Genomic DNA, 115,343 nt, shown 5'->3' with positions numbered 1-115,343 from the left:
TAAAAGCACGGGCACCGCTTTTAAACATGTCGTACATCTCAGAAAGGTCTTTTCCCTCCCGTTTGTGTGATATAGTTCCTAAAGGATAAACATCCACCAGGTTATTTTGCGATCGGTTGCGCAGGTACTCCACTTCTGCTTTAGAATGTACCGGCGGGTGGCTGTTAGGCATTAATGCGATGCCTGTGAAGCCTCCGGCAGCAGCTGCTGCTGTACCGGTTTGCAGGTCTTCCTTGGTCTCCAAACCTAATTCACCAACATTGCAGTTGAGGTCAAAAAAACCGGGCGACAGGTATTTACCGGTACCGTCAATAACCTCGGTGTTATCACTCTCATCAATGTCACCAATTTTTGTAATGGCACCGTTTACGATTAAAATATCGGTAACCTGGTTATGAAAAGGTGATTCGGGATGTACAACGGAGGCAGATTTGATAAGCAAGTTCATTAGCGCTGCTTGTGGTGGGTTTAATGTTATCCCGGCTGCTGTGCGTAGCTCCTATCAGTTTTATAGAACCGGATGAGTAACGTTTCGGCGGCCAAAAATATCAAAGCCAAAATTATACAAAGTTTCCATAATTGCAGTCCCGAATTTTCAGCACTGTTGATATTGTTCACATTAAGCTTTTCGCCCTGCAGTAAAGTTGCCTTACGGCCAAAAACCTTCCCCAGGTCACTCGCGGAAAAATAACTCAGGTCGCTTTCACTGCGATTATCATTAAAGGCCAGCACGGCTGCTGTACTATCCTGTTTTTTAAGCAGGTACAAGCCGGTGCTGTTTAGCTGATCGGGCAGGTAAAGCGTTGTGCTTCCCTCCTGCTGCCGTACCTCTGGTATTATGGTCTGGTTGCCTTTAACCAGTTTTACCTGTTGCTTCTCGGTTGATTGGAGCGGAACCGTTTCGATTGGCTGATTGTTACCGAGCGTGTAGAACAAAGGCTGATCATGCCCGCCGAGAATAGCTATACGGAACATCACAGGCACAAACAGAGCATGTACCGGCAGGTTACTGTATTCCTCGTTCAGTGGAACTGCAGCTACATACATCTTGCCTCTGCCATGAGCATAGCCCGACCAGAAAGCATCCCCGGTTTGCAGTTTCATCAGGCTCTCGGCGGTGCCGGTACCGCTGGCAAGCGAGTAGTATTTCTTTACAGCAGGCAAGTCGGGATTTTGCGGGACAGCTTCAAAAGTGTTTTTAAACACCGGGCTTTGCAGGTTTAGCGAGCCAACCTTAGCGTTGGTAGTTACCAGTTTTTCGGGATAAGCCGCGCCCAAAGGCTGCAATAACGAACGATAGCTATTTACATCAGCGTCTGCCGCGGGGAACACCATCAGCGTACCGCCTTTAGATACATAAACTTTCAACTGCTGGGCTAGACCTGCGGAGACACTTTTGATATCGCTTAGGACAATCAAAGGATATGTATTTAACGAAGCGTAGTCGACATTGCCATCCTGCTCACGCTTTACAGCAAAGAACGGGTCCGCACTGAATACGGCATTGAGGTATTTGTTTGGCATGCCGCCATCTACCAGTAACACCGGCTGCCTGCTGCTTACATTAAAACTGAAGTAAAAATTATTGTCAAACACTACGGGATTATCCTGCAGCTGTATTTCGCCGTTTTGCCAGCCCGGCTGCAGTCCCGAAAAGCTCAATGTATCTATTTGTGTTGACCTTGCGGCAATGGTAAAGCTGCCCAGCGCTTTTTGTATACCGTTTATGGTTAATTTAAGGGGTACTTTTTCTGCTGATTTGCCGGCATAATTGTGCAGCCGCACCAGCATCTTTTCGGTTTCGCCGGGGCGGTGTATGGCGTTCACCAGCCAAACCGAATCTACCGCCACATTGGGCAGTTCCTGCGCCTTCAGCTGCACCAGGCTCATGGGTACATCGGTTTTGTTAGCGTCGCCGGCAGATATGTTCTTTTGAAAATCGGACAGGATATATCCACGTTTTACTGTACCGGGCTGCATATCCAGCAGGCTTTGCATACGGGCGGTAACCTGCGGCAAGGTGCGGCTTTGCGGGCTTATCTTAATAGCATCCACCGCGTCATTAAACTCGTCGCGACTAAGCATGCGCTGGTGCTTTCCCTCAAAATCCTGCGTAAGCAGCTGGAAACGGTCGTTAATGGAGTATGCTGAAGCTATTTGCTTGGCTTTCTGTTTGGCTTCATCCAGCAAGCTGCCTTCCCGGCTAAGGGTTTGCATCGAATAAGAGTTATCTACAAAAATGCTAATTGCCTGCTGTTTGCCGGCGTTAACGGCATCGTCTCCCGGAATGTATGGGCGCGCAAAGGCAAATACCAAAAAAGCAAGTGCCAGCATACGGGCCGCAAGTATCAAACGCTCTTTAATGTTTCTACGCGAGGCCTGCTGCTCCTGCACCTCTTTTAGGAATTGTACATTGCTGAAATATACCTTTTTATAACGCCTGAAATTAAACAGGTGTACCAGCACCGGGATAGCAAGTGTAAGCAGCGCAAAAAGAAAAGCCGGGTACAAAAAGTGCATTAAACAAATTTGCAAATAATATTTGAGGTAAGCGCTTGTATGAAAAAGAGCAGCGCTTGTAAATTACTATTTACCTGTATTTAACGGTGTTTTTTGCGATGAGGTATTGTCATTCATGATGTCCAAATAAATGTTAACACATCATGCAGTGATATATTGTACAATGAGCCGTTAATGGTCTGAAACAACTACTTTGGTATTTGCAGCCTGTGCAGACCTTTTCTTAATGGTGATGATCACCAAAGGTATACAGCAGGCATTCAAAATGGCCAGCAACATAAAAGCGTCCATATAGCTTAGCAAGAATGTTTGCCGCACAACCGTATTTTCTAATGCGCCAAAAGCTTGCTTAACCGCATTGAGATAGGTGGCACCGTGCGCCATAAAGTTTTTAATGAACGACTGCATGCGCCCGGTAGTCTGCGGATCTGAGGCGGTTACATGGGCAATGAGCGCGACACGATTGGCAGCAGCACGGTGTGCGATGTAGGTGTTGATGAGCGCTATACCAAAGGACCCTCCCATTTGGCGCATCATGTTATTTAACGCGGCACCCTGTGGTATATCAGCCGGCTTAAGGTCTGACACAGCAAGGGCAGTTAACGGTACTATCAAAAGAGCCGCTCCCAGCCCCCTAAAAATAAGCGGGATAAAGAAGTAAGCGCCCCCCGTTTGCAGGTTTGAGCCCGACATCATGTACCCGAATATAGCCGAAAGGCCAAACCCTACTATAATAAGGTATTGTGGCCGTATACCGCTTTGCAGCATCTTACCCAAAAAAGGCGACACCATTGCAGCCATAAGTGTACCCGGCAACAACATGGTTCCTGTTTGAAATGCAGAGTAGCCAATAAGCCGTTGCGAATACAAGGGGAAAACAAATACTGCGCTGAATAGCCCAAACCCTAATACAAAGGTCATGATAGCGGAGATGGACAGTGTGGTGCTCTTCAACACTCGGAGATTAATAACAGGATGTTCAATCCGCAATTCCCACCAGATCAATATCGCTAAAGACAGCACGGAAATAATAGTTAGCAGAACGATATAGTTGGCCGAGAACCAGTCGTCCGTCTCCCCGCGTTCCAGCACCACCTGCAACGCGCCAACACCTACGGCTAATAAAAAGATGCCTAGCCAATCTATACTACGGTCGTTATCGGATTTTTTGGTCGGCCTTAGATATATGTAAGATAAAAGTGCCGCCATTAATCCAATAGGAATATTAACATAGAAGATCCACTGCCAGGAAAGATTATCTACTATGTAACCGCCCAATACAGGGCCTATGGACGGACCGATAATGACGCCGAGGCTGAAAATACCGCTGGCAGTGCCCCGTTCTTTTGGAGGGAAGGTTTCAAAAAGGATGGACTGCGAAGTGGATAGCAAAGCGCCGCCGCCAATACCCTGGAAAAAACGGAAAGCAACCAACTCCCATAAACCATGCGAAAACCCGCACAGGGCCGAAGCAAGGGTAAACAGAAGAATAGACCCAATGTAGTATTGCTTTCGCCCAATCTTCTCGGCTAAAAAGCTTGTCATAGGGATGATGATAACGTTAGCAATTGCATAGGACGTTATTACCCAGGCCGTATCCTCAAGCGACGCACCTAAATTGCCACTCATGGTGTTTATAGATACGTTCACAATAGTAGTATCTATCAATTCAATAATTGTGGAGGTGATGATCGTTACAACGATGATCCATTTTCTGAAGCCCGTTTCCATGTCGGCAAAAGTATAGCTGCACTGTTACTTTACACTTGTGATTTTCAAGCAGCATTTTATAATTTTCAAACAATAGGCTCTATTAACATCATCGCTCCGTCAAATTCAATTATAAAAATCAAACAGTTTATTACCTTTGTTTATGCAGAACATAGAAACCCTGGCAGAATTCTATCAAACACACCCGGTAGCTAATCAGAAAATATTTTCGGAGAACAATACCGGACAAGGGCATTTTAACGTGTTTTTACGTGAACCCTGTAAGATGAGGAGTCCGTTTAGCCGCCGTGATTTTTATAAGATAGTACTGATACTTGGCAAGGGGAAAATGCATTATACCGACAAGCAGGTAATAGTTGACCGCCCCGCCCTGGTGTTTTCCAGCCCGTCTGTTACCTCATCATGGGAGTCTGGCCCGGGCGAACAGAAAGGCTGGTTTTGCCTGTTTTCCCAGGCGTTTATCGAATCGCAGGGAAGAAACAGTATTTTACATGATTTCGCCATGTTCAAGCCGGGCGGCAGTCACATCGTTTTTCCTGATGAGGCGCAACTTACATTTTTGACCGGGCTGCTGCGAAGAATGATGGAAGAGATGGACGGCGAGTATATACATAAGTACGACCTGCTGCGTAACTACCTGCAAGTACTTATGCACGAAGCGCTGAAGATGTCTCCTGTAAATACGTTTGAGCCCAACGCAAGCGCTGCTGCAAGAATAACTACCCGGTTTCTGGAACTGTTAGAAAGGCAATTCCCGATAGACCCATCTGGCAAGGATCTAAACCTTAATTCTGCACAGGACTTTGCGCAAAGCCTGGCAGTACATACCAACCACCTAAACAGGTCAGTTAAGGAAATTACCGGTAAGACCACCACGCAGCACATATCAGAGCGAATTTTAAAAGAAGCCAACGCGCTTTTAAAACATACCGACTGGAGCATTGCACAGGTAGCCAACGCGCTTGGCTTTGAGGAACCTGCTTACTTCACCAGCTTTTTTAAGAAAAGCACTGGTGTGTCGCCTGTGATGTACAGAACGGCGAACACCAACATGGCGACCTTATAGAGGTGAATGGATTTAAGTAGTAGACATGAGCTTAACTGTTTCGCCCCCGGGTGTTTCGCTTTAAGATAGACAAACGCTGTAAAACATATAACTTATTGCCATACAATCGTTTATTAATAGTATTTAAAGCTTTTGTACTGTTTCGGTCTGTTTCGCTTTAATTTACAAAAATCTGATCTTTAATAAGTTAGCTAAAATCACTGTTGCGGGTGTTTCGCTTTTGCCAACCGAAACACTCCTGGAAGAGCATTATCCCTATCGCCTGACATCGTCAATCTGCCTTTGTTTTCTGAAACAATTTTCCAGGCCATTTTTTTACCTATTATGGATTGGCATATTGGCTGTTCGGGTTTTCATTATAAGCATTGGCGGGGTAAATTCTATCCGGAGAAGCTGGCGATGACCAAATGGTTCAACTTCTACGCTCAGCACTTCAGCACACTTGAGCTTAACGTTACCTTCTATCGTTTTCCGCAGCTTTCATTCCTGCAAAAGTGGTATTATACCAGTCCTGCAAACTTCAGGTTCGCGGTGAAAGCGCCGAAAGCTATTACGCATTACAAGAAGTTTAATGATACGACCCAGATGCTTACCAGCTTTTATGACACCATAAACAGTGGTTTGCAGGATAAACTTGGGCCGGTGCTTTTTCAGCTACCGCCAAGTTACAACTACACAGATGAAAAGCTTGGCAAGATACTGAATGCCCTGAACCCAGCCTTTAAAAACGTGCTGGAGCCCAGGCATGTTTCGTGGTGGCAACCCCAAATATTTGATACACTTGCAGCTCACAATATCAGCTTTTGCGGCATGAGCCACCCTTTACTGCCGCAGGAGGTTATTCAAAACACACCATCCGTTTATTATCGTTTCCATGGGGTGCCGGATGTGTATAGGTCTGCTTACAGTACACAAGCGCTGCGACAAGTGGTTGATACCATTAAAAACAACAAAACCACTGCCGAAGCGTGGTTTTACTTTAATAACGATATAGAAGCTTACGCGATAGATAACGCCAGAGAAATGTTAACAATTGTGGGTTAACTACCTCCTCCTGTGCCTGCGTTTTTTCGTCTCCGATTTCTTTCTTGATGATTTCTTAGCGCTGGTTTGCTTCCTTTCCGGTTCAGTTTTTTTAGCTTCTTGTTTGACAGGAGCAGCAACGCTGGTAGAATCTTTACTGAGCTGCTTAACTGTAAAATCATTACCATGAAGGCTGTACTCCAATAAACGCTTGGCCCCTGTTTGAGTAGCGGTACTATCGTTACTGCTGTAAATAGGAAACTCCCGGATAAGTTTACCTTCTTTGATATAGAAGTTATCGTTACCCCGGTAACCTTTCCGCTGCGAGCTGGTGAGCCGCGGGAAATCCAGCTTGTTAGCATCGTTGTTATTAAACTCGAAGGCATACACTTTGGCATAGTTCACGGTGTCCTTGCCTTTGGATTGGATCAGGATCTCGGGATTACCATCCAGGTCCATATCGGCGTTGTAAACATCAGTGATATTACCATCCAGATCGCCGGTGGTGGTAGTGTACTTTATATTGGCCGAATCTGAATGTAATATCGCGTATGCGCCAGCTGACTTTGATCCACGACCCCAGCTTACTACGTCGTAAGTTTGCCCGGGTGCCACTTCAATTGCTTTATGAAACCGGAATGGCTCCATAAGCGAAGGTTTTGCCGTAGCTACTACCGAGCTAATATTTGTCGGCTTCTTTTCGTCGGAACCGCAAGCTACCACTAAGGTGCAGCAAGCGGCTATGAAATAATTGTACTTTGCATTCATTTTATAATTAGGGGGGAATGTATCAATAGTAAAGCATGTCTGGCGATAGCTCACCTTTTGGTTTGCCCGGTATGGTCATGTAAACGCGTAGCGTGCTGGTGCTCAAACTCGAATCAACATACTTGATGGTAAGTTTATGAAAGCCTTTTAACAACGGCACCGCGCTTCCCTGCTCCCATTGCCCGTGGCGGCCATCGTTATCCACCACCGGGATATCATCAATATACAGCACAGATCCGTTGACGGAAGAAGTAGAGAACCCGTAAGTGCCGTCCTGATCTACCTTAACATATCCATTGTAAACAACGCCGTATTTACTAAAAGACTTTTTAAACGCGCTGTTAGCCGTCTGGAAGCTCTTAGCAATACCTGTATCAATAACCGCTGCCGAATTTACTTGGGTTGTGTTCACATAAGTTCCTGCAGATACCTGGTATTTAAGTCCCATATTGTTACCGTTATAAGCAACGGCAGGCAAAGGGGCTTTATTGTAAATGGTAGTTTTGGTAATTGGACTGCGCTTACCACCTGGTGTAACCACAATGGTTTGTATTTCGCGGTATTGGTCAATAGGTACCTGGTAGGTCATCGGTTTGGTGTACTCCATCTCCGTTTCTCGCGGCGTGTAACCGTCTACAGTGTAATAAATCTTAGCACCCTTAACCGGCGACTTCAGGTCTACAGTATATTGCGTTGCTATTATCGTAGTATCTTTACCGCCAATTGCTGGCGGCACACGGAAGTTGTAATCATTGGCATCTAACCAGGCAAGGTGACCAGGCAAGCGCGTTTCAGAGAAATCCTTTAAGTTCTTGTTAGCAATTGGCGACCAGGCTACTTCCGCTACGGCGAGCATTCTCGGTAGCAGCATGTATTCCACCTTATTCTCGGTAGTTATATATTCCGTCCACAGGTTAGATTGTACACCCACAATATGTTTTTGCTGGGCAGGTGTTAATACCGCAGGTGTAGGGTTATAAGCATAGGTTTTATAAATAGGTGCGTTGCCGCCAATACCCAAAGGCTCCTGGTTAAGCTTACCCTGTGTATGGTCAAGGTAAAGCCCCTGGCTTGATGGCGTCATAATTACATCGTGGTTTTGCTGGGCTGCTGCAATGCCGCCTTCTTCTCCGCGCCAGCTCATTACAGTGGCATTAGGCGCAAGACCCCCCTCCAATATCTCATCCCAACCTATTATACTGCGGCCTTTGCTGTTCACAAACTTTTCCATCCGCTGGATAAAGTAGCTTTGCAAGCCATGCTCGTCTTTTAAGTTAAGCCTTTTGATCAAATCCTGGCAGAACTTAGAATTCTTCCAAACGGTTTTTGGAGCTTCATCACCACCAATGTGTATGTATTTACTCGGGAACAGGTCTATTACTTCCGTCAATACATCCTGCAAAAAGCTGAACGTCTTTTCAGACGGACAATAAATATTATTAAATACTCCCCATGTTTCCGCTACCTTGTAATCCAGCTTAGGGTCGCAGCTTAACTCCGGAAACGCTGCCAGGGCCGCCTGCGCATGGCCCGGCATCTCTATTTCGGGCACCACAGTTATGTACCTATCAGCTGCATACTTCACTACATCTCGTATCTGGTCTTGTGTGTAGAAGCCGCTAACGGGTGTATTATCATATTGTTGCGGGTTGCGGTCGCGGTAGTTACCGATTACCGTTTGCGCGCGAACGCTGGCTACCTGTGTTAACCGTGGATATTTCTTTATTTCTATACGCCAGCCCTGGTCATCGGTTAAGTGCCAATGAAAATTATTGAGCTTATAAGCAGCCATCAGATCGATGTACTTTTTGATGAACTCCACCGAAAAGAAATGGCGGCACACATCAAGCATTTGGCCCCGATACCCAAAGCGTGGGTAGTCTTCTATAGTAGCAGCTGGTATTTTAGCAATTGCCGCGCGTTCTGCAGGTAGCAATTGTATTAGGCTTTGTATTCCGTAAAACAGCCCCACCCCTTTCCCTGCAACTGTAATTTGCTGCGGTGTTATGGTAAGGCGGTAACCTTCAACAGGCAGGCCTTCCGTCCCAGTAGAAGTTAAATAAATGCTGTTTGATGTTGCATTTGCGTTACGCAGACCTACTTGTTTGTTGTAGGCCATATGGTCGCGCAGGTAATTAGAGAAAAATACTACTGCTTTGTTGTTAGGCGTATCTGCCTGAATGCGGGTTTCCTGGCTCAAGACAAACATACCTGCCGCTTTTTTTACAGATACCGGCGCCGGGATAATACCCATATATGGGTCTGTGTCCTGGGCATTAACAATTGTTGTAGTTACGGCAAAAGCAAGCAGCAGGGCAGAAATTTTTTTATACATAGCAGAGATAGCCAGGTTTATTACAAGGCTGTGAATTTATATTTTTTTTAGAAAAGGACGGTACTTAGAAGTGTGATTATTGCAGATTTTTGCACGCTGATGCAAAAATCTGCAATGTTCCTTTATAGCAGAAACTGATAAGCTAATGAAGGTAGCTTAGTTTAAAGTAGGATTTTCAGGAAAATTGGCAATGTGTGCGTAACGCTGCCCGAGGCCAATAACTACCTCTTTCCACATATTATGTTCATGGTTGCTGAAGACGGCATCAGCTTCAAACTTGTTGGCCACTATCCAGGCATCATCCCTCAGTTCGTCGTCCAACTGCCCGGGCGTCCAGCCGGAGTAGCCCGTGAAGAACTTAACTTCATCTTCCTTTAGCTGGTAATTGGTTATCAGTTCTTTAATCTGTTCAAAGTCGCCGCCCCAGTAAATACCGTCCCATATCTCAATCCCACCTTCAATTTTCTCCGGGCAGCGGTGAATGTAGTGCAGCGTATTTGCAGCCACCGGGCCACCCATGTACACCGGTATCTCAGAGTAAGACAGGTCAGGCAGAATATCTCCCAGCATATATTCTGTTTGATGATTAAGTATAAAACCCATAGCACCAGCCTCCGAATATTCGGTAAGCAGTATAACCGACCTCTTAAAATTAGGGTCGGGCATAAACGGTTCAGATATCAATAATCGCCCTGCGGCTGCTGTAATTGGACTTAACATTTGGTAAACAATTTTAATATATAACGATCTTTGTAAAATTATGTTCAAGATCATTTAAAAGAACGGAGCTAAACATAAGTACGGTATAATTAATTTGTAAGTTTGCACAAATGGATCAAGAGCAAATAGAAAATTTAAGACAGGATTATAGCGCAGCATCACTTAACGAGACAGATGTAGACGCTAACCCGATGCGCCAATTCGATAAATGGTTTAATGAGGCCATTAACGCCAAAATACACGAACCAAACGCCATGACGCTGGCTACCAGCACACATGATGGCAGGCCCTCAGCTCGCATTGTGTTGCTGAAAGGCTTCAGCGATGATGGTTTTAAATTTTACACCAATTACCTCAGCCGAAAAGGAAGAGAATTAAGCAAGAACCCAATGGGTGCGCTTGTATTTTTCTGGGGCGACCTGGAGCGCCAAGTCCGCGTGGAGGGTACTATAGAGAAACTGGATAAAGATTACTCTGAAAAATACTTTCATTCAAGACCTAAAAAAAGCCAGTTGGGCGCTGTTGCTTCGCCGCAAAGCCAGGAAATTAATGGACGTGAAATGCTGGAAGAACGCATGGCACAACTGGAAGCAGAATACGCTGATAAAGATGTTCCAAAGCCATCGTACTGGGGCGGATATGTTTTAAGGCCGCGCCTTATAGAGTTTTGGCAAGGCCGCCGCAGCCGCCTGCATGACCGTATAGTTTATAAAAAAACCGATAATAAAAACTGGAAGATAGTACGGCTGGCACCATGAGTTTTGATGATATTAAAACTTTACTGATAGACAAATTTGGCCCGGAGTTAGTACTTGGCGAAGAACGCACAGGTTTGCAGCCTGCGCTGCTAATTGAACCCGGCCGAATAGCCGAAGTTTGCCTGGAACTGCGCGATAATCCAAAAACTTATTTTGACTTTTTAGATTGCCTGAGCGGCATTGACTACGGCTCGGATGCAAGGCTTTTCGGAGTTGTTTATCATCTGTCATCTATCCCCTACCATTTGCAGCTTACTTTAAAGGTAAGCAAAGAGAATAATCGGGATGAAAGCGATCTTCCTTCCTTTCCCAGCATAGCCTCCGTTTACCGCTCTGCCGACTGGCATGAACGGGAGGCGTTTGATCTCACTGGCATTTTCTTCGAGGGGCATCCTGATCTACGCAGGATTTTGCTGCCCGACGATTGGGAAGGATATCCTTTACGTAAGGACTACGTAGCCGCAGAGTATTACAAAGGGATAAGAATCGACTACCCCGTACAGCCCAATATCCCTTTAGAAAAAGTTGAATACAGATTGCCTGTTGATCAAAATTCTAAATACACGACCGCTTTTAGCGCTTATCAGCAAAAAATAGCTAACGCCAGTGTAGAGGACATGATCCTGAATATGGGCCCGCAGCACCCATCAACACACGGCGTTTTACGGCTGGAACTTATTACCGATGGCGAGATTGTAAGGGAGATGATCCCGCACATGGGATACCTGCACCGCTGCTTCGAAAAACACGCCGAGTCGCTCACCTATCAGCAAACCATTCCGTTTACCGACAGGATGGACTATCTGTCATCTATGACCAATGCACATACTTGGGTAATGGGTGTAGAAAAAATGCTAGGCATTGATCAAGACATACCAAAGCGTATAGAATACATCCGTGTTCTCGTTTCTGAGCTAAACCGTATCGGCTCGCACCTGATCGCTATAGGCACTTACGGGATAGACATAGGCGCATTTACACCATTCCTTTGGTGTTTTCGCGATCGCGAACATATTATGGGTATGCTGGAGTGGGCTTCGGGCTCGCGTATGCTATACAATTATATATGGGTAGGCGGATTGTTTTACGACTTGCCCGTTGGTTTTGAAGAACGCTGCCGCGAGTTTGTAGATTACTTTAAGCCAAAGATGGTTGAGCTTAACGGTTTGCTTACCAACAACCAGATATTTATAAGCAGGACAGCAAACGTTGGTGTACTGCCAATGGATGTTGCCATCAATTACGGCTGCTCGGGGCCAGTACTGCGTGCATCAGGCTTAAAGTATGATTTGCGCCGTATAGATGGTTATTCTGTTTACCCGGAGATTGACTTTGAGATACCTGTTGGCAAAGGAATTATGGGCACTGTTGGCGACTGCTGGGACAGGAACAAGGTAAGGGTCGACGAAATAGAGCAGTCGCTGCGCATAATTGAGCAATGCCTTGACAGATTACAAAAGGAGCTAAAACGTACACCAGATTTTGACCCAAGAGCTAAACTTCCGCGCAAACTCACACCTAAAAAGCAGGATTTCTACATGCGCGCAGAGGGCAGCAAAGGTGAACTGGGCTTTTACTTTATCCACGATAACGAAAAACGCGAGATACCTTTCAGAGCAAAGGCGCGGGGACCAAGCTTCTCCAACTTGTCGGTTGTTCCGGAGATTTCCAAAGGTGTAATGATAGCTGATCTTATTGCGATTATAGGCTCAATTGACTTTGTAATGGGCGAACTGGATAGATAAACACGCTTTATTTACCCTTTAACCATTTTAAGGCGGCCTGCACTTTTTTATCTGTTGAAAGGTCATCCAGGTTATCACCTGTAACTATCAATTCATCTGGCACTATGTTCTCGTAGTAGATTACCCCGTTACGGTCTGCTTCTACTGACGTGGCCATAAGCACCTGAACCCCCAGATAAGAAAAAGAATCATTTGCAGTGGTATAGCCGCCGGTAACTTCACCTATAATACGTACGTTCTTTTGTCCTTTAAAAGAAATAAGTAGCGCCTCTGCTGATGATGCTGTAAATGGGGACGTAAGCAGCACAATCTTAATCTTAGGATTAACTTTGCTGTACGATGGTATAGACATTGCCTGCTTACCTGACATAAAAAAAGCATTGCCAGCAATGTGCCATTCGTCTTCGGGTTTGTTGCCCGGGTAAATAAAAGCACCAAGCTTGCCTGCAGTAAACAAGTTGCCCACGCCTGTTATCATTGGGTACATATCGCCACCGGTATTTGTACGCAGATCAATTATAAGGCCATTGAGCTTAGCCGGCTTAAGATTGGTAAGGGATAGTTGTATTTGCCTTGCAATACTGTCAGATTCGCCAGGCTTTGTTGGATTGTTAGCAGGTATAACAAGATAACCATAACCATTCTCAACTATTTTTGAACTTATCTGTACAGAGCCGCTCCGTATTCTAGTCAAAATATCCGTATAAAGCTTGTAGTCTACGTGCGGCCTGTTGGCTACCCATTTATAATTTTTCCCTTTATAGTATGCACCGCCATGAAAATCACCAAGCATCTTAAACAACACCTGTAATGCTGGCATGGCTTCTTCTATATTCTTGGCGTTTTCACCCCGGCTCTTTACTGAATCGGTGATAGCGGCCCAGTTTACCTTGTTACCCGCTAAAGCATTTTGCCTGGCGTAATGCAAAGTACTGTCTATTACCATGCGTGCACTGTCAGCACCCGTGAGAGCAGTTTGGGCATGTAAAACCATCGATGATAAAATGCATAGGAATAGTAGAAAAGCGGGCTTAATCATGCGGTTAAGTTAAGTAATAAGCAACAAAAAAGGAGACGCAATTGCATCTCCTTTTCTATTGTTGATTGTTTTGGATGTTTATTGTTTGTACACCTTAACCATGAACACATAGTTGCGCAGCTTTTTTATTTGCTGGGGTCTGCTTAGTCCCGCTAACGTGTTTTTAGTATTTAGGGTAAGATCTTTACTGAGCGAGTCTGACGGGATGTCCTGAATAGCTTTTAAAAGATAGTTTGATTTTACAGCAAAAGCCGCTCCTGACGTTTGGGTTTGTTTACCGTTTATAACACCTATAATATTTCCCTTATCGTCAATAAGCGGACCACCGCTATTACCGGGATTTACCGGAATATAAACCTCATACTCAGTACTGTCGCCATGAAAGCCTGTGTTTGCTGACAAAGCACCCGGACCAAATTTAATATCCTCCCCAGGATAACCAAGTGTAAATACGTTCTCTCCCAAATCACTCTTAGACTTTTTAAAACCGTATGGCACCGGACCCAAATTCCTGAAAGCGGTATCTACTATCTGTAAAACTGCAACATCAGCTGTGGGATCCTTATAGATTACTTTCGATTTAAAAGATTCGCCTTCAGCATTTTGAACATAGATAGAATCTGCATCATTTACAACGTGCAAATTGGTTACTACATAACCGTTACCAGTAAGGGCAAAACCAGTTCCTTTAAAATTAGCCGCTGTAGTAGGGCCACGTTTAGGGCGGATGTCGTTCCCAAGCTTTTTAGTAGCTTTCTCAATCTGATCTACCTTACGTGCCAGTTGCACAAAACGTGGATCTTTATTGGTTAGATACCCGGTAAAAAGCAATGTAAGCAGCGTAGCGAAAATGGCAATAGATGCTGCGACAGATATTTTAGAATGATGCTGGCGCCACAAACGAACAACAACTGACGGATGTGCCATCAGGTCGTCTTTAAGCGTGTGCACATCTATCTCATCGTGTATGGCATTCAGCCTGGCTTCAAGATCCAGCTTGTCGCTGTATTGCTTCAGCAAGGATGTAAATTGCCGGTGCTCGTTAAACTTGTCCTCTATTGCTGCATCTTTTTTACGCAATGCATCAAATTCAGCGCGTTCTTCAAGCGTTAACTCACCATTAAGGTACCGCTCGATAGTTTCCAGTAACTGGTTCTCTCTCATAATAAACCCCTTCAATTTTGCTGAAAGAATAACTTCTTCAGCCGTTGCAGACATTTGTATTTCTGCGTTTTCGCGTTATCAGCGTTAGTATATCCAAACCGTTCGCATATTTCCTGCATAGAACGGTTATTCATATAAAAATCTTCCATAATGGTTTTGCAGGGTTCGCCAAGTAACTGTAACGCATCAGCCATTTTACTTAACTGCAAATCACGTTCCTGGTGCCGCTCTACTTCCTCCTCTACCGTAAAGCGATCTTCAAAATCCTTTATATCGCCGCCATATCTGTTCATTTGCTTAAGGCGCTTTAACCACAACCTGCGGCAAATAGAATATATGTAGGTTTTGAGTTTGGCACTTAGCTCAAAATCACCCCGCTTAACTTTATTATAAAGAACAATTATCGCTTCCTGGTAAATATCCTTCGCATCATCCTCATCGCCGTTGTTATTTAACACTAGTTGCAATATCATTGGAAAATAAGCCAAGTAAAGCTTTTTTAAAACACTGTCAGAGTTGTTAAGAATACCAAGTATCACTTCACTATCTGCCGGTATTTCCACGTTATATATATTATTCACTTCTTAATACTCTTTATATCAATTTGTAACCCATTACAATCAATTATTTTTCATTATGCTATTGGGCCTCGCCCGGAGTAGCTGTTAAGGTTGCAGATTACATAACCCGCAATATCGTTTAATAAATTGAGAGCCGGAAGCTACGGTTGGCATTATGTTTGAAATCTGCTGTGTATCAGCAGACATTAAAGAACGAAAATTAAATTATCTAAACATGAAACACGCATTCAAAACAGGCATTGTTGCCATTGCTATAGCAATATCGGCAGCATCATGCTCGGGCAACAGCTCTAAACCAGGCAAGGACACCACAGGAGGTGCAGCCACAATGAGTGACAGCAGCCAAACCGGACGCGAGCCCGGAGCAAACGGTTCTGGCGCAGGAATAGACAGCGGAATAGAAAAATCCGGATCAGGTGGCGTAGATACTACCAAGAAAGTTCAGTAAACGTTCAATCCTCTTTTTAGGTAATTGTAACCCGTAGAATTATTTTCTATGGGTTACCTTTTGGAGTTATTGATATTAAGGCTAAAACATTAACACTCCAAATCATGAAAAATTCATTCAAAATTGCCGCTCTTGCCTTAGTAATTTCAGTTTCTGCTGCTGCTTGCGGTAGTGACGCAAAAAAAGCTGATGTTGACAGCACATCTGTTGATTCAACTGTTACCAAAACCACTATTACTGATTCTACCAAGAAAGATTCAGTTGTTAAAACTGACAGCGTATCTGTTGATTCAACAAAAAAATAATAAAATAATCGGGTTACCTTTTTCAATTTGAGGCATTAACCCATACTTATTTAATAATAATAACAAAAACACAAACATGAAAAATTCATTCAAAGTTGGCGTATTGGCTTTAGCTATCGCTGTATCTGCAGTTGCTTGCAAAGGTAAATCTGGTGAAAACGGTGGCGACACTACTAAAACTGATTCAGTTGTTAAAATTGATTCAACTGTTGTTGATTCAACTAAAACTGACACCGTTGTTAAAACTGACAGCGTTAAAGTTGATTCAACTAAGAAATAATTACCGCTTAGGTTTTTAAGTTTTATTAGTTTTTCAATAATAAAAAGGTAATCTGCATTTTTTTATAAAAAAGTGGGTTACCTTTTTTCATTTGCTGTATTAAGGGGTGAAAACTATTAAATCACTTAAAAAAAACAAAAAATGAAAAATGCATTCAAAGTTGGCGTATTAGCCATCGCTATCGCTGTTTCAGCTGTTGCTTGTAAAGGTAAATCTGATTCTTCTTCAGCTGATTCAGCTGCTACAGATTCAGCTGCTACAGATTCAGCTAAAATGGATTCTGCAAAGATGGACACTGCAGCAAAGATGGATACCACTGCTAAAATGGACTCTACTAAAATGGATTCTACTAAAAAAATGTAGTTCTTTTTACGTTTAACAAAAAAGCCCTTTGGTTTACTCCGAAGGGCTTTTTTGTTGCCCTTTTGTTTACTTGTAAAACAAATGTGTGTTTTGTTGTTTATTGAGGAAAGCTTGAAACATGCGATACGCCGACTATAATAAATTAAGCGCCGAGGAACAACAAAAGCTACACTGGAGGCGGCATCCCAGGGTAAGAACGGCAACAATCTTCTCTGTATTATTTGCCTTAGTGTTGGTGGTGTTCCTGCTTAGGGTATTTCAGAACAGGAGAATGCATGTTAACCGCAAACCAAACAAGCTGGAGGCATTTACTGTAGCAAAAGGCTTTATTAAAGATAAGCTAAAGCAACCTGCTACTGCAACATTCCCCAACAACAAATTTGAGTCGGTAATTGATACCGCCAGCAATAGTTATCAAATATCATCCACGGTGAGCTCGCAAGACAGCACCGGCACCCTTATTAAAAAGAATTGGCAAATACAGTTGGGATACACCGGAGGCGACTGGGCTGATAAAAAGAGCTGGAAAGTAGGTGAAATAACTATTAAATAAAAAGAGCGCTTTAGGCGCTCTTTTTATTTAATAGTTGCTGTATTAAAATCAGTTTGCCACGCTATCGCGTAGTGCTTTAATTTTATCGTGAGCGGCATTCAATATAACTTGCTGCTTTTTCAGTATGTCCTTTACGTAAGCAGGTAAAGCTTCATCATCAAGTGCAGTCTGGTAAGACTTTTTGATAGCGTCTTCGCCAAACTCGCATTCTTCCAATACACTGTGGGTACTATGCCCCGTAAAAGTAGCTTTTAAATCAAGCCAGGTTCGATGCAACTTACCACTTTTAGAAGAGTCCGTCTCGATATCTTTACCAAGAGCAGCAACTTCAGTAGCCAACTCCATTTTAAACTGATGGCTTACACCTATGCAGTTTGTAAACAAATATTTAAGATCCGCTTTATCGTCCTTTATTTCGCTTATCGCTCTTTCAAACCCAGCTACGCGATCGTTGTTTATCGCAATCAGATCGTTGAGCGCCTCAACAGTTGCTTTTGCATTTTCCATATATTTTTCCTCCTGTTTTATTAACCAGCAAGAAAAAACATTGTTTACAAAAACTCCGCAAAGGTTTAAGAATTACTCCTGAACTTAGATATTATCCAGAAAATGATCAGTACCAAAATAATGATACCAATAATAGCGGTATAGGCACCTGCTTTAAATATATCTCCAACAACAGAACAGCTGCTTAAAAAACAAAGGGCTGCTACAAAAAATAATAGACTAAACTTTTTCATAATAGATGATTGATTATACATATAATACAATGATCTATTCCAATTGTTATCAGCAGCCCTGAATTAATTTTCCTTCATATTCCCACGCTCTGCGGGTAAAAACCTCACAGCTATCAACACAACAAATAAACTCATCAGAAACAACTTTACAGCTGTCTCGAGCAGCAATAATAAACTCATATCTCAATAATTAACAAGTGCCGGGGCACCACGTAAAAAAATAAATCGGTTTTTGGTTAGTACCCGCTCAACGGCGTTTCAGATAGGTTTTACTAATTTATAAATTGAATTCCACAATAAAAATAGTTTGATGAAAAAAAGATGAAAAACTTTATGGTAAATGACTTTAGCTCAAACTACAACCTTAAATAAGTAATTACTTGTTTAAAATCCTTGTCCAATGCTAAATTGCGGGCTTAAACATCATGAACAAACCACTTGTATCACTTGAAGGCATCAGCCTGAAAATATCCGGAAACAACATACTAGATGGCATCTCTCTTCAAATAATTAAAAAAGAGAACATAGCAATTATAGGCAAAAGTGGCTCGGGCAAGACTGTCTTGCTGCAGCTCGTCGCAGGTAACATGTCCTCCACTTCGGGCAGCATCAAGTACCATTTTATTGATGACAATGGATCCAAAATTAACGACTACCACCTGAAAATAGCATTTGTCGGATCTCGGCACCATTTCAAGAATCTCTCTAACACATCCAACTTCTATTACCAGCAGCGTTACAACTCATCAGATTCGGAGGATGCCTTAACTGTTGCACAATACCTTAATACAGCTGCTAAGCTAGGGAATGCAGCACAGGATTATTGGACATTTAACAAAACAACTGAAGCTTTAAACCTTGTACAATTATTAGATAAAGAGGTAATCAAGCTATCCAATGGCGAAACTAAGCGGTTAATGATTGCAACCGCGCTGCTAAAAAATCCGGACCTCCTGCTCCTGGATAACCCATTTACCGGTTTGGACATTGCCACCCGTGCTTACTTAAACAAATTGTTAGATGAAATAAGTGCATCCGGGATCACGATTGTCATGGCGACATCCGGCGACGAACTTCCGAATTGTATAGAACACATTTTAATGCTTAAAGATGGCAAATTGGAGCAAAGGCTTAGCAAACCTGAGTTTTTAAAGAGAATAGAGCATGACCAACCAACACTTCAAAACATTGATCTTTTGAAGGCGCTGATTGAACAACCGCAATCTGTTACCTACAATACCATCGTTAACATGACTGGAGTGAACATACGGTACGGCGATAAACAAGTACTTAAGGATATTAACTGGACTATAAACCCCGGCGAACGATGGGCGCTGCTTGGGCCTAATGGCGCGGGTAAATCTACGCTACTGAGTTTAATAAACGGCGACAACCCGCAAGCGTATGCTAACAGTATAACCCTGTTTGATAAGCAACGCGGCACAGGAGAAAGCATTTGGGATATCAAAAGCAAAATCGGCTTTGTGTCGCCGGAACTGTATCAGTACTTCCCTACCGATAACAGTTGCCTGCAAGTTATAGAAAGCGGCTTTTACGATACATTAGGGTTATTCCGACCTAGTGTAAAGGGCCGTGCCGATCTTGCTTTAAGCTGGATGAAAGCGCTTGAGATAGATAAATACGCTCGTGTGCTGCTAAAAAACATCCCGGCAAGCGCACAGCGGCTTTGCTTACTGGCAAGGGCACTAATTAAAAACCCCGCACTGTTAATATTTGATGAACCTTGCCAGGGGTTGGATGATCATCAGCAAATACATTTTAAGGCGATTGTAGACGCTATATGTGGTGTAAGCAATGCTACCCTTATATATGTCACCCATTATCACCACGAAATACCGAATAGCGTTACTAAAGTGTTAAAACTGGACAAAGGAACGATAGTAGAAGATTAAGGTGGAATTTACGCCTTGGTGAGTCTTCTAATTACATGCTGTTTAAGATTTTGTCACCACCAAAACACCTTTCATCTTTGGCTTTCATGTTTCAAATCAGTCCGTGTATATTTGTATATGATTACAGCCGATCTGTTGCAGCGTGCGTTAGCATTTGATTTTCTCACTATGGAAGAAGGGGTTTATCTATACCATAATGCCTCCACCCCCGATCTGATGTACGTTGCTAACGAACTGCGAAAAATACAGGTTCCGCATGGCAAAGTAACCTGGCAGATTGACCGAAATGTTAACACCACCAACGTCTGCATTGCCAACTGTAAATTCTGCAACTTTTTCCGTCGGCCAGGTCACGAAGATGCTTATATAACCGATATAGAGACTTACAAGCGGAAAATTGAGGAGACCTTTCGTTATGGTGGCGATCAGTTGTTATTACAGGGAGGTCACCATCCCGATCTTGGCCTGAAGTTTTATACCGATCTATTCCGTGAACTTAAACAGCTGTATCCTAAACTGAAGTTACACTCGTTAGGCCCGCCGGAAATTGCGCACGTAGCTAAACTGGAAGGTATGAGCCATTACGAGGTGCTAAAAGCTATGAAAGAGTCCGGCCTGGACTCACTGCCGGGTGCCGGCGCAGAGATATTGAACGATCGCGTTCGCAGGCTGATATCCAAAGGTAAATGTGGCGGTAAGGAGTGGCTGGATGTTATGCGTGCAGCTCATCAGCTTAACCTGCCATCTTCGGCGACAATGATGTTTGGCCACATAGAAACTATTGAAGAACGCTTTGAACACCTGGTGTGGCTGCGTGAAGTACAATCTGAAAAGCCAGAAGGACACTATGGGTTTATAGCTTTTATTCCCTGGCCTTTTCAGGATGACGGCACACTCCTGCGCAAAGTGCGCGGCATAACCAACAATGTTACCGGTGACGAATACATCCGTATGATTGCGCTTAGCCGTATTATGCTGCCCAATGTAAAGAACATACAGGCATCATGGTTAACCGTAGGTAAGCAGGTTGCGCAAATATGCCTGCATGCGGGCGCCAACGATTTCGGGTCTATAATGATAGAAGAGAACGTTGTTTCTGCAGCAGGTGCACCGCACCGCTTTACTGCTAAAGGTATACAGGATTCTATACGTGAGGCCGGCTTTGAACCTCAACTGCGTACCCAACGATACGACTGGCGCGAGATACCTGCGGAAATAGAAGAACAGGTTATTGATTATTAATTTGTGGATATCCCGTGCGAAGTGGATAACTCCAGCTAAACAAATGCCGTGGCAACGAGTTAAAAGTTTAATACTACTATGGAACGCCACAAACTAACAATAACCAAAGACAAAGAACTTTACCAATTTGAGGTAAGCGATCATCCGCATCACGAACGTGAGCAGTGTAAGTTTGATGTTTTTAAAGACGGCGAACTGGTGGCTTCTTTTGATCCTGACGAACAGCACATTTTGCATGTTTGTAAAAATTTGGGGAAAGTGCCTGAAGAGGTGCTGCATCTACTTGCTGATAAGATAGAGGCTCATCACTGGATATAAGCCCAACTTTAAAACTCAAGCCTTCCTTTGTAATTCCGACTTCGCACTTTCATGCTATCTTATATATTTGCACCGAATGGATAACATTAGCGAATACATAGAAGCGTTGATCTTTGCATCTGAACAAGGCATTCGCATGGAGGAGATTCTCTACTGCCTACAGGCTGCTTTTGATCATGATTTTGATATTACTGAAGTAGAAACAGCTGTCGAACTCATCCGAAAAAAATATTCATCAGATCACCTTGCCATAGAACTCGTCAGAGTAAACAATGGGTACCAATTTCTAACAAAGAAAAAATATCATCAGGTAATTAGCCTGCTGCAACTTCAACGCTCTAAAAAGAAATTAAGCCAGGCTGCATTGGAAACACTGGCTATTATTGCTTACAAGCAGCCCGTAACCAAGCTTGATGTGGAACAAATACGTGGCGTAAACTGCGATTATTCAATACAAAAGTTGCTGGAAAAAGAGCTTATAGCAATTACAGGCAAAAGCGACACCGTTGGCAAACCCATCTTATACGGAACAAGCAACCTTTTTATGGATTATTTTGGTATTAACAGTATTGACGAATTGCCACAGCTTAAGGAGGTTACCCAAAGCGACAATACTATTGGAGAGGCATCCGAATAAATTTTAAAGATTTTTTTATTGAAAATTGATTTTAGCTATTTTTACAGTAATAAAGTTCGATATTAGAACATCATAATTACCCAAACAAATAAACTATCAGCTTACCGATATAAGTTTTACCCTTAGAAATTTATTAAGATGGCAAAGAAACCCGTAAATAAGAATATCTCCTCGAAAAAGGCTAGTGAAGAGGACGAGGACGACATTGATGACGATGATGTAACACCAGGCAAGAAGGTCGCAGACGACGATGATGAGGATTTCGACAACATCGCACTAGATGATGATCTTGGAAGATTCGACGCTTACGATCCGTATGACGACGAAGACGACGATTAACTTCGTTTCACTATAATTGCAGAAGCATTCAGCAGCCGCTGGATGCTTTTTTTATGAAATGCCGCACACAAAAAGCATGAAAATTACTGAAGTAAATAGTAAGTCAGATAAAAAAGCCTTTCTTGATGTAGCAAGGATTATATATAGAAATGACACCAATTGGGTGTGTCCGCTGGATAATGATGTGGAGGCAGTCTTCAACCCTGCTAAAAATAACTTCCATCAGCATGGTAAAGCTACCCGCTGGATACTAAGAGATAACAGCGGCAAACTCATTGGCCGGGTTGCAGCATTCATAAACGAAAAGAAAGCTTACAATTATGAGCAACCAACCGGCGGAATGGGTTTTTTCGAATGTATTAATGATGCGAACGCTGCTGTACTGTTGTTCGACACGGCAAAAACCTGGTTAAAGGAAAACGGCATGCTAGCCATGGACGGACCGATAAATTTTGGTGAGAACGATAACTTTTGGGGATTACTTGTAGAAGGATTTACGCCTCCCTCCTACGGCATGAACTATCACATGCCCTATTACCACAAATTCTTTCAGGATTATGGTTTTGTTAAGCTCTATGAGCAAATTACAAACCACCTTGATGCGCGTAAACCCTTTTCAGAACGCTTCACCAAAATTGCTAATTGGGTAATAAAAAAACCGGGATATAGCTTTGCCCACTTTAAATCAGCGGAAATAGAAAAGTTTGCTGATCACTTTATTGAAATATACAACGATGGATGGCAAGACTTTGAAAATTTTGTGCCGATAAACAAAGCAACTATACTGGAGAGCTTCAGGCAAATGAAAGCTATAATGGACGAAAAACTCATCTGGTTTGCCTATGTAAACAATGAGCCAGCTTCTTTTATAGTAATATTGCCAGATGCAAATCAAATGATAAAACCGCTTAACGGCAAGCTCAATATCATTGGCAAATTGATATTCCTATATAGAAAATGGAAGGGCGTTTCGCGAATGCGGGCAATAGTTATGGGAACGAAACAGAAGTTCCAAAACCATGGCCTGGAGTCAGCTCTTTTCATCAAACTTAAAGAATACGTTATACCGTTGGATCAGTATGACGAATTAGAATTATCCTGGGTTGGCGATTTTAATGATAAAATGATAGCAATACATGCTGCCGTAGGTGCCACTTTTGGAAAAAGGCATTTGACCATGAGATATAAATTTTAAGCCCGGCGATAGTTCGCCGGGCTTAAAATTAGGCCGTAACCTTTTTATGTCTGAGCTCTTCAAAAAGCTCAATAACTTTTTTCTGAAGGTCGATCACCTCTGTTTCACGATCCATCAGTTTTTTGTTAACGTTCTCTAATTCGCTGGCGATCTTCTGATCCTGCTCAGTTTCGTTGTAAGTAAGGAGCTGCACAACAGACATCTCGAACAAAGCTGCTATCTGTTCTAAACGAGAAAGATTGATGTCGGTTATGCCCGTCTCAATTTTAGAAAAAGCAGGTATAGAAATGTCTAATCTCTTAGCAACTTCTTCCTGGCTCCAACCTTTTTGGTGACGTAATAACCGGATTTTTTTTCCAAGTGTCTTCATATATGGTTAATTAGGATAGGGTTTCTCAATAGTTAATAAAGTTACGAATATTTTGATCAATAAACTAATACTCAGTAATATTATAACAAATTATTTTTCAACGTAATAAGATCAATGCCTCCAAAATTGCCTGAACTCATCATTAAAAGGTTAGCATTTTCTAAATTCAACGCTTGCAAATAGGTCAGTAATTTTTCCGGATCATCAAAAAACCTTAGTTTTTCATTGTTAAATGCGGTTTTTACAACTTCGGGAGCGTACGGCGTCATTTTCTTTTGCTCGAAAGTTTTATTGTGGATAAATACTATAGCATCATCCGCAGCATCCATCGTTCCGCTATATTCGCTTAAAAAATCTTTATTCAAACTGCTAAAAGTATGCAGTTCTATACAGGCGATCAGCCGTCTTTCAGGAAATTGAGTACGTACGGCCTGGATAGTAGCTGTAAGTTTAGACGGCGAATGCGCAAAATCTTTAAATATGGTGGCCGTGGATGTACTGCCAACAACTTCCAAACGGCGGGCGGCGCCCTTAAAAGTACTTATGTGTTTATAAAATTCTGCAGCTTCTATGCCCAGGGATTTACAAACCAACCTTGCAGCTTCAATATTCAGCAGATTGTGTTGTCCAAAAACCTTTAGCTGATATTCATCGCTGCCGTTAATTATGGTTGTTACTCCGTTGTCTATCTTATATAGCGGCAAATCATAAGGCAGCTTTTCGGCTGTTATATTACTGCTGTTTACCATTGAATCAAGTACAGCATCAGTCTGGCTATAAATGAGTGCTCCTCCGGGTTCTATGGTCTCTGCAAATATCCTGAACTGATCTACATAATTGTCAAAGGTGGGAAACACATTTATATGATCCCAGGCTATGCCGCTAATTACAGCTACGTGTGGCTTGTAAATATGAAATTTAGGGCGACGATCTATCGGCGACGCAAGGTACTCGTCGCCCTCGATCACAATAACCGGCGCCTCCTCTGTAAGCCCAACCATTGTTTCAAAACCTTCCAGTTGTGCGCCTACTAAGTAGTCAAATTTTTGTCCGGCTTGTTGCAATGTATGCAGTATCATGCTGGTAATGGTAGTTTTACCATGGCTTCCGCCAATAACAACGCGTTTCTTGTTTTTACTTTGTTCGTAAATGTAATCAGGATAAGAGTAGATCTTAATTCCAAGCTCCTGCGCCTTTAGCAGTTCGGGATTATCTACACGGGCATGCATGCCTAAAATCACAGCGTCAAGCTCTGTGGTTATTTTCTCCGGGTACCAGCCGTCTGCAGTGGGCTTTATGCCGTATTTACCCAAGCGGGATGCAGATGGCTCGAACAACACATCGTCTGAACCGGTAACTTCGAAACCTTTTTTATGCAGGGCTATAGCAAGGTTGTGCATAGCGCTGCCGCCGATAGCAATAAAATGAACTCTCATGTATAAATACGGTGCAAATAAACACAAAAACGCTTATCGCACCAATTAAATTAATAAGTAATACTATTTTAACAACAACACCGGCACCGTAGCGCAAGATGCTAACTGCCTTGAAACGCTGCTGTGCAACAGAGAACGCAGGAAGCTGTACTTATGCGGCAATGCTATAATCAGCTGGGTATCCTGCTCATTTGCAAAATTGAGGACGCCAGCAATAACGTTTGGAGTGTTTATGTAATGATAAGTGGGGCTATACTTTTCCAGCATTTCATAAAGGCTTGTTTGCTCGGCAAGTATCTGTGGATCAGCACTGGCCTGTTTTTCAGCTGCATCTATATTCACCACTAAAAGCTCTATGGGCTGTGTACCCAAAAGCTTGTGCAATGCCTCTACTGGTATGCTTTCTTTTACCTTTTTCAAGTCGCATGCTATGGCAATGCGTTTTATAGTTTGATATGTATATGCTGGCGGCACAACTAATACAGGTGCCGGACTGGCCTTAGATACGTTAGTTACATGGCTGCCTATTCCGACACCATTCTCTCGTATGGTACTATTTCCTATGCTACCCAGAATTACCATATCTACCTTATCTTCTTCTACGGCATCAACCACTGCCCTCACCAGATGGGATCTGTTAAGCCGGATGCTTATTTCAACACCCGCTCTTACTTCAGCTCTCAATTTGTCGCGTAATGCACTTAGGTTCTCTATTCGTTCTGCGGCGCTCTCTTCTACCTCCTGCTCACGGAGCATCAGCATATCCGGATTCGGTAGTAACTCTTCGTAAGGCGTTATATAGTAGGCGTTCATCAAAACTATACGTTGCGCACCCGATTGGTGGGTTAAATGCGCCGCCAGAAAAGCTGCATTTTCAGCAGCTGCAGAAAAATCAACGGGTACTAGATAGGTCTTCATAATACTTTCATTAAATCTTGGCCACTTCGGCTTAAAGTTACTAAGCAATCCCAAATAGGTTTAAAAAGCACATTGTCAGTCATAACTCATATTTGTATCGAGGTAAATTTAAGACTTGTTTAATTGATAAAAGCATCTACTTTTGTACTGTAATAAAATTTATTACATATAAATATGAACGGCCGCTTTCCTATAACGCTCCACATAATGACGTTGCTTTGTACTGAGCAAGGTGTAATCTCGTCGGAATTTTTAGCCGGGAGCATTAACGTAAACGCTGTGTTGGTAAGAAAAGAACTGAGCAACTTGATTAGACACGGACTGGTAAAAAGCCAGGAAGGGAAAAACGGTGGGTATCAGCTCGCAAGGCCTGGTACTGACATAAGCCTGGCAGAAATTTATCATACGGTGAAGCCGGATGCGATTCTTGGACAGGCTAAAAATCAGCCAAACCCTAAGTGCCCGGTGGGAAGGCAGATAAACAGCCATTTAAACAACTTGTACGAAGAGGTAGACCAAGCGCTGATCAATAAGCTGAACGGGATAACCCTGGATGCTTTTTGTAAAAAATTCGACTAAAAAAATTTAAAAAAAACTGTAACATATTTAATTACATTAAAAACGATAACATGAAAGTAGCAATAATCGGCGCCACAGGTTTTGTAGGAAGCGTATTAGTTAAAGAAGGTGTATCTCGCGGATATGAGATAACTGCAATAGCAAGGGATACCGCGAAAGTAGATACACATGCAGGCGTAACGCCAATAGCAGCAAACGTAAATAATGTAGATGCGCTGGCAGCTGCCATGTCCGGACACGATGCTGTTGTAAGTTCCTTTAACGCGGGCTGGACAAATCCAAACCTGTATGAAGACTTTTTACAAGGAAGTAAGAACATCCAGGAAGCCACCAAAAAATCGGGAGTAAAGCGCTTGTTAGTAATTGGCGGTGCCGGAAGTTTATATATTGACGGCAAACAACTGGTAGACTCGCCTCAGTTCCCTAAAGAATATTACCCCGGAGCATCATCAGCACGCGATTACCTCAACATTTTAAAGGAAGAAAAAGAACTTGATTGGACTTTTTTAAGCCCGGCAATAAACCTGCACCCAGGCAAACGAACCGGCGAATTTAGAACAGGTACAGAAAGCCCGCTATTTGATGAAAAAGGCCACCATGATATTTCTGTCGAAGACTTAGCTGTAGCTATCTTTAATGAGCTTGAACAGAATGAGTTTATTCAGAAACGGTTTACTGTAGGTTATTAATACCGTTTATATAAAGAGCTAAATTAATCACACGAACTGACGGTAACCTGTCGCGGCATCAGTCCGTGTGATTATCCTTATTATGAACTACAGCACGAATTTTGCCGCTACCCATTCTTTATCTTTCTTGTGTGTAATGTATTTAAGGTTATACTTCCTTGCTTCATCGGTGATAATCTCTAAATCAGGCGAGTCATAAAACCCGCTGAAGTAGATCTCGCCGCCTGGCTTAAGCACCTGCACGTAACGTTCCATCTGATCAAGCAAAATATTGCGGTTGATATTAGCAAGTATAATATCGTACTTGTCGTTAGGTATAGCTTCTTTAGACCCGCATAAAGCTGTTATGTTATTGATGTTATTTAATGCCGCGTTTTCGATTGTGCTTTCATAACAAACCGGATCATAATCTATTGCTGTTAGATCAACCGCACCAAGTTTGCTAGCAAGAATAGCTAAAATACCTGTACCACAACCCATATCCAGCACTTTCTTGCCTTCAAAGTCATTCTCCAGCATCAACGCCATCATCATGGCAGTGGTTTGATGGTGCCCGGTTCCAAAAGCCATTTTCGGGTCTATCACGATCTCGTAAGGAAACTCCGGCTTTGCCTCGTGGAAAGTAGCCCGAACGAATACCTGATCGCCAATTTTTGTCGGTTCAAAATTACTTTCCCATACTTCATTCCAGTTTTTTTGAGGGATCAGATTAACTTCATAACTAAAAGTGAACATTTCCTGATAAGGGTACAGGGCATCGTCTACCTGCTGCTGATCAAAATCATCAACCGGTATATAAGCCTTAAAACCAAGATCAACTTCTTCAAAAGTATCAAACCCGATTTCCCCTAAAGCTGCAATCAAAAGGTCTTGCTGATAATCTTTGGTAGTTAGCGTAGTGAACAGGAGTTCGTAGTAGTTCATGATATGATTAGTATAGCAACTATATAAACAAAGATTGGAGGCCAGCCTTAACTAACCTCCAATCTCAAAATTGAATATCTGATTAATTGAACGCTTTAACAATGTCGGTGAAGTCGCGTGATTTTAATGATGCACCACCAATAAGGCCACCATCAATGTCGGTTTGTGCAAAAAGCTCTGCGGCATTCTTTGCATTACAGCTACCACCGTAAAGAATAGTGGTGTCATCAGCAACTTGCTGGCTATATTTAGCAGCTATCTCCTTGCGGATAAATTCGTGTATCTCCTGCGCTTGTGCAAATGTCGCGGTTACACCAGTACCTATTGCCCAAACGGGTTCGTAAGCAATAACCAATTTGGCAAATGTTTCAGCATCCAAATGGAAAACGCCTTCTGTAAGCTGTGCTTTAATAATGCCGAAGTGAGTATTAGCTTCACGCTCTTGCAAGGTCTCTCCGATACAAAAAATTGGTTTTAGGTCGTTGGCCAATGCTGTATCCGTCTTTTTGGCCAGCAATTCGTTAGTTTCACCAAAATACTGGCGACGTTCTGAGTGGCCCAAAATAACGTATTCAGCACCGGTAGATTTTACCTGCTTTGCAGATATTTCGCCGGTGTAAGCACCTGACTCTGCCTGATGAGCATTTTGTGCGCCTATAGCTACGTTATTGGAGCCTTTGGCTAATTGCGCCAGGCTATGGAGATGTATAAACGGACTGCAAACCACTACCTGCTGATTGCCGGTGGCTTCATCTTTTACCATGTTAACTACTTCTGAAAACAAGGCTAAACCTTCATTATAATCAAGGTTCATTTTCCAGTTGCCGGCTACAATTTTTTTTCTCATTTCGTGTGTTGTAAAGGTTATAAAGGTACGGGTTAAAATTGCCTGTACTGCTTTGTTGTATTAAATATCTCTGTTAATATTGCTATCTCTGTCTCATCAAACACGCGGTGTTCGCGGCGTGATATTACTTTGGCTGCAGTTTGCAGTACCTTATCCAGCCTGTATTCTTCCATTGCTTTAGCTCCGCCCCAGGAAAAGTCTGGGATAAAATTTGGCGGAAACCCCGCGTCAAAAACATTTGCGCTTACGCCTACTACCGTACCTGTGTTAAACATGGTATTAATACCGCATTTTGCATGATCGGCCATCACGAGGCCGCAAAATTGGAGACCGGTATTGCGGTAACTTTTGTGGCTATAATCCCACAAGCGTACGTCAGCGTAATTATTTTTGAGGTTGGAGTTGTTACTATCGGCACCTATATTGCACCACTCTCCCATCACGGAGTTACCCAGGTAACCTTCATGGCCTTTTGATGAATACCCCCATATAACAGCGTTGTTTATTTCGCCACCAACACGGCTGTATGGGCCAACTGTAGTGCCGGGATAGACCTTAGTGCCCATTTTAACCTGCGACTCCATACAGAGCGCGAAAGAACCACGAATAGCAGATCCCTCCCATACCTCGCTGTTTCGACCAATGTAAATTGGGCCATGAAGCGTGTTGAGTATAGCGCACTCAGCACTAGCCCCTTCTTCCAGGAATAGCTGATCCCCCAAGACAGTATTGGTACTGCTAACCGGCTGACTGGCGCGCCCTTTGGTAAGCAGGATATAATCCTTTTTAAGTTCCTGATCGTTTTTTTTGAAAATATGCTCGGGATAGGTTATTGAGACCAATTGACCTGTATACTCTATCGGCGAATAATTTTGTTCCGCCAGGCTAAACTCCGCCGCTGCCGTGGCATCAAGTTTCACAGCAATTAGTTTACCTTGTTGCGATAAAGCCTCGCCTTCTGCAAGTTTGTCTATTGCTTCCAGTAACTCCTCATCAGGACATACCGAACCATTGATGAAGATATTTCCTTCGGCAATATTTAGGGGGTACTTAATCTGCAGGTAAGGCTGCGTAAGGTAAGAGAAACCAGTAGCGAGGTATTTACCCCACTTTTCGGCTATAGTAAGTATGCCAATGCGCAAATCGGCAACGGGGCGTGTAAATGTAAGCGGCAGTAAGGTTTCACGAGCGTTATCGTCGAACAGAATGATCGCCATGCGCCAAAAATAAAAAAAGTCGCCCGCATGCGGGCGACTGAACAATATTTTATTGAAAAAACACTTATTTCTTAGAGTAACGCGTGCGGAACTTGTCGATACGTCCGGCAGTGTCAACCAATTTCATCTTACCAGTATAGAACGGGTGAGAAGTGTGTGAAATTTCTAATTTTACCAAAGGGTATTCATTGCCATCTTCCCATTTAACGGTTTCACGGCTATCTATACAAGACTTAGTGATGAAAGAATAGTCGTTAGACATATCCTTAAAAACAACTAATCTATAGTTTGATGGATGCAGGTCTTTTTTCATTATCGTATACTTCTTATAAAAGAGGTGCAAATGTAACTAAATAGTTGAGAAGTAAAAAGGCTAATTAAAAAAGTTTTTAACATACCGATATTGCTCTTTAAGTGTTTCGGTTGAAAGCGAAACACCCGCAACACGCCATTTATTTAACACGCTGATTGTAAATAAATTATATTTAAAAGCGAAACAGACCGAAACAGTACAATAACTTCAGATTTTAACTGTAATCCTCTATCTAATAGCAGGATCTGACTTTCATTTATATTTTTATGTTCCCTACCATGCAGCTCAAAGCGAAACAATTTGAAACACTCCAAAGCTACACCTCTTCTTTTTACTCGCCTAACACAGCGCCTATATTAAAAGTACTTGATGTACTCACCGTAATTCGTTGTAAACCACTTAGGTCAAGTGATATCCCCAATACAGACACATCCGTCCCGGCACCAATAAGCGGCGAAGATGGCAAGAGAGTAAAGTCACCGCCATCTAAATCAGTGTACTCCAGTGCACTTACGTCTGCACCTATGTAATTACTTGCTGATGTAAGCTTAACGCTGGTGTTCATTCGTGAAATAGCATTGTTGTTTAGCGAACTAACTATAGCGTTATTAGCTACCACATTCATGGGGATGGTGGTTGAGTTAAGCCGTATTCCTGCAGTTTTGGAATTGATAATGGTGTTATTTACAAAACGAAAGTAGGGCCCTGGTGTATACCGGGAGTCGGCAAAAATGCCATACATGCCAGAATTGATAATAACATTGTTTGCTACCGTATTATCACCCAAACCCAGCACAATGATACCGGCACCGGGCGCGTTGCGTACAATATTACTATAGCACTTACCGCCTGTGCCCTCTCCTAATTGTATGCCATTATTTTGACCACTTGCAAAAGGAGAAAGTCCAGGAAAATTTACAACGTTGTTGTAAATGGCGCAGTCGGCGATAGCGCTGCCTACTTGTATACCCTCGCAACCTGTAGAGTCTACCTGGTTATTATAAACCTTAACACCGACAACATCGTGCGGCATTACCTTGCCACAGCTGGTTTGCACCCCATTAGCGTAAAAGGAATTACCAACATAAAAGCCTTCTCCGCCTGTGTTATGTACATAGTTATCATGCAACACAACATTCTTCATAGTAAAGTTTCCGCGCCATGTAGCCTGGTCGCAGGTCGGATCTGTTTTAGCCATAATGCCTGCAAAACCCGAATTACGCACCTCTACATTGGCTATCTCGAAGTCTGTACTAAGGGCATCCATGGTCATGCCAATATTACCACCAGTTACCGCGATGCCATACTTTGAAGAAGCATCGCCGTTGCCAAGTATTTTAAAGTACTGGCAGTTTTGCGTTTTAAACCCATAGGACGCGGTTGCAGCGGCAGTAATATTTACCGTGCCACCCTTATTTACAATAACAATGGGGTTAGCCTCTGTACCATGAAAATTCTTAAGCAGCAAAGCTCCCCTTGTGCCGGCGGGTATGCTCACTATTGTTCCGGGAAGGATGTCTTTTCCGTCAACGTACCATTGGGATGGTTGTACGGTGTACACCGGCCTAACCATCAAGCTTTCGTCTGTAGTATCGGCTGAAACAGTAAGGCTGGTAAGATTTTTATTACGTGGAGCCGGCTCGGGTAACTCAGCTTTTTTACACATTGTGAAACAAGAAGAAACAGCCAGCATCAGCATGCCGTGCAGCAGGGAGTTAAGGGTTTTCATACGAGTTTAAATACGTTATGGGTATGACTGTCAGACAGTTGAGCAAATAAAATTTATTTCCTCAATGTAAAACCGTCATGCGTCCGTTTACGTAGCCCCTAACTAAATGGTTGCACTCGTAACAAAGAAATGTAAAAATGACACAATGAACATCAGAGTTTAGGTGCCCGGATGTTGCATGGTTTTATTGTTGCTCCTGACACAACTCTACCAGCACACCAGCAGCGCTTTTTGGGTGTACAAAACAAACCAGCTTGTTGTCTGCGCCAGGTTTAGGTGCATCGTTCAATAAGATAAAACCTTCGGCCTTAAGGCGGGCCATCTCGGTTTCAATGTCATCTACCGCAAAGGCAATGTGATGAATGCCCTCTCCTTTCTTGGCTATGAATTTGGCAATAGGGCTGTCTTCGGTCGTAGCTTGCAGTAATTCTATTTTGTTGGGGCCGCTTTTCAGGAAAGCGGTTTTTACCCCCTCGGTAAGCACATCTTCTATCTTGTAAACGGTTGTATCAAGCAACTTTTCGTAGATGCTGCCCGTATCTGTTATGCTGTTTACTGCTATGCCAATATGCTCTATCTTGTTCATGTCCAAATATTGTAAATAAATGGCATCATACCGCAATTTACAGCAGCCGGCAGATGTAAAAGTAAAACTTTGCGTATATTTGTATTGTTAATTTTTTTAACCATGAACATCCCAATTTATCTAGATAACAACGCCACCACACCAATGGACCCCCGGGTGCTGGAAGCTATGCTGCCGTACTTTACATCTAAGTTTGGTAATGCTGCAAGTCGCAACCACCCTTTTGGCTGGGTTGCAGAGGAAGGTGTTGATTACGCACGCGAGCAGGTTGCTAAGCTTATAGGTGCCAGCGAAAAAGAAATCATCTTTACATCGGGCGCTACCGAAAGCGACAACCTTGCCATTAAAGGCGTGTTTGAAATGTATAAAGAAAAAGGCAACCACATTATCACCGCGGTTACCGAACATAAAGCCGTTTTAGACGCGTGCAAGCACGTTGAAAAACTTGGCGGCCGGGTTACTTACCTTCCTGTTAAAGAGGATGGCCTTGTGGACCTTGCAGTACTTGAAGCTGCCATGACGCCGGAAACCATCCTGGTATCTATTATGTATGGTAATAACGAAATTGGTGTTATACAACCAGTTAGGGAAATTGCTGATATTGCCCATAAACATGGCGCTTTGTTCATGACTGATGCTACCCAGGCAGTTGGTAAAATACCTGTTGACGTAAACCGTGATGGTATTGACCTGCTTGCTTTATCGGCCCACAAGATGTATGGCCCTAAAGGTGTAGGCGCATTATACGTACGCCGTAAAGGGCCACGTGTTAAAGTTACTGCACAGATGGACGGTGGCGGCCACGAGCGCGGCATGCGTTCAGGAACGCTTAACGTACCGGGTATAGTTGGTTTAGGTAAAGCCTGCGAAATTGCCAATCAGGAAATGGCACAGGAAGCTATCCGTTTATCTGCCCTGCGCGATAAACTGGAGCAAGCATTATCCGTGCTGGAAGAAAGCTATGTGAATGGCAACGTTCAGCACCGCTTACCGCATGTTGCAAACATTTCCTTTAAATATGTTGAGGGTGAGGGCCTTATGATGGCCATGAAGGATCTTGCAGTATCATCAGGTTCGGCATGTACTTCTGCTTCATTGGAACCATCATATGTGCTTAAAAGCCTTGGTTTGAGCGATGACCTGGCACACTCTTCTATACGTTTTGGCTTAGGCCGTTTTACTACTGAGGAAGAGGTTGACTATGCTGTTGAGGTGACCAAAAAAGCGGTTACCCACCTGCGTGAACTTTCACCGCTGTGGGAGATGTTTAAAGAAGGCATAGACCTTAACTCTATTGAGTGGGCAGAACACTAAGAAGAAAGTCCATTGTCTTTAGTCGTAAATCTAAAGTTTGTGGATCTCTTTATAAAACAAAATGAAAATCAGGGTCGGTTTTATTCGACTCAGAACTTATTACTTAAGACTTAATACTTAAAAGAATGGCTTATTCAGATAAAGTAATTGACCATTACACCAATCCGCGCAACGTGGGCACGCTTGATAAAAGCAGCACTACAGTTGGTACCGGCCTGGTTGGCGCACCGGAGTGCGGCGACGTAATGCGTTTGCAAATACAGGTTGATGAGAACAACATCATCACCGATGCAAAATTTAAAACATTTGGTTGCGGTTCGGCTATCGCGTCATCATCTTTGGCTACCGAGTGGCTTAAAGGTAAAAGCGTTGATGATGCCATGAAGATTGACAACATGGACATTGTTGAAGAACTTGCATTGCCACCGGTAAAAATTCACTGTTCGGTATTGGCAGAAGATGCTATTAAAGCAGCCATTAACGATTACCGCGTGAAAAACGGCATGGAGCCGATTGAGCTGGAAAAATCACACCACTAATAAAAACGGACGCAAGAATCAAGAGATAAAAGTTAAGACTTTTGTCTGCTTGTGCGCTTTATCTTGATTCTTGTTTCTTGACTCTTGATTCTAAGATCATGGTAACTGTAACTGATAAAGCAAAATCTAAAATAGATCACCTCATGCAGGATGGCGGGCTTGATGCCTCGTACTTCCTTCGTGTAAGTGTACAAGGCGGGGGTTGCTCGGGCTTGTCCTACAACCTCGATTTTGATAACGAGGAGAAAAAGGGCGACCAGTTTTTTGAGGACAAGGGCGTACGCATGGCACTGGATATGAAATCATTCTTATACCTGGCCGGCACCGAACTTGATTTTAGCGACGGCCTTAACGGCAAGGGCTTTAACTTTCATAATCCTAATGCTTCCCGCACCTGCGGCTGCGGCGAAAGTTTCTCGGTTTAAACAAAATCTTTATTCGATATCGGAATAATACTTTAGGCTCCTGCGAAGGAGCCTTTTTCTATTTAATGCCGCACCTATTTAAATTGCGAAATAACCGTTAGTTTTGTTTTAATATAAACCTGATATAAACTTAATGAACCCGGTAAAAGAACACGATACTGTTCCTGGCCTTATACGCAATATTGTAAAGAACATTCATCCAGATACCCATCCCTTCATGACCCATAAGGTGAAGGATACATGGGTAGATATATCTTATAAAGAAGCTATCGAAAAGATAGATGCCATTTCCGCCTGGTTCCTGAACGTGGGTGTACTAAAAGGCGACAGGCTATCACTTATTATTGAGAACGGGCCGGATTACGTATATTACGACCAGGCCTTGCAGCAAATAGGTGCAGTTAATGCCTCTATATACCCTACCCTTACCGAAGCTGAGATAGAGTATATCCTTAACGACTCCGGAGCCAAAACGATACTGGTAGGCAACCCATTCCTCTTTAAGAAAGTGCTTAAGGTTGTAAACAGCTGTCCTTCTGTACTGCGTATAATACCTGCTTTTGACGACTTTGAGAAACACTGCGAAAAGTTAAAGCTTAATGCCGGTGTGGTTGGTTTTAAGCAGGTGATAGAAGAAGGCAAAACGCTGCTGCCGCAATACGCTACAGCTATAAAAATAGCACGGGAGGCTATCCTGCCGTCAGACTTATCTAGTTTAATCTACACCTCCGGTACAACAGGCATTCCCAAAGGAGTAATGCTAACGCACAGTAACTTTGTAGAGACTGTACGTGAAGGCCTGAACCAAATACCGAACGTTGAGCCGAGCGACATTTTCCTGTCGTTCCTTCCGCTGTCGCACGTTTTCGAGCGTACTGCAACATATTACATATGCATGGGCGCTGGCTGTAAAATAGCGTTCTCGCAAAGCCTTGAACTGCTTGCCAAAAACATGGTTGAGGTGAAACCAACCATCATGAACTGCGTACCGCGGTTGCTTGAGCGCATTCACGATAAGGCGATGAAAACCGGAACTTCCGCCGGGGGCATGAAAACCAAAATTTTCAGCTGGGCGTTTGAACTGGGCAAAGAGGCGCTGAAGTATGCCGAAGAAGGCAAAAAACCGGGGCTAATACTTTCCGGCAAACTTAAGATAGCTGATAAACTTGTTTTCAGCAAAATACGCGAGAAGACTGGCGGCAACTTAAAGTTCCTGATTTCGGGTGGTGGTGCACTGCCAAAAAACGTAGGTATATTTCTGGGTAGTGTAGGTATTAAAGTACTGGAAGGTTTTGGGCTTACCGAGACTACCGGTCCTATGGCAGTTACAGAGTATCACCGCCAGGTTTACGGCACCGCAGGCCGTATCATGACGGGTACCCAGGTTGGTATTCAAAATATCGATACTAAACAGATATACACCATTCAAACACATGATACCTTTAAGCCGGATTATTTGTCGGAAGAAGGCGAGATCATCATCCGCGGTATATCCGTTATGAAAGGCTATTGGAACAAGCCGGAAGAAACTGCTGCTGCTATAGATGCTGACGGCTGGTTCCACACAGGCGATATAGGCCGCTTTTACAAAGGCTACATCCAGATCACCGACAGGCTCAAGAACATGCTGGTGAACGCCTATGGTAAGAACATCTACCCTACTCCGGTAGAGAACACCTACCTGAAAAGCTCAAAAATAGAGCAAATCTTCCTGGTTGGTGATAAGCGAGAATATATAACCGCCATCATCGTTCCACCAAAAGAACTGCTGCAAGAAACCTTTAAACTTGGTAACGAATTTTTTGAACGGCCTGACACCTTTATAGAAGATAAAGAGATAGTAGACTGGGTGGCACAGGATGTTAAACGCTTTTCTAACGAGTTAGCAAAGTTCGAGCGCATTAAAAATTTTATAGTAAAGCGTAATCCGTTTAGTATGGAAGCTGGCGAGATCACCCCTACCCTTAAAGCTAAGCGCAAAGTAATAGAAAAGAACTACGCCCAGGCTATAGACGAAATGTACTTGCAGGAAGCAGAAGCGGACTAATCACTGCAAACAGCATCAAATTTATAACTAATTTGGTTTTTGTGTTGGCATATACTTCCACAGGTCGTATAGCAAACCCGGATTTCCGGTGCCCGTGTAGGCAATGCCGTTGATGGTAAAGCTTACCGCATCGTAGCGCGCTACACCGCCATAAGTGGTGATCTTGTTCCAGCTATTTGTTGCAGGTGAGTACTTGTACCAGTCGTCTGCGGATGCAGCGGTTGTAGTACCAAGGCCAACGTAGCCGTCGCTGCCAATAACAAACTGGCTGCTAAAAACGCGCGGCTTACCGGTAAAGTCTGCTCTTGCGGTCCATTTATCAGCTGCAGGGTCGTACTCCCAAAAGTCGGTTTTAATTACATCTGGTGACGTTCCGCCCAGGCCAGCATAACCTTTTCCGTTTACAGCGAAAGCTGCAACACCAAAACTACCATTACCCGGATAATCAGCAACCCGGGTCCATTTGTCGCTAACCACATCATATCTATAAAAATCCTTATAACTGGCGTTGTAATCGTTATTGGTGCCCAGTCCAAGGTATCCTGCGCCATCTATTGCAAAAGCTATAACATTTTCGCGCGGCGGGCCAGGAACATCTGCTTTATGCGTCCATTTATCTAACGCAGGATCATACTCCCAAAAATCGCGCTTCTGCGGCGGGTCGTCTTGGTGTTCTGCGCGCTCGCCAAAACCTGTGCCCAGGTAAGCTTTATTATTTATAGTGAACCCACGAAGGTATTCAGCCCCCTGTCCCGGGTAATCTGCCTTGCGCGTCCACTTGTCGGCAGTTGGATCATACTCCCACATATCGTACAACGCTATTGAACTAAATCCCGAACCAGCGTTCCCTCCTATAATATAACCTTTGTTACCTATTGAAAAACCGTAAGCACGCACGCGACCAACACCTTCAAAGTTGGCTACCTGCTTCCAGAGGCCGGGTAGCGCATTTTCGTAGTTAGGTACAAACGGTTCTTTTTTACAGGATACCAGCAGCAATGCGGTCAGTAAAATTAACCCGGTTCTTTTTAAAAGCATTTATAATTGGCGTAGAATAGTAAATATATCAATTTACCTTGAACAAGGCGATAGCTCACCAATCACAATTACGCCTCCATGGCCTATTGGTTGCTACTGGTCAAGCCATTGCTGAAACAATTCCACAAACTCACCAACGTGCCGACCATCAGTAAGCCCATGATGCACGGTGACAGACACCGGCATCAGTTTTCTGCCATTATCTTCGGTCACCTTGCCAACGGATACCTTAGGTACGCTGTCACGCCAGGTAAAACTCCGTGCATGGGTAAGCCCGGTGAAATTGAGCCACGGCAGTGCGGAGAAATGTATTACATCCTGCCTGTCGCTGTTGGGCGAGAACAGGCCGGTTGCAGCGCGCAAACGTTCCAGCGTTGCTGATGCAGTTTGCACAAAACTTTTCAATTCAGGTTCAAACTCGATAAAGCCAAACCCGAAACTTCCGTCGGCCCTGTCCACTGTTGGCGATACATTTATCTTGTCATACAAAAACAGTTCGGTGCCTTCTACCCTGTACTTGAAACTTTCCACCTGGTTTACCGCCGATAAAGCGCAATGCAGATAGTAAAGAAAAAAAGACAACCCCTGCTCTTTTGCGTTCGAGTAAGCTTTTGTTACATCAACATTAACCACAACGCTGTAATAAGGCTCTTCAAACTTGTTAAAAAACTCAAAATGCTCTTTTCTAGACCAATTATCAAGATCAATCTTTTTCTTCATTACTATAAAAATGCTAAAATGTCGGTAATGGTATCCAAACTTTTGAAACGCTCGTTATCTATGGTGTGCTCTATTTGCTCATGCGCCCATGTTATATGATAAGGTACGTGAACAGCGTGCCCGCCAACATTCAGCACCGGCATTACATCGCTCTTGAGCGAATTGCCTATCATTAACAATTCCTCCGGACGGATGTCCAAATGTTTGATCAACTTAAGGTAATTGGCATCGTCCTTTTCGCTCATGATCTCAATATGATGAAAGTAGTGGTTGATGCCGGATTTCCTGAGCTTGCGTTCCTGGTCCAGCAGATCGCCCTTGGTAGCTACAACAAGGCGATATTTATCTTTCAACTGCTTTAACACATCTTCTACCCCCTCCAGCAATTCAATGGGTTGGTTAAGCATTTGCTTGCCCAAATCAATAATCTGGCCGATCACTTCCACACTCAAGGTGTTGTTGGTGATCTTCATTGCTGCCTCTATCATCGATAGTATAAAACCCTTTATACCGTAGCCATATAGCGCTAGATTGGCTATCTCTATGGTCAGCAACTCGCGCTCCAGATCGTGCCGGGACAGGTAGTCGCTCAGTAGTTCACAAAAACGTTCCTCCGTCTGCCTGAAATAGGGTTCGTTTACCCATAAGGTGTCGTCGGCATCAAAGGCAATAACTTTAATGTTCATGCAGACAAAGGTATTCATCCGCAGATAATTTGCAGCTTTTACCTGATGCTAAAAGTAGGATATTGCCTTAGGGAAAGAGCACCGCGACCTGCCACCTTCAAATCTCACATCCAATCGCCTACATGTAAGCTAAAAAGCCTATTTTTGCACCCTTATAAAATACCTACACTTATATGAGTATTGCGCTGTCTGAACAGGAACTCTTCCGCCGCGAGTCGTTAAAACAACTCCGCGCCCTTGACATTGACCCTTACCCTGCCGAAGCATTTGATGTGAACGCGTGGGCTAAGGATATTACTGACAACTTTGAAGCAAACCCTGACCAGTATAAACAGGTAGTAATAGCAGGCCGTATAATGACGCGCCGTATTATGGGAAGCGCAAGCTTTGCCGAGTTGCAGGATAGCACAGGTCGCGTGCAGATTTACTTAAAACGCGACGATATTTGCCCGGGCGAGGATAAAACACTTTATAATACAGTGTTCAAAAAACTACTCGACATAGGTGACTACGTAGGTGTAAAAGGGTACGGCTTTATTACCCAAACAGGCGAGATATCTATACACGTGCAGGAGCTTACCGTGCTCTCTAAATCGCTTAAGCCGCTGCCGGTAGTTAAACGTGAAGAGGACGGAACTATACATGACGGATTTACTGATCCGGAAATGCGTTACCGCCAGCGATATGTAGACCTTACGGTAAACCCGGAATTTAAGCAGATATTCATCAACCGCTCAAAAGTCATCAGCGCTATGCGCGGGTACTTTAACGCTCAGGGTTGGATGGAGGTGGAAACCCCTATACTGCAGCCGGTACATGGCGGCGCAGCGGCAAGGCCTTTTGAAACCCATCATAATACGCTGGATATGCAGCTTTTCCTACGTATTGCCAATGAGCTTTACTTAAAAAGGCTGATCGTAGCGGGTTTTGACGGGGTATATGAATTTGGTAAGATGTTCCGCAATGAGGGCATGGACCGTACGCACAACCCGGAATTTACAGCTATGGAGATATATGTAGCCTATAAAGACTATATATGGATGATGTCCATGGTTGAGGAATGCCTGGAGACTGTTGCCAAAGCGGTACACGGCGTACCTGTGGTACAAGTAGGTAAGCACGAGATAAACTTTGCAGGCCCTTATGAAAAACTGTCGATGTATGATTCTATAAAGAAATACACGAACATTGATGTATCAGAGATGGACGAGGCGGGCTTACGCTCGGTTTGTGCAGACTTAGGTATAGAGGTTAATGCAACTATGGGTAAGGGCAAACTGATAGACGAGATCTTCAGCGCTAAAGTAGAAGCTAATCTGATACAGCCTACTTACATCACCGACTACCCTATAGAGATGACACCGCTTGCTAAGAAGCACCGCACCAAGGATGGCCTGGTAGAGCGCTTTGAACTGTTTGTAAATGGTAAAGAGATAGCTAACGCCTATTCCGAACTTAACGACCCTATAGACCAGCGTGAGCGCTTTGAGGAGCAGCTGGTATTGGCAGGCCGCGGCGACGATGAGGCTATGGCAATGGACGACGACTTCCTGCGTGCGCTGGAGTATGGCATGCCACCAACCTCCGGCTTGGGTATTGGTATAGACCGCCTGGTAATGCTGATGACCAATCAAAGCACTATACAGGAAGTACTCTTTTTCCCGCAAATGCGCCCGGAGAAAAAAGCTAAGATAGCAACTGCTGAAGATTTTGTAAACGCAGGTGTATCTGCCGAGTGGGTACCAGTACTCAACAAGATGGGCTTTAACACCGTAGAGGAACTCAAAGCGGGTAACCCTAATAAAGTGTTTAACGATCTTGGTGGTATGCGTAAAAAACTTAAGCTGGAAATTACCATGCCTTCGAAAGAAGAAGTAATGGCCTGGTTTAATTAACGAGTCGCATCACTCAACTTTATATAAAACAAAAAAGGAGCTTTATGCTCCTTTTTTGTTTTATGGTTACCTTTTAACCAGTACAATTAAAAATTTCAAGCTTCGCACTTGTTAACACATACAATCCACAGATGTGAAGATTAAACCGTTAATCGATTTACAATTTGTTAATGAAAGCTTAAAGCAAAACAAACTTTCGTAAAAGCTAAGTTGTTTAACTTTATATCAAACACACTAATACGAATTGTTATGACTAATTCTATCCTGGAAATAACAGAAAACGAATACTTGATAAAACTGAACAGAAGCAATTTCGACCTGTCTTTTATCCGTAGCTTGCTTAAAATGGTTGAAGTTTCTAAACCTTCTTCAGAAGATACTGACGTTACCGATCGCTATATAACTGCTAGACAAGGTATGTCGTCAGAACCCGACTACTTTAGCTCGCTAGACGAGAAATAAGCTTAAGCTTGTTGCTTAGAACTTTTGCTGGCGGAAACCACCGCGTACTACCTGCTGCTTATCCATTTGGGCCATCTGGCCTTTCATCATTTTTATCTGATCTGCCAGCAACTTATTCTTGTCGTCCTTAGCGGCTTCTTTCAAGTACATTTCTGCCTCGCGTTTGTTGCGTTTAGCCATCGATATGCCCGCAAGGCTAAGTTTTGCCAGCGCCGTATTGTGAGACATGCTCATACCTAGCTGCAGGGCTTTCTTAAAATACTTTTCTGACTTCATTGGCGATTTGCGCGATTCTATCAATCCTATCAGCAGGTTATAATAGCCATGCTGCGATTTATATAGTTGCTTTTCGTAGTCGGTAATCTTATCCAGGAACTTCTCGGCGCCTTCGGAATTTTCTTTACGCAAGTAATATTGCGCAATAATCATGTTCTCGTTAAAGAAGAACGTAAGCAGCAAAAAGCCGCCCAATATAAACACGGTAATACCCCAGCCCCAGAAACCGAATGCACAAAGTGTTACACCGGCTCCCATCATAACACAGGCAATAATTAGCCTAACTATATTCGACATAATTTGTATTAGTATAAAACAGAGCGCAAATATCGTTATTTGCGTGCTAAATTAAACACCGTATTCAATATTTATGGCAGGAGAATTACACCCATCGTGGATGAAGGTTGTAGGTGACGAATTAACCAAACCTTACATGGCTAACCTGAAAGGTTTTTTACAGCAGGAAAAAGAAGCAGGGCACACAGTCTACCCGAAAAACGCCGATATATTCAACGCTTTTAACAAGACACCGTTCGATAAAGTTAAGGTAGTTATACTGGGACAAGACCCCTATCATGGCGAACACCAGGCACATGGGCTATCGTTTTCTGTACAACGGGGAATTGCTGTACCGCGGTCGCTGGCAAACATTTATAAAGAACTGAAGACCGATATTCCAGGCTTTGTGATCCCTAATCATGGCAACCTGGAGAAGTGGGCAGAGCAGGGGGTGTTACTTCTGAATACTTCGCTTACGGTACGCGCCAACCAGGCAGGCTCGCACTCAAAAAAGGGCTGGGAACAATTTACCGACGCCGTGATCAGGAAAATCTCCGACGAATGTACGGGAGTGGTATTCATCCTGTGGGGAGCGCACGCGCAATCTAAAATAGCGCTCATAGATACGCAAAAGCATCACATTCTAAAATCAGTGCATCCCTCGCCACTGTCAGTAGAGCGCGGCTTTTGGGGCTCTAAGCCGTTCTCCAAAACCAACGAGTTCCTGATAAAAGAAGGTAAGGAGCCTATTGACTGGCAAGTGTAGGTCAGGAGTCAAGAGTCAAGAGTCAAGAGTCAAGAGTCAAGAGTCAAGAGTCAAGAGTCAAGAGTCAAGAGTCAAGAGTCAAGAGTCAAGAGTCAAGCAAAATGCCCGACTAGTCGGGCATTTTGCTGTGTCATAATTTTTAACTCTTGGTTCCTGATTCTTAAATCTTAAATCTCCTATTAGTATTCCAGCGGAACAATAGGCTCCTTTTTGCTGGTGCTCATGATCATCATGGTCTGGAAGGTTTTCACCACCGTTATGCGGCTTATCTTTTCCATTATAAGTTGCTCATACGATTTTATGTCGCGTACGTAAACCTTCAATAAGAAATCGCATTGTCCGGTTACGTGGTGGCACTCGGTAACTTCCTTAATGGTCTGTATCTCGTCCAGAAAAGTCTGAATGGTATTCTTCTGGTGAAAATCCAGCGAGATTTGTATAAAAGTTTTTATACCTAGCCCAAGTTTCTCTTCATCAACCAGCGCGTGGTAACTTTTTATGTACTGGGCGTTCTCTAGTTTACGCACACGCTCAAGCGTTGGGGCCGGTGAAAGGCCAATTTCGTTAGATAGCTGCAGGTTGGTTATGCGGCCGTTTTCTTGTAATATCTTGAGTATTTGGAGGTCTATCTTATCTAATTCAGCTGCCATGGTACATGCAAATATATAATAATCTGTATTACACAAAATAAAATTTCACATTAATATAGTTTGACCAAACATTTTCTTTCCTAAAATTTAGGCATGTCTAAAAAATTTATTAGATTTGCTTAAATGAATACTTTAGCCGAAGAGAATTACCTGAAAGCTATATACAAACTGGCAGCCTCAGTAGAGAGTGTAAGCACCAATCAAATCGCAGCTTCGCTTGACACCAAGGCGTCATCGGTAACCGATATGGTGCGCAAACTTTCCGAGAAAGGTTTGATAAACTACACCCGGTACCAGGGCGTGAGCCTTACAACATCGGGCGAAAAGGTGGCACTGAACATCATACGGAAGCACCGGCTTTGGGAATACTTCCTGGTAGAAAAACTTCATTTTAAATGGGACGAGGTGCACGAGATGGCCGAAGAGATGGAGCACATATCCTCAAACGAATTGATTGACCGCCTTGATGAGTTTATGGGTTTTCCAAAGCGCGACCCGCATGGCGACCCTATCCCCGACCGCGACGGCTGTTTTAAAACAAATGAACTTAAACCAATTTCATCTGTGGGCGTTTACAGCGGGGGTATCATCTCCGGCGTGCGCGAACACTCTACAGCATTCCTGCAGTACCTGGATAAACAACAGCTTACCATTGGGAAGAAGATAATTGTGAAAGAGATAATACAATATGACGGCACAGTAGTGCTGCAAACCGGAAACAAAGAGATACATATTAGCCGCGAAGTGGCAAATAACCTGCTTATAACCTTATGATAACAAGCGAATCTTTAGGAGATGTACACAATTCGGTAAGTACCGAAAATAAAACGGGATGGAAAAAAGTACTGTCCTTCCTGGGGCCTGCTTACCTGGTGAGCGTTGGCTACATGGACCCTGGCAACTGGGCAACGGACCTTGCGGCAGGTAGCCAGTTTGGCTATAAGCTAATCTGGGTGTTACTGCTGTCCAACCTGATAGCCCTTCTGCTGCAAAACCTCGCCGTACGGCTGGGCATTGTACGCGGGCTCGATCTTGCACAGGCATCAAAACACACCTACCCGCGTTTTGTAAACTTTTGCCTGTATATACTTGCACAAATAGCCATTATAGCCTGCGACCTGGCCGAAGTTATAGGTATGGCAATAGGCTTAAACCTGCTGTTTGGCTTACCATTAATATGGGGAGTATCCATCACCATGCTGGACACCCTGCTACTCCTCTTCCTGCTAAACAAGGGCATGCGTAAGTTAGAAGGCTTTATCATCACGCTAATATTTATTGTGGGTGTATCCTTCCTGGTAGAGATGTTTATTGTTAAGCCTGATGTTGTGGAGATAGCCAAAGGGTTTATTCCTGCAAACCTTAATAACCAGGCCCTATATATAGCGATAGGTATTATTGGGGCGACAGTGATGCCACACAATTTGTACCTGCACTCCTCTTTGGTGCAAACACGTAAGATAGACCGTTCCGAGTCGGGCATCAGGTCGGCCATCAAGTTTAACTTTTGGGACACAACCATTGCGCTCAATCTTGCTTTTTTTGTAAATGCCGCCATTTTGATACTTGCTGCCAGCGCGTTTTTTGGGCGCGGTTATCATGAAGTAGCGGAGATACAGGATGCACACAAGCTGCTTGATCACATATTTGGCAAAATAGCACCGGCATTGTTTGCACTGGCTTTAATTGCAGCGGGTCAAAGCAGCACCGTTACAGGTACGCTTGCCGGCCAGATAATTATGGAAGGGCACCTGAATTTACGTATTGCACCATGGCTACGCCGATTGCTTACCAGGATATTTGCTATTGTGCCCGCCTTTTTTACCATTATGCACGCCGGCGAACAGGGTTTAGGCAAGCTGTTAATTTTAAGCCAGGTGGTACTAAGCTTACAGTTAGGCTTTGCTATTATTCCGCTTATACACTTTACGTCCGACAGGAAACGCATGGGCAAGTTTGCCAGCAGTGTTTGGTTGCAGGTGCTTGCCTGGATATTCGCGGTGTTGATTGTTGGGCTAAACGCAAGGCTGGTAATACAGGAAATAAACAGTTGGGCGGCAGATAATCCATCGTCTGGAAACCTTGTACATTATGTAATAACGCCAATAGCCGTGGCAATAGGCGCTTTACTGCTATATGTGTTCCTAAGGCCTCTGCTTTTTAAGCACGCTGATAAACCTGCTTACATTCCACATGGTATTGCGGCAGCGCTGGATAATCTGGAAGCCGTGCACTACGACCACATAGCGGTTACAATAGATTTCTCTAAAAACGACCAGGACTGTATCAGGCACGCGTTAATGCAGGGTGGTAAGGATGCGAAATATACGCTTATACATGTTGTTGAAACTGCAGCCGCCCGTTACTACGGCGATACCGTGATGGATAATGAGACGCAAAGCGATGTAAACAATCTTGACAAATACGTTGTTGCGCTGAAGGCATTGCACTATAATGCAGAAGCAGTAATAGGCTACGGTGGCCCGGCAACAGCCATTGCTCAAATTGTAAATAAATCAAGTATAGACTTTATGGTAATGGGATCGCACGGCCATAAGGTGTTAAAGGACCTTATATTTGGAACTACTGTAAACAGTGTAAGGCACAAGGTAAACATCCCGGTACTGGTGGTAAAACCCGGCAAGAAATAATTTGCATATTTGCAGCGTAATGAAGCAGGACATATATATTAAGAATAAGAAAGCCTATTTTGAATACCATATACTGGACAAGTATGTGGCAGGCATAAAGTTGCTTGGAACGGAGATCAAATCCATTCGCGAGGGCAAAGCTAACGTAAATGATGCTTTCTGCACGTTCATTAACGACGAATTGTACGTTCGTAACCTCCATATTTCAGAATACTCCTTTGGCTCCTTCTATAACCATGAGGCAAAACGCGACCGTGTTTTGCTGCTAAATAAAAAGGAGCTAAAGAAGCTCCAGACCCGTGGTGAAGAAAAGGGGTTGACCATTGTTCCGCTGGCGTTGTTTATCAGCGAACGCGGCTTTGCCAAACTGGAGATAGGCCTCGCCCAGGGTAAAAAGACCTTCGATAAACGCGAAACACTGAAGGAGCGTGATACAAAGATAGAGATGGACCGGGCAATGAAGAGGTAAACTCAAAGCCCCCTAACCCCCTAAAGGGGGAACAGAAATAAAACAGCCATTTAGCTAAAAATAAATGGCTGTTTTATTTACATCGTGTATTGTATTCTGTTCCCCCTTCAGGGGGTTAGGGGGTTCACCAAGCTCTGTCTCCTACCAGCGGTACAAATCTGAAAGTATCCAATACATGCCGCTCGTAATCGTGTTCAGCCGTTTTTAAAACAGTTACCATCTTCTGCGATTTTTCATCTCCTACCGGTATAACTAAAATGCCGCCAATGCTAAGTTGTTTTAATAACAAGTCGGGCACTGTAGGTGCCCCTGCAGTTACAATTATTTTATCGTAGGGCGCATCCCCCGGTATACCAACAGAACCATCACCCAGAAAAAACTTTGGCTTATAGCCCATGTAAGGCAGCACCTGAATGGTACGCTCATACAATTTCTCCTGACGTTCTATAGTACAAACACGTGCACCAAGTTCCAATAATATGCACGTCTGATATCCGCAGCCGGTACCTATTTCAAGCACCTTATCACCTTTGCGGATGTGCAGCAGTTCGGTTTGGTAGGCAACGGTATAAGGCTGTGAAATGGTTTGCCCCTCGCCTATTGGGAAAGCGATGTCCTTATAGGCCTGGTTCCAGAAAGTCTCATCGAAGAAAAAATGACGCGGTACTTTGCCTATGGCTTTCAACACCTGCTCATCAGTAATACCTTTCTTTTGTAATACTTCTACTAATCTCTTACGTGCCCCCTGTTCCCGGTAATTATCTATAAACTTATAAGCCATTGCAGCTACAAAGTTATACAAAAAGCCTGTTTAAGGCGGTTAAATGCGCACCACACTTATTAACAGCCTGAGCATGAAACTAATTTTTTCAATAAGGGTCGACATCGGGCTGTACTATGCTGCCCTTGCTAAGTTTAGTGGTTTGGAATTGCGTTATGGTCTCCCTGATAAGTGCCTTTGCCTTTGCCATTGAGGTGTTTTCCCGCTCGAATTTGAGCATTATGGACTTGATATAGTAATTACGTATCCGGTTGATCAGCGGCGCCTCGGGGCCAATTACCCGTTCACCAAAATGCTTACGCAATTCGTTTGCAAGGTACTCAGCCTGATTATATAAGATCTCGGGGTTTTGGTGTTTGATATCAATGTTGATAATGCGATAGAACGGCGGGTAGTTAAATCCTTTGCGTTCTTCTAATTCGGTCGAATAAAGGTCAGCATAGTCATTCTCAATTACCTGCCTTATTACCCGGTGCGATGGATCGTAAGTTTGGATAACCACCTTGCCTTGTTTGCCCCGCCGGCCGGCACGACCGCTTACCTGGGCCAGCATCTGAAAGCTCCGCTCGTTGGCACGGTAGTCGGGATATTTGAGCAGGCTATCCGCGTTTATAATGCCGATTACGGTTACATCGGCAAAGTCCAGCCCCTTGGCCACCATTTGAGTACCTACCAGCACATCTATTTTTTTATCCTCTAAATCATTAAGGATATTCTGCAAAGAATTACGGGAACGCGTGGTATCAAGGTCCATACGAGCGAGGCGTGCATCAGGCATAAGAACGGATAGCTCGTCCTCGACTTTTTCGGTTCCAAAGCCCTTGTACTCCAGGTGCGTGGAGCCACATGCCGGGCATATGGAAGGGCTATCCTCTTTGTAGCCACAATAATGGCAATGCAGTTTACCGGTGTGTTTATGGAAGGTAAGGCTTACATCGCAGTTGATACATTTGGGCGTGTAAGCGCAAACGCGGCACATCAGCACAGGTGCGTAGCCACGGCGGTTCTGGAACAAGATCACCTGCTCCTTGTTTTCAATAGCCTGCTGTACATCGGCTATTAATACACTGGTGAAGTGCGATTGCATGGTCTTCTGCTTTGTTTCGGCAGCAATGCTTACCACTTCTATCAAAGGCAACTGCACTCCCCCGTAACGTTCGTTAAGTTCTACCAGACCATACTTGTTGGTACGTGCATTATAGTAGGTTTCAAACGACGGTGTAGCAGACCCCAGCAGCACTTTGCCCTTATGCATGTTGGCGAGGTACACCGCTGCATCGCGGGCGTTGTAGCGTGGTGCAGGATCATACTGTTTATAGGAAGTTTCGTGCTCTTCATCCACAATAATCAAACCCAGGTCCTGAAACGGCAAAAACACAGAGGAGCGCGCGCCAAGTATCACCTTGTATTCGCCCTGCAGTACCTTTTGCCATACTTCTACCCGCTCGTTATCATTAAACCGCGAGTGATAAACCCCTATCGATCCGCCAAAGTAGATGCGTAGCCGCTCGATAATGTGCGTTGTTAATGCTATCTCCGGCAGCAAGTACAGTACCTGTTTACCGGTCGCTATTACGGCCTCTATCAGCCTGATGTAGACCTGTGTTTTACCAGACGCCGTTACCCCGTGCAGCAACACTACGTCTTTACTTGCAAACTGATTCTGAATATCCTCCAATGCAGTTTGCTGTACATCGCTTAAAGTGAATGTACTGATTGCTTCTTCGTCTTCATCATAACGCAGGCGGCTTATGGCCCGTTCTTCGGCAATAAATACTTCTTTGTCAATGAGCGCGCGTATACTGCCATCGCCTGCTCCGCTGTCTTCAATCAGCTCTGCTTTTGTAACGGTTTTCTGCTGCCTGGACAGCTTAATAAACGCCAGCACCGCATCGGCCTGCTTTGGCGCGCGGCGTTCCAGTATCTCAAAAAGCTCACGTAAGTTATCCTGATTGTTGTATGACGGATGCAGCGTTATAAAGGTTTTCCTGCGCGGTTTAAACCGCTCGCTTACCTCTTCGGAAATATGTATGATATTCTTCTCGAATAAAGACTTAAGTACCGGCATCACCGTTTTTTGACCGAGCAGCTTCACAATGTCGCTGATCGTGAGTTCGGGTTGCAAGTCGAGCGCCTCTGTTATCATAAACTCCTTATCGTTCAGCAAGGTTTTATCAAACTCGTATTCTTTGTTAAGCGTTACTTTCGTTTCACTCGCCAGTTTCAACGCGCTGGGCAGGGCGGCATTCATTACCTCCCCTTCGTTGCACATGTAGTATTCAGCTACCCAATGCCAAAATTGCAGCTGCCTTTCGGTAACAATGGGTTTATTGTCCAGTATCTCTATAATGTATTTTGCTTCGTACTTCTCCGGTGCAAGTTCGCCAACACCAGCCACTATAGCGGTGTATAGCCTGCTTTTGCCAAACTGAACCACCACACGTTTGCCTATAGCTATGTGGTCGTTCATCTCAAAAGGAACACGGTAGGTGTAGTTACGGCTGATAGCCAGCGGTAATATCACGTCTACAAACAGCGTGCGGCGGTTGCTTTGCGGAGCCTGGGCAAACTCTAACATTTGCTTATTTATTTTTTAAAGCAGCCAGCGCAAGTGATACCCATCCGGCAATAAACAGCAGGCCACCTATTGGGGTAACCGGGCCAACTACACTCAACCCCGGCATTTTCAGGATATCGCGGCAAGCCAGCAGATACAGCGAGCCGGAAAATAGTACAATACCAAAGGTAAATAAGTAGAAAGCAGCGTTGATTAATCCCGTTTTTACGCGACTAAAGGTAGATAGGAACAACAATGCAAACACATGGTAAAACTGGTACTGCACACCCGTTTGCCATACTTCTAATTGCCGGGGTAACAATACAGCCTTAAGCGCATGGGCGCCAAAAGCACCACAGATAACGGCAATTGCACCAAATATGGCTGCGGTTGTTATAATTCGTTTGTTCATGCAGATATAAAGGGCTAAGTTAACCAATTGAAAGAATTACTTTATTGTGGCAGCGTAAAATTCTAACTTGCGGGCAGAACGATGAGAAGACTTATTTTGTTCACTTTAGTATTGGTTGCGGCAACCGTGTTTGTTACCGTTAAGTATTTTAAAAGTTTAAATACTTCCGGCGTTCACGCTGCTAACGTAATGCGCACCATTCCGGATAGCGCCGCCGCTGTGTTCGAGTTCACCAACGACAAGGGTTTTTACGACATATTTAATGACAATTCGCTGCTGGGCAGCCTTGCCGGCGACCAAAACATTGCCGATCTGGATACCGTCCGTAAAGCACTGTTAAGCCACCCGGTATTGCAAAGCGTTTTTGATGCAAGTAATGTTTACATCTCCCTGCATCCTACAACAGATAACGAACCCGACCTGCTGCTGACCGCTGCGTTAAACAAGGATGCCGACCCAACCGCCTTTGATGCGGCAGCAAGGCAGAAGATACCCGGCTTACTAATTACCCCTCTTACATTGGCCGACAAGAAGGGTTATACTATTTACTTTACGTCGTTAAAAAAGCGGTTTTACCTTATCAACACAGAGGCAAACATCTACTCATCCAGTTTTTCAAAGGCGCTTGTAGAGAAAGCCGCCAGATACAGGCCGGACAAGGACAGGCATGCGTTTTTGTTGCTGCCCGATCAGCAGAACTCCAACTCATTGGCCAATCTTTACATTAACTATGCTCATTTGTCGCCTTTATTCGGGCAATTGTTCCGAGATCAAAATACCGATCTGTTTAAAAGCTTCAGGCTGCTGCCCGCGCTGGCCGCCCTTAACTTAAATTACCGTACAGATGCGCTGATGTTTAATGGTTACACCAATATAGAGCAAGGCAAGCCGGCAAGCTACCTTAACCTTTTTAGCCGGCAAGCGCCAATTGAAACTCATCTAAAAGAAATTTACCCGGCTACTGTAGCGTATTCTATGGATATGGCGGTTGCAAACCCGACAACGTTCCTGCGTGACCTTACCGATTTTCATGACCGTGCCGGATTGAAAAAAGAGCGGGACACGCTGTTTAAAAGGATAAAAACAGAAACGGGAATAAACCTGCGCGAAGAGTTTAACAAACTGGTTGGTAACGAATTTGCTGTAGTTACTACACGTTACCGCGAAAAGTTTGCCCTGATCACCATCAAGGACGGATCAGACCTCAGGCCGTTTATGACCAACGTAAGCACCATGGTGAACGATGATGTTGGCGAGCTGAATTATAACAAGCTCCCGTATTTTTTATTGGGCGATGCTTTTAATGTTTTTAAAAGGCCTTACTTCCGGATAGTAGATAACTACCTCATCTTCGCAAACAGCCTTAAGGAGATAAATAGCTACTACGATAGCTACATTAACACTAAATTTTTAACGAAAACGGCCGACTACAACCGGTTTGACGACCTGCTTGCCGAAAAGAGCAACGTAGCCTTCTTTATAAACTTTAAAAACGCGCAGCTTATACTAAAAAACGACCTTAAGCCAAATACTTACAAAGCTTACAGCAGCAACAAGTTGTCGCTTAAAAACTTCTACGCGGCATCTTACCAGTTCACAGCTGCCGACAATAACTTCTTTACAAACTTTTGTATCCAAAAGAACCCGGCCGACTCAGCAGCATCACCAAAAGCTCTTAAGAATTCACAGTAAAATACAACTGTTGTCGCATTATTCCGTTTAAAACCAATTATTTGAGCTTGTTTAACATTAAGTCACACAGGATTTTTATATTAGGGCGGTAATTATGCGCACGCTCGGCAAGATTATATGAAGAAAATTTTACCGGTTCTTATCCTTCTGTTGTTCACTGTCAACTGCTTCGGCCAACAATTTGCGCAATACAATACCGGCACTTTGTACGATTCCTTTGAGAACCTGTCGCAACGGTCCTTCATTCCTGATTCCAGCCGTAAGTACGCCTTTAACTTTTTTCTTCCAAATTTATCTGTAAACTCTTATTTGAAAGGAAACGCGCAGGTACCACTTAAAACAAGGGCATTTTCGGGCTATTACACGGCAGACAACTTAAAGGTTGGGCCAGGCAACGTATATAACCGGGTAAATGCCAATGTAAACAACTATTGGGTTATGTTTAAAGTGTTTACAAGTTTAGAGGGCAACTCCGAGGTTGGCGTATCGTTGCAAACGCGGGCGGAAGGCCGGGGACTTTTTACCGATGAAACTGTAGCCTTATATGCAGGCCCTGGTGCTTTCCCGAAAGACCATTACGATGATATTTTTAACAATACCGGCACTTACCAGGCCTACCATCAGGCTAGTTTTACATACCGCGAAAAGCTAAGTAAAAAGTTTGCTGTTGGTATAAAGTTAAGCGCGTTAATGGGTATACGCTATCAAAAAGCGACGGTAACGTCATCCAGCATTGATTTTGACCGGGCCAATGATGCGGCTTTGCTGAGTATGACCGGCAGGTACTACCTTAATTATAACCCGGGCCCATTTAACTCGCACGATTACTTACCAACCTTTAGAAACCCCGGTGCTGCCATTGGTATAGGAACATCATTACGTACCCGCGATAACTTTAACCTGCAGTTCAACTTTAAAGATGTAGGCTTTATCCACTGGAGCAGCAGGTCTACGGTTTACAACTTTGCCTCTGCAGATACCATCTTTAACTTATCTACATCACGCAGGGAAAACAACATTTACGATGCTGTAAAAAACATAGCTAAAACAAACGTAACTGTTGGTTCTTTTACAACGCCTACAAATGGCAAGTTTGAAGTAAGTGCGAATAAACAATTCTGGCTTGATTACGATAACAGGTACAAATACTCGCCAACCCTAATACTGTCCAAAGAGCTATTTTTTGACGGCTTTACCGCGGCATTGGTCAATCCTTTTCAGTACAAAAATTATGTAGTAACCCTTACTACAGCATACGATAATAACAGGGTATTTAGCCTTGGTGGGCAGTTTATGATTAAAAGCCCCAATGCGGAGTTCTTTATTGGCAGCGAACGTTTCCTGCCTACAGCAAGCACAGCCCTTGCTGGCCTGAAAAGCAACTCGCAGATCAACAAAAATGCGGCCTATACGGCTGTGGACCTCTTTCTTGGGGTATCGTTTAAGTTCGGGCCGGTTATAGAGCATCCACTGAATGCCAGCTTTATCCCTACCGAGAACAGCCCGGGCTTTATCAAGCGTTTATACAACCGAATTTTCGGGAAAGATAACGGGGATTAAAAGCATAACTTTTTGCAGCTTATAACGGACAGGTGGTTAATACCTGCTCTTTTTGGAGTCGAGTATTGTATGTTTAACGTATGCTGTATACTTGCGCCATCAAGCTAGCCAGCAATGTTTTCAATTATTCTTTGCTGACGCTCCGGATCGTTGATTACATTGACCAAAAACAATCCCCAATCGAAATCCTCTTCATCTAAATATTCAAATGGTGATATGTTATACAATAACTTATCAACTTGGTAGGTGAATGTTGAAATAAGCAAATCATCATAAAATAGACTGAACGCACAGTTTGAACTGTTAACTATAGTTATAGATGCAGTTATATGATAATTGATTTCGTAAATCTTACCACTATGAATAAAATAAAATTTTTCGCTTTCTACAAGCAGTATAATTGTAGCATCTATTGTTTTCTTAAATATTCCCCAACGTATTTTACTAGTATTAAAGCCAAGTTGTGAGATATTTTCAAAATCCAAGTACTCGTTAACAAAATCAAACGATCGAATTTTGTTCATTTCATTATAGCTTTACTTCACTATCACTTGCTGCTGCAAGTATCAAATTCGTTAGAGGTCATAGGTAAACAAAATAATCAACTGAACTTTAATTAAACATTTAACCTTAAGCAGCTACTTAAACATTCGATTATAAGCACGGACGCTGCTGTTAATATTTAAGTTAATTTCTGATATTTTATTCCACTAACGTTACTTTCTTCAAATAGAAGCTTTAACTTTTCACTTATCACAATTGATATGTGATAATTTTTTAGCCTAAATATATGTGCCTGTTGAGGGATGTTATCTGGATCTAACACCAGTTTTTCAAAGAATTCATATTCGCCAGCCAAGTCCGGCCTAACTAAATCATCTTTTTCCCATTTCATGAAAACAGATTTATTTTCGTCTACACATTCTATTTCATTATTTATTACCATAAGGGAATAGTTAAGCTTTACATCAGGTTGCGCTTCTAATTTGACAGGAATAAACTGCACCTCCTCTTCGCTGATCAGATCTTTAACCTTGTCATTCACAATAAGCAACTCAAAGTCCGCTATAGTAAAGTCTAAAGGAATTCCTTTTTTTCTTGTCGTAATAAATAGTTCCTTTTGAGGTATATCTACTCTGCCTGGGCTTACATATTTCCAAAATTCCCACTCACCGTCGAAATTGATATTGCCCAAAAACCATCTTCTTTTGGGTATATATAATTCATTCTAACAATCTATAGTAGTTCATTGCTTTTTAAGAACAATAAAGTCTTTTAGGTAATAAGGCTCAAAATAAGCAACGTCTTCAAAGTCTCGCGCCAGTAACTTCTGCTCTGCAATTTTCGTAAGGTGAGCCGCCGAGTTGGAGAATCCGTCCAAAAAGCTCGCGTTAGCATTTGTGCCCAATACCTCGCGGCACTTTTCGGCACCATCACCAAAAAACAGCACCTTATTATCGGCCAGCAAGTCGGCAAAACTTTCAGGAGTGATAATTTCTGCAGCGGTTGGCTTTATTACATCCCCGGCCTTGTTGTACACGGCCGTATAAACTTCCATTCTGCGTGCGTCTATCATGGGGCATAACAGCACGTCTCCGGCAACATCCGCCGCTACACCTGCCGCCATTGATGATAACGTTTCAACAGCAATCAGCGGCTTATCTAAAGCGAAGCAAAGCCCTTTAGCTGTTGATACACCTATACGCAAGCCGGTGTAGGAGCCCGGGCCGCAACTCACGGCTACTGCATCAACATTTGTGTAAGTAATGCCGGCCGCTGCTATCAGTTCATCAATAAATAATGTAAGTACCTCGGCATGGATATTTCTCGCGGTCACCTCTTTTACCCCAACAATTACGCCATTATTTGTTAGAGCGGCAGAGCACGAAGTAGTAGCAGTTTCTATTTGAATGATGTAACCCATGAGAAGCGGAATGTTAAAAGTTCTAAGTATTAAGTCGTGAGTCTTAAGTCAAAAGTCAAAATTACAAAAAACGTAAGCACTTAAACTAATTCAACTTGGAACTGTGCCGTCCTTCAGCTTGACTTAAATCTACTGAATCAACACCAGCTACTTAGTACTCAGAACTTTGAACTGGTTACTTCAAACTTCCGGCTAAATCAAGGCACCGGATCGTGCCCGTGCCCACCCCATGGATTACAGCTGGCAATACGTTTCACCGTTAGCCATCCGCCCTTAAAAGGGCCGTATTTCCGGATGGCCTCGGCTCCGTATTGGGAACACGTGGGCGTGTACCTGCAGGACGCGCCTGTAATAGGTGAAATAAAGTACTGATAAAATTTGATAACCAGGAGGAAGAACCAGCCAATGGCGTTTTTTATGGCATTCCATAACCAACTCATGCGCCAAGCTCCTTACTAAGCTGTATTAAAAGCTTAATTATTTTCTTCTCAAAAAAATCGTAAGGCGTTATTTCTTTACCTATATAACTAATGGAAAGAATGAGTTGCTTGTTGGATGCCATTAGCGCATCGTAAAGAAGGGCTTGTTTGTTAAGCCGGTAAGCTTCGCGCATGCGGCGCTTAACGGCATTACGATCTACCGCGCGTTTATAACGCTTTTTAGACACGGTAAAAAGTACCTGCACCGGGAAAACCTGTTGCTCGGCAGCAACCATCCACGATGCCTTGAAGGGATAACATAAAAAAGAAGAACCGTTATGAAAAAGCCCATCAATAAGCTTTTTATTACATAACCGTTCTTCTTTTTTAAAAGTATACATAGTTGCCGGCTCTAACCGATAGTAAGCTGTATTACGGTCCGGCCCCCTTTAATTAAAGGAAAACAACCAGTAATTAAGCTTTGTGGCTGCGCTCGTCAGATACAGTTAATCTTTTTCTGCCTTTAGCTCTTCTGGCAGCAAGTATTCTTCTGCCGTTAGCAGATGACATGCGCTCACGGAAACCGTGCTTATTTCTTCTTTTCCTTTGTGAGGGCTGAAACGTTCTTTTCATGGCTATATTATATTATATACGTCGTTTTTAAAAACAAGAGTGCAAATGTAGCGTAAATTTTAGTTTTTTCAAATACTAATGTGGTTATTTGGCTAAAATTATTAACATCTGCATAACTCAAACTAATGAAGGCATTTTGCGCATTACTCCTGCTGTTTTTACCCGCACTATCTTTTTGCCAGGATGGTATGTCTGCTCATTATAAGGTATACAACACAGCTAAAAAGGCACCTGCCACGCTGGATGACGTTATTAATGACATGGCTAAAGCAGATGTATTGTTTTTTGGCGAGGAGCACAACGACTCTACCGGCCATTACCTGGAAAATATGCTTTTCAAAAAACTTGTGGAAAAGTATCCTGCCAAGGCAGCACTTTCTATGGAGATGTTCCAAACAGATTGCCAAACCGTGGTGAATGAATATTTAGCGGGATTTATCCGCGAAAAGAACCTGATAACTGAAGGCCGCGCGTGGAACAACTACAAAGACTACCGCCCTATGGTAGAGGTTGCTAAAGAAAACCACTTGCAGGTTATAGCGGCAAACGCGCCAACCAGGTATACCAATATGGTAACAAGGGGCGGGCTTGCAGAGTTGCAAAAGCTGGATGCTACAGCTAAAAACTGGCTCCCTCCTCTCCCTATTGATACGGCCACCGGCGCTTACTACGAAAAGTTTGTAAACATTATGGGCGGGCACAGCGCCATTGGCCCCATGAAAGTTTACCAATCACAAAACCTTTGGGATGCCACTATGGGCTACTCCATAGCGAAGTTTTATAACGCTCATAAAGGTTTTAAGATATTCCAGGTGAATGGTGGCTTTCACAGCGAGGAGAAGCTGGGCACTGTGGCGCAATTGCAGAAATACGCACCGGGTGTAAAGGTGATAAACATACAGGCCTATGCCGATGACAGCTTTAGCAACCCGGACTGGAGCAAATTTGCTAAACTCGGCGACTACATTATCTTAACTGATCCAAAACTGGCCAAAACCTTTTAGACATTGCTTGCTGAGAATTTTAGCGTTATGTGCGTGCAACACTCCTGATATAGCTGACACAAAATTAGCTGATTAATAGGGTACTAAAGGTGTATCACCACGTTAAAAAGTGTATCATGGTTTCAAAAACTGTAACACGGACTTTAGTTAATTGTTTGATTAACATTGAATTAACTGTTTTTTGACCCGCAAAAGTGTAACAGGTGTAACACCTCATTGTGATACAGTTTACAGTATTACGGCGTAAATTACCACACTCCTCAGTCTTCAAAGTTGATTAGTGCGGCGTACTTCCCGGGTGCCACTTCGCAGTAGGCAACCTTTAATAGTTCGGTACACATTTGGGGAGCGGCAATTTGCAGATCAATGTGGGTCCACCCTAATTTACCCCATTTGTTGGGCACGGGGTAAACGCCATTGTTTTCGGCAAGGCAAAAAACATCCTGGTCATTCGGCGACAGCTTTACCGTAGCCCTGCTTTGCCCCGGAACTATAGTGGCAAATATCTTCCCCGCTATTTTAAAGGACGTTTTCTCAAAGTGAGGCTCTTCATTAGTGTCTGGCAGGGCAAGCGCCGCCATGCGAAATGTGGCGAAGCCCATCATACAGGCAAATTGCGAATCATCACTAATAACAATAGTTTACTTGTTTTGCGCAGCGAGTATATCGCGTATCTCTGCCAATAGCACTTCTTCTTTTGAGGGAGCTGGGGTCACGGTTGGCGCGACAGCCTCCTTCTTCTTAAAGCGATTAATAGCTGTGATCATAATAAACAATGAGAGCGCTATGATAATAAATGAGATAACCTGAGATAAGAAGTTACCATATTTTATAGCAGTGCCTGGTATTACCAGCTGACTTAGATTAGAAAGATTAGCCGCTTTAAGGGCTGGTGTAAGTACAGCAGGAGTTATAATATCCTCCACCAATGAACTAACTATCTTCCCAAAGGCACCGCCAATTACAACAGCAACAGCTAAATCCAATACGTTGCCCTTAACTGCAAATTCTTTAAACTCTTTGATGAATCCCATAGCGCAGGTTTTTGTTTGTTTAAAGTTACAATTATTAACTACCCATGCAAACAAAACCAATTCAATTGCATTTAAAACTTACAATGCAATGCCACCTTATTATTTCCCAAGTTAAGGTAATTGGTGTACTTTTGCCCTTGCTTTAAATTATGCTTAAACAGAACCTTCAACAGAAACTTTTACAAAAGCTTTCACCGCAGCAGATACAATTTATAAAGTTGCTGCAGGTGCCTACTGTATCGCTGGATACCCGTATTAAAGAGGAACTGGAGGAAAACCCTGCTCTTGAAGATATTAGTTTAACCAACCTTAACGAACCTGAAGAACAATATCCCGACCGTGATCCTGACGACGACTATAAAGGAGACGAGGAGAAAGGTGAGATGGACGAGTTTAACATTGACGACTACTTACAGGAAGATAACGTTAATGAGTATGGCTCGCGCTACGACCAAAACGGGGATGATGATGATGAGCATAAGGAGATCCCGATAGCTGTACAAAGTTCTTTCTTTGAAAGCCTGCAGGCACAGCTGGATTTACTCCCGGTATCTGACAAGGACTTTAAAATAGGTAAACAAATCATCGGCAGTCTTGACGATGACGGTTACCTGCGCCGCCCGATAATGTCTTTGACAGATGATCTTGCCTTTTCGCAGAACGTAATGGCCGAGGACGAGGAAGTAGAAGACATGCTGAAAGTGATTCAGAGCTTTGATCCTCCGGGGGTTGGCGCACGCAGCTTACAGGAGTGTTTGCTGATACAGTTAAGGAGAAAAGATCAGAACGATCCAATTATAAAAAAGGCGATGACCGTTGTAGAGGATTATCTCGACGAGTTTACCCGCAAACATTACGACAAGCTGGAGCGCTCGTTAAACATGAACTCGCAGGAGCTTCGTGGCGTGGTAAACGAGATATTGAAACTCAATCCCAAACCAGGCGACAGCAACGAAGTAAGTACCAAGCAACTTCAGGTAATCCCCGATTTTCATATCACCAATAACGACGGGGTGCTTATACTCACACTAAATTCGAAAAACGCGCCGGAATTGAAGGTAAGCCGCTCTTACCAGGAAATGTTCCAGCATTATGAAAAAGCTTCGCAGAAAGATAAAAAGCTGAAAGAAGCTGTGCAATTTGTTAAACAAAAGCTTGATTCTGCCAAATGGTTTATCGACGCAATAAAGCAGCGCCAACAAACTCTGCTGAAGACCATGAATGCCATTATGCAATATCAGTATGATTTTTTCCTGACAGGTGACGACAAAAACCTGCGGCCTATGATCTTAAAAGATATTGCAGACCGTATAGGTATGGACATCTCTACCGTGTCACGCGTAGCAAACTCCAAGTATGTACAAACAGAGCATGGTACGTTCCTGCTAAAATCCTTTTTCAGCGAAGCAATACAAACAGAAAGTGGTGAAGAGGTGTCTAACAAAGAGGTCAAGAAAATACTCGAAGAGCATATAGGAAAAGAAGACAAACGCCATCCGCTTGCAGACGAAAAGCTCACAGACATACTCAAAGATGCCGGCTACAACATAGCAAGGCGCACTGTAGCGAAATATCGTGAACAAATGAATATACCTGTAGCAAGGCTGAGAAAGGAACTCTAGAGTCAACTTAGAGGTTCTATATAAAACAGAAAAGGCTGCTTTCCATTTGTAAGGCAGCCTTTTCCGTTATGGTGGATTTTACCAGCCGTGTTGCGGACTGGTTAACTTATATCTGTTGTTTAATAATATCCCTAACACTATCTCGTGCGAACCATTACTTACGGAACGTAATGCTGATGTAGTAACGTCATATGAATAGCCAACATTAACCACAGAGCTTAAATTAAACCCCGCGAGCACGGCGTAAGAGTCATCCTTGCGGAAAGAGCCGCCAAACCAAAACCTGTCGCGGAAAGAAAGCTTCATGTTTATATCGAAAGAGATTGGCGCCGGATCAATGAACTTTAACAGCGCAGATGGCAACAAGGTAACATCATCCGAAAGGAAGAATTTGTAGCCGCCGGTCGCAAAAAAATGTGGCACTGTTTTGCTTTGGTTAGCTGTGTTTCCTGTAGTTATATAAAGATTCTGAGGCAGTATCTGCTGTGCTGATACGCCGAAGTAATAATTTGATGAATACGCCCAGATACCCACACCAAGATCAGGCTTCCACTGGCTGTTGTTAATGTTGTTAAGCGTAGGGTCATTGGGATCTTCCAATGTTATCAGGTCGGTGTTTAAGTTGATATGATTTACCCCTGCCGAGACACCTACAGAAAGGTTTAACTTTTCAGTTAATCCCAAATGATAAGCATAGTTGGCGTTTATGTTGGTTTGAGTGATCGGTCCGGCTTTGTCAGACACGACCATAAAACCAATACCATGATGCGGTTCAGCCGCCCTGTAGTATTGCGTATATAACCTGCTTGACGGATTTTCACCACCCGAAGCAGGGAAAGCGGTTGCGTCACCTTGTAGGAAGTTGTCACCAATTGGCGCACTTATGCTAAAATAGCTGGTAACAGGTGCACCTTGCAAGCCAGTCCACTGGCTGCGGTAGCCCAGTTTTGCATCGGTATAATTCTCGATGCCGCTTACCGCAGGATTCAAGAGCAGATTATTGAACACGTATTGTGTATACTGCGGGCGCTGCTGTGCTTCTGCCAAACTGAAACACATCTGCAACACAAGCAAGAAAAGTAAAATTCTCTTCATTTATCTGATGATTGTAACATTGCCCGAAATAAGCCCACGGCCATTCTTCGGGTCTATGATATAGTAATAGGTTCCTGCGGGTAAATTTGTTCCGTTGCGCGTACCATCCCAGGGAATGCCGTAACCAACAGACGAATATACCTTTTCTCCGTATCTGTTGTATACATTAACCGTATTTCCGGGGTAAGTTTCTAAATATTTTATCTTCCAGGTATCATTTATCCCGTCACCGTTAGGTGTAAAAGTGTTGCTGATATTTAAGTTTTTAAGTACAGTTACTTTCACCTGATCTTCCGTGCTGCACCCATCACTGCTTGTAGCCGTTAAAGTATAAACTTTATCTTCGGTAGCTGTTACCATCGGATTTAGAGAACTATCGTTATCTAAACCGAATGACGGCGACCATTTGTAGATCAAGTTCTTGCCTGCAGCTGTTGCTTTAAGCAAAACAGAGCCGCCCTCAAGAACCATTACATCATCACCGGCATTAACAACGGGTGACTGTAACACTACAATGTCCTGCGTAGCGTTAAAGTCGCAGCCGTTAGTTGAAATAAATCTGTATTTAATAGTAGTGGTACCTACACCAGCTATAGCGGGGTCAAATACCCCGGATTGACTGACTCCCTTCCCGCTAAAAGTTCCAGTTCCTGGTAAACTTGTTTGTTGAACAACTAATTGGATTGGCTTTGCATTCTGACATATGGTACCAACTTGCAGGATGTTTACATTTGGGCTTGCTAAAACTTCGATATCCTGATCTGCAATGGCAAAACACGTCTGGCCGGAATAAGCTTCCATGTGCACACTATAAACCTTTGATGCCGGGCTACTAAAAACACTATAGGCATGCATGTATTTTCGACTTTTGGGCATCTCGCCGCGGGTAAATTCTTCCTTATCCTGCGGATTGTTCTTGTAATCGTAATACCATACTATCCTGGTAATATCTCCAAAATTAACGCTGGATGCATCTTTGAACACCACCGGATTAGAGCTGCACAACGCGTTTTTGTTTTCCAATTCAAAACCTGCTAACGGTTTATCTCCATTTACTTTGAATGATTGAGAGACACTATATTGGCAACCATTGGATGAAGTAGCCGTTAACGTTACTAAATATTCGCCAATACTGGTATACTTGTGTTTCGGGTTCTTTTCGGTGGATGTATTTGGGTTACCAACACCAGCTTTGCTATCACCAAAGTTCCAGGAATAGGTCAACGCGTCGGTCGTCCCGTCTTCTGTTGTTGTTTCATTTGAAAATTGCGCAAAAGCATCTGAAAGGCAAACGTCTGGTGTTCTGAATTTCACATCCGGTGCGGGGAGTATCTGGATTATTTGACTGAAAGTTTCACTACTGCAGCCGCTTTGCGTTAAAACGGTAAGGCTGACTGTATCGGCACCCGTCTTCTTAAACACATGCGTAAACGGCTTATTATCGTAGCGGGTTATCATGGTCGAGTCGCCCATATTCCATATCCAAGTGGTAATAGGAGCATCAGAGGCGACTGATTTATCCGTAAAAATTGTTGATTTTTTTGTGCAAACAGGCGCATCTACAGTGAACGAGGCCATTGGCTTTTTAGCTATAACAACATCTGTTTGAGTTGATGATGTACACTCGTTTGCATTTGTAACTGTGAGTACTACCGTATACTTGCCATTGGATTGATATTTATGAACCGGGTTAGCCAAAGTTGATGTTGTGCCATCGCCAAAATCCCACACTCTGCTTTTGATAAGTGCTGAACTGACATCTGTACTATCGATAAAGTAAGTACTATCACCTTCGCAAGCTCCATTATAAGCTATTTTAGTCTTAGGTACATCTGTTACGCTAAAATCAAAATCCACATCTGTTGTAGAACCACATTCGTCAGCAACAGGATTTAGCACCGTTGCCGTTACCGAATAATCACCAGCGGTATAATTGATTAATGTTGGATATTCATACGTATAAAGCGTTAGGCCGTCCCTTTCACTTGTGGAAGTAATTACAGGATTGTTTATCGTCACCGGATCACTTCCATTATCAAGCCTCCATTTTATACTATTTGTTTGGTACGGCAACGTTAACTGAAGTTTGTAATTTATACTGGAACAACCGTTTAAATGCAACGTACCGGTGCCGGGATCTTTGAAAACAATGTTTTGATTAAGATTGGCCAGGTTTGCACCTGCTGCATATCCATAGCTCTCATGCTGGCCAAAGCCATAAGCAATTGCGTTAAAACCACCATCAGCAGACATCGTATGGACACCTGATGTTAATGGCACTTGTGCGTAAGAATATGTTTTGTCCGCATCAAGCAAAGTAAAATCTGTATAAGGCTTGCCATCCACCCTGAAGCTCCCTTTTGCTGTGGTTTTTATGATAACGTTAGCGAAATGCTTAAATATCGCAAAATTACCTGTTGAGTTGAGTATAACGTGATCGAGGGTTTGTTCAAGCGGAGTTAGGTAGATCATTTCAGGGTCACCAATATCGCTCTTGTCAATTTCACATTCATCCGTGTTAGTACGTCCTTGAGTTACGGCGTACTGTACTACCTGTATGGGCTTATTTGCTGTAACGAGGCTGGGTTTACTCGTCCAAAACTCGTAAAACTTAGGAGACCAAAACTCTGCTTTATCTACACTTTGCCCATTAATTTTAATCTCAGTGTCCACATCGTCAATGACCACTCTAAAAATATCATAGTCTCTGCCTTTTAAAGGAACAGTTAAGTAGGTTTTGCCCCATGACGATGTGGGATAAACCTGTTGAAATAAATTATCAGACGAATAATCTACGTTACCAATACACCCTATACCAATTCTTGTACTTCCTGAATACACAGCAATTTTCTTGCACTCCCCGTCAGTTGTGCTTATAGATTTTATTGTAGTACCTGTAAGGTCTTGGTCAGACAACCCTTGATATAGTTCTCCTTTATTTAACAACAGTCTGAAAGTCTCGCCAGCGGGGTGCCCATCTTTTAGCTTATTACCAGGGGTTATATCCACTGTAGTTTTATCTTCAGTAGCGATAACCATAAATGTTGAAAATGTATTTTTTTTGTTTGAAGCCTGGAAATAATTAATTGAATAATAGTTTTTTCCCAACGCATTAACAGGCAAAATAAGTGTTGCACCCGATACATTTTGAGCGTAGATGTGCCCAAAAACAGCTATTTTTTTTTGTGAGGTTATATGAAGGCCTTTAAGATACTTGCCTGACGCCTTCACGTAAGCATCTACCGGTATTTTTATTTCGATAAGCTTCCCTCGCGTAACGTTAAAATCGTAAGAATAACTGCCGTCTGCAAGAGATATATTACCCTTAGTGTCAAAGTCAGATGTAATATAAACAACCATATTGCTGCCTTCGCCTGCTGGAAGATCATGTGCCATATAGGCTGTCCAAAAATCTTTGCCTTGATTAGTTGCACCCTGGGCAAAAATGCTTGAGCACATGCAAAACAACGCTGCAACAGTTAAACTTATCGCCTTTATTCGGTTCAATATAATTTTAATATCCGATTATACTTTGATGGGAGCAAGTTAAAAGTACAAATTAACTGATGAATGAAAGACGCTATGGTGAGTTAAAAAAACTTGTCAGGATTAGGCACAAGGTTAAGAAACTTATCAAAGTTCTCTTCGTAATGGGATTGGTCTAACTTATAATAAAAAGCGCCTTTTTTTGATGATAGTTTATCCTTTTCATCCAGCTTTACTAAAAGGCCGGTAGAAAGCAGTTTCCGGCTGAAATTACGATCGTCAAACTTAGTTTGATAAACACCCTCGTAAAGCGCCTGTAGCTGTGGTATTGTAAACTTCCCAGGTAATAGTTGAAATAATATGGGGTGCAAAGCCGCTTTGTAGCGCAATTGCTTAAGTGCTCCTTTAACCATTTCAGTATGGTCAAACACTAAATGCGGTATCTCATCAAGCAGGAACCACTCCGGGCTGTGCTCCGCGGTTAGCTGCTCCTCATACTGATGAATGTCTATTAAGGCAAAATAAGCTACGGCCAGGGTACGTTCCACCGGATCACGGTTAGGATCCCCAAAAACTTTAAACTGCTCCATGTACACATTCTTCAGGCCGGTGTAATCTTCCAGTATCCTGTTTGCGGCATCTTCAGGCGACTCGGTTGGATTAATAAATCCTCCCATAAGGCTCCACTTGCCAAGTTCCGGGGCTAATCGTCTTTTAACCAGTAACAATTTAACCTTTACACCATCAAACCCAAATATGATGCAGTCTACTGCTACTAAAATTCTTTGTTGTCCCGAATACTTATGCATGAGTGTAGTTTATACGCAATTGTAAAGAAAAGATAATCATTTTAAAAACACTTAGTTTATGTAATGCTTTTGTAACTAAATATTTCACAGCCAAAAGCTCTAAATAAAACTTTGATATTTAACAACCTTCATTATACATAGCTTGGAAACAATATTAAATATATCGGCCGTAAGTAAAACTTATAAGAGTGCTGGGCGCAGTTTAACTGTTCTCGATAATGTAAATTTCGCTATTGCTACAGGTTCTACCAACGCTATCGTAGGCCCGTCAGGTAGTGGCAAAACAACTCTGCTTGGCCTTTGCGCCGGGTTAGATAGTGCAAGCAGTGGAATAGTAGAACTAAGCGGTGTAAATCTTACCGGTTTAAGTGAAGACAAGCGTGCACAGGTGCGCAATCAGCACGTTGGCTTCATCTTTCAAAACTTTCAGCTACTACCTACCCTGACTGCTTTAGAAAACGTAATGGTTCCCCTTGAGCTTCGTGGAGAACGAAACATTAAAGCACGATCTTTAGAGCTGCTGGACAAAGTAGGCCTTGCTGATCGGGGACACCACTACCCTGCCCAACTATCCGGAGGTGAGCAACAGAGGGTTTCGTTAGCCAGGGCTTTCTCAAATTCGCCGAAAATTTTGTTTGCTGATGAACCTACTGGCAACCTTGATGCTGAGACCAGCGAAAGGGTTGTAAAGCTGATATTCGACCTGAACCGGGAAGCCGGTACTACACTGGTGCTGGTAACACATGACCCCGAACTGGCTGCTAAAACCCAACGAATTTTGCGGATAAAAGGCGGAAAGCTGGTGTCTGACGATAAAACAGGTAACTAAGTCGATGGAAAACTTAAACTATAATCGTGGGATTAACTTCGGCTGGCTGTTTAAAATGGCATGGCGGGACAGCCGGCGTAATCGCGCGCGATTACTGCTGTTTATCTCTTCTATAATATTTGGTATAGCTGCGTTAGTGGCTATATACTCGTTTAAATACAACATTCAAAATGATGTAGATGAGCAAGCCGCTACCTTAATTGGTGCCGATCTTACGGTAAACGGCAACAAGCAACCAGACAAAACACTCCAGAAGTTTTTAGACTCGTTAAGCGGCGACCGTTCTGAGGAACGTGCCTTTGTATCCATGGTCTACTTTCCACGCACTAATGGCACCAGGCTTACACAGGTTAAAGCTCTGCAAGGCAATTTTCCTTATTATGGCTCACTGGAGACCATGCCGGTAAGTGCCGGTAAGTCCTTCAAAACAGGACAATATGCGCTTGTGGATAAGACGCTTATGCTGCAGTTTAACGTAAAAGTGAATGATACGGTACGTATTGGCAATGCTGCGTTTGTAATTGCAGGTGCACTGGACAAAGCACCCGGACAAACTGGTATCTCATCGGGTGTGGCTCCGGTGGTTTACATACCCATGCAATATATGCAGCAGACCGGATTGATGCAAAAAGGAAGCCGTATAAACTACAGCTACTACTTTAAGGTACCAGCCGGTACTAATATGGACAAGCTTAGCAAGCGCATAGAGGCTGTAACTGAAAAAGCAGACTTTAACTACGACACTATAGCCACTCGGAAAGAAAATACGGGGAGATCCTTTGGTGACCTGTCCCGCTTTCTTTCACTTGTTGGATTCATAGCCTTGCTTTTGGGCTGTGTTGGGGTAGCGAGCGCTATAAACATTTATATCCGCGAGAAGATTGCCTCAATCGCTATCATGCGCTGCATGGGAGTAAAATCGTCAGAAGCATTCCTAATCTACCTTATCCAAATATTAGGTATTGGGCTAATTGGTTCGATAGCCGGTGCTTTACTTGGATCTGCGATCCAGCGTTTATTGCCAATGGTATTAAAGGACTTTTTACCTGTTGAAATTTCAACCAACATATCCTGGTTGGCTGTTGGGGAGGGAATTGGTTTGGGAGTAGTAATATCAATACTATTTGCTTTATTACCGCTCATCAATATCCGTAACATCTCGCCGTTGAATACGCTCAGGATGTCTTTTGATGAGGTAATAACCCGGCGCGATCCCTTGCGCTGGCTGGTGTATCTGTTGGTATTGCTTTTTGTCGTAGCATTCTCCTACTTGCAACTGAACGACTGGATGGGTGCGGTTGTGTTCACCATTAGCATAGTCATCGCCTTTCTCATTCTTAATGCAATTGCATGGCTGCTTATCCGTTTTACCAGGCTACTGGTAATGAATTCATGGAGCTACATTTGGCGGCAAGGTTTTGCAAACCTTTACAGGCCTAACAATCAAACCATCATCCTTACGGTTTCTATCGGTTTAAGTACAGCTTTTATATGCACGTTGTTCCTTATCCAGCAGTTGCTTATCAGCCAGGTTTCGCTGTCTTCAAGCGGCAATCAAAGCAATATGATCTTGTTTGATATCCAAACCAGCCAGAAAGAAGCAATAGCTGAGCTTACAAAAAAAGAAGGTCTACCTGTATTGTCGCAGGTACCGATTATAACGATGCGGCTGGATAAAGTAAATGGGCATACAGTTGCGGAAGCTAAAAAAGACAGCAATCTGCATATATCACCGCGCGCATTTTCTTACGAGTATCGCGTCACCTATCGCGATTCGTTAACATCATCTGAACAGGTGACCAGCGGCGAGTTTATAGGAAAGGCCGAGCGGGGAAAAGACATTCCGGTATCCGCTGAAGAACGTTTTGCTAAGCGCATCAACGTAAAAGTAGGCGACAAACTAGTGTTTAATGTACAAGGTGTACAGATGCCTGCATATGTAAGCAGCATACGTAAAGTAAACTGGAATAAGATATCCACCAATTTCCAGGTAGTGTTTCCTGCCGGTGCCCTGGAAGATGCGCCTCAATTTAATGTGTTGCTTACCCATGTTCCGTCTGAAAAAGTTTCTGCGAAATATCAGCAAGCAGTGGTTCAGCGCTTTCCAAACATCTCCATGATTGATCTCGGCTTGGTGCTTACTGTTCTGGACGAGTTGCTGGACAAAATAGGCTATGTAATTAAGTTTATGAGCGGGTTCAGCATCATTACGGGCATCATCGTGCTAATATCATCTGTTCGCATCAGTAAGTACCAACGCATACAGGAAAGCGTTTTGTTGAGAACGCTGGGTGCAAGTCGAAGACAGATATTCTCTATAACCGCATTGGAGTATTTATTTTTGGGTGCTTTATCAGCATTGACAGGAGTAATTATCGCAATAGCATCAAGTTGGCTGTTAGCAAGGTATAGTTTTGATATGCCGTATAAAGTTAATTTCATGCCCGTGGCAATCATATTCTCCGCAATAACGTTATTAACGGTAATCATCGGGCTGCTTAATAGTCGTGGTATATTAAACAAGCCACCTTTAGAAATACTGCGTGCAAACGCCTAATACGTAAACATGAAATCCAGCCTTAAAATAGGGATACTTACCTGCTTAACCGTTGTTCTTGCTGCGTGCAATAGTAACACAAAGTCCTCCGAATCGGACACCACTAAGACCACCTCAGCCGTGTCGGCTCCTAAGAAAACTATACTAGTATTCGGCGATAGTCTTACTGCCGGTTACGGGCTTGATGATGTATCTGAAGCTTACCCGGGGGTTCTTCAAACCAAACTTGATTCTGCAAAGCTGCCCTATCATATAGTAAACAGCGGAGTAAGCGGAGAAACATCTGCAGGAGGGCTGGGAAGAATAGATTGGATATTGAAGCAGCCGGTAGACATATTTGTGCTAGAACTTGGCGCTAATGATGGCTTGCGTGGTTTACCTGTAAGCAGTACACAGTCCAATCTGCAAACCATTATCGACAAAGTAAAAACCAAGTATCCAAAAGCCAAGTTAATGCTGTTGGGCATGCAGGTACCACCAAACATGGGCGGTACTTACGTTAACGACTTTAAGGATATGTTCCCAAATCTTGCCAAAAAGAACAACATAACACTTGTACCATTTCTGTTGCAAGGCGTAGGTGGTGTAAAGAGTTTAAACCAAGCAGATGGCATACACCCTACTGCTGAAGGCGCTAAAATACTCGCCAATAACGTTTGGGCGGAGCTCAAAGGATTGTTATAGCGGAACGGCTTACAACGTTGTTCCTTAAACAAAACGCGCAAATTACTTCTTGCGCATTTTGTATGTAATCATTTTTGATCTTGTTTAGTTCTCCATTAGTGTCCGGCAACTACATTAACCTTCTTAACTTTAAGGTTGTTTAGTGCAAACAACAGGATAGCCGCAAAGCTTATACCGGGAACCAGGTAAGCAACCTGGATGTTGAACATGTCGGACACCCGGCCCATTATTGGCGGTAGTATAGCGCCACCCACAATACCCATTATTACCAGCGACGAACCCAGCTTTGTTTTATTGCCAAGGTTACGGATGCTCAACGAGAAAATTGTTGGGAACATGATAGACATAAAGAACCATACCGCCATTAACGTATATACAGCCTCCCTGCCATGCAGGTTTACGGCAAGCAGAATCAGGATAACATTTATTACCGCGTAAGTAAGCAGCAACTTTACAGGATTGAAAAACCGCATAAGGAACGTACCCACAAAGCGCCCGATCATGAAGCCTAAAAATGCCAGCGGAAGATAAATGGTAGAGGCATCTTTCTCGGGTATTAAAGCTACTTTTTCGCTAAAACGTATAAAAAAGCTGCTTACACAAGCCTGGCCACCTACATAAAAGAATTCGGCCAATACGCCTGTCATTAATTGCTTGTTCTTTAACAACTCTGCTATCCGGCTACCAAGCGGCCGACGTTCGTCGCCAAGTTCGTCTGCATTTTCGTCTGTCACCGCAGGAAAAGCGGTACGCCAAACAAGCACAGCAACAATAAACACCACTATACTTATTACAATGAAGGGTATTTGTACCGATGACGCTTCCTTATCCAGGTAAGCACCCAATTCCTGTGATGACATGGCCTTTTCTTCGGCCGCGGTAAGTGTTTTACCTGACAAAATAAACAGACCACCTAAGAGCGGACTTACCGTAGCTGCAAGGCCGTTAAAAGATTGAGCAAAGTTTATGCGTTGGGTGGCGCTTGCCGGGTCGCCAATAAGGGTAATCAACGGATTCGCGGCAGTCTCCAGGAAAGCCATTCCGGAGAATACCACAAATAATGCCCCAAGAAAAAAACTATACTCCCTTACAGCTGCTGCCGGGTAAAACAACAAGGCCCCAACCGAAAACAGCAAGAGCCCTAACACAATTCCCCCTTTATAGCTGTACTTTTTCATGAACAACGCTGCTGGAATAGGCATCAGGAAATAAGCAATATAGGATGCAGAATCAATTAATGAAGATTGAAAATCGGTAAGCTGACAAGCCTTTTTTAAATGCGGTATCAGTATAGGGTTAAGGTTCAACGCAAAGCCCCATAAAAAGAATAGCGAAGTGATAAGCGCAACTGCAGCAAGGTTGTTATTTTTAGACATAATCAGATCTAATCGGTAATTTGGTGGGGTCAATATAATACTAATTCACTTCCAATTCATCCTTAGCCGGCAATTTTGGAAACGGGCCATGCTGCCCCGTTTGGTACCAAAACACAACGGAAGCTATGTCGTCCTGTAAAGGCAAATACCTGCCTCCGCTGCGCCATCCTAACGCCTGTAAGGTAACTTTAAGGTTCTTTTCAAATCGTATCGGATCAGCAATATGCCAGCGGTACATGCCAAAGCGCTGGCCAACATTGTAATGCCCATCTCCACGTATTACCTGGTGCAATCCAGTATACGGTCCGCTAAACTCGGTATAGTCGGTGTATTCACTTCCATCAGGCCGCTTCTTTCGTGAATCGAAATTGTATGAACCACAGAAGTAGTCCTCGGTGCCGGTGCCTATTATGGTAGGGTATTTAGTATCGCCATCCATAAAAAATTTTATTTCGCCTTCTCCCCACCAGCCGTTTTTGTTTGATCCATAAGCTAGGTAAGTGCCTACATACTGGCCCTTGCCCCTGATGCTGTCTACTAAAACATAGTCTTTTTTGTAAGGCAACGGGTTTATACGCCTGAATTGCGCATGAAAATAACCTGCGTCATCGGGCACCTTGGTCAACGTATAATCTACCTGGTAGTATAGCACCATATCTTCATCATCAATATTCTCCATTGTTATCCGGCACTTTTTCCTAAATGGCATCGGCCAGTAACAGTTGAAAGCACTGCCGGGATTTACCACTACCGCCAACGAGGTAAGCGGCGAATACTTTCCCCAGCCCATACAAAAGAAATCGCCCACAGGTGCTTCTACTGATGGCGTTGTTTCATCATCCCAGTAAAAGCGAATTATCGAATAACGCCAGTTACCTGTAGGTGTCATCCAGATGTGTTGTATAGCGCCTGAGCCATCAATTTCTGCAACGGTGTAAGTAGTGTGTTTTTTGATGATTACGGAAGGGCTCACTTTCCATGTCTGCCCCAGATCACGGGAGGCGGCTGCACCTGTGCCGGTGGTTGCCATGCCGCCCTTTCCTTTTTCGCCTTTGAAGTTTTCGGGGCTGATGGATCTGCTCACCGCATCAGATGTCCGGAAGATGTTGCCCATGCTGCTGCTCAAACCATCGTATTGCTGTGCTGCAGCCCCCAAGCCCAGCAATGCAAAAATTGCTGTAAAAAGGTGTTTTTTCATAATGTAGGTATAATGGTTTATAAAGTTAAAAGTAAACATTTTACATGCTAACGTATGTCGACAAAGCTCATTTCGGGGCAGGTAACTAAATGTGTATCTTTGCCGCCTTATATTTTAAGTATGGTGTGGTCAGATAAGCTACGGCTGAACAAGCAATTAATTCGATCTGTTAAGGAAGTTGGCTACACCAGCCCTACCGAACTACAGTTAAAAACAATTAACCGCATCATAGGCGGCCAAGACTTAATTGCCATAGCACCGGAAGGATGCGGCAAGACGACTACTATTGTGCTTGGCGCGTTAAACCGCTTTAGTTATAAACCCGATGGTGTGCCGCAAGTGCTGATACTGGTGCCAGATCAGGAGGCGGTTTTCGCAATGATCGCCCATTTTGATCTGCTTAATAAGAACTCCGCCATACGTATAGTCGGCCTTCACACAGGAGGGGGTGTAGACCAACAAATGGACGACCTTGCTGAAGGTGCAGATATTGTAATTGCCTCACCTGAAAGGGCCAGAGCTATTTATTTAAAGTTAGGATTGAACCTGAACAAGGTCACTCTATTTATTATAGATGATGCGCATGAGATAGTAAAACTTGGCTTACAGCTGCCCGTTACAGAGCTATCTAACAGCATTGATAAGTGCCAGCGCCTTGTGTTCAGCGAAGTGATGCATGACAAGCTGGAACGAATGATAATGCCGTTTATGAATACTCCGGCAGAGATTGAAGTGGATGGATCATTTGACCAGAAAATACCAACTTATCAGCAGCTGTTGTATCATGTACCTAACTTCGGCACAAAGTTAAACCTGCTTACATTGTTTATGCAAGACGATGAACTGTTTACTAAAACAGTGGTATTTGCCAATACAAAACAAACTGCTGAAAAGATTTACCAGCAACTACAAAACCGGCAACGTACAACAGTGATGCTGCTTGCTCCGGCCGCGTTCGAACTAAAACAAGTAAGCGCAATAAGCGAGTTTACAGAGGATGAAAGCGCCCGTGTACTCATAATTGCGAATGAAAACGAACAGGAAACTGACCTGACCAACATACCTTTCATCATCCATTTTGACCTACCTGCAGACAAAGACACGTTTATCAAACATGTAACTAAGGCAACCGACAGCAACGACGATGATACTGTAGCAATAACTTTTGCTACTGACATTGAATTGAACCAGGTTCGTAAGATTGAGCAGGCAACAGGGCAGAAAATGGAAGCCGGTGAGCTGCCCGAAGATTTGGTAATAGAGAAGGACCACAAGCAAAAAGAAGCTGAAAAGGAAAAGAAACCTGTGCGTGTAGACCCCAATAAACACGTTCCCGGAGAAGCCTTTCACACAAAGAAGCCTGAGAACGCCAAAACATTCAATTTCAGTTCAGGGGAAAAAGCTAAGATGAACAAGAAGCGTAAGCACTAGGCTTTATCGGCAGGCATTTTTTGGTGGAACTCTATATAAAGCTCTTCCACTTTCTTGCGTGCCCAAGGCGTTTTGCGCAGGAACTTGAGGCTGGAGTTTATACTTGGATTATCCAGAAAACAGTTTATCCGGATACGATAACCAAGCTCCGGCCAATCAAAATAGTTCACCAAAGCCGTTAATATAGCTTCCAGGGTTTTACCGTGGAGTGGGTCTTTTGAGGTTTGCTGCATTGTCTTTATTTACTTAGCTGTACCAGTTCCAGCGCTTTGGTTGTATCAGCATATAACTTGTCGTAAAGTCGCTCATCCAAAACCTTTTTACTAATAAGTTTACTTCCCAACCCTACAGCGCACACACCAGAACGGAACCATGCCGATATGTTATCTGCCTCCAGTTCTACCCCGCCGGTAGGTACAAACAGCTGCCCTGGAAACAACTCCCGTATAGAAGAGACAAATGCCGGCCCCAGGATATTAGCAGGGAAAAGCTTTATCAGCATGGCCTTATACTGCTGCGCCACATGTATTTCCGACGGTGTCATACAACCAGGAATATACAACAGCTTGTAGCTTGAAGCCACCTGAGCAACCTCGCTATCAATAATAGGTGATACTATGAAATCTGCTCCTGCATCAACAAACGCCTCTGCTTCCAGTCCGGTTTTAATGGTACCAATGCCCAGGTACATACCTGGCATATCTGCAGCAACAGCTTGTTTGATGATACGAAAGTTAGCTAATGCCTCTTTGCCCCTGTTTGTGTATTCCAGCGCCCTCACCCCGGCTTTATACAGTGTACGGGTGATTTCGAGGCTCACAGAAGCATCTTCGTAGAAAAACAGCGGTAAGATACCCTGCGAAAGTATAGTGTCTAATACAGCTTCTTTATCAACCATTTGAGCAATTGTTATTTTTTGTCAAAATCAAAGTAGTTCTTGGCATTGTAGTAGCAAATGTCTTGTACAATTTTGCCGGTCCATTCGAGGTCATTAGGCAACTCGCCATTCTCAATGTCGTCACCAAATAAGTTGCAAAGTATCCTGCGGAAATATTCGTGCCGGGGGAAAGACATAAAACTGCGCGAATCTGTTAGCATACCCACCAGACGGCTAAGTAGCCCCATATTAGACAAGGCATTCATCTGCCTGATCATGCCATCTTTCTGATCAAGGAACCACCAAGCCGAACCCCACTGTATCTTACCAGCAACCGAGCCATCATTAAAGTTGCCGGCCATTGTGGCCATCAGCTCATTATCAGCAGGGTTAAGATTATAGAGAATGGTTTTAGCCAGTTTATCTTCACTGTCAAGCTTATCCAGAAACTTTGACAGGCTTTTTCCCTGATGAAAATCACCTATAGAGTCGCGACCCGTGTCAGGACCAGACTGCCTGAAGCCGCGCGAGCTATTGTTGCGTAAAGCGCCAATATGGTACTGCTGCACCCACCCTTTCTCATGGTCCCAAACGGCAAACTGGTACAGCATGGCCGATTTAAATTTCACACTCTCCTGTACTGTTATTGGCTGATTGGAGCGTATCTTACCAAAAATCTCCGACACTTCCTTCTCTGTGTAATCCTCAGCATATATCTGATCTATGCCATGATCAGACACACAGCAGCCCTGTCCTGCAAAGTAGGTGTGGCGTTTTTTTAGAGCAGACAGGTAGCTATACCAGTCAGGTATCTCACTATCAACTACTTTCTCTACTTGATTGATGTAATTGTTCAATGCAGAAAGGCTATCGGTGTTCATGGCCTTATCAGGCCGGAATGCTGGCAACACCTTAACGCCAAAGTTGTCCTGACGTATTTTCTGGTGATATTCAAGGCTGTCCAATGGGTCATCAGTGGTGCAGATAACCTCGACATTGTTCCTGACTATCAGGCTTCTAACTCTATATTCTTTACTGCGGAGCTTCTCGGTACAATCGTTATAAATATCATCAGCAGTAGCAGGCATCAACCTTGATTTTATGCCGAAATACCGCTGTAATTCCAGATGTGTCCAGTGATATAATGGATTACGAAGGGTGTAAGGTACCGTTGCCGCCCATTGATCAAACTTCTCTTTATCGCTTTTACCACCAGTTATATAGCTCTCATCCACGCCGTTAGCCCGCATTGCCCGCCATTTGTAATGATCTCCGTGCAACCATATAGCAGTTAAATTATCGAAATTGATATCTCCGGCTATCTCATTTGGGGGCAGATGGCAGTGATAATCAATAATAGGCAGATGGGACGCATAGTCGTGATAAAGACGCTTTGCAGTCTCTGTTTGCAGTAAAAAATCCTCGTCGAGAAAGGTTTTCATGGTAGTAATATCCGGAGTTTTCAATTATAGGTTTATTCTGCCAAATAGCCTAAAACTTTTAACGAAAACGTTTCCGTTGATTTCGCCACTCTCTGCACCGAGGCCGGAGGTGCAGAACCCGTTAAAAACTTCCATAACTGGTATGTTTCCATGAACCAAAATCTGCAGAAACCGCATTTTTTACTACAGCAATTTTAAAATAAAAAAAGCTGCTCCAAAATCCGGAACAGCTTTTAAAAAATTCTTTTTAGGGCTATTATTTTACCACAAGAACACCGTCTGCCATAATGGAAATGTCCTTCTTAGGCTCGGTGATCTGAGCAATCTCGGCCTGGCTTTTACCGGCGTCTTTAGCGTAGTGCACCAGGCGCTCCACTGATGTCTCCTTAACTTTGGCTTTACCTTCAACTACTACCGTTTTTCCAACAATGTTCTGTGGCATAAAGTAGGCGTAGTCTGTAAACTGCACCATTATGGTTTTACCATTATCCTGGGCGAGTTTCATAAAGCAACCTTTCTTTTTACAAACTTCAACTACTGTTCCTGTCACTTTGCCGTTGTATACAGAGTCAGTACTCAGGCTCGTTTTCAGGCTTTCGGTGCTGATAGCGTTATCGGCAGTTACAGTTTTGCCGTAGGTTACACCTTCGGCAGCAGGGGTGATAGCTGTTTGTGCAAAGGCGATAGCTGAAAAGCACAGTGTCAAAATAAGCAGGGTTAAGCGTTTCATCTCTGAATTAAATAGGTTTACAAATTGGGGCTTACACAAAAGTAATATTAATAGTCTAAAAACATTAATTCTTGAGCGCTTCTTTATAAGCCTGCTGCAGCAAGTAGTCCTCAGCTGAACAGATCTTCGCCGGGGTAAGTTTTACCTCCCTGTCCAGCTTTACGCCTTTTCCTTCTTCAAAGCTTCTGTTAAGTCCAACCACTTTAACTGCTGTGTACGAGCCCTGTATACCTCCGGGCATATCTATCCTGATCATGTTACCAGTTGTACCTGCGGTTTGCCTGCCCATGATAATTGTATTAGGCCGCATGCGCAGTTCCAGCGCGACACTTTCTGCCAGGCTTTGCGTATGCTCGTTCACCAGCACCACCAGCTTGCCTTTGTATAAAGGCAGATTTAGCGTATCGGGCTCAGCAGGTAGTTGCTGCATATTGGCTTTGAATACCCCCGGATACTCCAGCACACCCTCATAGTCGATCTCTGCCCTGCCCCTGTTTGCCATAATGCCAGGGAACATAGCTTGTACGATCTTGAATGACGGATAGTCGCGCATTTCCCAAATTACTCCTCTAGCATCCTTTATAGCCTCGTACATGTTTTTAAGGTTCTTTGTATCGGCTATTTCACATATCCGCACGTAAAATATACCATTCCCCATATCCTCCCACAACTTCGCGCGATGGCGTAAACGGTATTGGTACAATTCTCCATAGCTGTACATTTTGGCCTTACTTTCAATCACTTGCCCATTCCTGCTTAAAGTAACATTTACAGTCCTGGATGAATCGAACCGGAACAGGTTACGGCCAAGGTCACGATGGAAAACAGCGTTATTGGTTCCAGTGGTATAAGATTTTATTTGCCGCTCGCGCTCTGCCACTGGTGTACCATTTACGGCAAGTATCTCATCGCCTATTTTGAAATTGTTAGCCTTCATCAGCGAATCGTACCTGCTGTAGCCAATTATATATTTCCCGCCAGCATAGTAGGTATCAAACGGCATGTTCAAGAAGTCGCCATGTTTGGCGTTCCATTCTTTATTCAAAAACCAACTGTGGCTGTCACGAATGCGGCAGGTAAGTTTCAGGAACGCTTCCCGGTATTGGTCAGCATCGGCAGCATTCACGAACTGCGGTACAAAATCAGCCAGCACCTTATCCCAATCAGGGGTATTAACTGCTTTGTGCGGATAAAAGTAATTCACAATATTCCAAAAACGTGCTAACGCCAAAAAGCGATGCGCCTCATCCGGGTAGTCGGGTTTCTCCATCATGTCCTCATTATGGAAGATATGATCATAGGTATAGCCACCCTCTTTATTGTTAATGTATTTGCTGGAATCAGGCAGGTGGTAACGGTATAAATTCAACAACTCTCTCTTTAAATCTTTGGCAATATTAAGCTTGTTGATGTCATGTTCGGAAAACACCCTGATAATTGAATCACCTTTTGGCTGAGTCTCACTGGTACTAACTTTTGCTTTAGGTAAACCCTTGTACCAGCTGATTAATAATTTGTTAAATTCTTCATCAGACTTTAGTTTCGTTATAGTTAAATAGCGTTTTGTGAGTTCCACGTCCCAATCCGGGTGTCCTTTGGCTGCTTCCGGGTGATAATATTTCAAAAATCCCCAAACACGGGCGAAGGTGGCCAACCTGCTGGTTTGTTCCCTGGTTTGAGCCACTGCATTCAAAGCAATAAGACTCATTAAGACGATAGTGGTAACGGTGCGCATTTTCATGCAGCAAACTTCCGTCATCTCCCCTACTCACAGGAATTTAATTAGATGAACATGCCTTGTGGACTGCCGAACCAAGGATATTGAAATTCACCGTGCAAAAACGGGTGTTCGTCTAAAAACAACTACCTTCAAAACCTGCAAACCTTACATTTGGCTATGCGCTTTTCTTTTTCATCGCTCAACTATAAACAAAAAAGCCTGGTTGCCGAGGCATGTTACCTGTTCTTCCTTGGAGTGCTTAGTCCGTTTGCTGTTGGCAGCCAAATATTCACCCAGGCATCTTACACCTGGAGCCTGGTGCTGCTCAACATCTTTAGCCTTGCAGCTGTTATATTGTTCTACCGCGTGTATCTGCCGCAAACCATGGGCAAACGCCGTTATGTACTGTTGGTGGTATTATTCCCGGTTTACATTGTGGTGTATGAACTAATTGCCCGCCTTTCCGCCGTAATCCTTCTCAGGCTACCTTTTGTACCTGAGGGATATAAGAACAACGTACGTATGGGCCGTCCGGAGGACTTCTCCAGCATCTTTGCCTATCAAACGTTTGGCTATACCTGCCTGGTGCTCGCAGCTGCAACCTCCATTTATATGATAAGGATGTTATTTAAACAGCAGCATAGCTTGTATGAGGCCCAAACAGACAAGTTAAGACTGGAGCTGGACCACCTTAAATCGCAGGTGCAGCCGCATTTCTTTTTTAATACCCTGAATAACCTATATGCGTTGAGCGTGCAGAACTCACCTAAAACGCCCGGCATCATCGCCGATCTGAGCAGCATCATGCGTTATGTACTTTACAACAGCCAGCAGGAGAAAGTACATCTGCAGCAGGAGATCGGTTTTATACAAAGCTACATTCAACTGGAGAATGTGCGTCACGATAACCCCGAAGCCATTGAGTTTTTGGTACAGGGCAATACCGGCGCTACCGAGATAGAGCCACTGCTGTTTTTACCACTTATTGAGAACGCCTTTAAGCATTCACTGCAGAAAAATCTCACAAGTAAATGGGTGAAACTAGCGCTGGTGGTTGATGATGATGAGTTAACTTTCCAAACCAGCAACCCTGTACCGGAAAATACCTTAAGCTCCGTGCCTGAAGGGGGTATCGGCTTAAAGAATGTTAGCAAGCGGCTGGAGCTGCTTTATCCCGGCAAGCACCAGCTCATTGTGCACGATGCGGATTGCGTTTTTACCGTAACTTTAACCATTCAACTAAAATAATTCATGACCAACTGTATTGTTGTTGATGACGAGCCCCTGGCCAGGCAGTTGCTGGAAGGCTACATAAACCAAACACCTGGCTTAAACTGCATCGCCGTTTGCCAAAGCGCGGTGGAGGCATTCGCGGTATTGCATCAACAAAAAGTAGACCTCATGTTCCTGGATATTCAAATGCCCGGGATAACCGGCGTGAGCTTTTTACGGTCGCTAAAAAATGCCCCGCGGGTAATTTTCACCACCGCTTATACCGTCTATGCTGTTGAAGCATTCGAGTTAGAAGCAACAGATTACCTGCAAAAACCCATCACCTTTGAACGTTTTATGAAAGCGGTACAAAAAGTTTGGGCCATAAAAGATGATAGCAGCGCATCCTCTGTTACCGTTAGTGAGGAAAATCCTTTTATTTTTTTGAAGGTAGACCGCCGCCTGGTTAAAGTAGACCATGCAGACATTGTTTATGTAGAGGGATATGGCGATTACCTGAAGGTTCATACCAAAAGCCAAACCCACATCACCTACATGACTTTTGGTAAGCTGGAGCAACTGCTGCCTGGCACAAAATTCATCCGTATACACCGCAGCGTAATGGTAAACGCGGCATACATAGAATTTGCCGAAGGTAATTACCTGCGCGTGAACGGGCACGATTTGCCAATTGGCAGCTCATACCGCGACAAGGTTTTTCAGAAGCTGAACTTAGAATAGTACGTACTCTCTAACCTATAACTCTAAACGTAAGGTTTATTCGCTCCTTTAAGGCCTTGGTTGATTTGGGTACCTGGTGCTGCCAATTGTGCTGCAGGTCGCCTTTCATGATCAGCAGCGAGCCATTCTCCAGGTCTATAGAGTACTTTTCTTTATGATTGAGCTTGTGCCGCACCTCAAACCTGCGTATTTGGCCAAAGCTTACAGAAGCGATAACCGGGTTTATACCCAGTTCAGGTTCATCATCAGCATGCCAGGCAACCGAGTCGTTACCGTTGCGGTAGAGGTTTAGTAAAACGCTGTTGAATGTAATTCCACAAGCGGCATCTACACGATCCTTTATCAGCAGCAGTTCCGGTGTCCATGGGTGCGGGTCGAACCGCTTGCCCGAAAACGCGTAAGTTTTGTTATTGTCGCCATACCAAGCGGTAAGCCTCGGGGTGTTCAATAACTTGCCATACATTTGGATGGTTTCCTGCTTCCAATTGATGTTGCTGTGGAACGCAGTTATATACCCGGCGCTTTCTTCCCTACTGAAGAAACTAGGACGGTAATCCATCAGGTCAGTTGGCAGCTTGGGGCTTTGTCCGCCACCATCAAAAAAGCTCAGTTGTTCCATTGTGGTAATAACGGCATTTACGAAAAAAGTGTTCTGACCAGCATAGTTGTCTGAACTCGAATTAAGAGAATTGGTAGATTTTAAGAATTCTGATCATTTTTCACTTCTATTTCAGCAATCAACAACCTACATACCTCTTGTTAAATAATGTTAATACAATTCGATAGTCTTGCCACTAGTTTATAAAAGTTGTTAATTGCAGAGCCAAACCCATCGTTATGAAGAAATTCCACATCCTGCCAATTATAGTAGCTGTCGGCATTACAGCGGCATGCAATCAGCCAAAATCAACACACCAGAGTGCCAATGCTACCAAAGTTGATGTAAAGAACAACAACGTTGAAATTGCTTATACAGATACAGGCACCGGTGATACCACGCTGCTATTTGTACATGGCTGGGCAATAAACAAGGGCTACTTCACCGATCAGGTCAAGCACTTTGCAGGGCGTTACCGGGTTGTTACCATGGATATGCCAGGCTTTGGCAAATCGGGCAAGAACAGGGATAAATGGAATACCAAAACTTACGCTACAGATGTTAATGCGCTGATAGATCAGCTTAAGCTAAAGAACGTAGTGCTGGCGGGCCACTCCATGGCAGGCGACATTGTTTTACAGGCCGCGATCAACCAGCCGGACAAAGTAATTGCTATTATAGGGATAGATAACTTTAAAGGTATTGGATGGGTACTAACTGAAAAAGACAGGAAAGAAGTTGCCGATGCAGTTGCAGAAATGAGCAAACACTACACATCATTTGCTACTATGTACTTTAACGATTACCTGTTTTCTAAAACGACAAGTAGAGCTATAAAGGACCGTATATTGTACGATGTAGCCCACACCGATTCTGTTATTGCAACAAAAGCCATGGCAGAAGGCAACGGCGAAAACCACGAGGTTGAAAATCTGCGGAAGTATAACAAGAAGCTTTACCTTATTAACAGCGATTACCAACCTACAGATACCACTACTATAATAGCTAAAAAGATACCTTACAAATTAATGAACATACATGGCGCCGGGCATTTCCCGATGGTAGAAGCGCCGGAGGATTTTAATAAAGCAATGGATGTTATTTTAAAGGAGATCTAGTAATATCCTTCGTCATCAAGTTCCACATTCTTTTTAACGGTAAACTCAAAAGTAGTACCCGAGCCAATTCTTGACTCTACGCGAATGGTGCCCTTCATCTTTTCTATGAGCGCCTTTACATTGTAAAGGCCAATGCCGGTCCCACGCTTATTAAAGCGGTCGATAACGTTTAGCGTAACTTCCTTGTGAAAGATACGCTCCAGGTTCTTTTCTGCTATACCCATGCCATTGTCACTAACCTTAAAATGGTAGTAATCGCCATCTTCCCTAAACTGGATATTAATCAATCCTTCTTCCTTATCATTATACCTAATGGCATTGCTGATAAGGTTCATAAATATCTGCTCCAGTGCTATTGCCGAACAGGTTAATACGTGGTCGTTGGTAGGCAGGTTAATCTTCATCCCGTAAGGAATCTCTACCATGGCTATCACCGTTTTCAACAACGGATTAAGTTCTACTACAACACGGTTCGTAAGCAAGGTAGATGGAGCGGATGAATAGGTCAGGATTTCATCTACCAATGTAAGTAGTCTTTTAGTAGAAGATATATTAAGCTCAGTAAGGTTTTTGCTTTTATCGTCGCTGCTCTTACTTAAACGCATTTGCAACGCCTGCGACGTGAGCAAGATGCTGCTCAGCGGGCTTTTAAGATCGTGAGCTGCCGAGCTGGCAAATTTCTGTATAAAAGAATTACTCTCAACAAGCGTTTGATTGGCGCGCTCCAGGCGGGCCAGCTTACGCCTCAACTCCATCTGGGTTATTACCTGCTTGGCCAGTATTTTCAGTGACTTTATCTGCCTTGGGGTTAAATCTTTTCGTTGCTTATCTATAACACATAACGATCCAAGTGCATATCCATCCTCATTCACCAGCGGCACACCTGCATAGAATACGATGCTCGGATCACCGGTAACCAGCGGGTTAGATGAAAAACGCTCATCCTCGCGGGCGTCAGGCACCACCATTATCTCGCTTGCACCCGCAATAGTGTGCGAACAAAAGGCGTATTCTCTCGGTGTTTCACGTGCGGTAAGCCCTATCATCGATTTAAACCATTGGCGTTTATCGTCAATCAGGCTGATGAGCGCTATGGGAGTTTGGCAAATTTCTGAGGCGAGATGCGTAAGCTCATCAAAATCGTTCTCAGGCATGGTGTCGAGTACGTCGTAGCTATCCAGCGCATCCAAACGCGCATCTTCGTCCTCAGGTATTGGGTAGGGTAATTTATGCAAGTCAATTCTAAAATTAAATAAAGGTAAGGCTTTTATGGAAGTAAATGCCACAATGGTGAACTATGGCGCTATTTTGATTCGTTATTCTTATTTAAAATAAATCTAAATAAACATTGCCATTTTAAAACCCATTGTTATTTTTGCCCTAAATTAGAATTAATCTAAATAACATTATGACATCTAACCCCTACTCACCTCTTTTAAAATTCCTGTCTGCATTGTGCATTGTTCTGTTTACAGCACTTAGCGTGAAAGCCATTGATACTGATGACAGCAACAATGGCAGAATAAACGGTAAGGTTTTTACCAGCGACGGAAAACCTGCTGCGTTTGTAACCGTAACCCTTAAAGGTGTAAACAAAACCACCATGACGGTTGATGACGGCTCTTTCATCTTCAAGAACATCAAACCTGGCAATTACGTAGTAAAAGTTTCTTTCACCGGCGCTCAAAGCGAGGAAAAAACTGTTACTGTTGCAGCAGATAAGACAACAACCATCGACTTTACACTTGTTGAAAGCGCCAATAAGCTTAATGAAGTAAGCATATCTTCTACAAAAACCATCAATCGTAAAAAGATCTCTATCGGCAAGATGAACGTTGCGCCAATTGATCTTCCGCAAAGCATTTCCGTAATCGGTCGTGATGTGCTTGATCAGCAGCAATCACTACGCCTCAGCGATGTTATAAAAAATGTGAATGGTGTATACTTATACAGCGCTCGCGGCAATACGCAGGAAACCTTTGCAGCACGCGGCTACAACTTCTCGAGCACCAACATGTTTAAAAACGGTTTTAGAGTGAACTCCGGCGCAATGCCTGAGATCAGCTCACTGGAACGTGTTGAGGTACTAAAAGGCAGCGCTGCGCTACTATATGGCAACGTTGCTCCAGGCGGCGTATTGAACATGATCACCAAAAAACCAAAGTTTGAGCAGGGCGGCCAGGTATCTATGACTTACGGCAGCTATGATTTGTACAAACCTGCATTTGATGTTTACGGCCCTATATCTTCCAAACTGGCTTACCGTGTAGACGGGACTTACGAGAACTCCAAGAGCTACCGCGATGTTGTAAAAAATGAACGCTTTTATGTAAATCCTTCATTATTATACAAGATAAGCGACAAAACCAACATTGTACTCGAGGCAGATTACCTTAACTATGATTTCACCCCCGACTTTGGTACCGGCCAGGTAAACAACGTTATTGCCGATGTACCCCGCAACAGGTACCTAAGCCCGCTATGGTCTACAGGTAAAACCAGGCAATCTACAGTTACGGCTACTGTAAACCACCAAATAAACAGCCTTTGGCAGGTAAGCGGTGGTGTATCTTACCAATATTTCGACAGGCGCTACCAAACTACAGAACGTGTGCAGCCCGATGCGGCGGGAGATTGGTCGCGGCCTTTAAACCGTGCTAAAACATTGGAGGATTATGTAACTGGCCAGCTTAACATCACCGGACAATTCAACACGGGTGTTATTAAGCACAACATTTTAGCAGGTATAGACGCGGACAGGTATAGAAACGATAACTACACCTTTGTAGCCAATATCGATCCTACAAAGAAAACAGTAGTGTCATCGGGCGGCGTATCCAGCTACCTTGATAATGATGGCACAATAAAAAGCTCTACCTACGACAAGATCAACATCTTTGATCTGAACAAGTATACGGCACGTACCGACATGCCTAACATGAACCCTTTTTATGATGTAGAGACCATTACTAACCGCTTTGGTGCTTATGTTAATGACCTGATCAGCATATCTGACAAGCTGAAGGTACTTGCCGGTGTTCGCTGGTCGTACCAGTACATTGCCCCTACTACGGTAAATGCCCTGTCCTCTTACGGTGCTGTGGCATCCGCAAAAAGCAAAACTGACAAAGCTTTTTCCCCGCGTGTAGGCGTAGTATATAAGCCAATAGCTAATACAGCATTATTCGCCAGCTATTCTAATTCGTTCGTAACCAACACGGGTACCGATATCAACAACAATCCAATTGATCCGTCTATCATCGATCAATACGAACTTGGCGTTAAAAACGACTTCCTGAACGGCAACCTATCTGTGAATGTAACTGCCTACCGTATCCAGAACAGTAACCTGGCACAAACGGCACCTTTTCAGGCAGATGGCATCACACCCAACACCAATACCAACATTAAGGTACTAAGCGGACAAACTAAAAGCGACGGTGTGGAACTGGATATAGCTGGCCACCCTGTAAAGGGATTGGATGTGTTGGCTGGCTATAGTTATACTAATGCCCGTTATACCAAAACATCAACAGTTCCGGGCAGCAATATAGCGGGGCAACCCTTGTTAAACGTACCTAAGCATACCGCAAATGCAAGTATATTCTACAACTTCCTGGATGGCAGTTTGAGGGGCTTTAAAGTAGGTACCAGTGTGTATTACCTTGGTAACCGCGAAGCTGGCTTTGCAAATGTTGTACCGCCGGTTGGCCAGCCACAGGCAGCGTCAAGATTAGTGCATGTTCCCCACTTTACCACTGTTGATGCGTCGTTGGGTTACACTTACAAAAAGCTGTCTATCATTGGTAAAATATCCAACATAGGCGATGTACTTAACTGGAACGTTCACGAGAACTACAGTGTAAACCCGATCGCGCCACGTCAATTTTTAACTACCCTTACTTATAAATTTTAATACAAACAGGGCATGCAATGCATGCCCTACTTTTTGAATCCGTTATGAAGGTTTTCTTTCGCAACATACACCTTTACCTAAGCCTGGCAGCCGGCATTGTTATATTTTGCTCGTGCCTAACCGGCACCATTCTAGTTTTTGAGAGAGAAATAAACCACACGCTTCATCCGCAACGATACTTTGTAGAGGCTTCTGGTCATCGCATGCCGCTGTCACAGCTTACCAAAGCAGCACTTAAGCAGGTACCTAAAGCAAAACTGGCATCAGTAATGGTGTTTAATGATCCTTTAAGAACTGTTGAAATTGGTGTAATAATGCCTGAAAAAGGAAAGCCTGAAAAGGGCATTAACAAAAAATCTACTGAAGAAAAAAGCCACAAAGCAGGTGACAATAAAGGAAAGGATGTAAAAAAAGGCGGCGAGAACAAAAAACCAAACACCACTTTATACGTAAACCCTTATACCGGAAAGGTAATAGAGCAATTCGGCAAAAAGGGGTCCTTCCTGTTTTCTGTAGAAATGTTCCACCGCTTTTTGCTGGCAGGTAAAGACAGTGCCGGCGACATGATTGTAGGGATATCTAGCTTGCTGTTCTTGTTTATTCTGATCACCGGTGTTGTTTTATGGTGGCCAAAAACAAAAGCAGTATTCATCAAGCGCATTAAAGTAAAATGGGACGGGAACACCAAGCGACTTGTGCATGACCTTCATTTAGTTACCGGCTTTTACACATCAGTATTCCTAATCGTGATTGTGTTAACAGGATTAGTTATGTCGTTTACATGGGCAAACAAAGCGCTGTTTGCTTTAACGGGCTCTAAATTAAAGGAAAAAGATGCCAAACAACCCGCCTCCACATACTCGGCCGGGTTAAAGAAGCTTTCGGCTGATGAAGCATTGGAAGGCTTAAATCTGCAGATAAAGAATGCGGAATACTTTACAATAAGAACACCTAAAGACTCTGTTGGCACTTACAGTATAAGCGTGTTGCCAAAGGGCGCATTTGAAAATACATCAGACACCTACTTTATAGATCAATATAACGGCAGAATTGTTAGTACAGAAAAGTTCGTAGACAAGAGTACCGGTCAACGCGTACGTTCTTTTATTAAACCTGTACACACAGGGTCTGTATACGGTTTACCAACCAAGATAATCAGCTTTATCGTTTGCCTGCTATCACTCATTTTCCCGGTGACGGGTGTTATTATGTGGCTGAACAGAATCAAGAAAAAAGATAGAAAGAAGTCGGTGATAAGACGCCCCAAAGCTGCTAAGGAAGCACTTGCGGTATGACGTTAGCAATCCAGGAGCCTTCTATGATAGTTTACTTGTCCCAGATGGTAGCTTAAATGCATGGCGAGATGAACCAGGAAAAACTCAGTTGTCAACGTTCTTTCAAAGACAATCTGCGGGTAATCTTTTCTTAATTGATCTTCGGAAAGAGACTCCAATACGGTATCAACAACGTCGATAGTCTGCTCTAGCTTGAAAATCAATTCACTTCTGGGGACATCTTTTAACGAAAACTCCTCAGGTCTATTCCTTATATAGCCCGTACCACCCAGTTCGGCACCTAAATAGGTGTTCAGATTGCCTATTAAGTGCAGGCAAAGGTTTCCTGTGGAATTTAAGATATTTTTATCCACGCGCCAGATATTTTCCTCGTCGTTATATAATTCAAGCTCCTGTTTTAATTTAACTAGCTCTCTATTAAAAAGTTCTTTTAGTGTGTTTGTAAGCATCGTAGTGTTTTGTGTGGTAAGATAAATAAACACATTATAAATAAAAAAGCGGATGATCCCTCATCCGCTTTTCTCAGCACAAGCAATGGCCGGATTAAGCTTCTACTTCAAAATTGGTAGATGTCGCCTGTTTACGCCAGGCCTCCATATCCGCTTTTACGGCTTCCATTTTCTGGTCGGCAAGCTGATAGGCATCAGGGCCTAAGAACAAGTGCAATGGTGCCTCTTCTGCTTCTGCAACTTCTATCATAACAGCTACTCCTTTTTCAGGATCTCCGGCCTGCTGACCATTAATCTCATTTTGATGAGCGCTTTGCACAGCACGTACTTCCTTGTACTCAGCGATCTCGTTTTTAGGCGTACTTAACGAATCGGGGTTTAGGAAATTGGTGCGGAAGTATCCCGGAGATACGATCGTTGCCTTTATTCCAAATGCTTTGGCTTCGGCAGCAAGTGATTCGGTAAAGCCTTCTACTGCAAACTTGGTTGCACAGTAAATACCGAATCCAGGGAAATTGCCGGTAAACCCTCCTATTGATGAGAGATTAAAGATATGGCCTGAACCCTGCGCACGCAGTTGAGGCATAACCTGGCGTATAACGTTTAATGAACCAAATACATTAACATCAAAGTTATCACGCGCTTCCTGGTCGGTAAGTTCTTCCAGGCTGCCTGTTAGGCCGTAACCGGCATTATTCACCACCACATCAATTTTACCAAAGCGTGATATTGATTGGCTGATAGCGTCAGCAACGCTTTCTTCTGATTTAAGGTTAACGGCAAGCGCCAAAAAGTTTTCGTGATCGCCTACTGCTTTAGTAAGATCGGCTATGTTGCGTGATGTTGCCGCAACGTTATAACCTTTATTTAATAGTTGTTTTGCGAGGCTAAGGCCTAAACCTTTAGACGCGCCGGTTACAAACCATGTTTTTTGATTTTCCATTTTGTTTTGTTTTTATATGTTGATGTTGTGAGTTAAGCATTGAATGCCATTGATTTGGCTATCTCTTCGTTCAGCTGAAATTCCTTCTGTAGTTTTTCTAGCTTGGTCATAGCACGGGTATAAGCATCTTCGCCAAGCAAAAGGTATAGTGGCGGGTTTTCCATTTGACCAACCTCAATGATTGCTGCGGCAGCTTTCTCGGGGTCACCGGCTTGCTGTCCGTTCATTTGAGTAAACCTGGTCTGGATGTTCCTTACAGCTGCGTAATCAGCTATTTCGTTTTGAGGATAAGCGATAGAATCTGCTTCCAAAAAGCTGGTGCGGAAAGCACCTGGTGCAACAACGGTAACCTTCACACCAAACTCTTTAACATCTTCGGCCAGTACTTCGGTAAGGCCAACAACGGAGAACTTGGTAGCGGCATATACCGCAAAACCTGTACCCGGTGCAATGCCCGCTATAGAAGATATATTAATAATGTGGCCAGATTGCTGATGGCGCATATAAGGCATTACGCACCTGATAACGTTAAGCGTACCAAATACATTCACCTCAAAGTTGTCGCGGGTTTCACGATCGGTAAGTTCTTCAATACTCCCTCCAACACCATAGCCTGCATTGTTGATAACAACGTCAATCCTACCGAAAGCCTGTTTAACCTTGTGAATGGCGCAGCCCACGCTGTCCTCGTTGCCCAGTTCTGCTTCTAATGGTAGAAAGTTTTCACCTGTATAATTTACAGCTTTTGTGAGCCCATCAAGGCTACGCGACGTTGCCGCAACGTTATGCCCTGCATTAAGTAATTGTTTTACCAGGCTAAGTCCAAAACCTTTGGATGCACCTGTAATAAACCATGTTTTTTTGTTTTCCATAATCTTGCTTGTTTTGATAAGACAAAATTATGGCGGAAAAAACCCGACCGTTTACAGGATTCAAACCAAAAGTTGCAAAATTCAAACAACCCTGAACGCAGATGGCGTGACACTTGTTTGTTTCTTGAAAAAGTTGTTGAAATGCGCCGGCTCTTCAAAGCCTAAACTGTAGCTGATCTCCGACACGTTCCAGTTGGTGTGGCGCAGCAGGGCCTTTGCTTCACTGGCAAGGCGTTCCATAATGTGGTCTGTTGTGGTTTTTCCGGTGGTTTGGCGAATGGCCCTGTTCAGGTGGTTTACGTGTACGGATAACTGTTCCGCGAAATCTTTTGCGGAACGCAGCCTGAAACGCTGAGACGGCGTTTCTATAGGGAACTGCCTTTCCAGCAGTTCGGTGAAGATGCTGGTTATACGCGAGTTGGCATCAGGGTGCGGGTATATGGTTTCGGTGGGTTGTATCTTGAGGGCGTAGTGGATCAGTTCGGTAACGTAATTGCGCAGGAGGTCGTATTTAAAGCGGTACTCCGATCCTATCTCGCCCTGCATCTTTTCAAACACCTGCGTAGCGTAGCTATGTTGCTCATCATTAAGTGCATACACCGGGTTACCGCCGGGCATAAACATAGGCAACTCATTTATATTATTGCGAAGCATCTCCGTAAAGAAAGACTCTTTAAAGATGCAGAAGTACCCCGACCGAATATCACTGGTATATTCAAATGTATAAGGCACAACCGGGTTAAAAAATATAAGCGTTGGGCCTGTAAGCTCTATACTCTTATCGGCATAATGCACTATACCCCCGCCCCTGCTCAGGCTGATTTTATAGAAGTCCCGACGACTGTACTGCACTGGTTTTGCATCAGGTAAAAAGCAGTCCTCCGTTTTAAACACATTGAAATGGCCGATGTCCTGGCTCAGGTTAGCGGGCATCCAATTGAACTTATGCTGGTAGAATTCTTCGATGGTTTCTGTACGTGCCATATCCAAAGTTACACAATTCAAACATCAACATCCAAATACATAAGCAAAAACCTTCAAAAACCACATTTTTTCATAGGCGCATAGCTGCCCTTTTGAAATCCGTTTGGGCAATCTTCAGCAGCCACGTTATTTCGCAGAGAGGTAAAACTTACGTGTGTGATAGCGAACTGATTCCGGGTGGACTTCTCTCCATCCATACCCTTCTACTAATGGCCTAAAATGACACCGCAATTATTCTTAGCTGCTAAGAGTAAGCACTTCGAAATCTTGACTTTCAGAAAACCTGTTAAACAATTTGCGCTATCTACTTTTTTATAGCCCATTTTTTGCGGTCGCACATGTAGCACTTATAGGTTCTCACCGGCACCCAAAAAAACAAGGTTTTCAGGTACCAGGGGCGCGGTGTGCGTACCCAGTTAGCTTGCCCGCAAACGCAGGTGCCAATTGTTTGGTTTTTCTTAACAGGGGGGTTACTAACCATCACAAAAAGATTTATTTAATCTTCTGATAACTTTGGCTTTATTGGTAGTCAAATATATTCATTATCATCCGAAATAAATTTATTAATTAGGAAAATAACGTTCAAATAATGAAATTTTAATCTCATTTTAATGTTGTCCTAAATAATTGGCAGTAAATTGCTCATTATTGAGCTTTAAAATGGCTTATCAGCCAACAATACCCATAAAAACACAATTAAGTGTACTGCTAACGCAGCTTCATCTTCCTTTTTTATACTTGTATTTAACACATATGAAACATTTGTTCTTCCTACTCACCATAACCATGCTAACTATACTTACTTCTAAAGAGGCCAGAGCACAAACTGACGAACGTATGGTACGTGTGGCCAAAATTGAGGTGGACCCATTACAGTTAACGGCCTATAATGCTGCCTTAAAAGAACAAATGACAACTGCGGTAAAGTTAGAACCCGGCGTGCTCACCTATTATGCAGTAGCCAATAAAAAACACCCTTCGCACATCACCATTCTGGAGATCTATGCCGACACTGCTGCTTACCAGTTACATATACAAACGCCACACTTTAAAAAGTATAAAGCTACCGTACAAAACATGGTAAAAAACCTTGAGCTGATTGATGTTGATGTGATTGGAATTGCTAAAAAACCCGGACTATAACATACGCCGGGCAGAAAGACATGCCATTATTACTATTTTTTAGCCTGATGTAACGAACTTTAAGCTTCTTACGTCTATACCACCGATAAATACCTAAACATTTATCGGTCAATATTCATGAAACTTTCGTTACTAACTACATTACTATTAACTGCATTTTTTTGCATGATCATCAGCCTGGCACATGGGCAGGCCCGCAGTTCTATTGGCCTTTCAGGTGGCTTTAACCAAAGTTTTCATAAATGGGACAAGGAACATCATTACGGGTTTGGATTGATTGGCAATGTGCGTATCTCACCTAAGTTTGCCATAGAGCCTGCAATAGCAACCCGGGAAGTAAAGGACTATGCTACAGCCCGCCTGTCGGCAAAGTATTATCCTACTAATAACTTTTTTGTTGCTGCCGGCCCGTTCTTCTGGGTAGGGAGCGATTTGTACAATAATTTTGGATTTACCAGCAGTGTAGGCTACCGGGTGCTAAATATGCCTTACAGCAATTTGGAGTTATCTGTCCACGGCAACTTTGCAAGATATAAGTATGATGGAGTGCCGGTTGTTGGCGCAAGAGCTGCCTTTAATTTCAACTTTAAAAAATAGCTGCTGTTGATTGATCGGCTCTTGAACAGAATGCAGTGTTGTGAATAATAAACGCCGTCTACCCGGGAAGAACGGCGTTTATCATCGAAGTATATATTTGTCAGAAGCGGTTTTAGCTTCAACAATATCAGACCGGCTCACAACAAAGTTAATACGTCTAACCCTGCTTTTTATTTTATTGATATAACAAATTACAACCCGGGATTGTGCGGCACTGGGAATAATTGATACTGATCATTTATAAAGGCAAAGTAAACCAGAAAGTAGTGCCTTTGCCTAATTCGCTGTCTGCATGTATAGTACCGCCATGGCGTTTTACAATTTCAGAACTGATATAAAGCCCCAGGCCCAAACCAGATACCTGGTAACCCGCTGAGTCTACACGGTAATACCTGTCAAACAAATGTGGTATCTTTTCTTTAGGTATACCCGGGCCTGTATCTGTAACAGACACCTTTACCATACCATCTATCAAATCAATAGAAAGGCTTATCACCTCTGAATCGGGCGCGTACTTTACCGCGTTATTTAGCAGGTTGGTAATCACCTGGTCAATCCGGTGTTCATCGGCATTTACCTCCAACTCCAGTTCACCGCTTATACTAATCTTGTGTTTGCCCATAATAGCTATGGGGTTACAGGCTGCATTCAGCAGTTGTGACAGCACAAAGGGAGTTTTGTTCAGGTTCAGCTCACCATGCTGCAGCTTGGCAACGTTAAGCAACTCATCTACCAGGATGCTTACCCGCTCTACACTTTTGCGCGATTGCATGATAAGCTTAGGCGTCATAGCCTGTCCCGGTACGTTTTTTATCTTGTCCATCAGCTGTAGCGAAGCTTTCAGGGTAGTTATGGGTGTTTTAAGTTCGTGGCTGGCAATACTTATAAAGTCGTCCTTACGCTGTTCCTCAAGTTTTTCCACCGTAACATCCTGCAGTATACCGCTAAAACGTGTAGGTTGTTTATTTGCGTTAAACTCAGCCTTGCCTTTTGCACGCACATAGCGTGTTTTGCTATCCACGGGGTTTATAATAGCATATTCTACATCATAGTTCCCTCCAGATTCGTAGCGCAAGGCCTCGGCTATAGCTGCATCAACCTTTTTACGGTCTGCTACAGGTATTTGGTTAGTTGCGCGTTCAAGCTCTATTTCGTCATCAGCAGCAAGGCCAAACCAGCTTTTAAGCCGGTCGTTACCGGTAAACCTAAAGGTGTTCGGATCCAAGTCCCAAGTAGCCAGTTCGGCGGCATCAATGGTAAATTGCAGCTGCCTTTCGCTGGTGGTGAGGTTATCATTCACCGTGCTCAGCAGTTCGTTAGACTGCATCAGTTCGCTGGTAAGCGCCGCAAGCTCCTGGTTGGTGTTCATCAGGTCTGCATTGGATGCAGATAACGCGGCAGAAAGATTTTGCTCCCGGAGAAGACCAAAGTACTGGCTGGTTACATCCCGCGCGGTGTGCAGCAGGCAATAGGTTTTACCCTGTTCGTCAAGTATGGCCCTGTATTCAAAATCAAAGTAAAATGTTTGCAGCTCTCCGTTTACCACCAAATTGGCCGGGGTGTTTTCTGCAACGTAGGTTTGCCCTGTGCGCCATACGTTTTTCAGCAGATCTATAAAGGGCTGGCCTTCCAATTCGGGCACGGCATCTTCAAGCGTTTTGCCTATCACGCTGCGGTCTTTGCCCCAAAAATTGATCATGGCATCATTGGCAAACCGTATGTATATATCTTCGCTAACATAAACCGCGGTAGCATCTTTAGATAATGCTAAAACCTGTAAAAGGGTATCGTTGCTTAAAGGTTGTACCGGCTGATCCATCTAAAAAGAAATTCTGCTTTAATATAAGCAGCGCAAAGTTATAAATACTCGCTAAACATGAGCTATAGCTAAATTGTTCGTACGAAATTGTCTGCATAAACCAATTATCAGCAGAATAGGCAAATTTCACTTAGATTTGGCGCTTACATACCTGAAACAGTGTTCGACGTATTTAAAACATACCTGCTAGACAAGATCTCCCTTACCGACGAAGAGCTGGAACGCATCCGCACAGTAAGCATTATTAAAAAGCTGCGTAAAAAACAGTACCTGCTGCAGGAAGGAGACGTTTGGAAGTACGATGCTTTTGTAGCATCAGGCTGCCTGCGTACCTATTCGGTAGATGAAAAAGGTAATGAGCACATTATTGGCTTCGCGGTTGAGAACTGGTGGACAGGCGATAGGGAAAGCCTTCTAACCGGGCAGCCATCAAGGTTTAATGTTGATGCTGTAGAAGACAGCGTGGTTATCCTTTTTATACACACTAATTTCGAGCAGCTTTGTAAGGACATACCGGCGTTTAACAATATGGTGAACGCAATACTTCAGCGCAGCTTTGTAACGGCTCAAAACCGTATACAGGCAGCACTGAGCTACACCGCCGAAGAAAAGTACCTTAATTTCGTAGCTAAATATCCGGGGTTTGCAAACCGTATCCCGCAAAGTATGATAGCATCTTACCTGGGCATGACCCCCGAAACGCTTAGCCGCGTGCGCAGCGCTACTGCTAAAAAGTAAGCTGCGGTAAGCTACCCGGCTTTTTGGTTGATCTATATCAATTTCTTTCTTACCATACATCAATGTGCAGGTTGGCATGGTAGCGCACCTTTGTAGTGTTCACAACAACAAAGAACATTAATATTAAATACCATGTCAAAAACAATTTTCATCACAGGAACAAGCACCGGTTTCGGAAAATTAACCGCTACAACCCTTGCACAGGCAGGCCACTCGGTAATAGCCGGGATGCGTAATATAAACGGTAAAAATCAGTCCGTTGCCGCAGAGCTAAATCCGTTGCCTAACATAGAGGTAGTAGAGATAGACGTAACCAGCGATGACTCGGTTAACGCCGCGTTCGAGAAAACTTTAGCTAAATACGGCCATATAGATGTACTGGTTAACAATGCAGCGCTATCAGGCTTTGGGTTGGTAGAAGCATACTCCCTTGATAAAGTACGCGAGATGTTTGAGGTAAACTTTTATGGCGTGCTGCGCACTTACCAGGCAGTACTGCCATCTATGCGTAAAGCAAAGAACGGGTTGATCATCAACATTACCTCAGGCGCCAGCGGGCATACCCTGCCTTTTATGGTGCCATACCTGGCATCTAAATTTGGTGTAGAAAGCATTACCGAAGGTATACAGGGCGAATTAAGCGATTTCGGTATCGAGAACGTAAGCATACAGCCCGGGGTTTACCCAACTGAAATGAATAACGGATCAAAAGCCGGCGTTCATGCCGACAAGGCTGAGATCGCAGCCGAGTACGGCGATGCCGCTCAGGAAAGGTTTAATGCGCTTGGTACAGCCTTATTTGGTAAAATGGCCAGCTTCAACATGGACCCGCAAACCATTGCCGACGGTATACTTTCGCTTGTAGAAATGAAAAAAGGCACCCGCCCTTTACGTATGCCGCTTGACGCCATTGCCCAGGGTACAGACCAGGAGTTTATTGATGCCCGTGCAGCCATAAAAGAAAAATGGCTGGCTAAATACACTGCATAATTAAAGTACTTACACCTAAACCATCTGTTGTAATAATCGTGAAAGGAGCTGTTAATTTAACAGCTCCTTTTTTTATTATACCGCCCGCACCCCTATCAAAATACTTTTCAACAAATTATAAATACTAATATTTTTAGCATTATGTTTGTGATAACATTGTTATGGAAGGTGTAAAATCCAGGTTGGCTATTGTAGATCAGTTGCAGCAAAAAATTTTGCGGTGGCAGGGTTTTGTTCCGCCGTCTGCAGGTAAAAAGCAGCAGCTTGGGCTGGGTCCGCTGGAGGAAGCTTTTCCTAATGGTGTGTTCCCAACTGGCACCATACACGAAATGCTTTGCGCAACAAGCGAGCAAGCTGCCGCAACCACTGGCTTATTATCCGGAATGTTAGGCTCCTTAATGCAGCAAACCGGCACCTGCCTTTGGATAAGCACAGACAGGAAGCTCTTCCCGCCTGCCATGAGCACGTTTGGCGTAGCACCGGAGAGGCTCATATTTATTGATGCTAAAAGTGAGCGTGATGTATTGTGGGCAATGGAAGAAGCCTTAAAGTGCGAGGGGTTGGCTGCCGTTGTGGCGGAAGTGCGGGAGATCAGTTTCGCCCTGTCACGTAGGCTGCAGCTGGCGGTAGAAAGCAGCAAGGTAACCGGCTTTTTGCTCCGTACGGATTTGCGGAAGCTTAACACCACAACCTGCGTTGCACGCTGGCAGGTTACACCTTTACCAAGTGTGCTTGATGATGGCCTGCCCGGTGTAGGCCATCCCCGCTGGAATGTTGAGCTCCTGCGCGTACGCAATGGACATCCGGGTAGCTGGCAACTGGAGTGGAATGGCAATGGCTTTGTACCGGTACAAGAACAACAAGAACAAACAATGATACGAACGCTGCAAGTTGGTTAGTTATGCACAAAAGGTATGCTTCACTTTGGTTCCGCCATTTACTGACGGACAGACTCGCCATCCGGCAGCCTGACCTCAAGAACGCACCCTTTGTTTTAGCCGCACCACAGCATAACCGCATAGTAATTACAGCAGTAAATGCGTTGGCCCTGCAACAGGGCATTACACCAGGCATGGCAGCAGCCGATGCTAAAGCAGTTATACCCAACTTAAAAGTTATTGATGATGTTCCCGGCAGGTCAGCCATGCTGCTGCGTTCCATTGGCGAATGGTGCATCCGTTACTCGCCGCTTATTGCTGTTGATGAGCCGGATGGACTTATATTAGATATAACCGGCTGTACGCATTTATGGGGCGGAGAAGAAGCTTATCTTAAAGAAGTGATCGCACGCCTGGCAGCAAAAGGGTACACCGTGCGCGGTGCCATTGCAGATACTATTGGCGCTGCATGGGCTATAGCCCGCTTTGGTAAAGAACAGTTTATTGTTGAGCCCGGCATGCATACGGACGCTATGCTGAAACTTTCTCCTGCCGCGCTGCGGCTGGATTCAATTATACTGGACAGGCTACACAAGCTTGGTTTTTACAGCATCAGGCGTTTTATGGGTTTAAAGCGTCAGGCACTCAGGCGTCGATTTGGCGATCATTTCCTCTTGCGTATAGACCAGGCGATGGGCACCATTGACGAGCCCCTGCTATATCTGCATCCCCAGGAAGCTTACTACGAACATTTGCCCAGCCTTGAACCCGTGCGTACAGCAGGCGGTATCGAGGTCGCTATAAAAACACTCCTGCAAAACCTATGCAAGCGCTTAAAAAATGAAGGCAAAGGCTTGCGTACAGCAGTACTGAAATGCTACCGTATAGATGGCAAAGTTGTTGGTGCAGAAATAGGTACCAACCGCCCAACTTATAACACCACTCACCTGTTCAAGCTGTTTGAATTAAAGATAGCCTCTATAGAACCAGCACTTGGCATAGAGCTGTTTACACTTACTGCCCCGAAGGTTGAAGATATCTCCATTGAACAGGAAGCAATTTGGGCGCCTGACGGTTGCGGACTAAACAACAGCCGCCTAGCCGAACTGCTTGACAAACTTGCCAACAAAATAGGCGCAAACAACATACATCGTTACCTTCCGCAGGAAAGTTACTGGCCGGAGCGAACTACAAAAAAAACACTAAACCTAACAGAAAACGCTGTTAATGGCTGGAGCATCAGCAGGCCAAGGCCTTCCCTCCTCCTGAAAAAACCGGAACCTATCGCGGTCACTTTTAAACTTCCGGATAACCCGCCTATGCTGTTCGTTTATAAAGGCGAAAAACATATTGTTAAAAAGGCTGACGATGCCGAACGGATAGAACCCGAATGGTGGCGCACTACCCGCCCGCACCGGGACTACTATATTGTAGAGGATGAGCAGGGCCGGCGTTACTGGCTGTTCCGTTCGGGGCATTTTGATGCTGAAGGTTCGCGGTGGTACATACACGGTTTTTTCGCATAAATTATGGAGTACGCCGAGCTACAAATAACCAGCAATTTCACCTTTATGCGGGGCGGATCGCACCCCGAAGAGCTGGCAGATTATGCAGCAGAACTCGGTTATAGCGCTATAGCCATAACCGACCGCAACAGCGTAGCGGGTGTTGTAAGGGCACATCAAACCGCTAAAGCAAAAGGACTCAAATTTATCCCGGCTTGCAGGCTTGACCTTCTGGACGGGCCGAGCCTGCTGGCCTACCCTACCAACATTGCCGCATGGAGCAGGTTATCGGCCATGCTTACCAAAGGAAACTTGCGTACAGAGAAAGGCAAGTGCGACCTGTACAAACGGGATGTTTACGAACATGCAGAAGGAATAAAGTTTATTGCCGTACCTCCGGACAGCTTAAACAAAAACTTTGATATAGAAGATGCTTTTAAAGCACATCTGAAAGAATATAAGCAGGTTTTCGGCAGCAACCTTTACCTTGCTGCAACCCGCAGTTATAACGGGCACGACGATAAACGTTTTTACAGGTTATCACGCTTAGGCGTACCGCTGGTGGCTACTAATGATGTGCATTACCATTCTCCCGAACGGCGCGAGTTGCAGGACATACAAACCTGCGTGCGCGAAAAATGCACCATCCAGAATGCCGGCTATAAATTACATTATAATGCCGAGCGATACCTGAAACCAGTTGAAGAACTCGAACGCCTTTACCGCTTGTATCCCGACGCCTTGCTTCGCACAAAGGAAATAGCGGATGCTTGTACATTTTCTTTAGATACACTGAAGTACCTGGAACCAGAATGGAAAAGCCCCGATGGCCGTACAGCAGATGAGCATTTGCGCGAGTATACTTTAAAAGGTGCAAAAAAACTTTTTGGTGAGGACGTCCCTAAAAAGATACTTAAACAGGTGGATTTCGAACTAGGGTTCTTTGCAAAAAGAAAGCTTGCCCCATATTTTCTGCGCGTATACGAGTACACTCAAAAGGCCGAAGAACTGAACATACTCCATCAGGGCCGTGGTTCTGCGGCTAATTGTACAGTTTGTTTTTGCCTGGGCATTACACCGGTAAATCCAACTAAATCACGGCTGTTGTTCTCCCGTTTTATGTCCGACGCGCGAGACGAGTGGCCCGATGTGGATGTGGACTTTGAGCACGAACGCCGGGAGGAGATCATACAGTGGATATACGAGACCTATGGCCGTGATCATGCCGCTATTGTAGCTACGGTTACACAGGAAAGGCACAAAGGAGCCATACGTGATGTAGGTAAAGCGATGGGCTTGTCAGAAGATACTATCAAACGGCTTGCAGGTGCCATATGGGACTTTTCGGAAGAAGCTTTTGACCGCGAGCGCATCATTTCGCAAGGTTTAAACCCCGATGACCCTCATTTGCATAAAACATTGGAGCTTACTGATCAGCTGATCGGTTTTCCGCGTCAACTAGGGCAGCATACCGGCGGATTTGTGATCACTCAATGCAAGCTTTCAGACATTTGCCCGGTGATGAACGCCCGGATGGAAGACCGCACCCAATTAGAGTGGAACAAGGATGATTTGGAAGCGCTAGGGATTTTAAAGGTAGACGTACTGGGGCTGGGTATGCTTACCTGTATCCGCAAAGCTTTTCAACTGGCAAACAAACATTACGGACTGAACCTAACGCTAGAGAATGTACCGCAGGACGATCCTGTAGTTTATGACATGATCTGCCACGCCGATACCCTTGGCGTTTTCCAGATAGAAAGCAGGGCGCAAATGTCTATGCTGCCTCGATTAAAACCACGTAAGTTTTATGACCTGGTGATAGAGGTAGCTATTGTGCGGCCAGGACCAATACAAGGCGACATGGTGCATCCTTACCTCAGGAGAAGGGATGGCATTGATCCTGAAGATTACCCCTCTGAAGAACTAAAAGAGATTTTGGGACGCACAAAGGGTGTCCCCCTCTTCCAGGAGCAGGCTATGGAGATTGCTATGGTTGCAGGAGGCTTTTCCCCTGCGGAAGCAGACCAGTTACGCCGCAGCATGGCTACCTTTAAAGCTAAGGGATTGGTGAGCCAGTTCCGCCAAAAGCTTGTTGATGGCATGACTGCAAAGGGATACGACCAGCAATATGCCGAACGGGTGTTTAAACAACTGGAAGGCTTTGGCAGCTATGGTTTCCCGGAAAGTCACGCGGCATCCTTTGCCCATTTGGTTTATATCTCCAGTTGGCTAAAATGCCACTATCCTGACGTATTTGGTGCTGCCCTGCTTAACAGCCAGCCGATGGGTTTTTACCAACCCGCAGAGATTGTAGATGATGCTCGTAACCATGGTGTTACTGTCAGGCCGGTAGATGTAAACTATTCGGAATGGGATAATATACTGGAAGAAAAAGATGGTAGGTATTATGCCATGCGCTTAGGTTTCCGGCAAGTAAAAGGGCTTAGCGAAGCAGAAATGAACCTGCTGGTAAAAAACAGGAATACAGGTTTTAGTACGGTACAGCAACTGAGCGATGCAGGTATATCCCAATCGGCTATAGAACGCCTGAGTGATGCAGATGCTTTCCGTTCTTTGGGGCTGAACCGCCGTGAAGCGCTGTGGGAGATACCTGCATTAAGTGACAAGCCCATCGGGTTATTTTTAGGTCAGCCATCTGAGAGTGCGCACGAATCGCAGTTTGCACTTCCTTTGATGACCAAATCCGAACATGTGGTACAGGACTTTGCAGTTACCGGCTTGTCGCTCAAAGCGCACCCGGTAAGCTTTGTTCGCCCCCAGCTGGACTTATTGCACGTAACTCCCACTGCTAACACAAAACTTTTAAAAGATGGTGCGTCTGTTAAAGTTGCAGGTATGATCACCGTTAGGCAGCGGCCGGGCACAGCCAAAGGCATCCTCTTTATCACTATAAAAGACGAAACGGGTTTCTCTAACCTTGTTGTTTGGGAGAAGGTATTTGACAAGTACCGTAAAGAAATATTGCAATCGCGTTTACTGATGGTAGAAGGAAGAGTACAGATTGAAGGCGAGGTGATACACATTGTGGTGCGGCGCTGCTTTAACCTCAACTCGTTTTTAAAAACGTTAACCCCAGCCGGTGATGACGACTTCCCGGTAACAGTTCTGTCGCGTTCTGATGAAACGGTTTCACCCGGCCCCATCACGAAAGAAGATACTGGCGTTAAAGATGTATTCTACAAAGGCAGAAATTTCAGGTAAGCTTACTGCCTTATTCTTTATTCAACAAATTCAACTTAAGCCCAATCTCAAAAGTGTTGTTTGCATAAGAGTTTAGGCTTGAGGTGTTGTTTGTGTAGGCCAGTAATACATCCACAGGCTTAAGGTTTATACCTACACCAATTGTTCCGCTTTTGTTGCTATGATACATTCCGGAAATGCTAAAGTTATATTCGGCCATATTCAGGTTTGCCCCGGTATCCAGTATATTATCAAACCCTTTTATGCCCCGGTAAGCAACCTTTGGTTCCAGCGTAAAGTTATTATTGTTATTTAACAGCAGCTTATAACTTACTGCAGTAAAAAAAGTATTGCGTAAAGCGTCCAGTTCCTGGTCGTTTTTTAAAAATATGCTTCGAAGGTTAGGCACAGCCCCCTGGATGGTGAACTGGCTGCTAGTGTAAGCAACACCAAGGTCGCCATCAACATAAACGCTACGCCTGTTAAACTTATCTACAGAGCCATCGCCAGGGTCGCCAATAATCCGGTTATAATCTATAAACACGTTGTTAAGTCCCAGTGAAAGGCCAAAGTTCAATTTATCGTTCTTGCCTAGCCGCAAGTGGTAAGCGTAAGTGGCCATTATACGTGTACGGCTGATAAGCCCCGCCTGATCGTTATTTACATTTAAGCCAGTGCCCACGTTTCCACCCGAATTATAATCAGCAGTAAAGTTCTGCATCTTCGGGCTCCCGGGTACGCTGTTAAACTGTTGCTGTAAGCCAAGGTTTAAGTTAAGCCCTTGTGTAAGCCCCGCCATTGCCGGATTGGTAATGTACTGGTTTTGAAAGAATGCAGCTTGCAATACAGATTGCGACTTAGCTACATTGCCACCCAGGCACAACACCGCAAGTATAACAAAGCATGCCTTTGGCATGCCGGGTATTTTAAATTTCATTAGGGAAGTATTTTGAAGTAAGGCGAACCGTTATTTACGGTTCGCCCTGTTGTTAACTACCTGTCTCTTACAACAGTGAAGAACCCTTTAATCAGGTTTGATTTACCAAGATCTATTGTATAATAATAAGTGCCTTCTGAAAGCACACCGCCGCGATAGGTACCTGCCCAGTCATTAGCATAGCCTTTCTTACTGAATACAACATTACCACCGCCATCGGTTACATTAACGGTATTCTCGGGATAGCTTTCGATGTTGCTTACTATCCAGGTGTCGTTCTTACCGTCGCCATTTGGAGAAAGGATGTTGTTAGCTACTACAGCGCTATTACCTGTACCATTTAAGCCAGGTGCAAGATCGGTGGTGTTATAACCATTGCTGGCTACGCGCATGATGTTTGCAGTTGTGGTAACTGATGCGGGGTTGTAACCGGTTTTAAGGTAAGCTTCGGAACCTGCAGTGCCGTTATATTCAACAACCAACACGGTGTAGGTTGATGATGCCGACAGGCCAAAGATGTTTGTTGTATTTGCCGTTCCGTTGTACACGCAGTACCAACCGCTTGTACCCTCCTGACTGCCAAGCCCAAATGTGCTGTTGGCAGAATAAGTTACGCCCGTTGTCGGGTTAATTGCGCTTTTACCACCTGCACGCACAAACACCGCGCGAGCCGTTCCGTTACCGCTTACCCAGGTAGCTTTGGTAGAATTAAAAGTAGTATTGCTAAAGGTTAACCCGTAAGTGTAAGCTGTTGGAGGTGTAATAGGCGTGGTTAAGTTTGCCGGAGCTATGTTGTTTGTAATATACAGCGGCTTATCAATAGTGCCATTGTACTCTACCACTGCTACGCGGTAAGTGCCACCAGAAGTAAGGCCGATAACATTTGTTGTAGACCCGGTACCGTTATAGATACAATACCAGCCGCTTGACCCTATCTGGTTGCCGGAGCCAAACCTGACGTTGGATGAGTAGTATACATTAGCAGGCAGCGGGGCACCACTGTTACTATTGCTGATGAAAACTGCTCGGCTGGTGCCGCTGCCATTTGTCCAGTTTACTGTGCTGGTTGTTCCTCCAATGTTACTGAACGCGAGGTTTGACGCCTGTGTTGGCTGGGCAACAACAGGTGTTACAACGTATGCCGGTGACATACGGGTCGTATAATACTTTTCTAAACCCGGCGCGCCATTGTATTCTATTACAACAGCGTAATACTTTGTACCGCCCGTAAGGTTGCTGATGTTTACCGTATTGCCGGTGCCGTTATAAACGCAGTACCAACCCGTTGTACCAAGTTGGGCACCTTTGCTGAATGCTGCTGCATCAGCGGTGTAGGTGGTAAGGTCTGCCAGGACCGGAGAGCTACCAGCGTTTACATGCAGGAATACCGCGCGCTTGCCACCAGGGCCGTTTGTCCAGTTCAGGGTTGTGCTGGTTGCAGTTGTATTTGTGAAATTTAGTAAGGTAGCGTAACCACCAGGGGCTGCTACAGCCTCGCCTATATGATAAGTATAAGCCCCGCCTAACGAAAAATCATAAATCGAGTAAGAGTCCGTTGTCGAAGACCGCACTCTATTCGGGATAGTAGAACTGTCCCGGGGATTTCCTATGAACGCCATTGTAGCATCTGGTGTAAGAGCTATCGACACAGCAGCCTGCACCTGGTCCTTTGGATATGTATTAGCTTGTTTTTTCCAGACCATGCCGGTGCCGCGGGTATAAGCCACAGGTCCAGCATCTGTTGTAATCATGATTGTTGCGCCGTCGGCACTTATCGAAGGTATGCCTGCTTCAGGCAGTGTTTGTTTCAAAGTCCAGGTGGTGTCGGTACGTACAAGTACCTGCATTTTACGGGTTACAATAACATTACCATCGGCGCTCAGTACTGTGCCCAGAAGGATACCTTCGAGGCTTAGCTGTTTTTGCCACCCATTATCAGTCTTGGCATAAACAAAGCCGATACCTGATGTAGCGGGATAAAAGTCGTTTGAATAACGGTTACTGTGTATCATAGGGGCTAACGCAAGTGTACTTCCATCAGCGCTTACACTAGCTACTGTCACACCTACTATATGCTCGCCCTGGTTGTCTTTCAGATCAGACATCACCCAAGTATTACCTTTTCTTTGGTAAAGCACTGCACTACTCCACGTACGATCATTATTGCTACGATCATTATTGCCTTGCGTGGCAAAAATGCTATTCCCGTCAACCGTCATGGCGAAACCTGATACCTCAAAAGAAGTAACAAACGGATTGGTATTCCAAACACCGTTCAACCGTGTGAAAAAGTTCGCAGTAAACGGCTTACCTTGTTCAACTATCAACTGGCCCACCACCGCTGTATTGCCATCACCGCTTAACGCTACAGAATTTCCAAAGCCTGGCCATCCCTGGTGAGGGAACACGCCATCTTTTAACCATTCTCCATCCACGTTTTTGTATGATGACACACCCCCTATAGGTGGACCGCCTCCAGGTTTAAAATTAGAGAAACCCAACCTGGAACCTACCAGCGCGGTTTTGCCGTCAGCACTAATTGCAACCGACTGCCCCTGGTTTAAATAAGGCTGGGGTTCATATGTAAATCTCTTATACTTAGTGGTATCGGCTAGTATTGGTTGTTTTTGAACGTTTGGATACAAAGTAGGCGTAACGGTAAAACTGCCGCCGCTGACGGTGCCTGCCACGGTTGTTATACTTACACTACCATTAACTGTGCCCGGCATTGCCATAGCCGTCACCTCGTTATCATTTACAGACAATATAACGGCTTTCTTGCCGCTAATTGTCAGTTGAGTGGCTCCGCTAAGGTTGGTACCTTTAACTTTTACTACGGTACCAACAGACCCGGTAGCCGGGCTGACGCCTGCGATGATAGCCGCAGGCTGTATGCCATATGCCGTAGCACTGCCATACGGATAGGTAATGTAAGTACTATCGGTAGGTATGGTAGTACTACCTGTGTTAAAAATATACCGCTTGGTTAGTATTTGCCCGGCGCTGGCATCATCCGGAAAGCCGGATAATGCAGTGGTACCATCTGCACTGATGGAAACATTACTGGCAGAACTGGTTGGTAATCCAAGGTCTTGCTTTTGCCACACACCTGCAGTATTACGGATGTAGGTTACAGGCCCATTATAGCCCGGAAACATCACCACTTTGGTATCTGCAGTCACTGATGGCTTCCCGGTTTCAGGTATGTCCTGAGCTTTGCTCCAGGCGCCATTAATACGCGTATAAAAAGATGTTGAGCCTGAGAGCGACTCTATAAGCACATTACCATCAGTGTTAAGGGTTACGCCGCCCGCCACCGGCAACTTTGCTTGCACCTGCCAGGCTGTGCCGTCAAATCTCATTATATAGGTGTAACCAAAGTATGACGTTGCGGCAAGCGTTTTAGCGTCGCCGCTTATGGCCACCACACTGCCGGCTGCGTCGCCGGCACCAAAGGTAATTGCCTCACTTGGAGTTGCGTCAGAAGTCCACGAACCATTCTTTCGGTGATAAATTGTTGTGAACTCATTTACTTCGGGTCCACTCCTGTGTTGTACAACACTTGCATAGCCAAGTATTATGGTATTGCCATCCGCACTCACATCGGCGTTGCTGCCAAATTGAAAGAACGAAGTTTTTTGCCAAACGCCGTTCTTCTTTTCTAATACGGATGTTGGTTCAAGGTTATTGCCCGAATTTACAAGTACCGTTCCATCTGCATTCAACCTTGTGTTTTGTTTTACACCATATATCGAATTAGCAGCGTAGAACCTGGTTTTTTTCCATTTACCCTGCTGTTTTTCGTAAAAAGTAAACGATCCGGGATCGCCATAATATTGATTATCATAATTAAGGCCGGTAACAGAGGATACCACTGCGCTGTTACCATCGGCACTAACAGCAACATCAGCACCCTGATTAACAGATTTATACCTCACCCCCCCTGGAGGAGGCGTACCGCCGCTCAGATAAATCATTTTTGGATACGTTGTAGTATCCACCAGTTTAGGGCCCATTTGTGCTGTAGGATGAGGCGTTGCAAGTACTGTGAAAGTAGCCTGGGCGGCTAACACTGCACCACCTGCTGTTGTAACCCGCACAGCGCCTGTTACGTTACCGGGCATTACCATTGCAGTAAGGGTGCTATCTACAGTAGAAATAATTAGGGCTGCACCATTACCAATGTTAACGTTGGTAGCCCCTGCCAGGCCAGAACCCTTTATTTTGATTAATGTACCGGGTGCACCACTCGAAGGCGCAAATGAAGATATTCCTGCATAAAAACCTGCAGAAAGCGGGTTTCTTGCTGCTGTTGCATGCAAACCTGCAAAAAGGATAGCAATAAAGAAAACTAGTTTTGTACCAAAAAGGCTGAACGGGGCTGTTGAAAAAGCACCTTTAGGTGGGTTCATATTAAGTAATTGTTAAGGTTTAGCAGTGGTATATCAGAATATTGAAGCAAGGCATACTACACCTAGCAACTTATATAATAATACCTGAAAGCATTTAATTATCTATATAGTTAATGCATTCAGTTTGTGATATGTCATTCAAATATAAGAGTTTAACGCTATAATAATATTAATTAGTAAAATTTAATTTTTGTAACTGCGTCGTAAAATATTTTGTTTAATAACGATATTATAAACATCATATCTGTGGCAAAAATTTCCCATTATTAAATATTATCTTAGTATACATTAATCATAGGTTAATGTATACTATTAAGGCTTTTACATCAAGCAATTGCAGTTGTAACATTTCCATGATAACGGCTGATTATAAGCTGTGGTGGTAAAAAATTAATAGTTTCGTAACAAACAATCATACAGAATGAAGAAACCTTTACTTTTTTGCTTTTTCCTGCTGATGATCCAAATTTGTCGCGCGCAGGAGACTTTTCCTGTTAATGGCAGCTGGGACATCCGCCCCGGGAAGTACGCGTTCACCAACGCAACAATTATTACCGGCCCCGAACAAACACTCACCGGCGCAACCCTGCTGGTGAACGATCGCGTAATTGAGTCTGTAAGCACACAGGGAACTATCCCGAAGGGGTACATCACTGTTGACCTTAAAGGCAAGTTCATTTACCCCGGCCTGGTTGATGCTTATACAACGTATGGCATACCCGATGCACCACGCCAGGCATTTGGGCAGGGCGGCTTTGGCGGCGGGCGCGTTTTTGTATCTACCAAGCCGGGAGCTTATGGCTGGAACGAAGCTATAAAGCCGGAAATGAATGCGAAAACAGTATTTCACGTTAATGCAGATGCAGCGGAAGCGCTTAAGAAGAACGGTTTCGGCACCGTGCAATCTTTAATACATGACGGTATTGCACGCGGTACATCTGTTGCTGTAAGCCTTGCTGATGAGCGGGATAATTTTGTGATAATAAATGACCAGGCGGCCGCGCACTACTCTTTCAGCAAAGGAACGGCAGCTACAAATTACCCATCGTCATTAATGGGCAGCATAGCCTTGTTGCGCCAAACCTATTATGATGCGCAATGGTATAAATCGCAAAAAACAGAGTACAATATCTCGCTGGATGAATTTAACAAAACACAGTCATTACCGCAGATATTTGAAGTAAGCGATCCGCAGAGCATTCTGCGGGCGGCTAAAATTGCCAAGGAGTTTGGCAAAACATACATTTTCAAAACGGATGGCTCGGAGTATCAGCGCATAGCTGCTGTAAAAGGCACCGGCGCTTCGCTTATTGTTCCGCTTAACTTCCCGGCCCCTTTCGAGATAGAGGACCCGCTTGATGCACGCAATGTGAGTTACCAGCAGTTAAAAAGCTGGGAACTGGCGCCTACCAACCCTGCCGCATTGGAAAAAGCTGGGATTAAATTTGCTTTAACCTCATACGGGTTGAGCAATACACGCGACTTCTGGGCCAACCTCCGTACCGCGATTAGTTATGGCTTAACTCCTAAACAGGCACTTGCTTCGTTAACCACCATACCTGCAGAAATGCTGGGCATCAGCGATAAAGTGGGCACGCTTGCAAAAGGCAAATTGGCCAGCTTTATTATCACTTCCGACACCTTGTTTAAAGCAGAGAACGTGATCTATGAAAACTGGGTGGAAGGCCGGCAGTACATTGTGTCTAAAATGGATGTTGCCGATATCAGTGGTAAATACAACCTCACCGGCGACGGTTTCGCCAATACCAACTTAACCATTAGCGGCAAGCCGGGAAGCTATGAAGCCAATATTGAGCGCACCGGTACTGATAGTGCTAAAGTACGCGGCACCATTACCCGAACAGGCGACGACATCAATATCTACTTTAATTACAAAAACAAACCTGCGGGCGTCATTCGCCTGTCGGGACATATCTCATCGGTTTCGCCGGTTACTATCCGTGGTAATGCGTTATTGCCAGATGGTGGTTCAACCGCGTTTAGCGCTGTATACGCAGGCACGGCACCAGCTGCAACAGCAGCTACCCGCCGCGATGCACAGAAACCAAATTTAGCAGTAGGCCCGGTAATTTACCCGTTTGCAGCTTACGGTTATACCGAACTGCCCAAAGCACAAACAGTGTTATTAAAGAACGGTACTGTTTGGACCAATGAAAAAAAAGGTGTGCTGCAAAATGCAGATGTGTTATTGGAGAACGGCAAGATTAAAGCCGTTGGCAAAAACCTATCCGCAGCAGGTGCAAAAGTAATTGATGCTACGGGCAAAAACATTACCGCAGGCATAGTAGATGAGCACTCGCATATAGCGGCAACAGGCGGCATAAACGAGGGTACACAATCGGTAACTTCAGAGGTCCGCATTGCTGATGTGATAGACGCAGAAGATATCAACATTTACCGTCAGTTAGCTGGTGGTGTTACCACCTCTCACATCTTGCACGGTTCGGCAAACGCCATAGGCGGGCAAACCCAATTGATGAAACATCGCTGGGGTATGCTTCCCGAAGAACTGAAGTTTGAAGGTGCAGACGGTTTCATTAAATTTGCACTGGGCGAAAACGTAAAGGGCAGTAATAACAACATCACCCCGGGTTCGGTACTGCGCTTCCCGCAAACACGTATGGGTGTTGAGGAAGTTTACATTGATGCGTTTACCCGTGCTAAAGAATACAAAGCTGCACGGGCGGTAAAAGGTAGCACTGCCCGCCGCGATCTGGAGCTGGATGCACTTTCAGAAATACTGGACAACAAGCGCTTTATCACCTGCCACTCCTACGTACAATCGGAAATTAACATGCTGATGCATGTTGCAGATAGCATGGGCTTCCATATAAACACCTTTACACACATTTTAGAAGGTTACAAAGTTGCCGATAAGATGAAGGCGCACAACATTGCCGGATCTACCTTCAGCGACTGGTGGGCTTATAAGAACGAGGTAGCCGAAGCTATACCTTACAATGGGAAGCTGATGCACGAGGTAGGTTTGATAACCGGTTTTAACTCTGATGATGAAGAAATGGCACGTCGCCTTAACCAGGAAGCAGGCAAAGCCGTTACTTACGGGCACATGAGCCAGGAGGAAGCGCTGAAACTGGTTACCCTAAACCCGGCTAAAATGATGCACGTGGATAACCGCATAGGCAGTTTAAAAGCCGGTAAAGATGCCGACGTGGTAGTATGGTCGGCCAACCCGCTGTCTATATACGCGGTTGCCGAGAAAACCTTTGTTGACGGTGTGCTTTACTGGGACATTGAGCAGGATGCCGCCCGCCAGAAAGCGATGAAAGCGGATGAAGGACGCATTATACAGAAGATGCTGGATGCAAAAAATGCAGGCAGCAACACGCAACGCCCCGCAGCAGGCCGCAGGCCGCGTTCTTACCAATGCGAAAGTTTAGAAGAAGAGAATTTTGTTGTGCAGGACGCTTACACCGAAATGGAAAAAGAGCGCGCCGCACGCGCAGCAGCAAGTAAACTAAAGTAATCCTTACACCCGGAACAACCACAATGAAAAGAACAATATTAAGTTTTGGAGGATTACTGCTAAGCATGAACCTCCTGTTTGCGCAAGCCAACATCTCCCCTGCAAAACCACAAACCAGGCCCGTACTAATAACCGGCGCTACAATACATGTTGGTAACGGGCAGGTGATAGAAAATGGCTACATAGCGTTTGATAAAGGCAAGATCACGGCAGTTGGCACAGGGACCGCTCCCGGTGCCGGATCTTATGAAGTAATACAAGCATCAGGCAAACACGTTTACCCCGGCTTTATTGCCCCGGTAACTACGCTGGGATTGGTTGAGGTGGAATCCGGCGCACGAGGCACCGTTGACGACGAAGAAACTGGCGAGTTGAACCCGCATGTACGCTCTATCATCGCTTACAATACTGATAGCAAAGTTATTCCTACCGTGCGCTCAAACGGTATTTTGCTGGCACAGCCAACGCCTAATGGCGGGATTATTTCAGGTCAATCATCAGTTGTACAACTCGATGCCTGGAACTGGGAAGACGCCACCTACAAAAAGGATATGGCCATACACCTCAACTGGCCATCGGCAGCCCAGCGCCGCAGATTTGGGGCAGCCACAGGCGCGCAGCAGGAAACACCCGCCGAGCGTGCCCAAAAAGCCATTGACGCCATTAACCGCCTGTTTAAAGAAGCGCAAGCTTACAGCCAGGGTGCAAAACCGGCAATAGCCAACACCCGCTTTGAAGCCATGCGGGGCTTGTTTGATGGCAGCAAAAAGTTGTTTGTAAACGCCAACGCAGCAAAGCAGATTATGCAGGCGGTAAGTTTTGCTAAACAGTTCGGTATTAAAGAAGTAATAGTAGGCGGCAAGGAAGCTTACCTGGTTACCGACATCTTAAAGGAAAACAATGTGCCCGTTATTTTGGAGGAGACCCAAACTCTACCAGACAAAGATGAAGACGATGTATACCTGCCTTATAAAATGCCTAAGATTTTGCAGGATGCCGGTGTACTTTACGGGTTAACCGGTATTGGTTTCTGGCGCCAGCGCAACCTGCCCTTTGAAGCAGGACAGGCGGTGGGCTACGGCTTAAGCAAAGAACAGGCCGTGAGCATGATAACCCTCAACAACGCCAAAATTCTTGGTATCGATAAAACAACAGGCAGCCTCGAGACGGGAAAAGATGCCAATCTCTTCATCTCAACCGGCGATGCATTGGACATGATAACACTTAATGTTGAGACCGCTTTTATACAGGGGCGCAACATTAACCTTGACAACCTGCACAAACAGCTTTACAAGAAATTTGCAGACAAGTACGGTGTAAAAGCCGACTAAATAGCAGAATAAATCTTCAAAGAAATCGGCCGCTCTTAAAAAAGGGCGGTCGATTTTTTTTATTGAAGTTGTAACTATTACAAGTTGTTCCTTCTGTCCTGATCGATGTTTCTCAAACGCTCGCGCTCAATCTCATCATCCTCATCAACCGGGTAAGCCTGGCTTCCTGTATTATCAGTCAGGTTTTCAGGCGTATCCTGCTCATCTTTAACTATAATAACATCGTCAACCGGTTCATCACCAACATTACGTTCCATTATCCAGGTGCTTGGCATTTCATTTTCTGCAACAGATTCATCATCTGTAAGTGGCGGACTGTTGCGGTTATAGAATTTATCCTCATCAAAATGGGTATGGTCGTAAAAACCTTCCCGCTGGTATAAGGTATCTGAGGTATGGCTGGTATCAAAAATACCCCTGATTGCCAGCTCTGTTTCGGTGGTTACATTTCCCTTCTCATAAGCAGGTAACTCACTCAACTGTTGTATGCTGATGTTAGGTATAACCACTATTTCCTCATCATATTCTTCTTCCTCGTCATCATCATCGTCGTCGTCAGTACGATCATATACCTGCTCACTTGTTTCAGAAGAAGTGTTATCACGGTAGTCGCCGTTAACGTCGGTTGAATTATCGACATCGCTTACCTCATCATCATCGTCCTGATGTAAGTCTGCTACGCCAATTGGTATTAACACCTTTTTGTCGGTATCTAAATCCAGCTCATTATCTTCAAGATCAACTACCAGGTAGCGCACCTTGCGCGATTCAGGATCAAATAGCAGATCATCAACATCGCCAATCTTTTCTCCTTGTTCGTTAATAACTTCCCAGCCGGTTATATCCGGCTCGCCATCAACAATTTCAAAATCACTATCACTCAACTCCTGCAGGTGATTGTTCTTATATTCATTTTCTTCGAATGCCATAACTGTATGTTTTAGTATTGAGGTTAATTATTTAGTACCTGTACTATCTGGAAATGCTACTATCTCTACATTACGGTTCTGCTCTCTGCCGCTTGCAGTTGCATTGCTGGCTACCGGCTTAGTTTCGCCAAGCGAATGAACCGACACCTTGCCTGCATCTATACCACCGCTTTTAAGAAGCCAGTCTTTTACCGCGTTGGCACGATCGGCACCCAGTTGCTTGTTGTGGCCGGCATCACCCGTAGAATCAGTATTGCCATATACGCCGATTGTTGCACCTTTAAAACGTTTGTTTATAGATGTTGCAATTTGCTTTAACTTGCTTTCAGCACTTCCTTCCAGCTGATTCTTGTCAGTTCCAAAAAGGATGTTTTCACCAAGACTATAAATTGTGTACTTATCGTTACCACTGACAGCGATGTCACTATCGGTTATATCCGGATCAGAAGTTTTGGGTGAATTAAAGTCCACGCTGTTCCAATCAGGTTCGGTGGCCGCAACCGGCTGGGCAGATGAAGAGGTTGTGTCAGTTGATGTCGCGGTAGAATCGCTGCCGTTTGTTGAATTTTTAGAACCGCATCCTTTTACTAAAAAGAACACCAGAGCTAAAGCAATAAGAGTGATCAGGAGCCAAAGCCACCACGGACTGGATGATTTTGGTTTTACTTCTAAATGTGCCATTTGTTGTGTTTAAGTATAAATTGATATCTGTTAAATAACTACAGAGTACAAGGCAATTATTAAATATTTGTTTTAAAAGGAAATATTTTTGTTCATATATCATAAAATGTAACTTAAAAGAAGTTAAAACGCATACCACTATCCAGATTAACTTTTGGTAATCATTCAAGCAGGCCATTATGTCCGATTAAAAATAATAGTATCTTGCACAATGGGAGATTACATCGCATCATTAAAAGACTGGATAGTTGCTTTGGGCGAGGAGCACGAAGTAGATCCGCTTTTACTTGGATGCCTGTATCTCATCAGCAAGCCCGGCTTTTTCTTCTTTTTAGGCTGGACCATAAAAAAGCTCAGGGCAAAAAAGGTGTTTCTTACACAACTACTTATAGCATGTTCATTCTTTAGTCTGCCTTACTTATACGTGGTAATAGCCGGACGGAACATTTCTCCATGGGTGTACATCTGCATTGTACTGCTATTTGCCTCCGGCGCGTATTCTATCTGGAAGAAGGTAACTGCCAAGGTAGATCCCACCCTACCCGTTTAGCGCGCTTTTCATATTACCCGTTTTAACAGTATGTTAGTGTCATGAAACTTAGGCTACTGCTATTACTCCTTATCATAACTAACGTTGCCCTGGCGCAGGATGTTAAATTTGCCCGCCAAATGGTGGATACGCTTACATCCCGATACTTTTGGGGCAGAGGATATACCAACAATGGCATGAGCAAGGCTGCTGATTTCCTTGTTGCACAACTCAAAACATATGGCGTTAAGCTAATGGACGGCATAAGCTATAAGCAGGACTTCTCCTATCCGGTAAATACTTTTCCAGGTAAAATGGAAGTAGCTATAAACGGTATACAACTGTTGCCAGGCAAAGACTTTATTGTTGGCCCGGGTAGTCGGGGTGTAAAGGGTCAAGGCAAACTAGTACAAACAGATAGTACCCATTTTGTTGACCAGGAAAACCGGATAATTGTATCGCTGGAAAGCAAACTCACCTTTTCTGTTGAACAACAGGCAGCTGATTTTACCTTGATACAATTGGACAAAAGTT

The 115,343-nt window shown here is 44.0% G+C and carries 108 protein-coding genes and 1 pseudogene (2 of these 109 cut by a window edge); 52 read left to right on the top strand and 57 right to left on the bottom strand.

The window, feature by feature from the left end; genetic code table 11:
- From DYU05_RS01725 to DYU05_RS01715, 3 genes are all read right to left on the bottom strand, one after another.
- Positions 1–448 carry the 5' end (the start) of a dihydroorotase gene (locus tag DYU05_RS01725; protein ID WP_117381261.1) on the bottom strand. The gene continues 812 nt to the left of window position 1, outside the view, so only the first 448 of its 1,260 coding nucleotides appear in the window; its start codon is at positions 446–448; its stop codon lies beyond the left edge, outside the window.
- 26 nt (positions 449–474) lie between these two features.
- A complete protein-coding gene (locus DYU05_RS01720; protein ID WP_117381260.1) occupies positions 475–2,520 on the bottom strand; it encodes a BatA domain-containing protein in 2,046 nt (681 codons plus the stop codon).
- Positions 2,521–2,691: 171 nt separating this feature from the next.
- Positions 2,692–4,251 carry a DHA2 family efflux MFS transporter permease subunit gene (locus tag DYU05_RS01715; protein ID WP_117381259.1) on the bottom strand — a complete coding sequence of 520 codons (1,560 nt, stop codon included), beginning with the start codon at positions 4,249–4,251 and terminating at the stop codon, positions 2,692–2,694.
- 142 nt (positions 4,252–4,393) lie between these two features.
- On the opposite strand from DYU05_RS01715, the gene DYU05_RS01710 reads away from it, so the two are divergent.
- Positions 4,394–5,317, top strand: coding sequence for a helix-turn-helix domain-containing protein (locus DYU05_RS01710; protein WP_117381258.1), 924 nt, complete (start codon positions 4,394–4,396; stop codon positions 5,315–5,317).
- A 324-nt stretch (positions 5,318–5,641) separates the two neighbouring features.
- Complete coding sequence (locus DYU05_RS01705) at positions 5,642–6,361, top strand: DUF72 domain-containing protein (protein WP_235853934.1); 720 nt, start codon at positions 5,642–5,644, stop codon at positions 6,359–6,361.
- Here the strand turns inward: DYU05_RS01705 and DYU05_RS01700 are convergent, their stop codons facing one another.
- The 3 genes from DYU05_RS01700 to DYU05_RS01690 form a co-directional block, all read right to left on the bottom strand.
- Positions 6,362–7,108 (bottom strand): PliI family lysozyme inhibitor of I-type lysozyme, encoded by a 747-nt coding sequence (locus DYU05_RS01700; RefSeq protein WP_117381257.1) that lies wholly within the window; start codon positions 7,106–7,108, stop codon positions 6,362–6,364.
- A 22-nt stretch (positions 7,109–7,130) separates the two neighbouring features.
- Entirely contained in the window at positions 7,131–9,443 is a 2,313-nt protein-coding gene (locus DYU05_RS01695) for a family 20 glycosylhydrolase (protein WP_117381256.1), read from the bottom strand.
- A gap of 156 nt (positions 9,444–9,599) precedes the next feature.
- Positions 9,600–10,163 carry a YqgE/AlgH family protein gene (locus DYU05_RS01690; RefSeq protein ID WP_117381255.1) on the bottom strand — a complete coding sequence of 188 codons (564 nt, stop codon included), beginning with the start codon at positions 10,161–10,163 and terminating at the stop codon, positions 9,600–9,602.
- 110 nt (positions 10,164–10,273) lie between these two features.
- On the opposite strand from DYU05_RS01690, the gene pdxH reads away from it, so the two are divergent.
- The 3 genes and pseudogenes from pdxH (at position 10,274) to DYU05_RS21195 (ending at position 12,666) form a co-directional block, all read left to right on the top strand.
- Positions 10,274–10,921, top strand: coding sequence for a pyridoxamine 5'-phosphate oxidase (gene pdxH / locus DYU05_RS01685; RefSeq protein ID WP_117381254.1), 648 nt, complete (start codon positions 10,274–10,276; stop codon positions 10,919–10,921).
- A pseudogene (locus DYU05_RS21200) lies at positions 10,918–11,379 on the top strand (NADH-quinone oxidoreductase subunit C); the annotation flags it as partial. The gene pdxH and the pseudogene DYU05_RS21200, both read left to right, overlap by 4 nt.
- 159 nt (positions 11,380–11,538) lie before the next feature.
- Positions 11,539–12,666: an NADH-quinone oxidoreductase subunit D gene (locus DYU05_RS21195; RefSeq protein WP_205771830.1), complete on the top strand. Its 1,128-nt coding sequence runs from the start codon at positions 11,539–11,541 to the stop codon at positions 12,664–12,666.
- A 7-nt stretch (positions 12,667–12,673) separates the two neighbouring features.
- Here DYU05_RS21195 and DYU05_RS01675 read toward each other — a convergent pair whose 3' ends face one another.
- The 3 genes from DYU05_RS01675 to DYU05_RS01665 all read right to left on the bottom strand — a co-directional run bounded on the left by DYU05_RS01675 (position 12,674) and on the right by DYU05_RS01665 (position 15,450).
- The gene (locus DYU05_RS01675) at positions 12,674–13,705 is read right to left on the bottom strand and encodes a S41 family peptidase (protein ID WP_117381252.1); all 1,032 of its coding nucleotides are present in this window, start codon (positions 13,703–13,705) and stop codon (positions 12,674–12,676) included.
- 78 nt (positions 13,706–13,783) lie between these two features.
- Positions 13,784–14,923 carry a S1C family serine protease gene (locus DYU05_RS01670; protein WP_235853933.1) on the bottom strand — a complete coding sequence of 380 codons (1,140 nt, stop codon included), beginning with the start codon at positions 14,921–14,923 and terminating at the stop codon, positions 13,784–13,786.
- Positions 14,881–15,450: an RNA polymerase sigma factor gene (locus tag DYU05_RS01665; protein WP_117381250.1), complete on the bottom strand. Its 570-nt coding sequence runs from the start codon at positions 15,448–15,450 to the stop codon at positions 14,881–14,883. The genes DYU05_RS01670 and DYU05_RS01665 overlap by 43 nt, the downstream gene beginning before the upstream one ends.
- Before the next feature lie 214 nt (positions 15,451–15,664).
- On the opposite strand from DYU05_RS01665, the gene DYU05_RS01660 reads away from it, so the two are divergent.
- The 5 genes from DYU05_RS01660 to DYU05_RS01640 all read left to right on the top strand — a co-directional run bounded on the left by DYU05_RS01660 (position 15,665) and on the right by DYU05_RS01640 (position 17,399).
- The gene (locus DYU05_RS01660) at positions 15,665–15,898 is read left to right on the top strand and encodes a hypothetical protein (protein ID WP_133300144.1); all 234 of its coding nucleotides are present in this window, start codon (positions 15,665–15,667) and stop codon (positions 15,896–15,898) included.
- 104 nt (positions 15,899–16,002) lie between these two features.
- The gene (locus tag DYU05_RS01655; RefSeq protein ID WP_117381248.1) at positions 16,003–16,203 is read left to right on the top strand and encodes a hypothetical protein; all 201 of its coding nucleotides are present in this window, start codon (positions 16,003–16,005) and stop codon (positions 16,201–16,203) included.
- 76 nt (positions 16,204–16,279) lie between these two features.
- On the top strand, positions 16,280–16,483 hold the full coding sequence (locus DYU05_RS01650; protein ID WP_117381247.1) for a hypothetical protein: 204 nt from the start codon (positions 16,280–16,282) through the stop codon (positions 16,481–16,483).
- A 141-nt stretch (positions 16,484–16,624) separates the two neighbouring features.
- Complete coding sequence (locus tag DYU05_RS01645; protein ID WP_117381246.1) at positions 16,625–16,846, top strand: hypothetical protein; 222 nt, start codon at positions 16,625–16,627, stop codon at positions 16,844–16,846.
- 118 nt (positions 16,847–16,964) lie between these two features.
- Positions 16,965–17,399 carry a hypothetical protein gene (locus tag DYU05_RS01640; RefSeq protein ID WP_117381245.1) on the top strand — a complete coding sequence of 145 codons (435 nt, stop codon included), beginning with the start codon at positions 16,965–16,967 and terminating at the stop codon, positions 17,397–17,399.
- Between the two features lie 48 nt (positions 17,400–17,447).
- Here the strand turns inward: DYU05_RS01640 and DYU05_RS01635 are convergent, their stop codons facing one another.
- Together DYU05_RS01635 and DYU05_RS20985 are read right to left on the bottom strand one after the other, a co-directional pair.
- A complete protein-coding gene (locus DYU05_RS01635; protein ID WP_117381244.1) occupies positions 17,448–17,906 on the bottom strand; it encodes a PA2169 family four-helix-bundle protein in 459 nt (152 codons plus the stop codon).
- Between the two features lie 65 nt (positions 17,907–17,971).
- Complete coding sequence (locus tag DYU05_RS20985) at positions 17,972–18,139, bottom strand: hypothetical protein (protein WP_165851975.1); 168 nt, start codon at positions 18,137–18,139, stop codon at positions 17,972–17,974.
- 425 nt (positions 18,140–18,564) lie between these two features.
- On the opposite strand from DYU05_RS20985, the gene DYU05_RS01630 reads away from it, so the two are divergent.
- The 6 genes from DYU05_RS01630 to DYU05_RS01605 all read left to right on the top strand — a co-directional run bounded on the left by DYU05_RS01630 (position 18,565) and on the right by DYU05_RS01605 (position 23,783).
- A complete protein-coding gene (locus tag DYU05_RS01630; protein ID WP_117381243.1) occupies positions 18,565–20,052 on the top strand; it encodes an ATP-binding cassette domain-containing protein in 1,488 nt (495 codons plus the stop codon).
- A gap of 117 nt (positions 20,053–20,169) precedes the next feature.
- Positions 20,170–21,294 carry a cyclic dehypoxanthinyl futalosine synthase gene (gene mqnC, locus DYU05_RS01625; protein ID WP_117381242.1) on the top strand — a complete coding sequence of 375 codons (1,125 nt, stop codon included), beginning with the start codon at positions 20,170–20,172 and terminating at the stop codon, positions 21,292–21,294.
- Between the two features lie 78 nt (positions 21,295–21,372).
- Positions 21,373–21,612, top strand: a complete 240-nt coding sequence (locus DYU05_RS01620) for a hypothetical protein (protein WP_117381241.1) — start codon at positions 21,373–21,375, stop codon at positions 21,610–21,612.
- A 76-nt stretch (positions 21,613–21,688) separates the two neighbouring features.
- Positions 21,689–22,249, top strand: a complete 561-nt coding sequence (gene scpB, locus DYU05_RS01615) for an SMC-Scp complex subunit ScpB (RefSeq protein ID WP_117381240.1) — start codon at positions 21,689–21,691, stop codon at positions 22,247–22,249.
- Between the two features lie 138 nt (positions 22,250–22,387).
- On the top strand, positions 22,388–22,588 hold the full coding sequence (locus DYU05_RS01610) for a hypothetical protein (RefSeq protein ID WP_235853932.1): 201 nt from the start codon (positions 22,388–22,390) through the stop codon (positions 22,586–22,588).
- Between the two features lie 76 nt (positions 22,589–22,664).
- Complete coding sequence (locus DYU05_RS01605) at positions 22,665–23,783, top strand: GNAT family N-acetyltransferase (protein ID WP_117382913.1); 1,119 nt, start codon at positions 22,665–22,667, stop codon at positions 23,781–23,783.
- Positions 23,784–23,811: 28 nt separating this feature from the next.
- Here the strand turns inward: DYU05_RS01605 and DYU05_RS01600 are convergent, their stop codons facing one another.
- The 3 genes from DYU05_RS01600 to DYU05_RS01590 all read right to left on the bottom strand — a co-directional run bounded on the left by DYU05_RS01600 (position 23,812) and on the right by DYU05_RS01590 (position 26,507).
- Positions 23,812–24,153: a helix-turn-helix domain-containing protein gene (locus tag DYU05_RS01600; protein WP_117381238.1), complete on the bottom strand. Its 342-nt coding sequence runs from the start codon at positions 24,151–24,153 to the stop codon at positions 23,812–23,814.
- Between the two features lie 80 nt (positions 24,154–24,233).
- On the bottom strand, positions 24,234–25,589 hold the full coding sequence (locus DYU05_RS01595; protein WP_117381237.1) for a UDP-N-acetylmuramate--L-alanine ligase: 1,356 nt from the start codon (positions 25,587–25,589) through the stop codon (positions 24,234–24,236).
- A gap of 63 nt (positions 25,590–25,652) precedes the next feature.
- Positions 25,653–26,507: a universal stress protein gene (locus DYU05_RS01590; protein WP_117381236.1), complete on the bottom strand. Its 855-nt coding sequence runs from the start codon at positions 26,505–26,507 to the stop codon at positions 25,653–25,655.
- Between the two features lie 174 nt (positions 26,508–26,681).
- Between DYU05_RS01590 and DYU05_RS01585 the strand changes: the two genes are divergently transcribed.
- Together DYU05_RS01585 and DYU05_RS01580 are read left to right on the top strand one after the other, a co-directional pair.
- A complete protein-coding gene (locus DYU05_RS01585) occupies positions 26,682–27,086 on the top strand; it encodes an Rrf2 family transcriptional regulator (RefSeq protein WP_117381235.1) in 405 nt (134 codons plus the stop codon).
- A 50-nt stretch (positions 27,087–27,136) separates the two neighbouring features.
- A complete protein-coding gene (locus DYU05_RS01580) occupies positions 27,137–27,775 on the top strand; it encodes an NAD(P)-dependent oxidoreductase (RefSeq protein ID WP_117381234.1) in 639 nt (212 codons plus the stop codon).
- A gap of 87 nt (positions 27,776–27,862) precedes the next feature.
- Here the strand turns inward: DYU05_RS01580 and prmA are convergent, their stop codons facing one another.
- From prmA to mce, 6 genes are all read right to left on the bottom strand, one after another.
- A complete protein-coding gene (gene prmA, locus DYU05_RS01575; RefSeq protein ID WP_117381233.1) occupies positions 27,863–28,699 on the bottom strand; it encodes a 50S ribosomal protein L11 methyltransferase in 837 nt (278 codons plus the stop codon).
- 82 nt (positions 28,700–28,781) lie between these two features.
- The gene (gene tpiA / locus DYU05_RS01570) at positions 28,782–29,546 is read right to left on the bottom strand and encodes a triose-phosphate isomerase (RefSeq protein WP_117381232.1); all 765 of its coding nucleotides are present in this window, start codon (positions 29,544–29,546) and stop codon (positions 28,782–28,784) included.
- Positions 29,547–29,578: 32 nt separating this feature from the next.
- Positions 29,579–30,763 carry a putative sugar nucleotidyl transferase gene (locus tag DYU05_RS01565; RefSeq protein WP_117381231.1) on the bottom strand — a complete coding sequence of 395 codons (1,185 nt, stop codon included), beginning with the start codon at positions 30,761–30,763 and terminating at the stop codon, positions 29,579–29,581.
- Positions 30,764–30,827: 64 nt separating this feature from the next.
- The gene (locus tag DYU05_RS01560; RefSeq protein ID WP_117381230.1) at positions 30,828–31,076 is read right to left on the bottom strand and encodes a type B 50S ribosomal protein L31; all 249 of its coding nucleotides are present in this window, start codon (positions 31,074–31,076) and stop codon (positions 30,828–30,830) included.
- A 331-nt stretch (positions 31,077–31,407) separates the two neighbouring features.
- A complete protein-coding gene (locus DYU05_RS01555; RefSeq protein ID WP_117381229.1) occupies positions 31,408–32,805 on the bottom strand; it encodes a right-handed parallel beta-helix repeat-containing protein in 1,398 nt (465 codons plus the stop codon).
- A 184-nt stretch (positions 32,806–32,989) separates the two neighbouring features.
- The gene (gene mce / locus DYU05_RS01550; RefSeq protein ID WP_117381228.1) at positions 32,990–33,391 is read right to left on the bottom strand and encodes a methylmalonyl-CoA epimerase; all 402 of its coding nucleotides are present in this window, start codon (positions 33,389–33,391) and stop codon (positions 32,990–32,992) included.
- A 102-nt stretch (positions 33,392–33,493) separates the two neighbouring features.
- Between mce and DYU05_RS01545 the strand changes: the two genes are divergently transcribed.
- From DYU05_RS01545 to DYU05_RS01530, 4 genes are all read left to right on the top strand, one after another.
- Positions 33,494–34,705 carry an IscS subfamily cysteine desulfurase gene (locus tag DYU05_RS01545; RefSeq protein ID WP_117381227.1) on the top strand — a complete coding sequence of 404 codons (1,212 nt, stop codon included), beginning with the start codon at positions 33,494–33,496 and terminating at the stop codon, positions 34,703–34,705.
- A gap of 125 nt (positions 34,706–34,830) precedes the next feature.
- Positions 34,831–35,244, top strand: coding sequence for a Fe-S cluster assembly scaffold IscU (gene iscU / locus DYU05_RS01540; protein WP_117381226.1), 414 nt, complete (start codon positions 34,831–34,833; stop codon positions 35,242–35,244).
- Between the two features lie 98 nt (positions 35,245–35,342).
- Entirely contained in the window at positions 35,343–35,669 is a 327-nt protein-coding gene (locus tag DYU05_RS01535; RefSeq protein ID WP_117382912.1) for a HesB/IscA family protein, read from the top strand.
- 133 nt (positions 35,670–35,802) lie between these two features.
- Positions 35,803–37,716, top strand: coding sequence for an AMP-dependent synthetase/ligase (locus tag DYU05_RS01530; RefSeq protein ID WP_117381225.1), 1,914 nt, complete (start codon positions 35,803–35,805; stop codon positions 37,714–37,716).
- 27 nt (positions 37,717–37,743) lie between these two features.
- On the opposite strand, the gene DYU05_RS01525 is transcribed toward DYU05_RS01530, so the two are convergent.
- The 3 genes from DYU05_RS01525 to DYU05_RS01515 all read right to left on the bottom strand — a co-directional run bounded on the left by DYU05_RS01525 (position 37,744) and on the right by DYU05_RS01515 (position 40,160).
- Positions 37,744–38,754: a Kelch repeat-containing protein gene (locus DYU05_RS01525; RefSeq protein WP_117381224.1), complete on the bottom strand. Its 1,011-nt coding sequence runs from the start codon at positions 38,752–38,754 to the stop codon at positions 37,744–37,746.
- A 93-nt stretch (positions 38,755–38,847) separates the two neighbouring features.
- Positions 38,848–39,474 carry a chloramphenicol acetyltransferase gene (locus tag DYU05_RS01520; protein ID WP_117381223.1) on the bottom strand — a complete coding sequence of 209 codons (627 nt, stop codon included), beginning with the start codon at positions 39,472–39,474 and terminating at the stop codon, positions 38,848–38,850.
- A gap of 2 nt (positions 39,475–39,476) precedes the next feature.
- Positions 39,477–40,160 carry an HAD family hydrolase gene (locus tag DYU05_RS01515; protein ID WP_117381222.1) on the bottom strand — a complete coding sequence of 228 codons (684 nt, stop codon included), beginning with the start codon at positions 40,158–40,160 and terminating at the stop codon, positions 39,477–39,479.
- A 173-nt stretch (positions 40,161–40,333) separates the two neighbouring features.
- Between DYU05_RS01515 and lysS the strand changes: the two genes are divergently transcribed.
- Together lysS and DYU05_RS01505 are read left to right on the top strand one after the other, a co-directional pair.
- Positions 40,334–42,055: a lysine--tRNA ligase gene (lysS, locus tag DYU05_RS01510; RefSeq protein ID WP_117381221.1), complete on the top strand. Its 1,722-nt coding sequence runs from the start codon at positions 40,334–40,336 to the stop codon at positions 42,053–42,055.
- A gap of 249 nt (positions 42,056–42,304) precedes the next feature.
- On the top strand, positions 42,305–42,517 hold the full coding sequence (locus DYU05_RS01505) for a hypothetical protein (protein ID WP_117381220.1): 213 nt from the start codon (positions 42,305–42,307) through the stop codon (positions 42,515–42,517).
- Between the two features lie 15 nt (positions 42,518–42,532).
- On the opposite strand, the gene DYU05_RS01500 is transcribed toward DYU05_RS01505, so the two are convergent.
- Complete coding sequence (locus tag DYU05_RS01500) at positions 42,533–43,090, bottom strand: tetratricopeptide repeat protein (protein ID WP_117381219.1); 558 nt, start codon at positions 43,088–43,090, stop codon at positions 42,533–42,535.
- A gap of 73 nt (positions 43,091–43,163) precedes the next feature.
- Here DYU05_RS01500 and ung point away from each other — a divergent pair, with 73 nt between their 5' ends.
- Positions 43,164–43,838 carry a uracil-DNA glycosylase gene (gene ung / locus DYU05_RS01495; RefSeq protein WP_117381218.1) on the top strand — a complete coding sequence of 225 codons (675 nt, stop codon included), beginning with the start codon at positions 43,164–43,166 and terminating at the stop codon, positions 43,836–43,838.
- A gap of 179 nt (positions 43,839–44,017) precedes the next feature.
- Here ung and DYU05_RS01490 read toward each other — a convergent pair whose 3' ends face one another.
- Entirely contained in the window at positions 44,018–44,488 is a 471-nt protein-coding gene (locus tag DYU05_RS01490) for an Lrp/AsnC family transcriptional regulator (RefSeq protein ID WP_117381217.1), read from the bottom strand.
- A gap of 123 nt (positions 44,489–44,611) precedes the next feature.
- On the opposite strand from DYU05_RS01490, the gene DYU05_RS01485 reads away from it, so the two are divergent.
- Genes DYU05_RS01485 through smpB form a run of 3 tightly spaced genes read left to right on the top strand, consistent with a single transcriptional unit; the run spans position 44,612 to position 47,608 of the window.
- Positions 44,612–45,262 carry a metal-dependent transcriptional regulator gene (locus tag DYU05_RS01485; protein WP_117381216.1) on the top strand — a complete coding sequence of 217 codons (651 nt, stop codon included), beginning with the start codon at positions 44,612–44,614 and terminating at the stop codon, positions 45,260–45,262.
- Positions 45,259–47,139, top strand: coding sequence for an Nramp family divalent metal transporter (locus DYU05_RS01480; RefSeq protein ID WP_117381215.1), 1,881 nt, complete (start codon positions 45,259–45,261; stop codon positions 47,137–47,139). Before DYU05_RS01485 ends, DYU05_RS01480 begins: the two co-directional genes overlap by 4 nt.
- A gap of 19 nt (positions 47,140–47,158) precedes the next feature.
- Entirely contained in the window at positions 47,159–47,608 is a 450-nt protein-coding gene (smpB, locus tag DYU05_RS01475) for an SsrA-binding protein SmpB (protein WP_117381214.1), read from the top strand.
- A 124-nt stretch (positions 47,609–47,732) separates the two neighbouring features.
- Here smpB and DYU05_RS01470 read toward each other — a convergent pair whose 3' ends face one another.
- The 3 genes from DYU05_RS01470 to DYU05_RS01460 all read right to left on the bottom strand — a co-directional run bounded on the left by DYU05_RS01470 (position 47,733) and on the right by DYU05_RS01460 (position 51,358).
- Positions 47,733–48,389: a protein-L-isoaspartate(D-aspartate) O-methyltransferase gene (locus DYU05_RS01470; protein ID WP_117381213.1), complete on the bottom strand. Its 657-nt coding sequence runs from the start codon at positions 48,387–48,389 to the stop codon at positions 47,733–47,735.
- Between the two features lie 88 nt (positions 48,390–48,477).
- Positions 48,478–50,967: a replication restart helicase PriA gene (gene priA, locus DYU05_RS01465; protein ID WP_117381212.1), complete on the bottom strand. Its 2,490-nt coding sequence runs from the start codon at positions 50,965–50,967 to the stop codon at positions 48,478–48,480.
- Positions 50,968–50,971: 4 nt separating this feature from the next.
- Positions 50,972–51,358: a DUF423 domain-containing protein gene (locus tag DYU05_RS01460; protein ID WP_117381211.1), complete on the bottom strand. Its 387-nt coding sequence runs from the start codon at positions 51,356–51,358 to the stop codon at positions 50,972–50,974.
- Between the two features lie 81 nt (positions 51,359–51,439).
- Here DYU05_RS01460 and DYU05_RS01455 point away from each other — a divergent pair, with 81 nt between their 5' ends.
- Positions 51,440–53,050 carry a hypothetical protein gene (locus tag DYU05_RS01455; protein ID WP_133300143.1) on the top strand — a complete coding sequence of 537 codons (1,611 nt, stop codon included), beginning with the start codon at positions 51,440–51,442 and terminating at the stop codon, positions 53,048–53,050.
- A gap of 117 nt (positions 53,051–53,167) precedes the next feature.
- Positions 53,168–54,610 carry a DUF5723 family protein gene (locus DYU05_RS01450; RefSeq protein WP_117381209.1) on the top strand — a complete coding sequence of 481 codons (1,443 nt, stop codon included), beginning with the start codon at positions 53,168–53,170 and terminating at the stop codon, positions 54,608–54,610.
- Positions 54,611–54,714: 104 nt separating this feature from the next.
- On the opposite strand, the gene DYU05_RS01445 is transcribed toward DYU05_RS01450, so the two are convergent.
- The 6 genes from DYU05_RS01445 to rpmH form a co-directional block, all read right to left on the bottom strand.
- A complete protein-coding gene (locus DYU05_RS01445) occupies positions 54,715–55,134 on the bottom strand; it encodes a hypothetical protein (protein WP_117381208.1) in 420 nt (139 codons plus the stop codon).
- 158 nt (positions 55,135–55,292) lie between these two features.
- Positions 55,293–55,805, bottom strand: coding sequence for an imm11 family protein (locus tag DYU05_RS01440; RefSeq protein ID WP_117381207.1), 513 nt, complete (start codon positions 55,803–55,805; stop codon positions 55,293–55,295).
- 51 nt (positions 55,806–55,856) lie between these two features.
- Complete coding sequence (tsaB, locus tag DYU05_RS01435; protein ID WP_117381206.1) at positions 55,857–56,534, bottom strand: tRNA (adenosine(37)-N6)-threonylcarbamoyltransferase complex dimerization subunit type 1 TsaB; 678 nt, start codon at positions 56,532–56,534, stop codon at positions 55,857–55,859.
- Positions 56,535–56,731: 197 nt separating this feature from the next.
- Entirely contained in the window at positions 56,732–56,974 is a 243-nt protein-coding gene (yidD, locus tag DYU05_RS01430) for a membrane protein insertion efficiency factor YidD (RefSeq protein ID WP_117381205.1), read from the bottom strand.
- Positions 56,971–57,354: a ribonuclease P protein component gene (locus tag DYU05_RS01425; protein WP_117381204.1), complete on the bottom strand. Its 384-nt coding sequence runs from the start codon at positions 57,352–57,354 to the stop codon at positions 56,971–56,973. Before DYU05_RS01425 ends, yidD begins: the two co-directional genes overlap by 4 nt.
- 73 nt (positions 57,355–57,427) lie before the next feature.
- A complete protein-coding gene (gene rpmH, locus DYU05_RS01420) occupies positions 57,428–57,586 on the bottom strand; it encodes a 50S ribosomal protein L34 (protein WP_117381203.1) in 159 nt (52 codons plus the stop codon).
- 125 nt (positions 57,587–57,711) lie between these two features.
- Between rpmH and DYU05_RS01415 the strand changes: the two genes are divergently transcribed.
- The gene (locus DYU05_RS01415; protein WP_117381202.1) at positions 57,712–58,590 is read left to right on the top strand and encodes a ChaN family lipoprotein; all 879 of its coding nucleotides are present in this window, start codon (positions 57,712–57,714) and stop codon (positions 58,588–58,590) included.
- 260 nt (positions 58,591–58,850) lie between these two features.
- On the opposite strand, the gene DYU05_RS01410 is transcribed toward DYU05_RS01415, so the two are convergent.
- Together DYU05_RS01410 and mscL are read right to left on the bottom strand one after the other, a co-directional pair.
- Positions 58,851–59,195 (bottom strand): MmcQ/YjbR family DNA-binding protein, encoded by a 345-nt coding sequence (locus DYU05_RS01410; protein WP_117381201.1) that lies wholly within the window; start codon positions 59,193–59,195, stop codon positions 58,851–58,853.
- A 36-nt stretch (positions 59,196–59,231) separates the two neighbouring features.
- Positions 59,232–59,624, bottom strand: a complete 393-nt coding sequence (mscL, locus tag DYU05_RS01405) for a large-conductance mechanosensitive channel protein MscL (protein WP_117382911.1) — start codon at positions 59,622–59,624, stop codon at positions 59,232–59,234.
- A 149-nt stretch (positions 59,625–59,773) separates the two neighbouring features.
- Here mscL and rpoN point away from each other — a divergent pair, with 149 nt between their 5' ends.
- The gene (rpoN, locus tag DYU05_RS01400; protein ID WP_117381200.1) at positions 59,774–61,246 is read left to right on the top strand and encodes an RNA polymerase factor sigma-54; all 1,473 of its coding nucleotides are present in this window, start codon (positions 59,774–59,776) and stop codon (positions 61,244–61,246) included.
- Positions 61,247–61,324: 78 nt separating this feature from the next.
- On the opposite strand, the gene DYU05_RS01395 is transcribed toward rpoN, so the two are convergent.
- The 3 genes from DYU05_RS01395 to DYU05_RS01385 all read right to left on the bottom strand — a co-directional run bounded on the left by DYU05_RS01395 (position 61,325) and on the right by DYU05_RS01385 (position 66,636).
- Positions 61,325–62,341, bottom strand: a complete 1,017-nt coding sequence (locus DYU05_RS01395; RefSeq protein ID WP_117381199.1) for a PorP/SprF family type IX secretion system membrane protein — start codon at positions 62,339–62,341, stop codon at positions 61,325–61,327.
- Positions 62,342–65,800 (bottom strand): PKD domain-containing protein, encoded by a 3,459-nt coding sequence (locus tag DYU05_RS01390; RefSeq protein WP_117381198.1) that lies wholly within the window; start codon positions 65,798–65,800, stop codon positions 62,342–62,344. It abuts the gene before it with no gap.
- Positions 65,801–65,931: 131 nt separating this feature from the next.
- The gene (locus tag DYU05_RS01385; RefSeq protein ID WP_117381197.1) at positions 65,932–66,636 is read right to left on the bottom strand and encodes an NUDIX hydrolase; all 705 of its coding nucleotides are present in this window, start codon (positions 66,634–66,636) and stop codon (positions 65,932–65,934) included.
- A 142-nt stretch (positions 66,637–66,778) separates the two neighbouring features.
- Here DYU05_RS01385 and DYU05_RS01380 point away from each other — a divergent pair, with 142 nt between their 5' ends.
- From DYU05_RS01380 to DYU05_RS01370, 3 genes are read left to right on the top strand one after another with little or no spacing between them, the layout of a single operon-like run.
- The gene (locus tag DYU05_RS01380; protein ID WP_117381196.1) at positions 66,779–67,465 is read left to right on the top strand and encodes an ABC transporter ATP-binding protein; all 687 of its coding nucleotides are present in this window, start codon (positions 66,779–66,781) and stop codon (positions 67,463–67,465) included.
- 4 nt (positions 67,466–67,469) lie between these two features.
- Positions 67,470–70,022, top strand: coding sequence for an ABC transporter permease (locus tag DYU05_RS01375; protein WP_205771762.1), 2,553 nt, complete (start codon positions 67,470–67,472; stop codon positions 70,020–70,022).
- 9 nt (positions 70,023–70,031) lie between these two features.
- Positions 70,032–70,706 (top strand): arylesterase, encoded by a 675-nt coding sequence (locus DYU05_RS01370; RefSeq protein ID WP_117381195.1) that lies wholly within the window; start codon positions 70,032–70,034, stop codon positions 70,704–70,706.
- Positions 70,707–70,801: 95 nt separating this feature from the next.
- Here the strand turns inward: DYU05_RS01370 and fucP are convergent, their stop codons facing one another.
- Both fucP and DYU05_RS01360 read right to left on the bottom strand, forming a co-directional pair.
- Positions 70,802–72,082, bottom strand: coding sequence for an L-fucose:H+ symporter permease (gene fucP / locus DYU05_RS01365; protein WP_117381194.1), 1,281 nt, complete (start codon positions 72,080–72,082; stop codon positions 70,802–70,804).
- Between the two features lie 40 nt (positions 72,083–72,122).
- Positions 72,123–73,280 carry a glycoside hydrolase family 172 protein gene (locus DYU05_RS01360; protein WP_117382909.1) on the bottom strand — a complete coding sequence of 386 codons (1,158 nt, stop codon included), beginning with the start codon at positions 73,278–73,280 and terminating at the stop codon, positions 72,123–72,125.
- A gap of 54 nt (positions 73,281–73,334) precedes the next feature.
- On the opposite strand from DYU05_RS01360, the gene DYU05_RS01355 reads away from it, so the two are divergent.
- Positions 73,335–74,711, top strand: coding sequence for a DEAD/DEAH box helicase (locus tag DYU05_RS01355; RefSeq protein ID WP_235853931.1), 1,377 nt, complete (start codon positions 73,335–73,337; stop codon positions 74,709–74,711).
- Here the strand turns inward: DYU05_RS01355 and DYU05_RS01350 are convergent.
- The 5 genes from DYU05_RS01350 to DYU05_RS01330 all read right to left on the bottom strand — a co-directional run bounded on the left by DYU05_RS01350 (position 74,708) and on the right by DYU05_RS01330 (position 79,501).
- A complete protein-coding gene (locus DYU05_RS01350) occupies positions 74,708–74,944 on the bottom strand; it encodes a VF530 family protein (RefSeq protein ID WP_117381193.1) in 237 nt (78 codons plus the stop codon). The genes DYU05_RS01355 and DYU05_RS01350 overlap by 4 nt on opposite strands.
- A 5-nt stretch (positions 74,945–74,949) precedes the next feature.
- Positions 74,950–75,609, bottom strand: coding sequence for a beta/alpha barrel domain-containing protein (locus tag DYU05_RS01345; RefSeq protein ID WP_117381192.1), 660 nt, complete (start codon positions 75,607–75,609; stop codon positions 74,950–74,952).
- An 11-nt stretch (positions 75,610–75,620) separates the two neighbouring features.
- On the bottom strand, positions 75,621–77,030 hold the full coding sequence (gene uxaC, locus DYU05_RS01340) for a glucuronate isomerase (protein ID WP_117382907.1): 1,410 nt from the start codon (positions 77,028–77,030) through the stop codon (positions 75,621–75,623).
- A gap of 256 nt (positions 77,031–77,286) precedes the next feature.
- Positions 77,287–77,760: a DUF4920 domain-containing protein gene (locus DYU05_RS01335; protein ID WP_117381191.1), complete on the bottom strand. Its 474-nt coding sequence runs from the start codon at positions 77,758–77,760 to the stop codon at positions 77,287–77,289.
- Between the two features lie 64 nt (positions 77,761–77,824).
- Entirely contained in the window at positions 77,825–79,501 is a 1,677-nt protein-coding gene (locus DYU05_RS01330; protein ID WP_165851974.1) for a S41 family peptidase, read from the bottom strand.
- Positions 79,502–79,657: 156 nt separating this feature from the next.
- Between DYU05_RS01330 and DYU05_RS01325 the strand changes: the two genes are divergently transcribed.
- Positions 79,658–80,728: a sensor histidine kinase gene (locus DYU05_RS01325; RefSeq protein WP_117381189.1), complete on the top strand. Its 1,071-nt coding sequence runs from the start codon at positions 79,658–79,660 to the stop codon at positions 80,726–80,728.
- Positions 80,729–80,731: 3 nt separating this feature from the next.
- The gene (locus DYU05_RS01320) at positions 80,732–81,433 is read left to right on the top strand and encodes a LytR/AlgR family response regulator transcription factor (protein ID WP_117381188.1); all 702 of its coding nucleotides are present in this window, start codon (positions 80,732–80,734) and stop codon (positions 81,431–81,433) included.
- 10 nt (positions 81,434–81,443) lie between these two features.
- Here the strand turns inward: DYU05_RS01320 and DYU05_RS01315 are convergent, their stop codons facing one another.
- Positions 81,444–82,052 (bottom strand): alpha-ketoglutarate-dependent dioxygenase AlkB family protein, encoded by a 609-nt coding sequence (locus tag DYU05_RS01315; protein ID WP_117381187.1) that lies wholly within the window; start codon positions 82,050–82,052, stop codon positions 81,444–81,446.
- Between the two features lie 218 nt (positions 82,053–82,270).
- Here DYU05_RS01315 and DYU05_RS01310 point away from each other — a divergent pair, with 218 nt between their 5' ends.
- A complete protein-coding gene (locus tag DYU05_RS01310) occupies positions 82,271–83,149 on the top strand; it encodes an alpha/beta fold hydrolase (RefSeq protein ID WP_117381186.1) in 879 nt (292 codons plus the stop codon).
- Here DYU05_RS01310 and DYU05_RS01305 read toward each other — a convergent pair.
- Positions 83,146–84,384 (bottom strand): sensor histidine kinase, encoded by a 1,239-nt coding sequence (locus DYU05_RS01305; protein WP_117381185.1) that lies wholly within the window; start codon positions 84,382–84,384, stop codon positions 83,146–83,148. The genes DYU05_RS01310 and DYU05_RS01305 overlap by 4 nt on opposite strands.
- A 173-nt stretch (positions 84,385–84,557) precedes the next feature.
- On the opposite strand from DYU05_RS01305, the gene DYU05_RS01300 reads away from it, so the two are divergent.
- Positions 84,558–87,065 (top strand): TonB-dependent receptor, encoded by a 2,508-nt coding sequence (locus DYU05_RS01300; RefSeq protein ID WP_117381184.1) that lies wholly within the window; start codon positions 84,558–84,560, stop codon positions 87,063–87,065.
- Between the two features lie 44 nt (positions 87,066–87,109).
- Positions 87,110–88,360 carry a PepSY-associated TM helix domain-containing protein gene (locus DYU05_RS01295; RefSeq protein WP_165851973.1) on the top strand — a complete coding sequence of 417 codons (1,251 nt, stop codon included), beginning with the start codon at positions 87,110–87,112 and terminating at the stop codon, positions 88,358–88,360.
- 2 nt (positions 88,361–88,362) lie between these two features.
- On the opposite strand, the gene DYU05_RS01290 is transcribed toward DYU05_RS01295, so the two are convergent.
- The 4 genes from DYU05_RS01290 to DYU05_RS01275 all read right to left on the bottom strand — a co-directional run bounded on the left by DYU05_RS01290 (position 88,363) and on the right by DYU05_RS01275 (position 91,608).
- Positions 88,363–88,809, bottom strand: coding sequence for a DinB family protein (locus tag DYU05_RS01290; protein WP_117381182.1), 447 nt, complete (start codon positions 88,807–88,809; stop codon positions 88,363–88,365).
- A 94-nt stretch (positions 88,810–88,903) separates the two neighbouring features.
- Positions 88,904–89,752 (bottom strand): SDR family NAD(P)-dependent oxidoreductase, encoded by an 849-nt coding sequence (locus DYU05_RS01285; protein ID WP_117381181.1) that lies wholly within the window; start codon positions 89,750–89,752, stop codon positions 88,904–88,906.
- 32 nt (positions 89,753–89,784) lie between these two features.
- On the bottom strand, positions 89,785–90,624 hold the full coding sequence (locus tag DYU05_RS01280; protein ID WP_117381180.1) for an SDR family NAD(P)-dependent oxidoreductase: 840 nt from the start codon (positions 90,622–90,624) through the stop codon (positions 89,785–89,787).
- Between the two features lie 81 nt (positions 90,625–90,705).
- Positions 90,706–91,608, bottom strand: a complete 903-nt coding sequence (locus DYU05_RS01275) for a helix-turn-helix domain-containing protein (protein ID WP_117381179.1) — start codon at positions 91,606–91,608, stop codon at positions 90,706–90,708.
- A 753-nt stretch (positions 91,609–92,361) separates the two neighbouring features.
- Between DYU05_RS01275 and DYU05_RS20980 the strand changes: the two genes are divergently transcribed.
- Positions 92,362–92,751 (top strand): putative quinol monooxygenase, encoded by a 390-nt coding sequence (locus DYU05_RS20980; RefSeq protein ID WP_205771760.1) that lies wholly within the window; start codon positions 92,362–92,364, stop codon positions 92,749–92,751.
- A 117-nt stretch (positions 92,752–92,868) separates the two neighbouring features.
- Positions 92,869–93,348, top strand: coding sequence for a hypothetical protein (locus DYU05_RS01265; protein WP_117381178.1), 480 nt, complete (start codon positions 92,869–92,871; stop codon positions 93,346–93,348).
- 238 nt (positions 93,349–93,586) lie between these two features.
- Here the strand turns inward: DYU05_RS01265 and DYU05_RS01260 are convergent, their stop codons facing one another.
- Positions 93,587–95,167, bottom strand: coding sequence for a PAS domain-containing sensor histidine kinase (locus DYU05_RS01260; RefSeq protein WP_117381177.1), 1,581 nt, complete (start codon positions 95,165–95,167; stop codon positions 93,587–93,589).
- A gap of 159 nt (positions 95,168–95,326) precedes the next feature.
- On the opposite strand from DYU05_RS01260, the gene DYU05_RS01255 reads away from it, so the two are divergent.
- The 5 genes from DYU05_RS01255 (at position 95,327) to DYU05_RS01235 (ending at position 102,503) form a co-directional block, all read left to right on the top strand.
- Positions 95,327–95,905: a Crp/Fnr family transcriptional regulator gene (locus tag DYU05_RS01255; protein ID WP_117381176.1), complete on the top strand. Its 579-nt coding sequence runs from the start codon at positions 95,327–95,329 to the stop codon at positions 95,903–95,905.
- Between the two features lie 132 nt (positions 95,906–96,037).
- Positions 96,038–96,895 (top strand): SDR family oxidoreductase, encoded by an 858-nt coding sequence (locus tag DYU05_RS01250; protein ID WP_117381175.1) that lies wholly within the window; start codon positions 96,038–96,040, stop codon positions 96,893–96,895.
- A 161-nt stretch (positions 96,896–97,056) separates the two neighbouring features.
- A complete protein-coding gene (locus tag DYU05_RS01245) occupies positions 97,057–97,794 on the top strand; it encodes an ImuA family protein (RefSeq protein ID WP_117381174.1) in 738 nt (245 codons plus the stop codon).
- Between the two features lie 2 nt (positions 97,795–97,796).
- Entirely contained in the window at positions 97,797–99,299 is a 1,503-nt protein-coding gene (locus tag DYU05_RS01240; protein WP_117381173.1) for a Y-family DNA polymerase, read from the top strand.
- A gap of 3 nt (positions 99,300–99,302) precedes the next feature.
- The gene (locus DYU05_RS01235) at positions 99,303–102,503 is read left to right on the top strand and encodes an error-prone DNA polymerase (RefSeq protein WP_117381172.1); all 3,201 of its coding nucleotides are present in this window, start codon (positions 99,303–99,305) and stop codon (positions 102,501–102,503) included.
- A gap of 10 nt (positions 102,504–102,513) precedes the next feature.
- Here the strand turns inward: DYU05_RS01235 and DYU05_RS01230 are convergent, their stop codons facing one another.
- Together DYU05_RS01230 and DYU05_RS01225 are read right to left on the bottom strand one after the other, a co-directional pair.
- Positions 102,514–103,419, bottom strand: a complete 906-nt coding sequence (locus DYU05_RS01230; protein WP_117381171.1) for a PorP/SprF family type IX secretion system membrane protein — start codon at positions 103,417–103,419, stop codon at positions 102,514–102,516.
- A 56-nt stretch (positions 103,420–103,475) separates the two neighbouring features.
- The gene (locus DYU05_RS01225; protein ID WP_117381170.1) at positions 103,476–107,831 is read right to left on the bottom strand and encodes a T9SS type B sorting domain-containing protein; all 4,356 of its coding nucleotides are present in this window, start codon (positions 107,829–107,831) and stop codon (positions 103,476–103,478) included.
- A gap of 421 nt (positions 107,832–108,252) precedes the next feature.
- Between DYU05_RS01225 and DYU05_RS01220 the strand changes: the two genes are divergently transcribed.
- Positions 108,253–111,339: an amidohydrolase family protein gene (locus tag DYU05_RS01220; protein WP_117381169.1), complete on the top strand. Its 3,087-nt coding sequence runs from the start codon at positions 108,253–108,255 to the stop codon at positions 111,337–111,339.
- Between the two features lie 23 nt (positions 111,340–111,362).
- Positions 111,363–112,670, top strand: a complete 1,308-nt coding sequence (locus DYU05_RS01215; RefSeq protein ID WP_117381168.1) for an amidohydrolase family protein — start codon at positions 111,363–111,365, stop codon at positions 112,668–112,670.
- Between the two features lie 77 nt (positions 112,671–112,747).
- Here DYU05_RS01215 and DYU05_RS01210 read toward each other — a convergent pair whose 3' ends face one another.
- Complete coding sequence (locus tag DYU05_RS01210) at positions 112,748–113,599, bottom strand: PRC-barrel domain-containing protein (protein WP_117381167.1); 852 nt, start codon at positions 113,597–113,599, stop codon at positions 112,748–112,750.
- A gap of 27 nt (positions 113,600–113,626) precedes the next feature.
- Positions 113,627–114,280 (bottom strand): OmpA family protein, encoded by a 654-nt coding sequence (locus DYU05_RS01205; protein WP_117381166.1) that lies wholly within the window; start codon positions 114,278–114,280, stop codon positions 113,627–113,629.
- A gap of 211 nt (positions 114,281–114,491) precedes the next feature.
- On the opposite strand from DYU05_RS01205, the gene DYU05_RS01200 reads away from it, so the two are divergent.
- Together DYU05_RS01200 and DYU05_RS01195 are read left to right on the top strand one after the other, a co-directional pair.
- On the top strand, positions 114,492–114,830 hold the full coding sequence (locus tag DYU05_RS01200; RefSeq protein WP_117381165.1) for a hypothetical protein: 339 nt from the start codon (positions 114,492–114,494) through the stop codon (positions 114,828–114,830).
- A gap of 41 nt (positions 114,831–114,871) precedes the next feature.
- Positions 114,872–115,343: the start of a M28 family metallopeptidase gene (locus DYU05_RS01195; RefSeq protein ID WP_117381164.1), read on the top strand. It continues 686 nt past the right edge of the window; 472 of the gene's 1,158 nt are visible here — the first part of the coding sequence; its start codon is at positions 114,872–114,874; its stop codon lies off the right edge, out of view.

This window comes from Mucilaginibacter terrenus, from assembly GCF_003432065.1.
GTDB classification, from domain to species: domain Bacteria; phylum Bacteroidota; class Bacteroidia; order Sphingobacteriales; family Sphingobacteriaceae; genus Mucilaginibacter; species Mucilaginibacter terrenus.
Note: the sequence above shows the minus strand (reverse complement) of the source record. Positions and strands in the feature narration are given on the sequence as shown.

What these genes read in the sequence shown, in the direction of transcription:
- DYU05_RS01220 (WP_117381169.1), top strand. Translation starts at nt 108,253, where the DNA reads ATGAAGAAACCTTTACTTTTTTGCTTTTTCCTGCTGATGATCCAAATT.
- DYU05_RS01505 (WP_117381220.1), top strand. Translation starts at nt 42,305, where the DNA reads ATGACTAATTCTATCCTGGAAATAACAGAAAACGAATACTTGATAAAA.
- DYU05_RS01600 (WP_117381238.1), bottom strand. Translation starts at nt 24,153, where the DNA reads ATGAAGACACTTGGAAAAAAAATCCGGTTATTACGTCACCAAAAAGGT.
- DYU05_RS01410 (WP_117381201.1), bottom strand. Translation starts at nt 59,195, where the DNA reads ATGATGGGCTTCGCCACATTTCGCATGGCGGCGCTTGCCCTGCCAGAC.
- DYU05_RS01390 (WP_117381198.1), bottom strand. Translation starts at nt 65,800, where the DNA reads ATGTGCTCAAGCATTTTTGCCCAGGGTGCAACTAATCAAGGCAAAGAT.
- DYU05_RS01290 (WP_117381182.1), bottom strand. Translation starts at nt 88,809, where the DNA reads ATGCTTACAAACACACTAAAAGAACTTTTTAATAGAGAGCTAGTTAAA.
- DYU05_RS01385 (WP_117381197.1), bottom strand. Translation starts at nt 66,636, where the DNA reads ATGCATAAGTATTCGGGACAACAAAGAATTTTAGTAGCAGTAGACTGC.
- DYU05_RS01655 (WP_117381248.1), top strand. Translation starts at nt 16,003, where the DNA reads ATGAAAAATTCATTCAAAATTGCCGCTCTTGCCTTAGTAATTTCAGTT.
- DYU05_RS01460 (WP_117381211.1), bottom strand. Translation starts at nt 51,358, where the DNA reads ATGAACAAACGAATTATAACAACCGCAGCCATATTTGGTGCAATTGCC.
- DYU05_RS01560 (WP_117381230.1), bottom strand. Translation starts at nt 31,076, where the DNA reads ATGAAAAAAGACCTGCATCCATCAAACTATAGATTAGTTGTTTTTAAG.
- DYU05_RS01325 (WP_117381189.1), top strand. Translation starts at nt 79,658, where the DNA reads ATGCGCTTTTCTTTTTCATCGCTCAACTATAAACAAAAAAGCCTGGTT.
- DYU05_RS01265 (WP_117381178.1), top strand. Translation starts at nt 92,869, where the DNA reads ATGAAACTTTCGTTACTAACTACATTACTATTAACTGCATTTTTTTGC.
- rpmH (WP_117381203.1), bottom strand. Translation starts at nt 57,586, where the DNA reads ATGAAAAGAACGTTTCAGCCCTCACAAAGGAAAAGAAGAAATAAGCAC.
- ung (WP_117381218.1), top strand. Translation starts at nt 43,164, where the DNA reads ATGGCAGGAGAATTACACCCATCGTGGATGAAGGTTGTAGGTGACGAA.
- DYU05_RS01635 (WP_117381244.1), bottom strand. Translation starts at nt 17,906, where the DNA reads ATGGAAAATGCAAAAGCAACTGTTGAGGCGCTCAACGATCTGATTGCG.
- DYU05_RS01700 (WP_117381257.1), bottom strand. Translation starts at nt 7,108, where the DNA reads ATGAATGCAAAGTACAATTATTTCATAGCCGCTTGCTGCACCTTAGTG.
- prmA (WP_117381233.1), bottom strand. Translation starts at nt 28,699, where the DNA reads ATGAACTACTACGAACTCCTGTTCACTACGCTAACTACCAAAGATTAT.
- DYU05_RS21195 (WP_205771830.1), top strand. Translation starts at nt 11,539, where the DNA reads ATGATCCTGAATATGGGCCCGCAGCACCCATCAACACACGGCGTTTTA.
- DYU05_RS01720 (WP_117381260.1), bottom strand. Translation starts at nt 2,520, where the DNA reads ATGCACTTTTTGTACCCGGCTTTTCTTTTTGCGCTGCTTACACTTGCT.
- DYU05_RS20980 (WP_205771760.1), top strand. Translation starts at nt 92,362, where the DNA reads ATGAAACATTTGTTCTTCCTACTCACCATAACCATGCTAACTATACTT.
- DYU05_RS01445 (WP_117381208.1), bottom strand. Translation starts at nt 55,134, where the DNA reads ATGAACAAAATTCGATCGTTTGATTTTGTTAACGAGTACTTGGATTTT.
- rpoN (WP_117381200.1), top strand. Translation starts at nt 59,774, where the DNA reads ATGCTTAAACAGAACCTTCAACAGAAACTTTTACAAAAGCTTTCACCG.
- mqnC (WP_117381242.1), top strand. Translation starts at nt 20,170, where the DNA reads ATGATTACAGCCGATCTGTTGCAGCGTGCGTTAGCATTTGATTTTCTC.
- DYU05_RS01200 (WP_117381165.1), top strand. Translation starts at nt 114,492, where the DNA reads ATGGGAGATTACATCGCATCATTAAAAGACTGGATAGTTGCTTTGGGC.
- DYU05_RS01215 (WP_117381168.1), top strand. Translation starts at nt 111,363, where the DNA reads ATGAAAAGAACAATATTAAGTTTTGGAGGATTACTGCTAAGCATGAAC.
- DYU05_RS01395 (WP_117381199.1), bottom strand. Translation starts at nt 62,341, where the DNA reads ATGAAGAGAATTTTACTTTTCTTGCTTGTGTTGCAGATGTGTTTCAGT.
- DYU05_RS01490 (WP_117381217.1), bottom strand. Translation starts at nt 44,488, where the DNA reads ATGGCAGCTGAATTAGATAAGATAGACCTCCAAATACTCAAGATATTA.
- DYU05_RS01545 (WP_117381227.1), top strand. Translation starts at nt 33,494, where the DNA reads ATGAACATCCCAATTTATCTAGATAACAACGCCACCACACCAATGGAC.
- yidD (WP_117381205.1), bottom strand. Translation starts at nt 56,974, where the DNA reads ATGAGTTGGTTATGGAATGCCATAAAAAACGCCATTGGCTGGTTCTTC.
- DYU05_RS01580 (WP_117381234.1), top strand. Translation starts at nt 27,137, where the DNA reads ATGAAAGTAGCAATAATCGGCGCCACAGGTTTTGTAGGAAGCGTATTA.
- DYU05_RS01715 (WP_117381259.1), bottom strand. Translation starts at nt 4,251, where the DNA reads ATGGAAACGGGCTTCAGAAAATGGATCATCGTTGTAACGATCATCACC.
- DYU05_RS01275 (WP_117381179.1), bottom strand. Translation starts at nt 91,608, where the DNA reads ATGGCACGTACAGAAACCATCGAAGAATTCTACCAGCATAAGTTCAAT.
- DYU05_RS01535 (WP_117382912.1), top strand. Translation starts at nt 35,343, where the DNA reads ATGGTAACTGTAACTGATAAAGCAAAATCTAAAATAGATCACCTCATG.
- DYU05_RS01515 (WP_117381222.1), bottom strand. Translation starts at nt 40,160, where the DNA reads ATGAACATTAAAGTTATTGCCTTTGATGCCGACGACACCTTATGGGTA.
- DYU05_RS01675 (WP_117381252.1), bottom strand. Translation starts at nt 13,705, where the DNA reads ATGATTAAGCCCGCTTTTCTACTATTCCTATGCATTTTATCATCGATG.
- DYU05_RS01500 (WP_117381219.1), bottom strand. Translation starts at nt 43,090, where the DNA reads ATGTCGAATATAGTTAGGCTAATTATTGCCTGTGTTATGATGGGAGCC.
- DYU05_RS01315 (WP_117381187.1), bottom strand. Translation starts at nt 82,052, where the DNA reads ATGGAACAACTGAGCTTTTTTGATGGTGGCGGACAAAGCCCCAAGCTG.
- DYU05_RS01525 (WP_117381224.1), bottom strand. Translation starts at nt 38,754, where the DNA reads ATGCTTTTAAAAAGAACCGGGTTAATTTTACTGACCGCATTGCTGCTG.
- DYU05_RS01350 (WP_117381193.1), bottom strand. Translation starts at nt 74,944, where the DNA reads ATGCAGCAAACCTCAAAAGACCCACTCCACGGTAAAACCCTGGAAGCT.
- DYU05_RS01605 (WP_117382913.1), top strand. Translation starts at nt 22,665, where the DNA reads ATGAAAATTACTGAAGTAAATAGTAAGTCAGATAAAAAAGCCTTTCTT.
- DYU05_RS01670 (WP_235853933.1), bottom strand. Translation starts at nt 14,923, where the DNA reads ATGTCTGCAACGGCTGAAGAAGTTATTCTTTCAGCAAAATTGAAGGGG.
- DYU05_RS01660 (WP_133300144.1), top strand. Translation starts at nt 15,665, where the DNA reads ATGAAACACGCATTCAAAACAGGCATTGTTGCCATTGCTATAGCAATA.
- DYU05_RS01705 (WP_235853934.1), top strand. Translation starts at nt 5,642, where the DNA reads ATGGATTGGCATATTGGCTGTTCGGGTTTTCATTATAAGCATTGGCGG.
- DYU05_RS01415 (WP_117381202.1), top strand. Translation starts at nt 57,712, where the DNA reads ATGAAGGCATTTTGCGCATTACTCCTGCTGTTTTTACCCGCACTATCT.
- DYU05_RS01295 (WP_165851973.1), top strand. Translation starts at nt 87,110, where the DNA reads ATGAAGGTTTTCTTTCGCAACATACACCTTTACCTAAGCCTGGCAGCC.
- priA (WP_117381212.1), bottom strand. Translation starts at nt 50,967, where the DNA reads ATGTTAGAGTTTGCCCAGGCTCCGCAAAGCAACCGCCGCACGCTGTTT.
- DYU05_RS01530 (WP_117381225.1), top strand. Translation starts at nt 35,803, where the DNA reads ATGAACCCGGTAAAAGAACACGATACTGTTCCTGGCCTTATACGCAAT.
- DYU05_RS01450 (WP_117381209.1), top strand. Translation starts at nt 53,168, where the DNA reads ATGAAGAAAATTTTACCGGTTCTTATCCTTCTGTTGTTCACTGTCAAC.
- DYU05_RS01455 (WP_133300143.1), top strand. Translation starts at nt 51,440, where the DNA reads ATGAGAAGACTTATTTTGTTCACTTTAGTATTGGTTGCGGCAACCGTG.
- iscU (WP_117381226.1), top strand. Translation starts at nt 34,831, where the DNA reads ATGGCTTATTCAGATAAAGTAATTGACCATTACACCAATCCGCGCAAC.
- DYU05_RS01650 (WP_117381247.1), top strand. Translation starts at nt 16,280, where the DNA reads ATGAAAAATTCATTCAAAGTTGGCGTATTGGCTTTAGCTATCGCTGTA.
- fucP (WP_117381194.1), bottom strand. Translation starts at nt 72,082, where the DNA reads ATGTCTAAAAATAACAACCTTGCTGCAGTTGCGCTTATCACTTCGCTA.
- DYU05_RS01585 (WP_117381235.1), top strand. Translation starts at nt 26,682, where the DNA reads ATGAACGGCCGCTTTCCTATAACGCTCCACATAATGACGTTGCTTTGT.
- mce (WP_117381228.1), bottom strand. Translation starts at nt 33,391, where the DNA reads ATGAACAAGATAGAGCATATTGGCATAGCAGTAAACAGCATAACAGAT.
- DYU05_RS01230 (WP_117381171.1), bottom strand. Translation starts at nt 103,419, where the DNA reads ATGAAATTTAAAATACCCGGCATGCCAAAGGCATGCTTTGTTATACTT.
- DYU05_RS01330 (WP_165851974.1), bottom strand. Translation starts at nt 79,501, where the DNA reads ATGAAAATGCGCACCGTTACCACTATCGTCTTAATGAGTCTTATTGCT.
- smpB (WP_117381214.1), top strand. Translation starts at nt 47,159, where the DNA reads ATGAAGCAGGACATATATATTAAGAATAAGAAAGCCTATTTTGAATAC.
- DYU05_RS01280 (WP_117381180.1), bottom strand. Translation starts at nt 90,624, where the DNA reads ATGGAAAACAAAAAAACATGGTTTATTACAGGTGCATCCAAAGGTTTT.
- uxaC (WP_117382907.1), bottom strand. Translation starts at nt 77,030, where the DNA reads ATGAAAACCTTTCTCGACGAGGATTTTTTACTGCAAACAGAGACTGCA.
- DYU05_RS01470 (WP_117381213.1), bottom strand. Translation starts at nt 48,389, where the DNA reads ATGGCTTATAAGTTTATAGATAATTACCGGGAACAGGGGGCACGTAAG.
- DYU05_RS20985 (WP_165851975.1), bottom strand. Translation starts at nt 18,139, where the DNA reads ATGAAAAAGTTTAGTCTATTATTTTTTGTAGCAGCCCTTTGTTTTTTA.
- DYU05_RS01310 (WP_117381186.1), top strand. Translation starts at nt 82,271, where the DNA reads ATGAAGAAATTCCACATCCTGCCAATTATAGTAGCTGTCGGCATTACA.
- DYU05_RS01285 (WP_117381181.1), bottom strand. Translation starts at nt 89,752, where the DNA reads ATGGAAAATCAAAAAACATGGTTTGTAACCGGCGCGTCTAAAGGTTTA.
- DYU05_RS01485 (WP_117381216.1), top strand. Translation starts at nt 44,612, where the DNA reads ATGAATACTTTAGCCGAAGAGAATTACCTGAAAGCTATATACAAACTG.
- mscL (WP_117382911.1), bottom strand. Translation starts at nt 59,624, where the DNA reads ATGGGATTCATCAAAGAGTTTAAAGAATTTGCAGTTAAGGGCAACGTA.
- DYU05_RS01640 (WP_117381245.1), top strand. Translation starts at nt 16,965, where the DNA reads ATGCGATACGCCGACTATAATAAATTAAGCGCCGAGGAACAACAAAAG.
- DYU05_RS01370 (WP_117381195.1), top strand. Translation starts at nt 70,032, where the DNA reads ATGAAATCCAGCCTTAAAATAGGGATACTTACCTGCTTAACCGTTGTT.
- DYU05_RS01320 (WP_117381188.1), top strand. Translation starts at nt 80,732, where the DNA reads ATGACCAACTGTATTGTTGTTGATGACGAGCCCCTGGCCAGGCAGTTG.
- DYU05_RS01695 (WP_117381256.1), bottom strand. Translation starts at nt 9,443, where the DNA reads ATGTATAAAAAAATTTCTGCCCTGCTGCTTGCTTTTGCCGTAACTACA.
- DYU05_RS01425 (WP_117381204.1), bottom strand. Translation starts at nt 57,354, where the DNA reads ATGTATACTTTTAAAAAAGAAGAACGGTTATGTAATAAAAAGCTTATT.
- DYU05_RS01205 (WP_117381166.1), bottom strand. Translation starts at nt 114,280, where the DNA reads ATGGCACATTTAGAAGTAAAACCAAAATCATCCAGTCCGTGGTGGCTT.
- DYU05_RS01300 (WP_117381184.1), top strand. Translation starts at nt 84,558, where the DNA reads ATGACATCTAACCCCTACTCACCTCTTTTAAAATTCCTGTCTGCATTG.
- scpB (WP_117381240.1), top strand. Translation starts at nt 21,689, where the DNA reads ATGGATAACATTAGCGAATACATAGAAGCGTTGATCTTTGCATCTGAA.
- DYU05_RS01210 (WP_117381167.1), bottom strand. Translation starts at nt 113,599, where the DNA reads ATGGCATTCGAAGAAAATGAATATAAGAACAATCACCTGCAGGAGTTG.
- DYU05_RS01245 (WP_117381174.1), top strand. Translation starts at nt 97,057, where the DNA reads ATGGAAGGTGTAAAATCCAGGTTGGCTATTGTAGATCAGTTGCAGCAA.
- DYU05_RS01565 (WP_117381231.1), bottom strand. Translation starts at nt 30,763, where the DNA reads ATGGCGATCATTCTGTTCGACGATAACGCTCGTGAAACCTTACTGCCG.
- DYU05_RS01360 (WP_117382909.1), bottom strand. Translation starts at nt 73,280, where the DNA reads ATGAAAAAACACCTTTTTACAGCAATTTTTGCATTGCTGGGCTTGGGG.
- DYU05_RS01225 (WP_117381170.1), bottom strand. Translation starts at nt 107,831, where the DNA reads ATGAACCCACCTAAAGGTGCTTTTTCAACAGCCCCGTTCAGCCTTTTT.
- DYU05_RS01690 (WP_117381255.1), bottom strand. Translation starts at nt 10,163, where the DNA reads ATGTTAAGTCCAATTACAGCAGCCGCAGGGCGATTATTGATATCTGAA.
- DYU05_RS01250 (WP_117381175.1), top strand. Translation starts at nt 96,038, where the DNA reads ATGTCAAAAACAATTTTCATCACAGGAACAAGCACCGGTTTCGGAAAA.
- DYU05_RS01235 (WP_117381172.1), top strand. Translation starts at nt 99,303, where the DNA reads ATGGAGTACGCCGAGCTACAAATAACCAGCAATTTCACCTTTATGCGG.
- DYU05_RS01610 (WP_235853932.1), top strand. Translation starts at nt 22,388, where the DNA reads ATGGCAAAGAAACCCGTAAATAAGAATATCTCCTCGAAAAAGGCTAGT.
- DYU05_RS01630 (WP_117381243.1), top strand. Translation starts at nt 18,565, where the DNA reads ATGAACAAACCACTTGTATCACTTGAAGGCATCAGCCTGAAAATATCC.
- DYU05_RS01375 (WP_205771762.1), top strand. Translation starts at nt 67,470, where the DNA reads ATGGAAAACTTAAACTATAATCGTGGGATTAACTTCGGCTGGCTGTTT.
- DYU05_RS01710 (WP_117381258.1), top strand. Translation starts at nt 4,394, where the DNA reads ATGCAGAACATAGAAACCCTGGCAGAATTCTATCAAACACACCCGGTA.
- tpiA (WP_117381232.1), bottom strand. Translation starts at nt 29,546, where the DNA reads ATGAGAAAAAAAATTGTAGCCGGCAACTGGAAAATGAACCTTGATTAT.
- DYU05_RS01555 (WP_117381229.1), bottom strand. Translation starts at nt 32,805, where the DNA reads ATGAAAACCCTTAACTCCCTGCTGCACGGCATGCTGATGCTGGCTGTT.
- DYU05_RS01520 (WP_117381223.1), bottom strand. Translation starts at nt 39,474, where the DNA reads ATGAAGAAAAAGATTGATCTTGATAATTGGTCTAGAAAAGAGCATTTT.
- DYU05_RS01595 (WP_117381237.1), bottom strand. Translation starts at nt 25,589, where the DNA reads ATGAGAGTTCATTTTATTGCTATCGGCGGCAGCGCTATGCACAACCTT.
- DYU05_RS01335 (WP_117381191.1), bottom strand. Translation starts at nt 77,760, where the DNA reads ATGAAACGCTTAACCCTGCTTATTTTGACACTGTGCTTTTCAGCTATC.
- DYU05_RS01645 (WP_117381246.1), top strand. Translation starts at nt 16,625, where the DNA reads ATGAAAAATGCATTCAAAGTTGGCGTATTAGCCATCGCTATCGCTGTT.
- DYU05_RS01480 (WP_117381215.1), top strand. Translation starts at nt 45,259, where the DNA reads ATGATAACAAGCGAATCTTTAGGAGATGTACACAATTCGGTAAGTACC.
- DYU05_RS01345 (WP_117381192.1), bottom strand. Translation starts at nt 75,609, where the DNA reads ATGGTTGATAAAGAAGCTGTATTAGACACTATACTTTCGCAGGGTATC.
- DYU05_RS01355 (WP_235853931.1), top strand. Translation starts at nt 73,335, where the DNA reads ATGTCGACAAAGCTCATTTCGGGGCAGGTAACTAAATGTGTATCTTTG.
- tsaB (WP_117381206.1), bottom strand. Translation starts at nt 56,534, where the DNA reads ATGGGTTACATCATTCAAATAGAAACTGCTACTACTTCGTGCTCTGCC.
- DYU05_RS01590 (WP_117381236.1), bottom strand. Translation starts at nt 26,507, where the DNA reads ATGAAGACCTATCTAGTACCCGTTGATTTTTCTGCAGCTGCTGAAAAT.
- DYU05_RS01240 (WP_117381173.1), top strand. Translation starts at nt 97,797, where the DNA reads ATGCACAAAAGGTATGCTTCACTTTGGTTCCGCCATTTACTGACGGAC.
- lysS (WP_117381221.1), top strand. Translation starts at nt 40,334, where the DNA reads ATGAGTATTGCGCTGTCTGAACAGGAACTCTTCCGCCGCGAGTCGTTA.
- DYU05_RS01620 (WP_117381241.1), top strand. Translation starts at nt 21,373, where the DNA reads ATGGAACGCCACAAACTAACAATAACCAAAGACAAAGAACTTTACCAA.
- pdxH (WP_117381254.1), top strand. Translation starts at nt 10,274, where the DNA reads ATGGATCAAGAGCAAATAGAAAATTTAAGACAGGATTATAGCGCAGCA.
- DYU05_RS01260 (WP_117381177.1), bottom strand. Translation starts at nt 95,167, where the DNA reads ATGGATCAGCCGGTACAACCTTTAAGCAACGATACCCTTTTACAGGTT.